87 protein-coding genes and 1 pseudogene are annotated in these 102,018 nt (G+C 71.3%); 42 read left to right on the top strand and 46 right to left on the bottom strand.

Annotated elements, in window-relative coordinates:
• Window positions 1-83: 83 nt before the first annotated feature.
• The 4 genes from ABT147_RS31165 to pdxR form a co-directional block, all read right to left on the bottom strand.
• Entirely contained in the window at window positions 84-725 is a 642-nt protein-coding gene (locus tag ABT147_RS31165; RefSeq protein ID WP_351412314.1) for a protein-tyrosine phosphatase family protein, read from the bottom strand.
• Window positions 726-980: 255 nt separating this feature from the next.
• Complete coding sequence (locus tag ABT147_RS31160) at window positions 981-1,871, bottom strand: hypothetical protein (RefSeq protein WP_351412312.1); 891 nt, start codon at window positions 1,869-1,871, stop codon at window positions 981-983.
• Entirely contained in the window at window positions 1,871-4,447 is a 2,577-nt protein-coding gene (locus ABT147_RS31155) for a PEP/pyruvate-binding domain-containing protein (protein ID WP_351412310.1), read from the bottom strand. Before ABT147_RS31155 ends, ABT147_RS31160 begins: the two co-directional genes overlap by 1 nt.
• Before the next feature lie 345 nt (window positions 4,448-4,792).
• Window positions 4,793-6,205 (bottom strand): MocR-like pyridoxine biosynthesis transcription factor PdxR, encoded by a 1,413-nt coding sequence (gene pdxR / locus ABT147_RS31150; RefSeq protein WP_351412308.1) that lies wholly within the window; start codon window positions 6,203-6,205, stop codon window positions 4,793-4,795.
• Window positions 6,206-6,252: 47 nt separating this feature from the next.
• Here pdxR and ABT147_RS31145 point away from each other — a divergent pair, with 47 nt between their 5' ends.
• The gene (locus tag ABT147_RS31145) at window positions 6,253-6,795 is read left to right on the top strand and encodes a carboxymuconolactone decarboxylase family protein (RefSeq protein ID WP_351412306.1); all 543 of its coding nucleotides are present in this window, start codon (window positions 6,253-6,255) and stop codon (window positions 6,793-6,795) included.
• A 73-nt stretch (window positions 6,796-6,868) separates the two neighbouring features.
• Here ABT147_RS31145 and ABT147_RS31140 read toward each other — a convergent pair whose 3' ends face one another.
• The 3 genes from ABT147_RS31140 to ABT147_RS31130 all read right to left on the bottom strand — a co-directional run bounded on the left by ABT147_RS31140 (window position 6,869) and on the right by ABT147_RS31130 (window position 9,896).
• Window positions 6,869-8,356 carry a glutamate synthase subunit beta gene (locus tag ABT147_RS31140; protein WP_351412304.1) on the bottom strand — a complete coding sequence of 496 codons (1,488 nt, stop codon included), beginning with the start codon at window positions 8,354-8,356 and terminating at the stop codon, window positions 6,869-6,871.
• Between the two features lie 175 nt (window positions 8,357-8,531).
• Window positions 8,532-9,011 carry an anthrone oxygenase family protein gene (locus ABT147_RS31135; protein ID WP_351412302.1) on the bottom strand — a complete coding sequence of 160 codons (480 nt, stop codon included), beginning with the start codon at window positions 9,009-9,011 and terminating at the stop codon, window positions 8,532-8,534.
• A gap of 198 nt (window positions 9,012-9,209) precedes the next feature.
• Complete coding sequence (locus ABT147_RS31130; protein ID WP_351412300.1) at window positions 9,210-9,896, bottom strand: DUF2293 domain-containing protein; 687 nt, start codon at window positions 9,894-9,896, stop codon at window positions 9,210-9,212.
• 92 nt (window positions 9,897-9,988) lie between these two features.
• Between ABT147_RS31130 and ABT147_RS31125 the strand changes: the two genes are divergently transcribed.
• Both ABT147_RS31125 and ABT147_RS31120 read left to right on the top strand, forming a co-directional pair.
• Complete coding sequence (locus tag ABT147_RS31125) at window positions 9,989-10,630, top strand: nucleoside/nucleotide kinase family protein (protein ID WP_351412298.1); 642 nt, start codon at window positions 9,989-9,991, stop codon at window positions 10,628-10,630.
• Window positions 10,631-10,961: 331 nt separating this feature from the next.
• A complete protein-coding gene (locus ABT147_RS31120; RefSeq protein WP_351412296.1) occupies window positions 10,962-11,390 on the top strand; it encodes a CBS domain-containing protein in 429 nt (142 codons plus the stop codon).
• Between the two features lie 50 nt (window positions 11,391-11,440).
• Here the strand turns inward: ABT147_RS31120 and corA are convergent, their stop codons facing one another.
• Window positions 11,441-12,568, bottom strand: a complete 1,128-nt coding sequence (gene corA / locus ABT147_RS31115; protein WP_351412294.1) for a magnesium/cobalt transporter CorA — start codon at window positions 12,566-12,568, stop codon at window positions 11,441-11,443.
• A gap of 241 nt (window positions 12,569-12,809) precedes the next feature.
• Here corA and ABT147_RS31110 point away from each other — a divergent pair, with 241 nt between their 5' ends.
• On the top strand, window positions 12,810-13,607 hold the full coding sequence (locus ABT147_RS31110; protein WP_351412292.1) for a methyltransferase domain-containing protein: 798 nt from the start codon (window positions 12,810-12,812) through the stop codon (window positions 13,605-13,607).
• 287 nt (window positions 13,608-13,894) lie between these two features.
• Here the strand turns inward: ABT147_RS31110 and ABT147_RS31105 are convergent, their stop codons facing one another.
• On the bottom strand, window positions 13,895-14,797 hold the full coding sequence (locus ABT147_RS31105) for a carbohydrate kinase family protein (protein ID WP_351412290.1): 903 nt from the start codon (window positions 14,795-14,797) through the stop codon (window positions 13,895-13,897).
• 1 nt (window position 14,798) lies between these two features.
• Window positions 14,799-15,710 (bottom strand): pseudouridine-5'-phosphate glycosidase, encoded by a 912-nt coding sequence (locus ABT147_RS31100; protein ID WP_351412288.1) that lies wholly within the window; start codon window positions 15,708-15,710, stop codon window positions 14,799-14,801.
• A 93-nt stretch (window positions 15,711-15,803) separates the two neighbouring features.
• On the opposite strand from ABT147_RS31100, the pseudogene ABT147_RS31095 reads away from it, so the two are divergent.
• A pseudogene (locus tag ABT147_RS31095) lies at window positions 15,804-15,908 on the top strand (VOC family protein); the annotation flags it as partial.
• 175 nt (window positions 15,909-16,083) lie between these two features.
• Here ABT147_RS31095 and ABT147_RS31090 read toward each other — a convergent pair.
• Window positions 16,084-16,638 carry a methylated-DNA--[protein]-cysteine S-methyltransferase gene (locus tag ABT147_RS31090; protein WP_351412286.1) on the bottom strand — a complete coding sequence of 185 codons (555 nt, stop codon included), beginning with the start codon at window positions 16,636-16,638 and terminating at the stop codon, window positions 16,084-16,086.
• A gap of 104 nt (window positions 16,639-16,742) precedes the next feature.
• Window positions 16,743-17,612 (bottom strand): glycerophosphodiester phosphodiesterase, encoded by an 870-nt coding sequence (locus ABT147_RS31085; RefSeq protein WP_351412283.1) that lies wholly within the window; start codon window positions 17,610-17,612, stop codon window positions 16,743-16,745.
• Between the two features lie 280 nt (window positions 17,613-17,892).
• Between ABT147_RS31085 and ABT147_RS31080 the strand changes: the two genes are divergently transcribed.
• The 6 genes from ABT147_RS31080 (at window position 17,893) to ABT147_RS31055 (ending at window position 26,286) form a co-directional block, all read left to right on the top strand.
• Entirely contained in the window at window positions 17,893-18,762 is an 870-nt protein-coding gene (locus ABT147_RS31080; RefSeq protein ID WP_351412281.1) for an MHYT domain-containing protein, read from the top strand.
• Between the two features lie 39 nt (window positions 18,763-18,801).
• Window positions 18,802-20,937 (top strand): excinuclease ABC subunit UvrB, encoded by a 2,136-nt coding sequence (gene uvrB, locus ABT147_RS31075; RefSeq protein ID WP_351412279.1) that lies wholly within the window; start codon window positions 18,802-18,804, stop codon window positions 20,935-20,937.
• Window positions 20,938-21,107: 170 nt separating this feature from the next.
• Window positions 21,108-21,686, top strand: coding sequence for a TerD family protein (locus tag ABT147_RS31070; RefSeq protein ID WP_351412277.1), 579 nt, complete (start codon window positions 21,108-21,110; stop codon window positions 21,684-21,686).
• 47 nt (window positions 21,687-21,733) lie between these two features.
• Window positions 21,734-23,794: a TerD family protein gene (locus tag ABT147_RS31065; protein ID WP_351412275.1), complete on the top strand. Its 2,061-nt coding sequence runs from the start codon at window positions 21,734-21,736 to the stop codon at window positions 23,792-23,794.
• Between the two features lie 280 nt (window positions 23,795-24,074).
• Window positions 24,075-25,076, top strand: a complete 1,002-nt coding sequence (locus ABT147_RS31060; RefSeq protein WP_351412273.1) for a TerC family protein — start codon at window positions 24,075-24,077, stop codon at window positions 25,074-25,076.
• 109 nt (window positions 25,077-25,185) lie between these two features.
• Window positions 25,186-26,286: a calcium:cation antiporter gene (locus tag ABT147_RS31055; protein WP_351412271.1), complete on the top strand. Its 1,101-nt coding sequence runs from the start codon at window positions 25,186-25,188 to the stop codon at window positions 26,284-26,286.
• Window positions 26,287-26,362: 76 nt separating this feature from the next.
• On the opposite strand, the gene ABT147_RS31050 is transcribed toward ABT147_RS31055, so the two are convergent.
• Entirely contained in the window at window positions 26,363-27,640 is a 1,278-nt protein-coding gene (locus ABT147_RS31050) for an MFS transporter (protein WP_351412324.1), read from the bottom strand.
• A gap of 124 nt (window positions 27,641-27,764) precedes the next feature.
• Window positions 27,765-28,811, bottom strand: coding sequence for a S66 family peptidase (locus ABT147_RS31045; RefSeq protein WP_351412269.1), 1,047 nt, complete (start codon window positions 28,809-28,811; stop codon window positions 27,765-27,767).
• A 101-nt stretch (window positions 28,812-28,912) separates the two neighbouring features.
• Between ABT147_RS31045 and aroQ the strand changes: the two genes are divergently transcribed.
• Window positions 28,913-29,386, top strand: coding sequence for a type II 3-dehydroquinate dehydratase (gene aroQ / locus ABT147_RS31040; protein WP_351412267.1), 474 nt, complete (start codon window positions 28,913-28,915; stop codon window positions 29,384-29,386).
• 56 nt (window positions 29,387-29,442) lie between these two features.
• Here the strand turns inward: aroQ and ABT147_RS31035 are convergent, their stop codons facing one another.
• The 5 genes from ABT147_RS31035 to ABT147_RS31015 form a co-directional block, all read right to left on the bottom strand.
• On the bottom strand, window positions 29,443-30,234 hold the full coding sequence (locus ABT147_RS31035; protein WP_351412265.1) for an amino acid ABC transporter ATP-binding protein: 792 nt from the start codon (window positions 30,232-30,234) through the stop codon (window positions 29,443-29,445).
• Window positions 30,231-31,148 carry an amino acid ABC transporter permease gene (locus tag ABT147_RS31030; RefSeq protein WP_351412263.1) on the bottom strand — a complete coding sequence of 306 codons (918 nt, stop codon included), beginning with the start codon at window positions 31,146-31,148 and terminating at the stop codon, window positions 30,231-30,233. The genes ABT147_RS31035 and ABT147_RS31030 overlap by 4 nt, the downstream gene beginning before the upstream one ends.
• Window positions 31,145-32,044: an ABC transporter substrate-binding protein gene (locus ABT147_RS31025; protein ID WP_351412261.1), complete on the bottom strand. Its 900-nt coding sequence runs from the start codon at window positions 32,042-32,044 to the stop codon at window positions 31,145-31,147. Before ABT147_RS31025 ends, ABT147_RS31030 begins: the two co-directional genes overlap by 4 nt.
• Before the next feature lie 314 nt (window positions 32,045-32,358).
• Window positions 32,359-33,015 (bottom strand): MBL fold metallo-hydrolase, encoded by a 657-nt coding sequence (locus tag ABT147_RS31020; protein WP_351412259.1) that lies wholly within the window; start codon window positions 33,013-33,015, stop codon window positions 32,359-32,361.
• Window positions 33,016-33,024: 9 nt separating this feature from the next.
• Window positions 33,025-33,753 carry a maleylpyruvate isomerase family mycothiol-dependent enzyme gene (locus ABT147_RS31015; RefSeq protein WP_351412257.1) on the bottom strand — a complete coding sequence of 243 codons (729 nt, stop codon included), beginning with the start codon at window positions 33,751-33,753 and terminating at the stop codon, window positions 33,025-33,027.
• A 224-nt stretch (window positions 33,754-33,977) separates the two neighbouring features.
• Here ABT147_RS31015 and uvrA point away from each other — a divergent pair, with 224 nt between their 5' ends.
• Window positions 33,978-37,091 carry an excinuclease ABC subunit UvrA gene (gene uvrA, locus ABT147_RS31010; RefSeq protein ID WP_351412254.1) on the top strand — a complete coding sequence of 1,038 codons (3,114 nt, stop codon included), beginning with the start codon at window positions 33,978-33,980 and terminating at the stop codon, window positions 37,089-37,091.
• A gap of 108 nt (window positions 37,092-37,199) precedes the next feature.
• On the opposite strand, the gene ABT147_RS31005 is transcribed toward uvrA, so the two are convergent.
• Window positions 37,200-37,772 (bottom strand): YceI family protein, encoded by a 573-nt coding sequence (locus ABT147_RS31005; RefSeq protein ID WP_351412252.1) that lies wholly within the window; start codon window positions 37,770-37,772, stop codon window positions 37,200-37,202.
• A 100-nt stretch (window positions 37,773-37,872) separates the two neighbouring features.
• On the opposite strand from ABT147_RS31005, the gene ABT147_RS31000 reads away from it, so the two are divergent.
• A complete protein-coding gene (locus tag ABT147_RS31000; RefSeq protein ID WP_351412250.1) occupies window positions 37,873-38,727 on the top strand; it encodes a helix-turn-helix domain-containing protein in 855 nt (284 codons plus the stop codon).
• Between the two features lie 109 nt (window positions 38,728-38,836).
• Here the strand turns inward: ABT147_RS31000 and ABT147_RS30995 are convergent, their stop codons facing one another.
• The 3 genes from ABT147_RS30995 to ABT147_RS30985 form a co-directional block, all read right to left on the bottom strand.
• Window positions 38,837-39,784, bottom strand: coding sequence for a carbohydrate kinase family protein (locus tag ABT147_RS30995; RefSeq protein WP_351412247.1), 948 nt, complete (start codon window positions 39,782-39,784; stop codon window positions 38,837-38,839).
• Between the two features lie 102 nt (window positions 39,785-39,886).
• Complete coding sequence (locus ABT147_RS30990) at window positions 39,887-40,888, bottom strand: hypothetical protein (protein WP_351412245.1); 1,002 nt, start codon at window positions 40,886-40,888, stop codon at window positions 39,887-39,889.
• A 236-nt stretch (window positions 40,889-41,124) separates the two neighbouring features.
• Window positions 41,125-41,499 (bottom strand): response regulator, encoded by a 375-nt coding sequence (locus ABT147_RS30985; RefSeq protein WP_351412243.1) that lies wholly within the window; start codon window positions 41,497-41,499, stop codon window positions 41,125-41,127.
• 204 nt (window positions 41,500-41,703) lie between these two features.
• Here ABT147_RS30985 and ABT147_RS30980 point away from each other — a divergent pair, with 204 nt between their 5' ends.
• The 15 genes from ABT147_RS30980 (at window position 41,704) to pgi (ending at window position 63,038) form a co-directional block, all read left to right on the top strand.
• Window positions 41,704-43,098 carry an ABC transporter substrate-binding protein gene (locus tag ABT147_RS30980; protein ID WP_351412240.1) on the top strand — a complete coding sequence of 465 codons (1,395 nt, stop codon included), beginning with the start codon at window positions 41,704-41,706 and terminating at the stop codon, window positions 43,096-43,098.
• Entirely contained in the window at window positions 43,095-44,498 is a 1,404-nt protein-coding gene (locus ABT147_RS30975) for an ABC transporter substrate-binding protein (protein ID WP_351412238.1), read from the top strand. Before ABT147_RS30980 ends, ABT147_RS30975 begins: the two co-directional genes overlap by 4 nt.
• Window positions 44,499-44,648: 150 nt before the next feature.
• The gene (locus ABT147_RS30970; RefSeq protein ID WP_351412322.1) at window positions 44,649-47,336 is read left to right on the top strand and encodes a PAS domain S-box protein; all 2,688 of its coding nucleotides are present in this window, start codon (window positions 44,649-44,651) and stop codon (window positions 47,334-47,336) included.
• A 308-nt stretch (window positions 47,337-47,644) separates the two neighbouring features.
• On the top strand, window positions 47,645-48,316 hold the full coding sequence (locus ABT147_RS30965; protein WP_351412236.1) for a response regulator: 672 nt from the start codon (window positions 47,645-47,647) through the stop codon (window positions 48,314-48,316).
• 166 nt (window positions 48,317-48,482) lie between these two features.
• Window positions 48,483-50,555: an excinuclease ABC subunit UvrC gene (gene uvrC / locus ABT147_RS30960; RefSeq protein ID WP_351412233.1), complete on the top strand. Its 2,073-nt coding sequence runs from the start codon at window positions 48,483-48,485 to the stop codon at window positions 50,553-50,555.
• Window positions 50,552-51,622, top strand: a complete 1,071-nt coding sequence (gene rapZ, locus ABT147_RS30955) for an RNase adapter RapZ (protein WP_351412231.1) — start codon at window positions 50,552-50,554, stop codon at window positions 51,620-51,622. Before uvrC ends, rapZ begins: the two co-directional genes overlap by 4 nt.
• On the top strand, window positions 51,619-52,689 hold the full coding sequence (locus ABT147_RS30950; RefSeq protein ID WP_351412228.1) for a gluconeogenesis factor YvcK family protein: 1,071 nt from the start codon (window positions 51,619-51,621) through the stop codon (window positions 52,687-52,689). Before rapZ ends, ABT147_RS30950 begins: the two co-directional genes overlap by 4 nt.
• Window positions 52,680-53,669 (top strand): DNA-binding protein WhiA, encoded by a 990-nt coding sequence (gene whiA, locus ABT147_RS30945; RefSeq protein WP_351412226.1) that lies wholly within the window; start codon window positions 52,680-52,682, stop codon window positions 53,667-53,669. Before ABT147_RS30950 ends, whiA begins: the two co-directional genes overlap by 10 nt.
• Before the next feature lie 179 nt (window positions 53,670-53,848).
• Window positions 53,849-56,803 carry a M14 family metallopeptidase gene (locus ABT147_RS30940; protein WP_351412223.1) on the top strand — a complete coding sequence of 985 codons (2,955 nt, stop codon included), beginning with the start codon at window positions 53,849-53,851 and terminating at the stop codon, window positions 56,801-56,803.
• Window positions 56,804-57,072: 269 nt separating this feature from the next.
• Complete coding sequence (gene gap / locus ABT147_RS30935; RefSeq protein ID WP_351412221.1) at window positions 57,073-58,083, top strand: type I glyceraldehyde-3-phosphate dehydrogenase; 1,011 nt, start codon at window positions 57,073-57,075, stop codon at window positions 58,081-58,083.
• A 134-nt stretch (window positions 58,084-58,217) separates the two neighbouring features.
• The gene (locus ABT147_RS30930) at window positions 58,218-59,429 is read left to right on the top strand and encodes a phosphoglycerate kinase (RefSeq protein ID WP_351412218.1); all 1,212 of its coding nucleotides are present in this window, start codon (window positions 58,218-58,220) and stop codon (window positions 59,427-59,429) included.
• A 6-nt stretch (window positions 59,430-59,435) separates the two neighbouring features.
• Window positions 59,436-60,212, top strand: coding sequence for a triose-phosphate isomerase (tpiA, locus tag ABT147_RS30925; protein WP_351412216.1), 777 nt, complete (start codon window positions 59,436-59,438; stop codon window positions 60,210-60,212).
• 131 nt (window positions 60,213-60,343) lie between these two features.
• Entirely contained in the window at window positions 60,344-60,574 is a 231-nt protein-coding gene (gene secG / locus ABT147_RS30920; RefSeq protein ID WP_029181151.1) for a preprotein translocase subunit SecG, read from the top strand.
• 229 nt (window positions 60,575-60,803) lie between these two features.
• On the top strand, window positions 60,804-61,139 hold the full coding sequence (locus ABT147_RS30915) for an RNA polymerase-binding protein RbpA (protein ID WP_010352468.1): 336 nt from the start codon (window positions 60,804-60,806) through the stop codon (window positions 61,137-61,139).
• A gap of 246 nt (window positions 61,140-61,385) precedes the next feature.
• Window positions 61,386-63,038 carry a glucose-6-phosphate isomerase gene (gene pgi, locus ABT147_RS30910; protein WP_351412214.1) on the top strand — a complete coding sequence of 551 codons (1,653 nt, stop codon included), beginning with the start codon at window positions 61,386-61,388 and terminating at the stop codon, window positions 63,036-63,038.
• A gap of 96 nt (window positions 63,039-63,134) precedes the next feature.
• Here the strand turns inward: pgi and fabG are convergent, their stop codons facing one another.
• From fabG to ABT147_RS30840, 14 genes are all read right to left on the bottom strand, one after another.
• Window positions 63,135-63,851, bottom strand: coding sequence for a 3-oxoacyl-ACP reductase FabG (gene fabG / locus ABT147_RS30905; protein ID WP_351412211.1), 717 nt, complete (start codon window positions 63,849-63,851; stop codon window positions 63,135-63,137).
• Window positions 63,852-64,066: 215 nt separating this feature from the next.
• Window positions 64,067-65,632 carry an MFS transporter gene (locus ABT147_RS30900; protein ID WP_351412209.1) on the bottom strand — a complete coding sequence of 522 codons (1,566 nt, stop codon included), beginning with the start codon at window positions 65,630-65,632 and terminating at the stop codon, window positions 64,067-64,069.
• Window positions 65,629-67,149: a class-II fumarase/aspartase family protein gene (locus ABT147_RS30895; protein ID WP_351412319.1), complete on the bottom strand. Its 1,521-nt coding sequence runs from the start codon at window positions 67,147-67,149 to the stop codon at window positions 65,629-65,631. Before ABT147_RS30895 ends, ABT147_RS30900 begins: the two co-directional genes overlap by 4 nt.
• 5 nt (window positions 67,150-67,154) lie before the next feature.
• The gene (locus tag ABT147_RS30890) at window positions 67,155-69,263 is read right to left on the bottom strand and encodes an FAD/NAD(P)-binding protein (RefSeq protein ID WP_351412207.1); all 2,109 of its coding nucleotides are present in this window, start codon (window positions 69,261-69,263) and stop codon (window positions 67,155-67,157) included.
• Window positions 69,260-70,180: a 3-diazoavenalumate denitrifying reductase gene (avaA7, locus tag ABT147_RS30885; protein ID WP_351412205.1), complete on the bottom strand. Its 921-nt coding sequence runs from the start codon at window positions 70,178-70,180 to the stop codon at window positions 69,260-69,262. Before avaA7 ends, ABT147_RS30890 begins: the two co-directional genes overlap by 4 nt.
• 3 nt (window positions 70,181-70,183) lie before the next feature.
• The gene (locus ABT147_RS30880; RefSeq protein ID WP_351412203.1) at window positions 70,184-70,738 is read right to left on the bottom strand and encodes a hypothetical protein; all 555 of its coding nucleotides are present in this window, start codon (window positions 70,736-70,738) and stop codon (window positions 70,184-70,186) included.
• Window positions 70,735-72,429: a 3-aminoavenalumate diazotase gene (gene avaA6, locus ABT147_RS30875; RefSeq protein WP_351412201.1), complete on the bottom strand. Its 1,695-nt coding sequence runs from the start codon at window positions 72,427-72,429 to the stop codon at window positions 70,735-70,737. Before avaA6 ends, ABT147_RS30880 begins: the two co-directional genes overlap by 4 nt.
• On the bottom strand, window positions 72,416-73,291 hold the full coding sequence (locus ABT147_RS30870; protein WP_351412198.1) for a hypothetical protein: 876 nt from the start codon (window positions 73,289-73,291) through the stop codon (window positions 72,416-72,418). Before ABT147_RS30870 ends, avaA6 begins: the two co-directional genes overlap by 14 nt.
• Window positions 73,288-74,640, bottom strand: coding sequence for a beta-ketoacyl-[acyl-carrier-protein] synthase family protein (locus tag ABT147_RS30865; RefSeq protein ID WP_351412196.1), 1,353 nt, complete (start codon window positions 74,638-74,640; stop codon window positions 73,288-73,290). Before ABT147_RS30865 ends, ABT147_RS30870 begins: the two co-directional genes overlap by 4 nt.
• On the bottom strand, window positions 74,630-74,947 hold the full coding sequence (locus tag ABT147_RS30860) for an acyl carrier protein (protein ID WP_351412194.1): 318 nt from the start codon (window positions 74,945-74,947) through the stop codon (window positions 74,630-74,632). The genes ABT147_RS30865 and ABT147_RS30860 overlap by 11 nt, the downstream gene beginning before the upstream one ends.
• A complete protein-coding gene (locus tag ABT147_RS30855; protein WP_177261679.1) occupies window positions 74,944-75,228 on the bottom strand; it encodes an acyl carrier protein in 285 nt (94 codons plus the stop codon). Before ABT147_RS30855 ends, ABT147_RS30860 begins: the two co-directional genes overlap by 4 nt.
• A 75-nt stretch (window positions 75,229-75,303) precedes the next feature.
• The gene (locus ABT147_RS30850; RefSeq protein WP_351412192.1) at window positions 75,304-76,719 is read right to left on the bottom strand and encodes a class I adenylate-forming enzyme family protein; all 1,416 of its coding nucleotides are present in this window, start codon (window positions 76,717-76,719) and stop codon (window positions 75,304-75,306) included.
• 6 nt (window positions 76,720-76,725) lie between these two features.
• On the bottom strand, window positions 76,726-77,940 hold the full coding sequence (locus ABT147_RS30845; protein ID WP_351412190.1) for a 3-dehydroquinate synthase II family protein: 1,215 nt from the start codon (window positions 77,938-77,940) through the stop codon (window positions 76,726-76,728).
• Window positions 77,937-78,770, bottom strand: a complete 834-nt coding sequence (locus tag ABT147_RS30840) for a class I fructose-bisphosphate aldolase family protein (RefSeq protein ID WP_351412188.1) — start codon at window positions 78,768-78,770, stop codon at window positions 77,937-77,939. The genes ABT147_RS30845 and ABT147_RS30840 overlap by 4 nt, the downstream gene beginning before the upstream one ends.
• A 470-nt stretch (window positions 78,771-79,240) precedes the next feature.
• Here ABT147_RS30840 and ABT147_RS30835 point away from each other — a divergent pair, with 470 nt between their 5' ends.
• The gene (locus ABT147_RS30835; protein WP_351412185.1) at window positions 79,241-80,659 is read left to right on the top strand and encodes an MFS transporter; all 1,419 of its coding nucleotides are present in this window, start codon (window positions 79,241-79,243) and stop codon (window positions 80,657-80,659) included.
• A 231-nt stretch (window positions 80,660-80,890) separates the two neighbouring features.
• On the opposite strand, the gene pgl is transcribed toward ABT147_RS30835, so the two are convergent.
• From pgl to tkt, 5 genes are read right to left on the bottom strand one after another with little or no spacing between them, the layout of a single operon-like run.
• The gene (gene pgl, locus ABT147_RS30830; protein WP_351412183.1) at window positions 80,891-81,673 is read right to left on the bottom strand and encodes a 6-phosphogluconolactonase; all 783 of its coding nucleotides are present in this window, start codon (window positions 81,671-81,673) and stop codon (window positions 80,891-80,893) included.
• Window positions 81,670-82,983 carry a glucose-6-phosphate dehydrogenase assembly protein OpcA gene (opcA, locus tag ABT147_RS30825; RefSeq protein WP_351412181.1) on the bottom strand — a complete coding sequence of 438 codons (1,314 nt, stop codon included), beginning with the start codon at window positions 82,981-82,983 and terminating at the stop codon, window positions 81,670-81,672. The genes pgl and opcA overlap by 4 nt, the downstream gene beginning before the upstream one ends.
• Window positions 82,980-84,512 (bottom strand): glucose-6-phosphate dehydrogenase, encoded by a 1,533-nt coding sequence (gene zwf, locus ABT147_RS30820; RefSeq protein ID WP_502983192.1) that lies wholly within the window; start codon window positions 84,510-84,512, stop codon window positions 82,980-82,982. Before zwf ends, opcA begins: the two co-directional genes overlap by 4 nt.
• Window positions 84,509-85,627, bottom strand: coding sequence for a transaldolase (tal, locus tag ABT147_RS30815; RefSeq protein WP_351412176.1), 1,119 nt, complete (start codon window positions 85,625-85,627; stop codon window positions 84,509-84,511). The genes zwf and tal overlap by 4 nt, the downstream gene beginning before the upstream one ends.
• A 33-nt stretch (window positions 85,628-85,660) precedes the next feature.
• Window positions 85,661-87,748, bottom strand: a complete 2,088-nt coding sequence (tkt, locus tag ABT147_RS30810) for a transketolase (protein WP_351412174.1) — start codon at window positions 87,746-87,748, stop codon at window positions 85,661-85,663.
• Window positions 87,749-88,123: 375 nt separating this feature from the next.
• On the opposite strand from tkt, the gene ABT147_RS30805 reads away from it, so the two are divergent.
• The 4 genes from ABT147_RS30805 (at window position 88,124) to ABT147_RS30790 (ending at window position 91,569) form a co-directional block, all read left to right on the top strand.
• Window positions 88,124-89,080 carry a heme o synthase gene (locus ABT147_RS30805; RefSeq protein WP_351412172.1) on the top strand — a complete coding sequence of 319 codons (957 nt, stop codon included), beginning with the start codon at window positions 88,124-88,126 and terminating at the stop codon, window positions 89,078-89,080.
• Window positions 89,081-89,229: 149 nt separating this feature from the next.
• A complete protein-coding gene (locus tag ABT147_RS30800; RefSeq protein ID WP_351412170.1) occupies window positions 89,230-89,592 on the top strand; it encodes a hypothetical protein in 363 nt (120 codons plus the stop codon).
• A gap of 57 nt (window positions 89,593-89,649) precedes the next feature.
• Entirely contained in the window at window positions 89,650-90,756 is a 1,107-nt protein-coding gene (locus tag ABT147_RS30795; RefSeq protein WP_351412168.1) for an amidohydrolase family protein, read from the top strand.
• 45 nt (window positions 90,757-90,801) lie between these two features.
• Window positions 90,802-91,569, top strand: coding sequence for a nucleotidyltransferase domain-containing protein (locus tag ABT147_RS30790; RefSeq protein WP_351412166.1), 768 nt, complete (start codon window positions 90,802-90,804; stop codon window positions 91,567-91,569).
• A gap of 27 nt (window positions 91,570-91,596) precedes the next feature.
• On the opposite strand, the gene ABT147_RS30785 is transcribed toward ABT147_RS30790, so the two are convergent.
• The 4 genes from ABT147_RS30785 to ABT147_RS30770 are packed head-to-tail and all read right to left on the bottom strand — an operon-like array spanning window position 91,597 to window position 95,201.
• The gene (locus tag ABT147_RS30785; RefSeq protein ID WP_351412163.1) at window positions 91,597-92,610 is read right to left on the bottom strand and encodes a COX15/CtaA family protein; all 1,014 of its coding nucleotides are present in this window, start codon (window positions 92,608-92,610) and stop codon (window positions 91,597-91,599) included.
• 59 nt (window positions 92,611-92,669) lie between these two features.
• Window positions 92,670-93,386, bottom strand: a complete 717-nt coding sequence (locus ABT147_RS30780; protein ID WP_351412316.1) for an ABC transporter permease — start codon at window positions 93,384-93,386, stop codon at window positions 92,670-92,672.
• 47 nt (window positions 93,387-93,433) lie between these two features.
• A complete protein-coding gene (locus ABT147_RS30775; protein WP_351412161.1) occupies window positions 93,434-94,357 on the bottom strand; it encodes an ABC transporter ATP-binding protein in 924 nt (307 codons plus the stop codon).
• 10 nt (window positions 94,358-94,367) lie between these two features.
• On the bottom strand, window positions 94,368-95,201 hold the full coding sequence (locus ABT147_RS30770; RefSeq protein WP_351412159.1) for an AAC(3) family N-acetyltransferase: 834 nt from the start codon (window positions 95,199-95,201) through the stop codon (window positions 94,368-94,370).
• Window positions 95,202-95,362: 161 nt separating this feature from the next.
• Between ABT147_RS30770 and ABT147_RS30765 the strand changes: the two genes are divergently transcribed.
• From ABT147_RS30765 to ABT147_RS30730, 8 genes are all read left to right on the top strand, one after another.
• Window positions 95,363-96,097 carry a helix-turn-helix transcriptional regulator gene (locus tag ABT147_RS30765; protein ID WP_351412157.1) on the top strand — a complete coding sequence of 245 codons (735 nt, stop codon included), beginning with the start codon at window positions 95,363-95,365 and terminating at the stop codon, window positions 96,095-96,097.
• On the top strand, window positions 96,094-97,518 hold the full coding sequence (gene sufB / locus ABT147_RS30760) for a Fe-S cluster assembly protein SufB (RefSeq protein WP_326583642.1): 1,425 nt from the start codon (window positions 96,094-96,096) through the stop codon (window positions 97,516-97,518). The genes ABT147_RS30765 and sufB overlap by 4 nt, the downstream gene beginning before the upstream one ends.
• Window positions 97,519-97,580: 62 nt before the next feature.
• The gene (sufD, locus tag ABT147_RS30755; RefSeq protein ID WP_351412155.1) at window positions 97,581-98,762 is read left to right on the top strand and encodes a Fe-S cluster assembly protein SufD; all 1,182 of its coding nucleotides are present in this window, start codon (window positions 97,581-97,583) and stop codon (window positions 98,760-98,762) included.
• Window positions 98,762-99,079, top strand: coding sequence for a non-heme iron oxygenase ferredoxin subunit (locus ABT147_RS30750; protein WP_351412152.1), 318 nt, complete (start codon window positions 98,762-98,764; stop codon window positions 99,077-99,079). The genes sufD and ABT147_RS30750 overlap by 1 nt, the downstream gene beginning before the upstream one ends.
• A gap of 7 nt (window positions 99,080-99,086) precedes the next feature.
• Window positions 99,087-99,851, top strand: coding sequence for a Fe-S cluster assembly ATPase SufC (gene sufC / locus ABT147_RS30745; RefSeq protein ID WP_351412150.1), 765 nt, complete (start codon window positions 99,087-99,089; stop codon window positions 99,849-99,851).
• Window positions 99,848-101,104: a cysteine desulfurase gene (locus ABT147_RS30740; RefSeq protein ID WP_351412148.1), complete on the top strand. Its 1,257-nt coding sequence runs from the start codon at window positions 99,848-99,850 to the stop codon at window positions 101,102-101,104. Before sufC ends, ABT147_RS30740 begins: the two co-directional genes overlap by 4 nt.
• Before the next feature lie 18 nt (window positions 101,105-101,122).
• The gene (sufU, locus tag ABT147_RS30735) at window positions 101,123-101,593 is read left to right on the top strand and encodes a Fe-S cluster assembly sulfur transfer protein SufU (protein WP_351412145.1); all 471 of its coding nucleotides are present in this window, start codon (window positions 101,123-101,125) and stop codon (window positions 101,591-101,593) included.
• A complete protein-coding gene (locus ABT147_RS30730) occupies window positions 101,590-101,922 on the top strand; it encodes a metal-sulfur cluster assembly factor (protein ID WP_005477879.1) in 333 nt (110 codons plus the stop codon). The genes sufU and ABT147_RS30730 overlap by 4 nt, the downstream gene beginning before the upstream one ends.
• Window positions 101,923-102,018 lie beyond the last annotated feature (96 nt).

Genomic DNA, 102,018 nt, shown 5'->3' with positions numbered 1-102,018 from the left:
GCGGGCACCCCTGGGTGCCCGCGCCGCTCACTCGTATGTGTGCTCGTACGTGTGTTGTGCCGCTGTGTGCTGCGCGCCGGTGCCTACACGTACGACAAGAGGCGGCGCGGCGCGTCGACGAAGCGGCTCACCATGACCACCGGCAACGGCGGCTGCGCGGTGTCCCGCTCCCGCTCCAGCGTCAGCCCGTAGTAGATCTGCTCGATCGACGGCGGCCCGACCGACAGGTTGCGCCAGACCGCTCCGGAGGCGTCCTCCTGCCCGGTCCGTACGAGATAGGCCGCGGCCATCGTCCCCGTACGCCCGACGCCGGCGCCGCAGTGCACGAACACCGGACCGGAGCTCTCGGACACGACGTCGAGCAGGCGCTGCACCTGATCCGGCGTCGGCGTCTGCCCGTCACGCATCGGCACCCGTACGACATCCAGGCCGGCCTCGCTCGGCAGGGCGAGCTGCGCGGCGCTCAGGTCCTCGGCGCGCAGATCGACGACCGTGGTGAAACCGAGGTCGGCGAGCGACCGGTAGCCGGTGGGGGAGGGCACCGCGCCGCGCCACAGCTCGCCGTCCGTGCCGACGGGCTGGAAGTTGTGGATGCCGCGCACCGAGCGGATCCCCTCGGGCGCCGAGATCGTCTCACGCGCCACGTACGACATCGCCAGGATGCCGAGCGAGCCCGTGGCCCACAGCGCGAGGCACGCGAGCAGCACTCCGGTCAGGACACGCACCAGCCTTCGGCGGAGTGAGCGGGGCCGCGCGGGGGCGGTGGGGAGTGGACCGGGGCGTACGGGCGGAGGTGTGACGATGACAGACATGAATGACCCGGAGGTTGGGGACGGGGGTCTGTTCGCATCGTAGCCCGCACGACGTAAGAGCCCTGTCTGGTGTGTCCCACCTCACGGCTTTGCAGTCGATATGCGACTGTCTATCTCTTTTGCTCCGTTGACCTTCGGGGCGCCGGACGGCCTTCGGGGGCTGGGTTTTTACTCCTCGTCCGCGTCACCGATGCCCACCACCGTGAGGTGGGCCCGGTCCACGTCCGCGTCCTCCAGACAGCCGCGCAGCCGCAGACGGTCGTGGTCGGTGAGGGCGGGGCGGACGACCCCGGCGAACAGACCGTCGCCGAGCTCGCCGAGCGTGGTCCGCCGCAGCGGCACCGACGTGGAGTTCCGGCAGCGCTCCCACGCCTGGGACGCGGCCATCGACTGCCGCTCGGCCGTCATGGACACGCCGCGCATGTCCACCCGCATCACCACCGAAGTCGCCTCGGACCCGTTCCGCTCCTCCTTCCTGGTCTGGGTGAGGTCGGCGAGCCCGACGACCAGCGGGACCAGCAGGGCGGCGCCGACGCCCATGGTGACCAGCCGGGCCGCCCGGCCCCGGCCACCGCCGCCGAGCGGGGCCGCGTCCTCCAGATCCGTGTCCGGCGCCGGATCGGGCGCGGTCAGCACGGCCAACCGCCCCGCGAGACTCCGCTCCGCCGTCGGCCGCGCCGTGACCGAAGCGACCCGCTGCACCACCCACGCGATCCCCGACAACACCACACCGGTGACCATCAGCACGGGCACGAAGACATACGTACGGCTCGCCGGATCCTCCTCCAGCCAACGGAACCGGTCGCCCCGCTCGGTCGACCGCGACTGCCGCAGCCGGGCGAGCGCGTCCTGCTGCCGCCGTTCGCTCTCCCGGATCCGCTCCTCGATCCGCGCGAGCCGCCCCAGCAGCACGATCCCCAGCAACAGCACCCCGACGATCAGCAGCAGCACCCCGCTGAGGATGGCCCGCTGCCACTGCCACCGGTAGAGATAGACGACGAAATAGACGCCCGCGCCGACCGCCGCCGCGCCCCCGAAGAGATAGGCGAGGCGCCTCATCACGAACTCCCGGACCGTGACCGCACGTTGCCGGAGGTACCGTCCACCGTCAGCTCGCTCCCCTGCGGGAAACGGCGCACCGCGTCCTCGACCCCGACCACCGTGGGTACCCCGAACTCCCGGGCCAGCACCGCGAGATGGGACAACGGGCTGCCCGTCTGCGCCACCAGCCCCGCGAGGTGGGGCAGCAGCGGCGCGAACGCCGGATCGAGGGTGCGCACCACCAGCACGGCGTCCGGCGGCCTCGTCCCGTCGCCGCCCCACACCGTGCCGACGCCCCGGCCGCCGGACACGCCCCGGCCTCCGTCACCGGACCGCTCGGCGGTGCGCTCGGCCACGACCACACCGCCGTCCGCGAGCCGGAACCTGTCCGGGAGCGGCGCGGACGCGGCCCGGGGCAGCCGCTCCTCGAAGTCGGGCGGCAGCGGCCCCGCCTCCAGCGCGGTCACGAACTCCTTCCACCGCAACAGTCCTGCCCGCCGGGCCTCACCCAGCACACCCCGCACCAGCAGCCTGCGCGCCGCGTCCCGCACCAGCCTGACCTGCAACTCCTGCACCCACCGGATACGCAGCCGCAGGGCCTCGCGGGGCGGGAGGGGGCCGGGGGAGAGGGGGGAGAGGGGGACGGTGTGCTGGTGGGGGGTGGGGGGTGTCGTGGGGGTGTGGGGGGGTTCGGGAGTGGGGGGTTCGGGAGCGGCGAGGGTGGGGGAGGCGGTTGCGGGGGGTGAGGTGGGTGAGGGGGACGAGGTGGGTGGGGCGATTGAGGTGGTTGAGGCGGCCGCTGTCGAACCGTTCCGGTGCGTGGGCGTGGGCGTGGGCGTGGGCGTGGGCGTGGGCGTGGTGCCGGGGCCGGGGCCGGGGCCGGGTTCGGGTTCAGGCGGCGGCAGCCGCAGGTCGCCCCACAGGCTGGGGGCCGTCAGGGCGAGGACCACGGGTTCGGCGGCCACCACCCGGTGGTCCGGCAGGTTCCCGTCGCGGTACCTCGTCTCCGTGAGCGTGGCGAGTGCGGTGCTCGCGGCCGTGACCCGGGGCTCCGGGAGGAAGGCGCCCGCGAGGGCCTCCTGCGCGTGCAGCGAGACCAGGGTGGCGCGCGTCCAGCGGAGGGTCGAGATCAGCTCGGCGGTCGGCAGCTCGGCGGCCGACGGTGTCTCGGCCAGCCGCCGGTCCACGTCGGCCACCAGGTCCGTCGCCAGACCCGGCAACGTCGACGTCAGCCGCCCCACCCGCCACGCCGCCCCCAGCCGCCGGGCACCCGGCGCGGGGTTGAGCCACGCGAGCCGGGGGTGCCTCGGCGGAACGGCGCCCAGCAGCCGCAGATCCGCCGCGGCCCGGCCACCGACCACCGTGACGACCGGCGCCGTCCGCAGGTGCCGGCGCGGCGCGCTGCCGCCGATGTCCAGCGCGAAGGCGAGGCCCTGGGCCATCGGCGCCACCCACAGATCCTCCTCCAGCGGCTCCAACTGCCCCGGCAGCGTCTCCGCCACCGGCCCGGGACCGAGCAGCCGGGCGCCACGCGACGGCCGCGCCGCCATCGCCGTGATCGGCCGGCTCTGGAACAGCCACAGCCGCCCGGCCTCGTCGAAACCGAACTCGATGTCCTGCGGCCCGCCGAAGACCCGGGCGGCCCGCCGCGCGAGACGCGCGAGACGACGCAGCTCGGGGGCGGTGAGCAACGGCTCGGGAACAGACGGAGACAGCCACCGAGCCCCGGATGACTCCGCCGACCTCGCCGACCTCACCGACTCCCGCGGGTCGGCTGGGTCAGCAGGGTCCGCCGGATCCGCCGGATCCGTCGGATCCGCCGGGCCAGCCGATTTGGTCAGGCCTCCCGGCTCCGTCGACCCGCTCAGGTCTCGCGGCTCCGCTGACTCGGCCAGGCCTTCCTGCTCCGCCGCCCCGCCCAGATCTCCCAGCTCCGCCGGCTCCGTCCGCAGCAGTCGCCCCCACCTGCTCAACAGGTAGGTCGTCCCGGGCCGCTCACCGCTGACCAGCGTGTCGGGCCCACCCCGCACCGCGCTGACCAGCATCCGATCCGTCCGCCCGGACACGGGATCCGCTCCGAACAGCACACCCCCGACCCGGGCCCTGAGCATGGGCTGGACGAGCACCGCCATGGGCGCGCTGTCACCGTCGGGCCGCCGCGCCGAGCCGAGCACCGTGCGTACCGCCGCGCCGAACTCCTCCCACCCCCGCACATCGAGCACCGATTCGAACCGTCCCGCCAGCGAGGACTCCTCCGTGTCCTCCTGAGGAGAGGAGGACCGTACGACGAGGGGGCGCGCACCGTGCCGGGACAGCTCGTCCCAGGCGCGCGCGAGGGTGGAGGTCTCACCCACGCGCTCCCCGCCGTGCATGTCGCGCGGGCGGTGCGGGATCACGAAGCCGGGCAGCACGGGCAGCCCCGCCCGGGCGGCTCGCGCGAGATGGGCCGCCTTGGAACCGGCGACCGGGGAGAGCGAGGCTGTCGGCTGGTTCAGGGGGACGACGCGAGAACCGAGCGTGCCGTCACCCCGGGGCGGAGCCCCGCAGTGCGCGCCGTCTCCGTGTTCTCCGTGACGTTCGTCGAGCGTCGTCATCGAGCACCCTCCAGGACCGACCGCCAACAGGGGGGACGCGAGGGAGGGGCCCTACGCCTGACGACGGAACGAAGGATGGGGGCGGATCGCCGCCAGACCGTGCGTGCCTACGGCGGCAGCGGCGACGTACCTCCTGACCTCAATGGTCCCACCACCCCCGATTTCCTGTCGACCGCGAGCCATCCGACCCCACCCGAGCCACCCGTCCACCCGAGCCCCCGGCCCCACCCGAGCCCCGGACTACCTGAGCCCCCGGGCCCCCGGGCCCCCCGAGCCCCCGCGCCACCCGGTCCCACCCGAGGCCTCCGGTTCGCTGCCACGGCTGCCCCACCCCCGTACGGCCGCTCACCCGGGCGGCAGCACCCCGCACAGCGCCTCCACCGCCGCCCCGTACGCGTGCTCCGGGGGCGTCGCGTACCCCACGACGAGCCCGTCCGGCGCGTCCCCTGTCGCCTCGGGGTGCCGGAAATCCGCCAGCCCGTCGAGCGCGACACCCCGCCAGGCCGCCGCCTTCACCGCCGACCGCTCGGTCCCGGGCGGCAACCGCAGCACCGCGTGCAGCCCGGCCGCGATCCCGGTCACCTCGATGTGCGGGGCATGCGCCGCGAGGGCCGCGACCAGCCGGTCCCGCCGTGCCCGGTACCGCTGCCGCATACGCCGTACGTGACGGTCGTACGCCCCGGAGACGACGAAGTCCGCGAGCGCCAGCTGCTCCGGCACGCTCGCCCACGCCTCCCGCTCGCCCTTCGCCTCCAGCACGGCGTCGACGTACCGCTCCGGGAGCACCATCCACCCCAGCCGCAGCGCCGGCGACAGACTCTTGCTGACCGATCCGATGTGTACGACCCGCTCGGGATCCAGCCCCTGCACGGCCCCGACGGGCTTGCGGTCGTAGCGGAACTCCCCGTCGTAGTCGTCCTCCAGAATCAGCCCGCCACGCGCGCGTGCCCAGTCCACGACGGCGGCCCGCCGCACGGGATGCAGCGGCCCGCCGGTGGGGAACTGATGCGCGGGCGTGAGCAGCACGCCCCGCTCCCGGCCCAGCCCGTCCACCAGCGCGCCGTCCTCGTCGAGCGGCAACGGAACCGTCCGTACGGAGGCCGCAGCCAGCAGCTCACGATGGAAACCCAGACCGTACGACTCCACGGCCAGCGGCCCCCGCAGCACCCGGCCGTGGAACAGCAGCCGCAGCGCGTGCGCGAAACCGGAACAGACCACGATCCGCGACGGCTCGGTCCGCACACCACGCGCGCGTGCCAGATACTCGGCGAGCGCCTCCCGCAGCTCGACCCGGCCCGCCGGATCACCCGGCCCGAACGCCTCCCTGGGCGCCCGCGTCAACGCCCTGCGGTACGACGCCGCCCACGCCGTCCGCGGGAACGCCGACGCGTCCGGCGTGCCCTGCCGCAGATCGTGCCGCGGCCCACGCGCGCGTGGAGGTGCCTTCCGGGGTACGCGCGCGGGGGCGCCCAACGGTTCGGCCCGCTCGGCGACCCGTGTACCCGACCCCTGCCGGGCCGTCAGCCAGCCCTCGGCGACCAGCTCCGCGTAGGCGTCGGCGACCGTGTTGCGCGCGATGCCCAGGTCCGCGGCGAGCGAGCGGTACGGCGGCAACCGGGTCCCGGGAGCGAGCCGACCACCACGCACCGCCTCCCGCAACGCCCGGATCAACGCCGCCCGCCGCCCACCCCCACCCGACAGTTCGAGATGCAGATCGGCCCCGATCCGCTCCGCCGAATTGACCCACGAATCCACCATGGAAATGCACCCTACGACAGGTCTTTCCACCCCATAGATTCATAGCCATGACGACGAACACGACGAACACGACGAACACGACGAACACGACGGACGCGACGACCACCCCGGCCCCCGCAGCCACAGCCGCTGCCGCAGCCGCCGCCCCGCGCCTCGACTTCGCGAAGTCCGCCCGGACCGCCTTCCGTGCCCTCATCGGCTTCGACGCGGCGGCCCGCGAGGGCCTCGACCCGACCCTGGTCGAACTGATCCAGATCCGCGCCTCCCACCTCAACCACTGCGCCTACTGCCTCCACATGCACACCAACGACGCCCGCAAGGCCGGTGAGAGCGAGGACCGGCTCCACATGATCCCGGTCTGGCGCGAGGCCCGGCACTTCTTCACCGCCCGCGAACAGGCGGCCCTCGCCCTCACCGAAGCGGTCACCCTCGTCGCCGACGGCGGTGTCCCCGACGACGTCTACGCCGAAGCCGCCACCCACTTCGACGACACCGAACTGGCCCACGTCCTCGCCCTGATCTTCACGATCAACACGTGGAACCGCATCGCCCTGTCCACCGGCAAGCAGGCAGGCACGGACACCCGCTGAGACGACGCGCCCACCACGCGCTCACGCCCCCCCCCACGCCGTCACGCGGGCTGGCGGGCAGGCGGGCGCGTGGTCACGCCGTCATGGGCCGGTCGTACGGCCCGATCGGTGCCGGCAACCGCTCCGCGCCGGTCAGCCGGCGGTCGACCGCGGCGGCCACCGCCCGCCCCTCGGCGATCGCCCACACGATGAGGGACGCCCCACGGGCGGCGTCCCCGGCGGCGTACACACCGGGCACGGCGGTCGAGAAGTCCGGCCCCCGTGTGAAGGTGCCGCGCGGATCGAGCGCCAGCCCGAGCTGCTCGACGAGCCCGTCGTGGCGGTCCGGCCCGGAGAACCCGAGGGCGAGCAGGACGAGATCGGCGGGCAGCGTCCGCCCCGTACCGGGCCGGGGCTGCCGCCGCCCGTCCACCTCGACCAGGTGCAACGCCCGTACGTGCCCCGCCTCGTCCCCGGTGAAGCGGAGCGTGGACGCCGCGAAGAGCCGCGCGTCCGCGTCCGCCGCCGGCGCCGACCGAAGATCGCGCGCCTCTTCGTGCGCCCCCGAGAGCCGGTAGACCTTCGGGTACGTCGGCCACGGATCGACATCCTCGTCGCGCTCCGCCTCCGGCAGCGGATAGATGTCCAACTGCGTCACGGACGCGGCCCCTTCCCGTACCGCCGTCCCCAGACAGTCCGCCCCCGTGTCACCACCCCCGACGATCACCACATGCTTCCCGGCCGCCGACAGCGGCGACACCTCCAGATCCCCCTCGCACACCCGGTCGGCCAGCGGCAGATACTCCATCGCCTGATGGATCCCGTCCAACTCCCGCCCCGGCACCTCCAGTTCACGCCAGGCCGTGGCCCCCGTGGCGATCACCACCGCGTCGTACCGCGCCCGCAGCTCGGCCGCGCCGATGTCCCTCCCCACCGCGGTCGACGTACGGAACTTCGTGCCCTCCGCCCGCATCTGCTCCAACCGCCGGTCAAGATGCCGCCGCTCCATCTTGAACGCCGGTATCCCGTACCGCAGCAACCCCCCGATCCGGTCGGCCCGTTCGTACACGGCGACCGTGTGCCCGGCCCGCGTCAACTGCTGCGCCGCCGCCAGCCCGGTGGGCCCCGAACCGACGACGGCGACCGTCCTCCCGGACAGCCGGTCCGGCGGACGCGGCGGTGTGAAACCGTCCTCCCAGGCCCGGTCGGCGATGGCCACCTCCACGTTCTTGATGGTCACCGCGGGCTGATTGATCGCCAGCACACACCCCGCCTCGCACGGCGCGGGACACAACCGCCCAGTGAACTCGGGGAAGTTGTTCGTGGCGTGCAACCGGTCGCTCGCCGCCCGCCAGTCCTCCCGCGACACGAGATCGTTCCACTCGGGAATCAGATTCCCCAGCGGACAGGCGTCGTGGCAGAACGGGATACCGCAGTCCATACAACGGTCGGCCTGCTTGCTGATGATCGGCAGAAGCGCCCCCGGGACATACACCTCGTCCCAGTCCCGCACCCGCTCCTCCACGGGCCGACGGGGCCACTCCTCGCGTGGGGTGGTCAGAAAACCCTTGGGATCGGCCATGGCCGTCTCCCTCACGTATGGCGTACGCGTACAGGCACGGGCACGGCCGTGCACCGGCGAACTCGGATCGGGCGTGGTGGCGTGGGGCGTGCGACGCGGGGCGCGAAGCCGCAGCTGTGCGCCCTCGGGCAGCACCCTCCTCACGCCACGATACGACGCGCCCGCCGCCTCCGCCTCAGGCGAGCGCCAGCAGATACGCGAGGGCCGCGGCGACCGAGGCGACCGTCCGCACGTGGTTCCACGCCGTCCACCGGCTCACGTACTCACGCCAGTACGCCGCGGCCTCCGCCGTGCCCGCGTCCAGCTTGGCGAGCGTCTCGTTGCGCGGCACGTTCGCCATCATCGTGACCCCGAAACAGCCGAACAGATACAGCGCGCTGCCCAACAGCAGCTCCACCCTGCCCTCGTCCGGCCACAACACGAACGTCACGACGGCCAGCACGGCACACAGCACCGCCGTACCCACGAAGACCAGCATGAACGCCGGCGTCAACGCGCTCACATTGATCGCCTGCATCGCCGCCACACCCTGCGCCGGCGGCAACGACGCCAGCCCCTTCATCACGAACGTCGAGAACCCGCAGAACACACCCGCCACGACCGCCGTCCCGAGCAGGCCCAGCACCGTCAGCACGAAGTACGGCCCATCGATCATGTCCGCTCCCACCTCGATCCCCCGAACCCAAAGATCCTGCCCCCCACCCACCATCACCACAAGTGAACATCCGTACGACCACAGTCACCATGGCCGAGATGCGCACCTCCATACGCGAACGTCCAAGACCGCTGCGACGACCGACGACTGGTGCCACGAGGGGGCTCCCCCTCCCCCTCCCCTCCCCTCCCCGCCCCTTCACCCCACCCCCCGCCGCCACTCCCGCAGCGTCGTCTCCACCACCCCCGCGATCCGGCGTCTCGCCTCGTGGCGGGGTACGCCGGTCATCAGCAGTTGGTCGTACGGTGTGTTCACATGCCGTACGGAGGCGATGACCGCCGAGGTCACCGCGACCTGCGTCAGGGCGCGGCCCGCCGCGCTGCGGCCGACGCGGCCGCTGCCGCGCAACGACGCGTGGGTGGCGATCTCCCGGGCCCGCTCGACCGGGCACGCGGGGAACAGCCGTCGTATCTCCGCGGCGAACGCGTCCGTGAAGCGCACGTCCTCCGCCTCCCGTCGCCGCGCGTCCCGCAGCCGGCGGCGGCGTCGCGCCTCCGCGTCCGCCAGGCATCGCTCCTCGGCGCGGGCGAGCGCCGCGTCCTCGACCAGGACGCCCTGCCGTTCGTACCGGCTCCGGCGCCGGTTGAACCGTACGACCACGGCCGACAGCGCACTCTCCTCCCGGGCTCGCCGCGTGAGCGCGGTGTCGCCCCGGGGCAGGAACACCAGGTGCCCGAGGTCCGCGCAGTCGAGGCAGCGCGGTGCTCCCTCCTCCAAGACCAGCAGCGCCACCGGACCGCTCCGGCACTCGGCGCAGTGCTTCTTCCTGAGCGCCTGCACGACGACAGGTCCGGTACGGGGCGGGGGAGTGGTGGGCGCTGCCATACGCGGTTCATTCCCCCTGGTGGCCCCATGGTCACGTGGTCTCCGGGCCACCCTCCCGACCGGCTCGGGCCTCGGTCGCCGCGCGCGGCATCATGGGCCGTGTGCGATTCGAAGCGATCACCTGGGAACGGCTCGGCGACCTCCTCGCCGACCGTCTCCTCGACCTGAAGCCGGACGACGGCTCGCCCTGGCCGCGCGTCGCCTTCGACGGTGCCCCGGCCGCCCGCCCGGGCGACCTCGCCACCCGGGTGTCGGAGGCGCTCCGCATACGCGGCCGGTCCTCGCTCGTCGTGGGCACCGAGGGGTTCCTCCGGCCCGCGTCGCTCCGGTTCGAGTACGGCCACGAGGACGTGGAGGCGTACTACGACGGCTGGTTCGACACGGCGGCGCTGTGGCGCGAGGTCTTCGGCCCGCTCGACCCCGGCGGCACGGGCCGCGTCCTGCCCGACCTGTGGGACCCCACCACCGACCGCGCGACCCGCAGCCCCTACGTCTCCCTCCCGCCCGGCGCGATCCTGCTGACGCACGGCCCCCTCCTCCTGAAGCACTGGTTCCCCTTCGATCTCACCGTCCATGTCCTTCTCTCCCCGGGCGCCCTGCGCCGCCGCACCCCTGAGGACGAGCACTGGACCCTCCCCGCCTTCGAGCGCTACGGGACCGAGACGGACCCGGCCGCCACCGCCGACGTCCTGGTGCGCGCCGACGACCCTCGGCACCCGGCCTGGAACGGCTGACGGGCGGGCGGCCCCGGGAATCCCCGACCACCCCATGCCGAGAAGTTCGCCGGCCCCTTCTCCTCGACTGCCGTCCCGCCGTCCCGCCGTCCCGCCGTCCCGCCGCCCCGCCGACCGCCGACCGCGGACCGCCGACCGCCGACGGCTGGCTGCCGACCGCCAGCTGCCGGAAGGTGCGCTCCACCGCCTGAGCCGGCGCCGCACCGCCGTCCGGCGTGGAGGGGCGCCTCCCTCCGAGTGCGCTTCCCCTCGGTCGCGGCAAGAATGTAGGGCGCCGGGACTAGCGGTGCGTCCTGCGCCGCGCCGGCCGTCCGGCACCGGGAGGTACTACATGACCACCGCCGGAGACATCATGCATCGCGGCGCCCAGTGGATCCCCGCCCACGAGACCCTCGACCGCGCCGCCCAGCTGATGCGCCAGCTGAACGTCGGAGCACTCCCCATCAGCGACCAGAACGAACGGCTCTGCGGCATCCTCACCGACCGCGACATCGTCGTCGGCTGTGTCGCCCTGGGCCACGACCCGTCGTCGATCACGGCGGGCGAGCTGGCCAAGGGCACACCCCGCTGGATCGACGCGAACGCCGACATCGGCGAGGTGCTGGAGGAGATGAAGGGGCACCAGATCCGCCGGCTCCCGGTGATCGAGAACAAGCGTCTCGTCGGCATGATCAGCGAAGCCGACCTGGCCCACCATCTCTCGGACGACCAGATCGCCTCCTGGGTCGAGAGCGTCTACGCGAAGACCGCGACGGGCTGACCCGGCCGATCCCCTCCCCGCTCACCGTTCCCCGCTCCCTGCTTCGGGAGTCACAGCCACCCGTTGCGCTTGAAGCCCCGGTAGAGGGTGACGCAGGCGGTGGCTATGACTCCCAGAACCAGTGGGTAGCCGAATTTCCAGTGCAGCTCGGGCATGTGCTCGAAGTTCATTCCGTAGACCCCGCACACCATCGTCGGCACGGCGATCAGTGCCGCCCATGCCGTGATCTTCCGCATGTCCTCGTTCTGCGCGACGCTGACCTGCGCGAGGTGCGCCTGCAGGATCGAGTTCAGCAGTTCGTCGAACGCGGCGATCTGCTCGGTCGCCCGCAGCAGGTGGTCGGAGACGTCCCGGAAGTAGGCCTGTATCTCCGGGTCGACCACCCGGATCGGTCGTGAGGTCAGTTCCAGCAGGGGGCGGGCGAGCGGGGCCACCGCCCGCTTCAGTTCGAGCAGTTCGCGCTTGAGCTGGTAGATGCGCCCCGGATCCACGCGCGAGCCGTTCGCGGCGAACACATCGGACTCGACCTGGTCGATGTCCGTCTGGACCGAGTCCGTGACGTTCAGATAGTCGTCGACCACGTGGTCCGCGATCGCGTGCAGCACCGCGGCCGGTCCCTTGGCCAACTGCTCCGGGTTGGCCTCCAGTTCCTCGCGCAGCGGACCGAGCGAGCCGTGCCGCCCGTGCCGAACGGTGATCACGAAGTCGGTGCCGACGAAGACCATGATCTCGCCGGTGTGCACCACCTCGCTGGTCGCGGTCAGTTCGGTGTGCTCGACGTAGCAGACCGTCTTGAACACCGCGAACAGTGTGTCGCCGTAGCGCTCCAGCTTCGGGCGCTGGTGGGCCTCGACCGCGTCCTCGACCGCCAGCGGGTGCAGGTCGAAGAGCTCGGCGATGCCGGCGAACTCCCGCTGCGTCGGCTCGTGCAGCCCCAGCCAGACGAAGCCGTGGTCGTGCCTGCGGACCTGCTTGACGGCCTCGACGACATCGCGGCCGCCGGGGGAGCGGACGCCCTTGTGGTACGTCACGCAGTTCACCACCGCGGTGCCCAGCGGGGAGCGGGCCGGATGACTGAGGTCGACGCGGGGGCGCCGTCGGGCCAGCCGTGCCATCCTGCGCAGGCCGCCGACCTTGTCGAGGCCGGTGACCTTCCGCAGATTCCCTGCCATGGACATCTGGATCTCCTTGCGTGGATCTCCTCGCACCGCACTTTCGTGCCTTGTCGCGCCAGTTTGCCAGGGCCGAATGAGTGCCGGGTAAGGCTGTGGGAACGGAACGCTCCGCTTCACTTGTAGACGTTCCAGTCGGTCGCGCCGTTCCGATCCGGCTGATCGATCCGGTCACCGCCGGGGCGACCTCGTGGACTGCGGGAGAGTCGCTATTAGTGATAAGTCGGCCAAATGGGATGATCTCGGCATGATGCGAATCGACGGGTATCTCCTCGACCACCGGCAGGCCGAGACGGGGCAGAGCCCCGACGCCTTCGCCACGCTCTTCGACCCCACGACGTTCCGGCACATGGAGAGCTTCGGCCTGGGTTCCGGCTGGCGCTGCTGGGAGGTCGGCGCGGGCGGCACCTCCGTGGTCTCCTGGCTGGCCAAGAAGGTCGGGCCGACCGGCAAGGTCATGGCGACCGACACCGACATCTCCTGGGCCGTCCCCTCGGTCACCCGCCCCCCGGTCGAGGCCCTCGTCCACCACGTGGGCGTCGACCAGCCGCCGGGGGACGGCTTCGACCTCGTCCATGCCCGGCTCGTCCTGGCTGATGTGCCGGACCGCGAGGCGGCGCTGCTGTCGATGATCGACGCGCTGCGTCCCGGCGGCCGCCTCCTGATCGAGGACGCCGATCCCGCCCTCCAACCCCTGGCCTGCCCTGAGGAGTCCGACCCCGAGCACCAGCTGGCCAACCGGCTCCGCGAGGCCGTCCGCGCACTGCTCGCCGCACACGGAACCGACCCGGCGTACGGCCGCCGACTCCCGCGCCTGCTGCGCGCGGCGGGGCTGCGCGGTGTGGAGGCCGACGCGTACTTCCCCGTCGCCTCACCCGCCTGTGCCGCCCTGGAAGCGACGACCTTCGGCCGCCTCCGCGAAGCGCTCGTCACGGCGAACCTCGCCACCCAGGAGGACATCGACCGGCATCTGGCGAACGTGGCCTCCGGCGCGATGGACATCGCGGCCCCACCACTGATCTCGGCATGGGGGCGGAAGCCGTAGCGGCAAGCTCGGCCGTCTCGGCCGTCGACGCGACACCCCACGGTGCGATACGACACAGAGCGGACGCTGAGCCGCCCGCCCCACGGCCGCGCCACAGGCCCGCGCAGTCGACCCGGCGCCCCCGCACGGCTGACGCCGCAGCCCGGCACGACTCCCGCCCCAGACCGCAGCCGCCCCCAGACCGCAGCCGCCCCTCGGACCGCGGCTGGCCGCAGACCGCAGCCGACCCCAGGCCAGGGCTCACCACGGGCCGCACGCGGATCGTGGCCGGCCACCGGTCACCGACCTCAGCCGGCCGTCGGCGGCCTTCCGCCCACCTCCTCCACCGCACGTGCCCCCGCCCCGCACCCCTCCACCGCCGCCCCCTCGACGTCCGCGCCCGCGAGCAGCGCGGCCAGGAAAGCGCCGGTGAAGGCGTCGCCCGCGCCGGTGGTGTCGCGGGGCACGGCGGGGGCCGCCGGAATCCGCGACTCGACGACGCCCCCGCGGGCGACCAGCGCACCGTCGGCACCCTGCTTGGCCACGACCAGCGGAACGAGACGGCTCAACTTGGCCGCCGCGTCCGCCGGATCGGGCAACCCGGTCAGCAGGCACGCCTCGTCACGGCTGGGCAGCAGCACGTCGATTCCCTCGACGAGCGCGAGGAAACGGTCCACCCCCAGCCGTGTGAGGAACCCCGCCGACGCGGGGTCGACGCTCACCGGCACCCCACGCGCGCGTGCCGACTCCAGGGCCACCGAGACCAGCGCGCGGCTCGGCTCCGAGAAGAACAGATAGCCCGACAGATGCAGCCGCGCGACCCCGTCGAGCAGCGACGGCGCCCAGTCGTCGGGGCCCAGCCGCAGCGCGGCGCCGCTGTCGGTGAGGAACGTGCGTTCGGCCGCGTCGTCCGTGTCCACCAGACAGATCACCGTCCCCGTGGCCGCGTCCGGATCGACGACCAGGTGGGGCCGTACCCCCGAAGCCCGCAGCTCCCGTTCGTGCCACGCGGCCCCGTCCGTGCCCACGCGCCCGAGCAGCCGTACGTCCGCGCAGCCCCGATGGGCCGCCCAGCAGGCCACGTTGGCACCCGCCCCGCCCGGCAGTGTCCGGATCGCGGAGGCCGTGTCGGTGCCCGCCGCGAGCGGCCCGTGGTGCCGGGCGACGACATCCGTGACGACGTCCCCCACGACGAGCAGCGCCCCGCTCATGTCACGCCCCGGCCCAGGCCGCCGCGATCCGTGCCGCGAGCCGTACGTTGCCGCGCACCGCCGCCAGGTTGGCGCTCAGGGAGGCGCCGTCGGTGTGCCGCACCAGATAGCTCAGCAGGAACGGTGTGACCGCCTGTCCCGTGATGCCCTCCGCCTCGCAGGCCCGCAGTGCCTCGGCGAGCACGCGCGCGTGCAGTTCGGGATCGAGTTGCTCCTCCCGCGGTACGGGGTTGGCGACGATCAGCGCCGACTCCGGGCCGTCGAGGGCGTCCTGCGCCCGCATGACGTCCGCGACCTCGCCCGGCGACCCGAGCGTCCACTCCACCGGATGACCGGAGTCGGACAGATAGAAGCCGGGGAAGCGTTCCGTGCCGTACCCGGCGACCGCGACCCCCAGTGTCTCCAGACGCTGCAGGGTGGCCGGCACGTCCAGGATCGACTTCACGCCCGCGCACACCACCGTGATCCGGGTGCGTGCGAGAAGCCCCAGGTCGGCGGATTCGTCCTGGGTCACCGTCCACTCCCGGTGGACGCCCCCGAGCCCGCCCGTCGCGAACACCCGCACGCCTGCCAGGGCCGCCAGCTGGGCGGTCGCCGAGACGGTGGTCGCGCCGCTCACCCCCGAAGCCACCGCGAGCGGCAGGTCCCGATGGCCGAGCTTGCGGATGCCGTCCTCGTTCGCGACCCGCTCCAACTGCTCCTTGTCGAGGCCGATGTGGGGTCGCCCGTCGAGCACGGCGATCGTCGCGGGTACGGCGCCCTCCTGCCGTACGACCTCCTCCAGCTCCAGCGCCACCCGCAGATTGCTCGGGCGGGGAAGCCCGTGCGCGATGATCGTGGACTCCAGCGCCACCACGGGTTGACGCGCGTCGACCGCTTCCCGTACTTCCTCGGACACCACCAGCACGCGCATGCCTCCTGTCTGTCGTTCTTCCCTCATCCCTGGCGGACGGCGCGCCCGGCCAAACCCTCGCGGGTTGTGGTGCGGGACACCAGCCTGAGGCGCATGAAGGACAACACGACACGTCTCGACCATGTCGTCCTCCGGGTGCGGGAGCCGATCGCCGCAGCCGACTTCTACGAGCAGGCCGTGGGCCTGGAGTCGGTCCGGGACCCGGACGGCAACGTGTTCGAGGCGTGGCACCGCGTGTAGCCGACGGCGGTTTTCGGCCGGCCTCCGTGGGCCGGAACGACGCCCGATGACCGATTCGCGCCCCTGCGCGCGCCTCTCGTCACCTCCCGCACAAAGGCCACGCACGGGCGGACAAAGCCCACCCATGGCCGCCTCAGAACAAGGGCTCGGGAAGGACACCTTCCAGGGCCAGCAGCTTCCGCTTGGTCTCCAGCCCGCCGCCGAACCCGCCGATGCCGCCGTCGCTCTCGACCACCCGGTGGCACGGCACGACCACAGGGAGCGGGTTCGACCCCATCGCGACGCCGACCGCCTGGGCCGCGCCCGGCTGTCCCACGCGCCGCGCGAGGTCGCCGTAGCCCACGACCGAGCCGTAGGGGACGCCGGACGCCAGCTCGCGCAGCACCTGGCGGTTGAACCCGGATATCAGCGACCAGTCCAGCGGCAGCTCGAAGTCGTGCCGCTCGCCCGCGAAGTACGCCTGGAACTGACGTATGGCCTCGGCCAGCTGCGGCGCCCCCGGGGCCTCCACGGGGGTGGTGCCGAGGCGGGAGGCGAGCCGGTCGAGTGTTCTGTCGCGCACCGTGTCCGTGGCGTGGAACACGACGTTCACCAGGCCGTCGTCCGTCGCGGCCAGCAGCAGCGGGCCGATGTCCGTGCCGACGACGGCCCACACGACCTGCAGCTCGTCCTGCGCATGGCTGTTCATGGAAGACACCGTACGGGCCGCCACTGACAACGACCCCGGCGTGCGCTCCGCCCCGGAACGCACGCCACCGACCTCGACCCGGCCTCGCCCCGACCGGACCGACGTCAGCCCTGCGTGGCCTCTCTGACCACGTCCGGCTTGTTGGTGATGATGCCGTCCACGCCGTAGTCCGCCACCCGGCGGGCGTTGGCCGCGTCGTTCACGGTCCAGGTCAGGATCTCCAACGGCTTGCCGTGCGGACCCTCCAGTGCGTGGATCGTGGCGACGTAGGTCCCGGAGATGGTCGTGTACGAGGAGTTGATCTGGTCGCTGAACGTCGCGTACTCGGGCAGGTCGGCGATGTCCGGGGTGCCGAGGAGGCCGGTCTTCACCGCCGGCCGCAGCTCGTGGACCCGCCGCACGGTGTCGGCGCTGAAGCTCTGGATCACCAGCTTGTCGAGGTGCGCCGGTCCGAGCCAGCCCTCGTTGCCCAGCACCTTCAGGGTCTGTTGCTCGATGCCCGGATAGAGCTGGGGGTTCTTGATCTCCAGGACGAGCTTCTGGTGGTTGCGTGACACCCGCCCCATGTACTGCTCCAGCGTCGGCACGCGCGCGCCCGCGTAGGCGTCGCCGAACCAGCTGCCCGCGTCCAGGCGTGCGATCTCCGCGGCGGTGAAGTCCGCGACGTTCCAGGGAGCGCGCTCCGGATAGAGCTCCTCGACGTTGGTCGTCCGGGCCAGCGTCGCGTCATGGAGGACGACGAGCCTGCCGTCCCTGGTGCGCTGGACGTCGTTCTCGACCCAGTCGAAGCCCAGCTCATGGGCCTTGTCGACGGCGGCCAGGGTGTTCTCGGGCGCGTAGGCGGAAGCTCCGCGATGCGCGACGACCAGCGGATTGTCGGCGTCGGCGGCCGCGTGGGCGGCGGAAGTGGGGAGCAGGAGGACGGCGGCCCCCAAGAACGCTGTGGTCGCGGCGGCAACGGCGCGCACGTGCATGCGTACTCCTCGCGTCGATCGATCACGGTCAGCTCAAGAGTGACAGCAGAGGGTCAACGGCAGGAGGGTGCAGGATGACCACGAATTGAATGGAGTTGCCCAAGTCCGCTCACCGGCACCGCACAAGTGGGGCAAGGGCGTGTTTCTTTGCCGGAAAATCGTTCGACCATTCCGGTGGGGGTCATACTCTCTGCGACAACCCTGACCGTTGTGGCGGTCCCGGGGCTGGGGGCATGGCAGGGAATCCAGGGACGCGACAGGGCGGGAAAGGCAGCCGCGAATGCAGGGCACGGTCGACGGCTTCAGCTACGGACTCGTCACACCGGTGGTGGCCTATCTCATGGCCTGCCTCGGTGGTGCGCTCGGCCTGCGCTGCACCACCAGGTCGATGCTGGTCGACGGTCGCTGGCGAATCGGCTGGCTCGCGCTCGGCTCGGCGGCCATCGGCTCCGGCATCTGGACCATGCACTTCGTCGCGATGATGGGGTTCAAGGTCCAGCAGACCCCGGTCCACTACGACCCGCTGACCACGTTCGCGAGCCTCGCCGTCGCCGTCGTCATGGTCGGCATCGGGATCTTCATGGTCGCCTCCAAGGGGGCCACCGGGGCCGCCCTCTTCACCGGCGGCACCATCACCGGCCTCGGCATCGCCTCCATGCACTACCTCGGCATGGCCGGAATGCGCCTCAACGGCACGCTCGGGTACAACACCCTCACCGTGGCCGCCTCGGTCGTCATCGCGGTGGTCGCCGCGATCGCCGCCCTGTGGGCCGCCGGACAGGTCCGCGGCTTCCTGTGGAGCGTCGGTGCCAGCCTCGTCATGGGGATCGCCGTCAGCGGCATGCACTACACGGGCATGGCCGCCCTCGACGTCCATCTGCACAGCGCCACCGCCCCCGCCCTGGCCGACGGCTCCTCGTCCGCCGCCCTGCTCGCCCCGCTGATGATCGGTCCGCTGGTCTTCCTGCTCCTCGCGGGCGTCGTCGTCATGTTCGACCCGTTCATGATCATGGGCAGGTTCCACGGGAACCCGGTCGAGCGGCGCCCCGGCATCCCGGCCCAGCCCACCGCGCACACCTGCCGGCACTCGGAGTCCCGCACCGGCCGGGAGCACCGCGAGCGGACCTTCCGCACCCCGCAGAACCGCTGACCGGAGCCCGTTGTCAGTGCGGGGTCGTACGGTGGTTCCATGCGGCCCGTTTCCAAGATCGAACGCACGGTGGCGCCTCTCGAGGTCGTCAGCCCCTACCAGCCGAGCGGCGACCAGCCCACGGCCATCGCCGAGCTCGCCCAGCGCATCGGGGCAGGTGAGAAGGATGTCGTCCTGCTGGGCGCGACCGGCACCGGCAAGTCCGCCACCACCGCGTGGATGATCGAGAAGCTCCAGCGCCCCACCCTGGTGATGGCGCCCAACAAGACGCTGGCCGCCCAGCTGGCCAATGAGTTCCGCGAGCTGCTCCCGAACAACGCGGTCGAATACTTCGTCTCGTACTACGACTACTACCAGCCCGAGGCCTACGTCCCGCAGTCGGACACCTACATCGAGAAGGACTCCTCGATCAACGAGGAGGTCGAACGCCTGCGCCACTCCGCGACGAACTCCCTGCTCACCCGCCGCGACGTCGTCGTGGTCGCCTCGGTCTCCTGTATCTACGGCCTCGGTACGCCCCAGGAGTACGTGGACCGCATGGTCCCCCTCAAGGTCGGTGCGGAGTTCGACCGGGACGAACTGCTGCGCCGCTTCGTGGACATCCAGTACACGCGCAACGACCTGGCGTTCACCCGCGGCACCTTCCGCGTCCGCGGCGACACCATCGAGATCTTCCCGGTCTACGAGGAACTCGCCGTCCGCATCGAGATGTTCGGCGACGAGATCGAGGCCCTCTCCACCCTCCACCCGCTCACCGGCGAGATCATCAGCGACGACCAGCAGCTGTACGTCTTCCCCGCCACCCACTACGTCGCCGGCCCCGAGCGCCTGGAGCGCGCCGCCAACGACATCGAGAAGGAGCTGGGGGAGCGTCTGTCGGAGCTGGAGAAGCAGGGCAAGCTCCTGGAGGCCCAGCGGCTGCGCATGCGCACGACGTACGACCTGGAGATGCTCCGCCAGATCGGCTCCTGCTCCGGCGTGGAGAACTACTCGATGCACTTCGACGGCCGCGAGCCCGGCTCCCCGCCGAACACCCTGCTCGACTACTTCCCGGACGACTTCCTCCTCGTCATCGACGAGTCCCACGTCACCGTGCCCCAGATCGGCGCGATGTACGAGGGCGACGCCTCCCGCAAGCGCACCCTCGTCGACCACGGCTTCCGGCTGCCCTCCGCCCTGGACAACCGCCCCCTGAAGTGGGAGGAGTTCCAGGAGCGCGTCGGCCAGACGGTCTATCTCTCGGCGACGCCCGGGCAGTACGAGCTGTCCCGCTCCGACGGCCATGTCGAGCAGATCATCCGCCCCACCGGCCTGGTCGACCCCGAGGTCGTCGTCAAGCCCACCGAGGGCCAGATCGACGACCTGGTGCACGAGATCCGCCGGCGCACCGAGAAGGACGAGCGCGTCCTCGTCACCACCCTCACCAAGAAGATGGCCGAGGACCTCACCGACTACTTCCTGGAACTCGGCATCCAGGTCCGCTACCTCCACAGCGACGTCGACACCCTGCGCCGCGTCGAACTGCTGCGCGAGCTGCGGGCCGGTGAGTACGACGTCCTGGTCGGCATCAACCTCCTGAGGGAGGGCCTCGACCTCCCGGAGGTCTCCCTGGTGGCGATCCTCGACGCCGACAAGGAGGGCTTCCTGCGCTCCGGGACCTCGCTGATCCAGACCATCGGCCGCGCGGCGCGCAATGTGTCGGGTCAGGTCCATATGTACGCCGACAGGATCACCCCGGCGATGGAGAAGGCCATCGACGAGACCAACCGGCGCCGGGAGAAGCAGGTCGCCTACAACAAGGCGAAGGGCATCGACCCCCAGCCGCTGCGCAAGAAGATCAACGACATCGTCGCGCGGATCGCCCGCGAGGACGTCGACACCGAGCAGCTGCTCGGCACGGGTTACCGCCATGGGAAGGACGGCCAGGGCGCCAAGGCCCCCGTCCCCTCCCTCGGCGGCAAGGCGGCCAAGTCCGCCAAGGGCAAGGGCAAAGGCCAGGAGACCGTCCCGACCGACCGTCCCGCGGCCGACCTCGCCCAGCAGATCGAGGAGATGACGGCGCGCATGCGCGCGGCCGCCGCCGACCTGCAGTTCGAGATCGCCGCACGGCTGCGTGACGAGGTCTCCGAGATGAAGAAGGAGCTGCGGCAGATGAGGGAGGCGGGCCTGGCCTGACGGCCGACGGGTGCCGGGGGAGGGGGCGCGCCCCCGGCACAGGCGCGCTGTGTTGCAAGACCGACACAAAGTGCGACACCGGCTGCGGCAATGTCGGTGCCGCTGCGTAAGGTGCTGCACATCCGCGGACTCCGCGGAAACAGGGGACAGTTCGAGAGGGGAATCAGCGCGTGACCGTCAACATGACCAAGGGTCAGGCCATCAGTCTGCAGAAGAACGACGGAGGCAGCCTGACCGCGGTACGCATGGGTCTCGGCTGGCAGGCTGCCCCTCGGCGCGGCCTGTTCGGATCCCGCACCCGTGAGATCGACCTCGACGCCTCCGCTGTGCTCTTCGCGGACAAGCAGCCCGTCGACGTCGTCTTCTTCCGCCACCTGGTGAGCGACGACGGCTCCGTCCGCCACACCGGCGACAACCTGGTCGGCGGCGTCGGCCAGGGCGGCGACGACGAGGCGATCCTCGTCGACCTGGCCCGGATCCCGGTCCACATCGACCAGATCGTCTTCACCGTGAACTCCTTCACGGGCCAGACCTTCCAGGAGGTGCAGAACGCGTTCTGCCGTCTGGTCGACGAGACCAACGGCCAGGAGCTCGCGCGCTACACCCTCGCCGGCGGCGGCCAGTACACGGCCCAGATCATGGCCAAGGTGCACCGCGCGGGCACGGGCTGGCAGATGACCGCCATCGGCACGCCCGCCAACGGCCGCACCTTCCAGGACCTCATGCCGGCGATCCTGCCGGTCCTGTAGGCAAGCACGACGCACCACGCAGCACGCGACACAGGGGGACGAAGTCGATGACGGCCGAGCTGGTCCGGGGGCAGAACCATCCACTGCCCGAGGTCCGACTGGAGATCCGCGTCTCGGCCGGCACGCCGATCGTGGCCGGGGCCACCCTCGGCGACGAGCGTGGCCGGGTGCACGGCGTGGAGTGGGTCGCCCACCCGGGCGCGCCCACCCTGCCGGGCGTCGAGGTCTCCCAACAGGCGGCGGCCGACCACCGCCTCGCCGTGGACCTCGACGCCCTGACGCCGTCCGTGCACCGGGTGACCGTGCTGCTCGCCCTGCCGTCCAGCGGCGGCCCGGCACGCTTCGGCGCCGTCGCCGCCCCCTTCGTCGCGGTTACCGGCCTCGACGGCACCGAGGTCGCCAGCTACACCATCACGGACCTCGAGGCGGAGTCGGCCGTCATCGCCCTGGAGCTGTACCGCAGACAGGGCGTCTGGAAGGTCCGCGCGGTCGGCCAGGGATACGCGGGCGGCCTCGCCGAACTGTTCACCGACCAAGGTCTGCCGCAGGCCCAGCAACTCGCCGGCGGCATCCACGAGGCCGTGGCCCAGGGCCTCGCCCGCTCCGTGGCCGCGCCCCCGCCCCGTCTGCCGGACGAGGACCGCCCCCGCCGGACGGCCGCCCCCGCACAGGGCCCCGACCAGACCCACGGCGGCACCACACCCGAGGGCCTGTCCGGGACCACCGCGCCGCAGCAGGGACACCAGCCCACCTCCCCCTACGGCACCACACCCCCGTACGGCTCCCCGCACGACGCGACACGGCCCGACCACGCGTCGCCGCAGCACGGCGGCCCCACGCCGGCCGACCCGTCCGCCGGCGCCCAGCCCGCCGCGTCCACCACCGGCGGCCCCGTCAACTACAGCCACCCCGGCCGCCAGACCACCGCGCCGCCCCCGCCCCCGCCGACCGCGCCCCCTGCCCGGCCGGGAGAGCCCGCGCGGCCCGTCGCCGGAGACGCGACCGGCTGGTCCATGGAGGAGCGGCTCTACAACCAGGTGTGGGGCATGTTCGAGGACCTCGCCCGCACCGTCGCCGCGTACCGCAGCGCCGTCGACTTCGCCGAGTCGCGCATGGAACAGGAGCTGGACAAGGTCCTGTCCGACCCGCGCAGCCGCATCGGCGGCCAGGGCGACGCCGCGCGTGAGGCGGCCCGCGCCAAGCACGCCCAGCTCGTCGACCAGGCCAGGACCGCCCTCGACCGCGACCTCGCCCAGCTCCGGGACGAGGCCGACGTCGTCGAGCCCGCCCTGCCGACGGCGTACGCGAGCTGGGACAGCCCGGTCTGGCACGGCTACCGGGTGCCGATGGAGATCCCGATGGCCCTGCGCCTGGGCGACCTCCGTCTGCCGGAGAGCGAGGGCGTGCGCATCCCGATGCTGGTCCGGCTGCCGCTGGAGCGAGGCCTGTGGATCGACAGCGGCCGCTCCGGCTCCCGCGACTCGTTCACCGACTCGGACGAGCTGCGCCGCCTGGCCCTGGACACGGCGGTGGCGCTCGCCGCGCGCCTGCTCGCGGTCTACCCGCCCGGCGAGTTCACCGTGCACGTGATCGACGCGGCCGGGGCCGGCTCGTCCGCGCTGGCGCCGCTGGTGGGGTCCGGTGTGCTCGCCGGGCCGCCCGCCGCCGGAGCCGCGGGCGTCTCGGAGGTCCTGGGACGGCTGACCCAGCGGGTCGACCTCGTGCAGATGGCGGTGCGCGGCGGCGCTGCGGACGCGCTGCCCCCCGGCTTCGACACGGCCGAGCAACTGCTGATCGTCAACGACTTCCCGCACGGCTTCGACGACCGCGCCGTCACCCAGCTCCGCTATCTCGCGGACGAGGGCCCGGCCGTCGGCGTCCACCTGATGATGGTCGCCGACCGGCAGGAAGCCGCCGCCTACGGGCCGTTGCTCGACCCGCTGTGGCGTTCGCTGATGCGACTCACCCCCACCCCCGACGACCACCTCGCCGACCCCTGGGTCGGGCACGCGTGGACGTACGAGCCGTCGAGCCTCCCGCCCGGCAGCCGGGTCATGCACGACGTGCTCGCCCGGGTCGCGGACGCCCGACGCTCCTGGAACCGGTGACGACCCACCTCGTACCAAGCACTCGTAAAGCCGCCTGACCTGCTGTTTTGATGCTTTCTTTGCCTGCCCCTTTACCTACTCTTGGTGATTGGGTACTCTTTTCGTGCGGAGGGGAGTACTCCCTACTTGCTGCGGCGTACCCGTCAATACGGATCAATCCTGATCCCGGGGCGTCGGCCCGGCGGCACCAGGCGTTGTGGAACGCCTTGGAGGACCGGGTGGAAGAGACCTCCGGTAGCGACGACGCTGCTATTTGCCGTTACGTACTGCCGGAGGCGCAGTGGATGTTTCCACGACCCTGTGGGTCACGACTGTCCTGGGCCTTGCCGCCCTCATCGCGGTCGACTTCTTCATCGGCCGCAAGCCCCATGACGTGTCCATCAAGGAAGCCGGAATCTGGACGGTCGTCTGGATCGCCCTGGCCGCCCTGTTCGGACTCGGGCTGCTCGTCTTCTCCGGCGGCCAGCCGGCCGGAGAGTTCTTCGCGGGCTTCATCACCGAGAAGTCCCTGAGCGTCGACAACCTCTTCGTCTTCGTGCTGATCATGGCGAAGTTCTCGGTGCCCTCGCAGTACCAGCAGCGGGTGCTGCTGGTCGGTGTGCTGATAGCCCTGGTGCTCCGCGCGATATTCATCGCCGCGGGCGCGGCGATCCTCGCCAGCTTCGCCTGGGTCTTCTACATCTTCGGCGCGTTCCTGATCTACACCGCCTGGAAGCTGATCCAGGAGGCCAGGGCCGAGGAGTCGGACGAGGAGTGGGAGGAGAACAAGCTCCTCAAGGCCGCCGAGAAGCGCTTCGGCGTCGCCGACCGCTACCACGGCACCAAGCTGTGGATCGAGCAGAACGGCAAGCGCGTCATGACGCCGATGCTGGTCGTGATGCTCGCCATCGGCACCACCGACGTCCTCTTCGCACTGGACTCCATCCCGGCGATCTTCGGTCTGACCCAGGACCCGTACATCGTGTTCACGGCCAACGCCTTCGCGCTCATGGGCCTGCGGCAGCTGTACTTCCTGATCGGCGGTCTGCTGAAGAAGCTGGTCCACCTGTCCTACGGCCTGTCGGTCATCCTCGGCTTCATCGGGGTGAAGCTGGTGCTGCACGCACTGCACGAGTCCGGGGTACACGTCCCCGAGATCTCCATCCCGGTGTCCCTCGGAGTGATCTGCGCGGTCCTGGTCGTCACCACGATCACCAGCCTGCTCGCCACCAGGAAGCAGGCGCAGGCCGAGGCCGAGCAGGAGAAGGCCGACGGCGCGGAGAAGGACAGCGTCGAGGCCTGACGAGGGCCGACACCGCACAGCAATCACGGATGGGGCCCCGCACCACGGAGACGCAGATCCACGGCGTCACCGGAGTGCGGGGCCCTTTCACGTCTGAAAGGATCACCGCATGCTCGCTCGGCTCCGGTCGCTCACGACGCGATGGACTGATGTCGTCCCGGTGGCCGCGGTCGTCCTGCTCGCTCTCACCTGGGGACGTGATCTGCCCGCCGCGGTCGTCGCCCTGGTGACGCTGGTGCTCGCGGGAGCCGTTCTGGCCGCCGTCCATCACGCCGAGGTCGTCGCACACCGGGTCGGCGAACCCTTCGGCTCCCTCGTCCTCGCCGTCGCCGTCACGATCATCGAGGTCGCCCTGATCGTCACCCTCATGCTCGACGGCGGGGACAAGAGCGCGACCCTCGCCCGCGACACCGTTTTCGCCGCCGTGATGATCACCTGCAACGGCATCCTCGGCATCTGTCTGCTCGTCGCCTCGCTGCGCCATGGCCTCGCGGTCTTCAACCCCGAGGGCACCGGCGCCGCCCTCGCCACGGTCGCGACGCTGGCCACGCTCAGCCTGGTGCTGCCCACCTTCACCACCAGCAAGCCGGGGCCGGAGTTCTCCACGGCCCAGCTCACGTTCGCCGCACTGTCCTCACTGGCTCTGTACGGCCTGTTCGTGGCGACCCAGACCGTGCGCCACCGGGACTACTTCCTGCCGATCACCCGGCTCGGCAAGGTGATCACCGAGGACGACCACGCAGAGGCACCGTCGGCCCGTACCGCCCGGATCAGCCTCGGACTGCTCGGACTGGCGCTCGTCGGCGTGGTCGGCCTCGCCAAGGGGGTCTCGCCGACCATCGAGTCGGGAGTCGAGGCGGCCGGACTGCCGTCCGCCGTCGTCGGTGTGGTCATCGCGCTGCTCGTGCTGCTGCCCGAGACCATCGCCGCCCTGCGCGCGGCCCGCCGCGACCGCGTCCAGACCAGCCTCAACCTCGCCCTCGGCTCCGCCATGGCCAGCATCGGCCTGACCATCCCGGCCGTCGCCCTGGCCTCCGTCTGGCTCTCCGGACCGCTCGTCCTCGGCCTCGGCGCCACGCATATGGTGCTGCTCGCCCTGACCGTCGTGGTGGCCTCGCTGACCGTGGTCCCGGGCCGCGCGACCCCACTGCAGGGCGGGGTCCATCTGGTGCTGTTCGCGGCCTATCTGGAGCTGGCGGTGAACCCGTAGCGCGGTGTCGGCGAGCCCGTGGCGCCGATGCCGGTGAGCCCGCGGCACCGGTGTCGTGAAGACGCGGCGCCGGTGCTCACCCCGCGGTCGCCTCCGCCTGCGCCGTCGTCGCCAGGGGCACCGGCCGGGTCTCGGGGAGCAGGGCGAAGCAGCCCAGGCTCAGCACGGCGATCCCGGTCAGATACGCGCCCACGCCCCAGGGCACCCGCCCGCCCTGGGCCACGGCGGTGGCCACGATCGGGGTGAGGGCGCCGCCCAGCACCCCGCCGAGGTTGTAGCCGACAGCGGCACCCGTGCAACGCACCCGGGGCTCGTACAGCTCCGGCAGATACGCGGCGATGACGGCGAACATCGTGACGAAGGCGAGCATCGCCACGAGGAAGCCGAAGAAGATCAGCAGGGGTTCACCGGTCGCCAGCAGCGCGACCATGGGGAACATCCACAGCACGGTGACACCACAGCCGATCAGGCACATCGGACGCCGCCCGTACCGGTCGCCGAGCACCGCCGCCACCGGTGTCAGGGCGCCCTTCACCACCACCGCGCCCATGATGCAGGTCAGCATGACGGTACGGCTGACGCCGAGCCGCTCCGTGCCGTACGCGAGGGACCAGGTCGTCACCGTGTAGAACACCGCGTACCCGATCGCGAGCGCTCCGGCCGTCAGCAGGACGAGGCGCCAGTGGCCGCGCACGACCTCGGCGAGCGGCACGCGCGCGGGCTCGGTGATCTGCAGGAACTGCGGGCTCTCGGTGAGCGACGACCGCAGCCACAGCCCGGCGACGGCGAGGACGCCCGCCGCCCAGAACGGCACCCGCCATCCCCAGGCGGCGAACTGGGCCTCCGTCAGGCTCGCCGACAGCGCCAGCATCACCCCGTTGGCCAGCAGGAACCCCACCGCCGGCCCGACCTGGGGGAAGCTCGACCACAGCCCGCGACGGTGGGCCGGCGCGTGCTCCGCCGTCAGCAGCACCGCCCCGCCCCACTCCCCGCCGAGCCCGAGCCCTTGCAGGAAGCGCAGCACGAGCAGGAGCAAGGGGGCGGTGACCCCGATCGAGTCGAACGTGGGGACGCAGCCGACGGCCACGGTCGCGCCCCCGGTCAGCAGCAGCGAGGCGACGAGCACCGGCCGCCGTCCGTGCCGGTCCCCGATGTGCCCGAACAGCACCGAGCCGAGCGGCCGCGCCACGAATCCGACCCCGAAGGTCGCGAAGGCCGCGAGGGTCCCGGCCAGGGGCGAGAACGTCGGGAAGAACAGCGGCCCCAGGACGAGGGCCGCCGCCGTCCCGTAGACGAAGAAGTCGTAGAACTCGATGGCCGTCCCGGCGAGCGAGGCGGACGCGAGCCGCAGCATGGAGGGCGGTTTCACGGTGCGTGCAGGTTGCATACCGCGTCAACTACCCACAGTGACGGGCGGTTACGGGGGGCGCGCGGAGGCCCGTTCGAGGTCAATGAGGCGTAGGAAGCGTCAACGGGTCTCAGTAGGTCACCGAGATGCGCCGGGCGGGCCCGTCGACCCGGATCACGCCCCCGTAAGGGATGACGAGCTGGGGATCGGTGTGTCCCAGATCCACGTCGAAGACGATCGTGGTGTCGGGGGCGTACGTCCGCATCGCGCGCAGGACGGCCTCCCGCTGCCCGGCCGCGTAACGGGCCGCTTCCTCAGGGGGGTTGGGCCGCTCGAAGGACCAGGCCTTGGGGCGGCCCATCAGGAGCGCCGGGAAGCGCCGGAGCAGGCCGCGCTCTCCCATGTTCCGCAGGACGCGGAAGACCTCCTCGGCGCTCGGGAGTTCCTCCGAGGTCTCCAGGAAGAGCACGCCGCCGTCGAGGACGGACAGGTCGCGCGGCACCTCGCGGTCGGCCATCAGCAGCCAGCCGAGGATCTCCAGACAACCGCCCCAACCACGGCCCTCCACCACGCGGTCGGGGTTCACCCAGGTCCATCCGGCGCCGGGCACGGTCTCCGGCTCCGCGTCGAAGGTCGTGGGATCGGCCCAGTCACGGTTGACGTCGTTGAAGCGCTCGGCGGGCCGCAGTTCGTACGGCCCCGAGGTGAACAGGGCGGCGCGCAGGGAGTCGGCGGTCAGCGGGTCCATGGCGACGGGCCTGCCCAGCGAGGTCATCACGGTCCCGCCGTGGTAGCCGACGATGCCGGTGTTGTACAGGAAGGCCAACAGGTTGGTGTTGTCGCTCATACCGAAGAACGGCTTGGGGTGCGCCCGCAGCAACTCCCGGTCGAGGAACGGCAGCACCGTGATCTGGTCGTCGCCCCCGATCGAGGTGAACACCGCCTTGATGTCAGGATCGGCGAAGGCCGCGTGGATGTCGTCCGCCCGCTCCCGCGGTGTCGTGCCCATCTTCCGGGTCGTCGGGTACTCGACCGGTACGAGGCCGTACTCCTCGCGCAGTCGCTCCAGGCCCAGTTCGAAGGGGCGTGGGAAGAGCTCGGGCAGACCGGCACCGGGCGAGACGACGGCGACCCGGTCGCCGGGGGAGGGCTTGGGAGGGTACGAGGGCGTGGTCATGCGGGGAGGGTACGGCCTCCTGCCCCGCCGTTTCACCGTGATAAACCGGGGTTGAGCAGCGGCCCCCGACGGGCCGCCGACCCGAACGGACCGGAGGAACCGTGCCCCGCAGCCTGGCCAACGCCCCGATCATGATCCTCAACGGCCCCAATCTGAACCTCCTGGGTCAGCGGCAGCCCGAGATCTACGGCTCCGACACGCTCGCCGACGTCGAGGCGATGTGCGCCAAGGCGGCGGCCGCGCACGGCGGCACGGTGGACTTCCGGCAGTCCAACCACGAGGGCGAACTCGTCGACTGGATCCACGAGGCACGCCTCCACCACAGCGGGATCGTCATCAACCCCGGCGCCTACTCGCACACCTCCGTCGCGATCCTCGACGCCCTCAACACCTGCGACGGGCTGCCCGTGCTGGAGGTGCACATCTCCAACATCCACCAGCGCGAGACGTTCCGGCACCACTCGTACGTCTCCCTGCGCGCCGACGGTGTCATCGCCGGCTGCGGGGTGCAGGGCTATGTGTTCGGCGTGGAGCGGGTCGCCGCGCTGGCGGGGACGGGGAAGGCCGAGGCGTAAGCACCGGGCTCCAGGAGCACGCCCCTTACAGGCGCGGATTCCAGGAGCACGACCGCTTACAGGCGGCCCGCCTCCACGATCCGTCGCAGGAACTGCCGGGTGCGTTCCTGCCGCGGGTCACCGAACAACTGCTCCGCGGTGCCGCGCTCCAGCACGACGCCTCCGTCCAGAAAACAAACCTGGTCGGCCACGTCACGGGCGAAGCCCATCTCGTGCGTGGCCAGCACCATCGTCATACCGTCGGCCTTCAGATCACGGACGACGTTCAGGACCTCGCCCACAAGCTCCGGGTCGAGGGCCGCGGTGATCTCGTCGAGCAGCAACAGCCGGGGGCGTACGGCCAGGGCGCGCACGATCGCCACGCGCTGCTGCTGGCCGCCGCTGAGCCGGTCCGGGTACGCGCCCGCCTTCCCGCTCAGCCCGAGCCGGTCCAGCAGCTCCCCGGCCCGTTCCTCGGCCTCCGCGCGGGGGACGCCGTGCACCCGGCGCGGGGCCAGGGTGATGTTGTCCAGCACCGTCATGTGCGGGAACAGGTTGTACGACTGGAAGACCACGCCGATCCGGCGCCGTACCGCGTCCTGGTCCACACGCGGGTCGGTGATCTCCTCGCCGTCCAGCCAGATCGCCCCGTCGTCGATGTCCTCCAGCAGGTTGGCGCAGCGCAGCAGTGTCGACTTGCCGGACCCGGAGGCGCCGATGAGAGCGGTCACGGTGTGCGGAGCGACCTCCAGATCGACGTCCCTGAGCACGACCGAGCCGCCGAAGGTCTTGCGCACGGACTCCATCCGCAGCACGGGGGAGCCCCCGGATGCGTCCACGGTCTCCACGGTCCCTCGGGTCTCGCTCATGTCGTCCCTCCCTGCGCCCGCTGCCGGTCCATCCGGGCCGTGACCCAGTCGGTGAAGCGGGTCATCGGGATGGTCAGGGCGACGAAGACCAGTCCCGCGACGATGTACGGCGTGTAGTTGAGGCTGCGGCCCACGATGATGTCGGCGGCGCGTACGGCGTCGATCGCGCCGCCGATCGAGACCAGACCGGTGTCCTTCTGCAGCGACACGAGGTCGTTGAGGAGGGGCGGCACCTGGCGGCGTACCGCCTGGGGGAGCACGACGTGCCGCAGCGCCTGCCGGTTGGTGAGGCCCAGCGAGCGGGCCGCCGCGCGCTGCGACGGGTGCACGGACTCGATGCCTGCGCGGAACACCTCGGCGACGTACGCCGAGTACGTGAGCGTCAGCGCGGTGCCGCCGAGCAGCACCGGGTCGACGGTCACGCCCTGGAGCCGGAGCGCCGGGACACCCAGGACCACGATCATCAGATTGATGATCAGCGGCAGACCGCGGAAGAAGTCGGTGTAGGCGGCGGCCAGCGCCCGTAGCGGGAAGAACACCGGGCCGCGCAGGGTGCGCGCGACGGCGATGAGCATGCCGAGGACGAGCACGGCGACACCGCAGACCAGCAGCAGCCGGACGTTGAGCCACAGTCCTTCGAGGACCTTCGGGAACGCCTCGCGCGCGTACTCCGCGCTGAAGAACGTCTCCTTGGTGCGCGGCCAGCCGGGCGCGTTGACGACGACCAGGTACAGGACGACGGCCGTCGCCAGTGTCGACAGGGCGGCGATGCCGGTGGCGCGGCGGGCCCGGTCGCGCTTGTAGCGCTCCCGGTCGAGCCGCCGCTGAGAGGGGACGTATCCGTCGTCCCCGCCGGGCATGTCGCCGTTGTCGTCCGCGTCCTCCCGGCCGGGCTCCTGCTTCACGACCGTCACTTGAGCACCGGGGCGTCGACGGCGTCGGAGAGCCACTCCTGCTCGATCTTCGCCAGGGTGCCGTCCTCACGCAGGGCGTCGACGGCGGTCGTCACGCAGGAGGTGAGGGCGCTGCCCTTGTCGAGGACGAGACCGAACTGCTCGGGCGTGCCGCCCCGGTTCTCGAACTGACCGACGATCTTCGCGTCCGTCACCTCGGCGCCCGTGATGTAGAACGCGGTCGGCAGGTCGACCACGATCGCGTCGATCTGGCCGTTCTTCAGCGCGGACTTGGCCTGGTCGTTCTTGGCGTACGCGGCGGGGTCCTGGGCCGGCTTCACCACCTCGTCGATGTAGTCCAGGCTGGTGGTGCCGACCTGGGCGCCCAGGTGCAGCTTCTTCAGGTCGGCGATGCTCGTGGCCTTCGCGGCGGGGGAGTCCTTCAGCGCCACGACGGCCTGGCGCACGTCGTAGTAGCCCGACGAGAAGTCCACGGCCTTCTTGCGCTCGTCGCTGATCGACACCTGGTTGACGTCGAAGTCGAAGGTCTTGGCCCCCGGTGCGAACGCCTTGTTGAAGGGCACGCTCTGCCAGACGACGTCCGCCTTGTCGTAGCCGAGCTGCTTCGCCACCGCGTAGGCGACGGCCGACTCGAAGCCCTCGCCGTTCTTCGGGTCGTCGTCCTTGAACCAGGGCTCGTAGGCCGGTTCGTCGGTGGCGATCGTCAGCTTGCCGGAGGTCTTCGTACCCAACTCGCCCTTGGCGCAGGTGGCTCCGGACGCCGGGGCGGAGGCCGAGTCGGAGGCGTCCTCCTCCGGCTGCGGGGCGCAGCCCACCGCGACGGCGGCGAGCAGGGCGGCTATGGCGGCGGTGGCGGCACGGCGCGGGGAGCGCGAGGCGCGCAGGACAGGACGCATGGCGTGAGATTGACAGCGCGACATCCTGTTTGTCGAGGTCACACAGGTGAATGTCCGCATACTGGGAACGTGTGTTGCGGTCCTGTGAACGCGGGGCGGGGCCGCCGGCCGAGGGCGGGGATTGACAGGCCGGCGGCCCATCCGCGCGGGAGCCGTCATCCCGTGCGGACCTGCCTCCAGTGGACTACGCCACGGCGTGCGCCGGGAGCGCGCGCGGGGCACCGGCGTGTGTGTTCGATTCACACGGGGCGCGCGTGGGTGTGCCCGCGCCCCCTGCCGGTCGCCTCACCAACTTCCGTACGGCACTGGGGAGTTCACCAGCCCCGTGCGCGCCACTCCGGCAGGTGGGGGCGCTCCGCGCCGAGCGTCGTGTCGTTGCCGTGGCCCGGGTAGACCCAGGTCTCGTCGGGCAGGGTGTCGAAGATCTTCGTCTCCACGTCGTGGATCAGGCTCGCGAACGCCTCGGGATCCTTGCGGGTGTTGCCCACCCCACCCGGGAAGAGGCAGTCCCCGGTGAACACATGCGGATGCCCGTGCGGGTCGTCGTAGACCAGGGCGATCGAACCCGGCGTGTGGCCCACCAGATGGCGCGCGGTCAGCTCCACGCGCCCCACCCGGATCGTGTCCCCGTCGCCGACGGGGACGTCGGTCGCCACCGGGATGCCCTCGACGTCGTCCCGGCCCGCGTAGGTACGGGCGCCGGTGGCCGCCACGACCTCGGCGAGCGCCTGCCAGTGGTCGCCGTGCTGATGCGTGGTGACGACGGACGCGATCCCGTCGTCACCGATCAGGGTGAGCAGGGTGCCGGCGTCGTTCGCCGCGTCGATCAGCAGTTGCTCGTCGGTGGCCCGGCAGCGCAGCAGGTACGCGTTGTTGTCCATCGGGCCCACCGCGACCTTGGAGATCATCAGGTCCGGCAGCTCGTGCACATCCGCAGGACCGCCGACCTTCACCGCTCCGCTGTACGTCATGGGGGCAGCCTATAGCGGGGGCAGCGAGGGGAGCGTGCCTCCTTCGACGTGCAGCGCGGAACCGTCGCGGCGGCCGGCGAGCCAGCCGAGGAGGTCGGCCTGACGGCCGCTGACCGTGAGATCGGGAAGCGGTGGCCGGTAGCCGCTGTCGAGCTGCTCGGCCGTCACGCCCTCGACGGCTCCCGTGACGAGCAGACGCCCGTCGTCCTGCTTGATCGTCAGGGCGGGCACATCGGGGTGCTTGGAAAACCGGTGGGCGAGGAAGTTGATCTCGCGCTGGGCGAACTCCCCCGGCAGATCCTCCAGGTCGTACCCGATCCCCAGATCCACGTGATGGAGCTCCACCTCGATCCAGCGCCGGAAGGGCAGCCATGCCGCGGTGTCGAGGACCCCGTTGCGCAGCTCGACCGTGCGGGACCAGTCCTGGGAGAGGGACGCCGCGTCCTGGAAGCGGTTCGCGCTGTCGCGCACGTCGGCGAGCTGGGTTTTCAGGGGGCGCGGGGCGTCCCGCTCGATGTCGGCGTCCCGGGCCTCCGCGGAGGCGTACATGGGGCGGCCTTCCAGGACGTTCACGAGCGCGTCCGCGTTGCGGGCGAGGTGGGCGAGGACGTGACCGCGGGTCCAGCCGGGCAGCCGTGACGGCTCGGTCACATCGGCGTTGTCCAGTGCGGCGGCTGCGGTGAGTAGCCGGTCCGTCGCTTCGCATACAGAGGCCAGGTCACGAGCGTGATCCATCATGACGCCGACCCTAGCCCCGCCACCCCTTCGGGTGAAGGTGTCCGGTCCCCGCCGTAAATCGAATGCACGTGCTATATGGTCGGGTGCGGCGTCGGGCATGCTGGAGAGCCCGGGTTTGTTCTGGAAACGGGGAAACAGGACCGGCGCTGTCAGTGGCTCCCCCTAGTCTGTGGAGGACGGGGGCTCCGGCCCCTGTCACTCACTCAAGAAAGGTGCGGACCGGCGTGGCCGACCGTCTCATCGTCCGTGGCGCGCGCGAGCACAATCTGAAGAACGTCTCGCTCGATCTGCCACGCGACTCGCTCATCGTCTTCACGGGCCTGTCGGGGTCGGGCAAGTCCTCGCTGGCCTTCGACACGATCTTCGCCGAGGGGCAGCGCCGGTACGTCGAGTCGCTCTCCTCCTACGCCCGGCAGTTCCTCGGGCAGATGGACAAGCCGGACGTCGACTTCATCGAGGGTCTGTCCCCGGCGGTCTCCATCGACCAGAAGTCGACCTCGCGCAACCCGCGCTCGACGGTCGGCACGATCACCGAGGTCTACGACTACCTGCGCCTGCTCTTCGCGCGCATCGGCAAGCCGCACTGCCCCGAGTGCGGCCGTCCGATCACCCGCCAGTCGCCGCAGGCCATCGTCGACCGGGTGCTGGAGCTGCCCGAGGGCAGCCGCTTCCAGGTCCTCTCGCCGCTGGTGCGGGAGCGCAAGGGCGAGTTCGTCGACCTCTTCGCGGATCTCCAGACCAAGGGGTACAGCCGCGCGCGGGTGGACGGCGAGACCGTCCAGCTCTCCAACCCGCCCACCCTGAAGAAGCAGGAGAAGCACACCATCGAGGTGGTCGTCGACCGCCTCACGGTGAAGGACTCCGCCAAGCGGCGGCTCACCGACTCCGTGGAGACCGCCCTCGGTCTCTCCGGCGGCATGGTCGTGCTCGACTTCGTCGACCTCCCCGAGGACGACCCCGAGCGCGAGCGCATGTTCTCGGAGCACCTGTACTGCCCGTACGACGACCTGTCCTTCGAGGAGCTGGAGCCCCGCTCCTTCTCGTTCAACTCGCCCTTCGGCGCCTGCCCCGACTGCTCCGGCATCGGTACGCGCATGGAGGTCGACCCCGAGCTGATCGTCCCGGACGAGGACAAGTCGCTCGACGAGGGCGCCATCCACCCCTGGTCGCACGGACACACCAAGGACTACTTCGGCCGCCTCATCGGCGCCCTCGCGGACGCGTTGGGATTCCGGACCGACATCCCCTTCGCAGGTCTCCCGCAGCGCGCGAGAAAGGCCCTGCTGTACGGCCACAAGACACAGATCGAGGTGCGTTACCGCAACCGGTACGGCCGCGAGCGGGTGTACACCACGGCCTTCGAGGGCGCCGTCCCCTTCGTGAAGCGGCGGCACGGCGAGGCCGAGAGCGACGCCAGCCGTGAGCGCTTCGAGGGCTATATGCGCGAGGTGCCCTGCCCCACCTGTGAGGGCACACGCCTGAAGCCGATCGTCCTCGCGGTCACGGTCATGGAGAAGTCGATCGCCGAGGTCTCCGCCATGTCCATCAGCGACTGCGCGGACTTCCTGGGCGAGCTGCGGCTCGACGCCCGTGACAAGAAGATCGCCGAGCGGGTGCTGAAGGAGGTCAACGAACGCCTGCGGTTCCTGGTCGACGTCGGCCTCGACTACCTCTCGCTGAACCGCGCGGCCGGCACGCTCTCCGGCGGCGAGGCCCAGCGCATCCGTCTGGCCACCCAGATCGGGTCCGGTCTCGTCGGCGTCCTCTACGTCCTCGACGAGCCTTCCATCGGTCTGCACCAGCGCGACAACCACCGGCTGATCGAGACCCTGGTCCGGCTGCGCGACATGGGCAACACGCTCATCGTCGTCGAGCACGACGAGGACACCATCAAGATGGCCGACTGGATCGTCGACATCGGCCCCGGCGCGGGTGAGCACGGCGGCAAGGTCGTGCACAGCGGTTCCCTGAAGGAACTGCTCGACAACACCGAGTCGCAGACCGGGCAGTATCTGTCGGGCAGGAAGGTCATCCCGCTGCCCGACATCCGCCGCTCGCTCGACCCGAGCAGGCAGCTCACCGTGCACGGCGCCCGGGAGAACAACCTCCAGGACATCGACGTCTCGTTCCCGCTGGGCGTCTTCACCGCCGTCACCGGTGTCTCCGGCTCCGGCAAGTCCACGCTGGTCAACGACATCCTGTACACGCACCTGGCCCGCGAGCTGAACGGCGCCCGCAGCGTCCCGGGGCGGCACACGCGCGTGGACGGCGACGACCTCGTCGACAAGGTCGTGCACGTCGACCAGTCGCCCATCGGCCGCACCCCCCGGTCCAACCCGGCGACGTACACCGGCGTCTTCGACCATGTCCGCAAGCTGTTCGCCGAGACCACCGAGGCGAAGGTCCGCGGCTATCTGCCCGGCCGCTTCTCCTTCAACGTCAAGGGCGGCCGCTGCGAGAACTGCGCGGGCGACGGCACGATCAAGATCGAGATGAACTTCCTCCCGGACGTCTACGTCCCGTGCGAGGTCTGCCACGGCGCCCGGTACAACCGGGAGACCCTGGAGGTCCACTACAAGGGCAAGTCCATCGCCGACGTCCTGAACATGCCCATCGAGGAGGCGACGGACTTCTTCGAGGCCGTCCCCGCGATCGCCCGCCACCTCAGGACCCTGAAGGACGTCGGCCTCGGCTACGTCCGGCTCGGCCAGGCCGCCACCACCCTGTCCGGCGGTGAGGCACAGCGCGTCAAGCTCGCCAGCGAGCTCCAGAAGCGCTCCACCGGACGCACGGTCTACGTCCTGGACGAGCCGACCACCGGTCTGCACTTCGAGGACATCAGCAAGCTCCTCACCGTGCTGTCCGGCCTGGTCGACAAGGGCAACACGGTCATCGTCATCGAGCACAACCTCGACGTCGTCAAGACCGCCGACTGGGTCGTGGACATGGGCCCCGAGGGCGGCGCCGGCGGTGGTCTCGTCATCGCCGAAGGCACGCCCGAGCAGGTCGCCGGGGTTCCGGCCAGCCACACGGGCAAGTTCCTGCGGGAGATCCTCGGCGCCGACCGGATCAGCGACGCGGCCCCGGTGAAGGCCCCGCGCAAGGCCGCGGCGAAGAAGGCGGTCGCCGCCAGGTCCACGGCCAAGAAGACGGCGACGGCCCGGACGACCACGACCGCCAGGAGCACGACCGCCAAGACCACGGCGGCCAAGACCACCGCGGCCGAGAGCACCGAGCCCGAGAACGCCGAGACCGAGACCGCGCCCGCCAAGAAGGCGGCCGCGACCACGAAGAAGGCGGCTCCCGCGAAGAAGACCACCCGGGCCCGCAAGGCCTGAGGCGACCGAGCGGCAGGTCCTGCCAAATCCAGAAAAATGCGGCGGCCCGCGGGAACTCCCCGCGGGCCGCCGCACGTTCTCCCATCAGCCGCCCTGGCCCTGCAGTGATCAGCCCTCCCTGCCCTCGGGTTCGACGAACTGCATGTCCAGTTGCACCTTGACAACATCACCGAGAAGACCAGCCCCGAAGTCCAGCCCGTAGTCGCTGCGCCGGATCTCCCCCGTCGCCTCGAACCCGGCATGCCTGCGACCGTCCCCGGGGGAGTCCACGACCCCGCCGAACTCCACGGCCAGCGTCACCGGACGGGTCACGTCCCCGATGGTCAAGTCCCCTTCCATCGACCACTCCTCGCCCGCCCCGCGTACCCGCGTCGAGCGGAAGGCCATCGTCGGACGCTTCTCGACATCGAGCAGATCCGCCGAGCGCGTGTGCGCGTCACGGTCGGGGTTCCCGGTGTCGAGGGAGGCGAGGGCGATCTCCGCGCTCACCCGCACGTCGTCGACCGTCCCACCGGCGTGCAACTCGGCCGTGAACCGCTCGAACCGGCCCCGTACCTTGGCGATCCCGAGGTGCCGGATCGTGAAGTTGACGGCCGAGTGCAGCGGGTCGAGCTCCCAGTCACCGGGGGACAGGGGCAGAGCGGCGGCGGTCGGCGTGTGCGACACGTTGTCCTGAGTCATGCCTCCACCATCCGGCGTTCCGCGCCCGGGAGGGAGGCCGGGCCGAGGGTAGTAGTGCGAGGGCCACCCTCGGCGGCGGCACACCCTGTACGTTCGACGGGTGAGCGACAACGAGTTGGCTGCCTTCCTGCGCAGCCGCCGCGAGGCCATCACCCCGGCCGAGGTGGGGCTGCCCACCGGCCCCCGCCGCCGCGCACCCGGCCTGCGCCGCGCCGAGCTGGCCACCCTCGCCGGCATCAGCGTCGAGTACCTCACCCGCCTGGAACAGGGCCGCGACCGCAACCCCTCGTCCCAGGTGCTCGGCGCCCTCGCGGACGCGCTGTGCCTGCGCGTGCCGGACCGGATCCTGCTGCGCCGGCTGGCCAAGGAGAGCGGCGACGACAAGATGCTCTGCTCGGCGGACGCCCCGCCGGCCCGCACCGTACGGCCCACCGTGCGGGCCCTCCTGGACCGCCTGGAGCCCACCCCGGCCGTGCTGCTCAACTGGCTCGGCGACATCGTGGCCCACACCTCGGGCTACGAGCGGTACGCCCGCCCGCTCGGGCTGCTCGACGGCGACCCGCCCAACGTCATGCGGTACCTGTTCACCGACGAGCGGGCCCGCACGGTGTACCCGAGTTGGGAGCGGATGGCCGACGAGCAGGTCGCCCATCTGCGCCACGAGGCCCCGCTGCACGACCCGCAGGTCGCCGCCCTGGCCGACGAGTTGACGGTCACCGCGGGTGCCCGGTTCACCCTGCGGCTGAAGGGCGTACCGGCCATGCCGCTGCGCAACGGCACGGAACTCGTCGAGCACCCGGAGGCCGGACGGCTGCGCCTGTCGTACGAGACGCTCGCCCTGCCGGACGACGGCCAGCGCCTCATGGTGCACCTCCCCGCCGACGAGGCCACGGCCACCGCTCTCGACCACCTCAACGGCCGCAAACCGGGCGCCCTGCGCGCGGTCAGCGGCTGACCGCACGCGAGGGACGCACACGACGCGGGGGCGTGAACGCGAGGGATGCACGCGCGGGGGTGCGAAGGCTGGGGACGGCCGCGCGTTGAACACCCGCGCGCGGGACGGCCTACACCTCGCCCATCGGGTCCACCCGGTCCGCCCGACCCATGTCGCCCATCTCGGCCGCGTACGGCGGCTCGGCGCCCGCTCGGGAGCAGGTGATCGCCGCCGCGCGGGCGGCGAAGCGCAGCAGGCGGGTCCAGTCGTCGGCGCCCAGGGCGGCGAGGGCCGTGCCGGAGAGGGCGTCCCGGGCCGACAGACCGTGGAGGAGGGCCGCGTTGACCGTGTCGCCGGCGCCGATGGTGTCGACGACATCGACCTTCTCGACCGGTACGGAGTGCTCGGCACCGGTGCGGGTGTGGACGGTCAGGCCGTCGCCGCCGTGCGTGACGACGACGGCGGCGGGGCCGGAGTCCAGCCACAGACGTGGGGTGCCGCCCAGCCACCGAGCGTCCTCCTCGGAGAGCTTGAGCAGCGTCACCGAGGGCAGCCAGCTCCTGAAGCGGGTCCGGTAGGCGTCCGCGTCGGGGATCAGACCGGGCCGGATGTTGGGGTCGAGGGCGGTGAACACGCCCTGCGCGGCGGTGGCGTGCATCAGCTTCTCGTACGCGCTCGCGCCGGGTTCCAGGACGAGTGAGCAGGTGCCGAAGGAGACGGCCCGGGTGCCGGCGGGCAGCCGGTCGGGGGCCTCGAACAGGCGGTCGGCGCTGCCCTCGACGTAGAAGGAGTACCGGGCGGAGCCGTCCTCGCCGATCGAGGCCAGGGCGAGGGTCGTCGGCTCGGGGCCGCGCTGCACGGCGGCCACGTCCACGCCCGCGTCGCGCAGGCCGTCCAGCAGGGCCTCGCCGTAGCCGTCGTACGAGACCCGGGAGCAGAAGGCGGTGGGGGAGCCGAGGCGGCCGAGCGCCACGGCCGTGTTGTAGGGGCCGCCGCCGCGCGCCGGCCGCAGGTCCACGAGCCCGCCCGTGCCGCGGGGGACCAGGTCGATCAGGGCTTCACCGGCGACGACGATCACTGGGCGGGTCCTCTCTCGGGGCTTTCGGCCGGAAAGTACCTCAAAGGCCCGCGCCACCGCGACGGGCGCCCATCTCGGTGCCGGCCCCTGCCTGCCGGCCGGTCACTCCCAGTCCCAGCCGATCCCCACGATCCCCGTCCGTACGCGTGGTTCCACGAGGTGCACCGAGCGGTGCAGGCCGCTCAGGGGAAGGGTCGTCCGGCCGCCTCGGGGCGCGGCGGCGGAGTGCTGGCTGAAGCGGTGGCAGCGCACGGGCAGGGCGCGTTCGTCGAAGCGGACCTGGAGGGCGTACTGGCCGCCCGAGGAGCGGAAGCCGCGGACGTACTCGGTGCAGACACCGGCCGTGCCGTCGTCGAAGCCGTAGCGGAAGAGGAACGTGTCGCCGCTGTGCAGCCGGGTGTCGAAGAGGAGTTCGGCGACGAGGACACCGGTGTCCCGGTCCCAGCGCACCCGGCCGCTGCGGCAGTTCTCCAGGGCGCGGACCGCCATCCGCTCCGGCGCGCAGCCCGGGTCGCCGTGGTGGACGGCCACATAGCGGTCCACACCGTCCTTGTGGGCGCGCACGATGTGCTGGGACTCGCGGCCCAGCAGCTCCCGGCGCGCGCCGACCCGGACCCGCTCGTGGTGGCCGACGGTGTGCACACCGCCGTCGAGCGGTACCTCAAGTTCGGCGAGGAGCCGTTCCAGGACACCGGAGGCCTCCACCACGGAACGGTAGGAGCGGCCGGCGGGGCGTTCCGCGCCGGGCGGCTCGTCGGCGTGGGCGAGCAGTCGGATCAGCGACTCTTCCGGGAGCTGGAGGATCTCCTCCAGGGCGCGCACGGCCCGCAGCGACTCGGGGCGCTGCGGACGCCGGGCGCCCTGCTGCCAGTAACTGAGGCTGGTGACACCGACCTTGACCCCGTAGCGCGACAGATGGTGCTGCACGCGCTGCAGCGGCAGTCCGCGGGCGGCGATCGCGGCACGCAGCGCGACATGGAAGGGGCCGCCCCGCAGGACCGACTCCAACTCCGCCGTGGCGACGTCGGTGACGATGTCCGTGACGACGTCCGTGGCGACGTCCGTCACCGCCGCGACGTCCGCGTGCTCTGTGGCGTGCCGCATGCAGGGGCCTTTCTGTAGAGGAGAGTGCGACGGCTGGTCGGACCGCGCGGGCCGACAGGGCGCCCGGCGGACGCTCCCGTCTCCACGGAGATCCACCGGAAGGGCCCTGGACGGCCGCCCGTCTTCACATCCGTACGACGGCGTTCCTTGCCCCGAGTTCCCCCGCATTGAAGCGTGTTGACCAAGTCCCGACAACACCTGACGCGTGACCTGGCCGGACATCACCGGCAAGATCCTCAACGCGCCGGGGACCCTTGATCTGGCCCCAAGAGGTCCCGCAGCGCCTGCCCGGAGAGCTTCGACTTGTGCAGAAAACCCCTGGCGGGACTGGCGGCGACGAGTTCCAGGACGTCGTCCAGCGGATGCGTGGAGGTGAGGATGATGACGGACGCGGCGGTGCGCGCGAGCCTCGGCGCGAGCTCCAGTCCGCTCTCGCCGTTGAGATCGATGTCCAGCAGGACGAGATCCGGGGCCAGCTCCACGGCCTGTGCCAGCGCCTGGGCGCCCGTGGTGGCCACACCGACGACGTGGATCCCGTCGCGCTCCAGCAGCGTACGGGCAGCCTCCAGGAACCGGGCACTGTCATCGACGATGAGACAGCGCATGGACATGGTCACAGCCTCCCAAGGTGGTCATCGGCCCACATTCCGGCTAGCGGGAAAGTGTCGGCGCCGCCGGATTCCCGTTAGCCGTGATGTGCTGAAGTCCTGTGCCGAATCAACTGGTTCACTCTCACCCAGGGAATCGAACGCGACACGAGGAGTAGCATGTCGCTGCCCTGGGGGCCGTGTCGTCCGGTCGAGAGGGGGTGTGCGATGAAAACGCAGCGCCGGGACCTGGGAAAACGTTCTGTCCGCCGTGCCCTGTTGTGGGGTGCGGCGGCCGCCGTGCTGCTCCTGGCCGGATGCAGTGGCGGTGCCGGGGACGGCCGGGCCGAGGAGGGGGACAAGGCGGCGGGCGACACGACCTGCGACGGGAAGATCGACGGCACCGCCCACATCACGATGTGGTTCCACGCGGGACAGAGCGGTGAGCAGACCACGCTGAAGCGCCAGGTCAAGGAGTTCAACAGATCGCAGCGGCAGGTGCGGGTCGAACTGGTCACCCTGCCCGAGCAGCGCCCGTACACCGAACTCGTCCTGTCCGCGGCGGCCAGCGGCGACCTGCCCGACCTGCTCGACTTCGACGGCCCGAACCTCTACAGCTACGCCTGGTCCGGCACGCTCAAGCCGATCGACTCCTGTGTGCCCGCGAGGATCCGCAAGGACCTGCTGCCGTCCATCCGCGAACAGGGCACCTACGACGAGCGGTTGTGGGGCGTGGGCACCTTCGACTCCGGACTCGGCCTGTACGTACGGCCGTCGGTGCTGAAGGACGCCGGGGTCCGGGTGCCGAAGGGCGTCGACGACGCCTGGACCGCCGACGAGCTGACGGAGATCCTGCGCAAGCTGCGCGCGGAGGGCTACGAGGCGCCGCTCGACCTGAACTTCACCGACTCCAAGCTCGCCGACGAGTGGAACACCTACGCCTTCGCGCCGGCCGTGTGGTCGGCGGGCGGCGACCTCATCGACCCCGAGGAGTTCCGCACGGCCGACGGGTTCCTCAACGGCCCGGAGTCCGTCGAGGCGCTCAGCACCATGCAGAGGTGGGTGGAGGAGGGCTATGTCGACCGGGACGAGAAGGAGGACAAGAGCGCCTTCGTGAAGGGCCGTACGCCCATCTCCTGGATGGGGCACTGGAAGTACGGCGAGTTCAGCGAGGCGTACCCCGGCGACGTGGCGATCGTGCCGCTGCCCGACTTCGGTACGGGTACCGTCACCGGCATGGGTTCCTGGCAGTGGGGCATCCCCTCCGGGGGCGCCGACGGTGACGCGGTGTGGCGTTTCCTGGAGTACCTGCTGCGGCCGGAGCAGGTGGCCAGGATGAGCGAGGCGAACGGCGCGATCCCGGCGACGGAGGGGGGCGTGAAGCTGTCCCCGCTGTTCGACGAGAACGGCGCGGAGCGGCTGTTCATCGAGCAGCTGCGCAGCGGCGCCGCCCGGCCCCGGCCGCAGACACCGGCGTACCCGGCGGTCACCGTCGCCTTCTCGCACGCGGTCGCCGACATCGTCTTCTCCGGGGCACCCGCCCAGAAGACCCTGGACGAGGCGGTCGCGGCCATCGACCAGGATCTCGCCGCCCACGACGGTTACCCGAAGAGCGGACCATGACCCGCGCCGCCGGACCCCGGCGCAGCACTCCCCGGGTGCCCGGTCGGATCAGCGCTTCGCGGCCGCGCCGCCGTGCCCGGTCGGCGCTGCTGCTCTGCATGGCCCTGCTGCTCGCGGGCTGCGAGGCGGGCGGAGACGGCGGCGAGCGCACCCGGCGGACCTCCGACGCGACCTGCGACGGCCGGATCGACGCCCCCGCGCAGATCACGATGTGGTTCCACGACCCGTCGGCACACGGCGAACTGGAAGCTGTGCGGGCCCAGGTGCGGGCGTTCAACACCTCCCAGGACGAGGTGAAGGTCCGGCTCGTCCGCGTCCCGGAGGGCGACTACGACGACCTGGTCCGCGCGGCGGCGGCCGACGGCGAACTGCCCGACCTGCTCGACTTCGACGCCCCGAAGCTGTTCCACCACGCCTGGGCCGGTGACCTGAGGCCCATCGACTCCTGCGTCCCGGAGTCCCTGCGCGCGGACCTGCTGCCCTCCGTCCTCGAACAGGGCACCTACCGGGGCAGGCTGTGGGGTCTCGGCACGTTCGACTCCGGACTCGGCCTGTACGTACGGCCGTCGGTGCTGGAGAAGGCGGGCGTACGCATCCCGAAGGGCATCGGCGACGCCTGGACCGCCGACGAGTTCACCGGCATCCTGAAGAAGCTGCGCGCCCTCGGCTACGAGAGGCCGCTGGACCTCCAGCTGCCGTGGGCCGGCACCGAATGGGGAACGTACGGGTTCGCACCGGCCCTGTGGTCGGCGGGCGGCGACCTGATCGAACGCTCCACCTATCGAACGGCCGAAGGTGTGCTCAACGGGCCGCAGTCGGTCGAGGCGCTGACGACGCTGCAGGGCTGGGCGAAGGCGGGATACGTGGACGAGAACAAGGACTTCGGGGCCTTCCAGAAGGGCAGAAGTCCGGTGTCCTGGAACGGCCACTGGAAATACGGCGAGTTCAGCGCGGCCCACCCGGGCGATGTGACGCTCGTGCCGCTGCCCGACTTCGGCACGGGCAGCGCCACCGGAATGGGTTCCTGGCAGTGGGGCGTCCCCGCGGGCGGGGCCGACGGCGACGCCGTCTGGCGCTTCCTGGCCTTCCTGCTGCGCCCCGACGAGATCCTGCGGATGACCGACGTCAACGGCGGGATTCCCGCCACGGGCACCGCGATCGAACGCACCGACGCGTTCGCGGAGGGCGGCCCCGAGCGCCTCTACATAGATCAACTGCGCAACGGCACCGCCCGCCCCCGGCCGCAGACCCCCGCCTACCCGGCGATCACCGACGCCTTCGCCCACGCCTTCGCGAAGATCATGCGGGGAGGGGCCGTGCGGCCCGCCCTGGACGAGGCGGTGCGCGCCGTCGACAAGGACCTGGCGGACCACGGCCACTACCCCCCGACCGGACCGTGAGGCCCGGCCGTGCTCCGCCCACCGTCCCGCCGACGACCCCCCGCTCCGAGCCCCGCCCCGAGCCCCTCCCCGGCGGGAGTCCGCCGCGCCGCGACCGCGGGTACCGTCACCGTCCCGTTCCTGGCGCGGCTGCGCGTCGGCCCCAAGCTGATGCTGCTCGTCCTGCTGCCGGTCACCGTCCTGCTGGCCTTCACCGCGTTCGCCGCCGTGACCCAGTGGGCGGAGGCGCGGACCCTGCGCGACTTCGACACCGCGATCGAGGTGTCGTTCGTGACCAGCGAGGTCGGGAGCGCCGTCGCACGCGAGCGGATCGCCGCGGTCGAGGCCCGGCTGAGCGCCGAACCGGACACCCTGCGCGGCCGCGCGGAGGCCCAGCGGATCACCGACGACGCGCTGCGGCGGGCCTTCGCCGAAGCCCTCGACCGGCAGCCGGAGGCCGATGTCGCCGGGGACCTCGACGCCGTACGCCGTCAACTGCACGCCCTGCGGGTCCAGACGGGCACCGGTTCGCTGGACACGCGGGCCGTGGCCCAGGGATACGAGGTCATCGAGAACAAGGTGCTCGACACGGTCGACGCCCTCGAATCCGGGCGCCCCACCCGGGCCTCGGGCCGCGCGGCCGACGCCCATATGGCGATGCTGCGGGCCGTCGCCGCCACCGAGAGCGAACGGGCCGAACTCGCCGTCCTCTTCCACGCACCCGGCGAACGGCACACCACCGCCGCGGCGGGCCGCTGGACCGAACTGGAGAAGGCCCAGCTCAGAGCGTTCCAGCAGACCGCGTCGGACGAGCTGAAGGCCGAACTGCACGCCGTGATCTTCGAGGTCCCCGGACGCGAGGTCCGCAAAGTACGCGACCTGCTCGCCGACACCGCCGCCCGGCCCGCCGACTGGCCCTCGTACGACAAGTGGCTCGGCGACTCCGCTCAGTACGTCGACGCCCTGCGCGGCATCCAGTACCGGGCCGCCCGCGAACTCGACGCCACCGCCCACCGCGACCTGCGCGCCACCCGGGCCCGGGCCTTCACCGAACTGGCCGTCTCCCTCGCCGTCCTGGCCCTGGTCACCCTTCTCGCGCTGGCCCTGCGCCGCTCGATCACCCGCCCCCTCGGACAGGTCTCCGAGGGCGCCCGCGCCCTGTCCGACGGTGACCTCTCGTACGACATCCGCTACGCGGGACGCGACGAACTCGGCGATGTCGCCGACACGTTCCGCGAGCTGCGGGTGACCAGCGAGCGGCTGGCCGGCGAGATCCGGGACATGAACACGGCGATCGACGCGGGCCGGCTCGGACACCGGGCCGACGTGGACTCCTTCGACGGCACCTGGGCCCAACTGCTCGGCGGCATGAACGGCACCATGGCGTCCTTCGCCGCGGCCCACGGCCGGCGCAGACGGGCCGAACAGGAACTGGAGGGCATCTTCAACCTCTCCCTGGACCTGCTCTGCATCAGCGGCGTCGACGGCTACTTCAAGCGTGTCAACCCGGCCTTCGAGCGCACCCTGGGCTACCCGAGCGAGACCCTGACCTCCCGGCCGCTCCTGGACTTCGTGCACGAGGAGGACCGGGACAGAACCAGCGACGCCGTGGCACGGCTGGCGGGCGGCGCCGAGGTCGCCGAGTTCGAGAACCGGTACGTCCGGGCCGACGGCACCGAGCGCTGGCTGCAGTGGAGCGCCCGGTCGGTCCCCGAGGAGGGCCTCATCTACGCCGCCGCCCGCGACGTCACCGAGAGCCGCCGGGCCTCCCTCGAACAGACCGCGCTGCGCCGGGTCGCCACCGCGGTCGCGCGCGGTGTGCCGCCGTCCGAGGTGTTCGGGAAGGTCGCCGAGGAGGTGGCGTCCCTGCTGGGGACGGCGGCGGCCGTACTGCGCTACGAGCCCGACGACAGCGTCACGGTCCTCGGGATCGCGCACGCGCGCGTGGACGCGAAGGACGAGGCCGCCCGTATGACCCGCCGTGAGGCGACACGGAAGACCATCGACGAGGTGGCCCGCACCCGGTGCGCCGCCCGGGCGGGCACCTGTGTGGGCGCCCCCATCGTCGTCGAGGGACGGCTGTGGGGCGTCGTCGTGGCGGCCTCGCTCCTCGACCCGCTGCCCGGGGGCACCGAGTCCCGGCTCGCCGACTTCACCGAACTGATCGCCACCGCGATCGCCAACGCCGACAGCCGCGCCCAGCTGACCGCCTCACGCGCGCGCGTGGTGGCCGCCGGGGACGCCTCACGCCGCCGCATCGAACGCGACCTGCACGACGGTGTCCAGCAGCGCCTGGTCTCCCTCCAGCTGGAGCTGCGGATGACGGAGACGCTGGTGACCGACCGTTCCTCGGAACTCGCCCGGCAGCTGGACCAGCTGGCCAAGGGCCTCGACGACACCTTCCACGACCTGCTCCAGGTGGCCCGGGGCATCCACCCGTCCGTCCTGTCCAGGGGCGGCCTGGGCCCCGCCCTGCGCTCCCTGGCCCGTCGCTCCGCCATCCCCATGGAACTCGACCTCGCCTTCGCCGGGGCCCGCTTCCCGGAACAGGTCGAGGTGGCGGCCTACTACGTCACCTCCGAGAGCCTCACCAACGCCGTCAAGCACGCGCGCGCGACCGTGGTGACGGTGGCGGCCGAGGAACGCGCGGGCGTGCTGGAGCTGGTCATCCGCGACGACGGCGTCGGGGGAGCGGAACCCGACAAGGGGTCGGGGCTGATCGGGCTCATCGACCGGGTGGAAGCGATCGGCGGCAGGTTGACGATCGCCAGTCCGCCCGGGAGCGGGACGACGCTGAGCGTGCGCCTGCCGCTGAGCCTGCCCGAGGAGGCCGCGGCGGTCGTCCCGCCGCGTGCGTGACCGCCCGAAGCGTACGCGGTGAGGCCCGTTCAAAGGGGGGAGTTCGGGTCTCGGTACGGGCGCACGTTCCGGGCGGTCGAATCGGACGGCGGAGACGGCCGCCCGGTTCTTGGGCAGCCGGATGTCTCGCCGTCTCTCGTCAGAGGCGCCGGTTCCACCCGCGGCTGCACTTCTTCGAGCATTGCGGGCAAACGTTCAGGTGTCTTCACGGCCCGCCCCCAACTAGGCTTCCGGCTAGCCGTAAGACCCATGTTCAGGCAGGCTGTTGGGACGAACGGGACAGGTCGGGCAAGGGGGAGGCCGAGACCATGGAGGCCGATCAGCATCCGGTGCGCGGACGGGTGGTGCTCGCGGACGACGACGTGCTCCTGCGGGAGGGGGTCGCGAGCCTCTGCGAGCGCGTCGGGTACGAGGTGGTGGGGCAGGCCGGCGACGCCGGCGGGCTCATGGACCTCGTCGAGACACAGCTCCCGGACATCGCGATCGTCGACATCCGGATGCCGCCGACGCAGTCCACGGAGGGGCTGAAGGCCGCCTGCGCCATCCGGGAGGGGTATCCGTCGGTCGGGATCCTGGTTCTGTCGGCTTTCGTCGAGGTCGAGGACGCGTTGGAGCTGCTGGCCGGGGGGCGGGCCATCGGGTATCTGCTCAAGAGCCGGATCACCGCCGTCGACGAGTTCCTGGAGACGCTGGACCGCATCCGGCGGGGCGGGTCGGTGGTGGATCCGTCGCTGGTGCAGGAGCTGGTGGCGGCGCAGCGGCGGGACGATCCGCTGTCGATGCTCAGCAACCGTGAGCGGGAGGTTCTCGGTCTGATGGCCGAGGGGCGGTCCAACGCGGGGATCGGGCGGCGGCTGTGGGTGACGGAAGGGACCGTGGAGAAGCATGTGCGGAGCATCCTGGGGAAGCTGAGGTTGCCCGAGGAGCCGGATGATCATCGGCGGGTTCTGGCCGTACTGACGTTTCTGGAGACGCGCTAGAGCTCGGGGAGTGCGGTCCGTCGGCGGGTGCGGTTTGTCTGTGGCTGGTCGCGCCCACGCGGCGGAGCCGCACATCGATACAGCCCCGCGCCCCTTACGGCCGCTGCCCCTCAGCTCTGTCCACAGGCCCCCCGCGCTGTCACTCCTCGCCAGTAGGGTGTGGAGCATGGCCGATCCCTCCAGCTACCGCCCCAGTCCGGGGCAGATCCCGGACTCTCCCGGGGTGTACAGGTTCCGTGACGAGCACCGTCGGGTGATCTACGTCGGGAAGGCGAAGAGCCTGCGTCAGCGCCTGGCCAACTACTTCCAGGACCTGGCGGGCCTCCACCCGCGCACCCGCACGATGGTCACCACGGCCGCCTCCGTGGAGTGGACCGTGGTGTCCACGGAGGTCGAGGCACTGCAGCTGGAGTACTCCTGGATCAAGGAGTACGACCCCCGGTTCAACGTCAAATACCGCGACGACAAGAGCTACCCGTACCTCGCGGTCACGATGAACGAGGAGTACCCGCGCGTGCAGGTGATGCGCGGTCACAAGAAGAAGGGCGTGCGGTACTTCGGGCCGTACGCGCACGCGTGGGCGATCCGGGACACCGTCGACCTGCTGCTGCGCGTCTTTCCCGTACGCACCTGCTCGGCCGGGGTGTTCAAGAACGCGGCCCGCACCGGCCGCCCCTGTCTCCTCGGCTACATCGGCAAGTGCTCGGCCCCCTGCGTCGAGCGGATCTCCGCCGAGGACCACCGCGAACTGGCCGACGAGTTCAGCGACTTCATGACCGGCCGCACCGGCACGTACATCCGGCGCCTGGAGAAGCGGATGACGGACGCGGCCGAGGAGATGGAGTACGAGCGGGCCGCCCGGCTGCGCGACGACATCGAGGCCCTGAAGAAGGCCATGGAGAAGAACGCGGTCGTGCTCGCCGACGCGACCGACGCCGACCTGATCGCCCTCGCCGAGGACGAACTGGAGGCGGCCGTCCAGATCTTCCACGTACGCGGCGGACGCGTGCGCGGCCAGCGCGGCTGGGTCACCGACAAGGTCGAGGCCGTCACCACCGGTGACCTCGTCGAACACGCGCTGCAGCAGCTGTACGGCGAGGAGACCGGCGACTCCGTGCCCAAGGAGGTCCTGGTCCCGGCGCTGCCCGACCCCGTCGGGCCCGTGCAGGAGTGGCTCACCGGGCGCCGCGGGGCCAATGTCTCCCTGCGCATCCCGCAGCGCGGCGACAAGAAGGCGCTCATGGAGACCGTCGAGCGCAACGCCCAGCAGTCGCTCGTCCTGCACAAGACCAAGCGCGCCTCCGATCTCACCACCCGCTCCCGGGCGCTGGAGGAGATCGCCGAGGCCCTCGACCTGGACAGTGCCCCCCTCAGGATCGAGTGCTACGACATCTCCCACCTCCAGGGCGACGACGTCGTGGCCTCCATGGTCGTCTTCGAGGACGGACTGGCCCGCAAGAGCGAGTACCGCCGCTTCCAGATCAAGGGCTTCGAGGGCCAGGACGACGTCCGCTCCATGCACGAGGTGATCAGCCGCCGCTTCCGCCGGTACCTCGCGGAGAAGGAGAAGACCGGCGAGTGGGTGGAGGAGGACGCCGCCGAATCCGGTGACGGGGCCGGCGGCCCCGCGGGCGGTCTCAAGGATGACGACGGCCGTCCCAAGCGGTTCGCCTACCCGCCCCAGCTCGTCGTCGTCGACGGCGGACAGCCGCAGGTCGCCGCCGCCCGGCGGGCACTCGACGAACTGGGCATCGACGACATCGCCGTGTGCGGCCTCGCCAAGCGCCTGGAGGAGGTCTGGGTGCCCGGCGAGGACGACCCGGTGGTCCTGCCCCGCACCAGCGAGGGCCTCTATCTGCTCCAGCGCGTCCGCGACGAGGCCCACCGCTTCGCCATCACCTACCAGCGGACCAAACGCGCCAAGCGTTTCCGGGCGAGCCCCTTGGACGACGTGCCCGGCCTCGGGGAGGCTCGCAAACAGGCTCTGCTGAAGCACTTCGGTTCGCTGAAGAAGCTGCGTTCCGCGACGATCGACCAGATCTGCGAGGTCCCCGGCATAGGCCGCAAGACGGCCGAGACGATCGCCGCGGCCCTCGCGGGGGCGGCTCCGGCCGCACCCGCCGTGAACACGGCCACTGGAGAGATCATGGAGGAAGAGGAGCCCGGTACGACGGCGGACCCCTCTGGGGAGCCCGTGGCCGCGGGCTCCCCGGACCGGCGGCGAGGGCAGGAGACATGACCGAGCACGACGAGCGCCCAGAACTCCCGGAGCGTCCAGAACCCCCGGAGCACTCGGAGCGTCCAGAAGAACAGCACCACGAGCACACAGCGGAGCGCGGGGCAGCCCACAGCGCGGCGGGCGACGATCCCCCGCGGCACCCAGCGCCACAGGAAGACGGAGCACACGTGAGTACGGGCATCGAAACAGCCGGGGTCCCCGAGGCGGCCATCCCCGAGCTGGTCATCATCTCCGGCATGTCCGGCGCCGGACGGTCCACGGCCGCCAAGTGTCTGGAGGACCTCGGCTGGTTCGTCGTCGACAACCTGCCACCCGCGCTGATCCCCACCATGGTGGAGCTCGGCGCCCGCTCCCAGGGCAATGTGGTGCGGATCGCGGTCGTCGTCGACGTCCGCGGCCGCCGCTTCTTCGACAACCTCCGCGACTCCCTCGCCGACCTGGAGACGAAGAACGTCACCCGGCGGATCGTCTTCCTGGAGTCCTCCGAGGACGCCCTGGTGCGCCGCTTCGAGTCGGTGCGCCGCCCGCACCCCCTCCAGGGCGACGGCCGCATCGTCGACGGCATCGCCGCCGAGCGGGAGCTGCTGCGCGAGCTGCGCGGCGACGCCGACCTGGTCATCGACACCTCCAGCCTGAACGTGCACGAGCTGCGCGCCAAGATGGACGCCCAGTTCGCCGGCGACGAGGAGCCCGAGCTGCGGGCCACCGTCATGTCCTTCGGCTTCAAGTACGGCCTCCCGGTCGACGCCGACCTGGTCGTGGACATGCGCTTCCTGCCCAACCCGCACTGGGTCCCCGAGCTGCGCCCGTACACCGGCCTCAACGAGGAGGTCTCCGCGTACGTCTTCAACCAGCCCGGCGCCAAGGAGTTCCTCGACCGCTACACCGAGCTGCTCCAGATGATCGCCGCCGGCTACCGCCGCGAGGGCAAGCGGTACGTGACCATCGCGGTCGGCTGCACCGGAGGCAAGCACCGCTCGGTCGCCACCTCCGAGAAGCTCGCCGCCCGCCTCGCCTCCCAGGGCGTCGAGACCGTGGTCGTGCACCGGGACATGGGGCGCGAGTGACCGGACGTACCGCGTCGCGGCTGAGCAGGCTGCGCCGGGTCGCCCCCGAGGGCCGCGAGGGCAGGCCCGTCGAGGCCCGCGGGGCGAGGCCGCGCCGCCGGGGCGCCCAGCCCAAGGTCGTCGCGCTCGGCGGCGGCATGGGCCTGTCCGCCTCGCTCGCCGCACTGCGCCGGATCACCGGCGACCTCACCGCCGTCGTCACCGTGGCCGACGACGGCGGCTCCAGCGGACGCCTCCGCGACGAGCTGGGTGTCCTGCCGCCCGGCGACCTGCGCAAGGCGCTGGCCGCGCTGTGCGGCGACGACGACTGGGGCCAGACCTGGGCACGCGTCATCCAGCACCGCTTCCAGTCCCAGGGCGACCTGCACGAACACGCCGTCGGCAATCTGCTGATCGTCGCCCTGTGGGAGCAGCTCGGCGACCACGTCCAGGCCCTCGACCTGGTCGGCAGGCTGCTGGGCGCCCAGGGCCGGGTGCTGCCCATGTCGGCCGTCCCCCTGGAGCTGCAGGCCCTGGTCAAGGGGCACGATCCGGCGCGCCCGGACGACGTCGACACCGTACGGGGGCAGGCGACCGTCGCGCTCACCCCCGGCGAGGTGCAGTCCGTGCACGTCGTGCCGCACGACCCGCCCGCCGTGCCCGAGGCCGTGGCGGCGGTCCGCGACGCCGACTGGGTGGTCCTCGGCCCGGGCTCCTGGTTCTCCTCGGTGATCCCGCATCTGCTCGTGCCCCAGCTGCTCGACGCCCTCACCGAGACCAAGGCCCGGCTGGTGCTGTCGCTGAACCTCGCCCCGCAGCCGGGAGAAACCGATGGCTTCTCCCCGCAGCGTCATTTGGAGGTTTTGGCACGACACGCCCCTAAACTCGCCCTGGACGTGGTGCTGGCCGACGAGGCCGCCGTGCCCGACCGCGATTCCCTGACCGAAGCCGCCAAACGGTTCGGTGCCGCGGTCGAGCTGGCGCCGGTGGCCCGGACCGATGGATCTCCGCGGCACGACCCGGAGCTGTTGGCCGCCGCGTACGACCGTATTTTTCGGATGCATGGAAGGATCGGCCCATGGCGATGACGGCAGCGGTGAAGGACGAGATCTCCCGGCTACCCGTCACCCGGACCTGCTGCAGAAAGGCGGAGGTCTCGGCGATCCTGCGGTTCGCGGGCGGGCTGCACCTGGTGAGCGGACGCATCGTGATCGAGGCGGAGCTGGACACCGCCATGGCGGCCCGCAGACTCAAGCGGGACATCCTGGAGATCTTCGGCCACGGCTCCGAACTGATCGTGATGGCACCCGGCGGACTGCGCCGCGGCTCGCGCTATGTCGTACGGGTGGTCGCGGGCGGCGACCAGCTGGCCCGGCAGACGGGCCTGGTGGACGGCCGCGGTCGCCCCATCCGCGGCCTGCCCCCGCAGGTCGTCTCCGGGGCCACCTGCGACGCCGAGGCGGCCTGGCGCGGCGCGTTCCTGGCCCACGGCTCGCTGACCGAGCCCGGCCGCTCGTCCTCCCTGGAGGTGACCTGCCCGGGCCCGGAGGCCGCCCTCGCGCTGGTCGGCGCCGCCCGCAGGCTGTCGATCGGGGCGAAGGCCCGCGAGGTCCGGGGCGTGGACCGGGTCGTCGTACGGGACGGGGACGCGATCGGCGCGCTCCTGACCCGCCTCGGCGCCCACGAGTCCGTGCTGGCGTGGGAGGAGCGGCGGATGCGCCGCGAGGTCCGGGCCACCGCGAACCGGCTCGCCAACTTCGACGACGCCAACCTGCGCCGCTCGGCCCGTGCCGCCGTCGCCGCCGGGGCCCGGGTGGGCCGCGCCCTGGAGATCCTCGCCGACGACGTGCCCGAGCACCTCGCGGCCGCCGGACGGCTGCGCATGGAGCACAAGCAGGCCTCCCTGGAGGAGCTGGGCGCGCTCGCCGACCCGCCGCTCACCAAGGACGCCGTCGCGGGCCGGATCCGCCGGCTGCTGGCCATGGCCGACAAGCGCGCCTCGGACCTCGGCATCCCGGGCACCGAGTCCAGCCTCACCGAGGAGATGGCCGAGAACCTCGTGGGGTGACAGGACGTCAGAAAGCGCAACTCGCCGGTGCCGACGCCCATTTGGGTGCTTTCGGCACCGGCTTTCGGCTTTCCGCGTGAATTCCGTGTGTGGCCTGTGAGGCGCCCTTGACGTGGCTCATGTCTGACATGAGCCTGGCGTCTGTTCGCCGCTGTGGCGGACCACTGCAAGGGGGGCTCATGAGACGAAGAGCGAGATCGATCCTCGCCGCGGGCGCGCTCCTGCTGGGCGGAGGCGCGGGACTGGCGCCGCTCGCCCAGGCGGCCGAGAACGAGGGGTCCGAGGCGGAGGAAGTCAAGGTCTTCCGCGCCGAGGTGACGAAGAAACAGATACCGCTGCTGCTCGCGGCCGGGCAGGACGGCCACGAACTCAGCGAGCAGGCGCCGGAGAAGGGCACCGCCTCGGTCGAGGTCTACCTCACCGACAAGCAGGCGGACGCCCTGGAGGAGCAGGGCGTCGAGCTCAAGGAGCACCGGCTCACCAGTAAGGCGGAGGCACGGGTCGCCGCCGCCGGTGACGGTGTCTACCGCCCCTACAGCGGCGCGGGCAACATCAAGGAGGAGATCCTCCGGACCGGCCAGGAGAACCCGTCCCTGACCAAGGTGGTCTCCCTCGGCAAGTCCCTGCGGGGCCAGGACATCCTCGCGGTCAAGCTGACCAAGAACGCGAAGAAGACCAAGGACGGCGTCAAGCCGTCCGTGCTGTACATGTCCAACCAGCACGCGCGTGAGTGGATCACACCGGAGATGACCCGGCGGCTGATGCACCACTACCTGGACAACTACAAGACCGACAAGCGGATCAAGAAGATCGTCGACACCACCGAGCTGTGGTTCGTGATCTCCGCCAACCCGGACGGTTACGACTTCACCCACCAGGCCGCCGCCAACCGCCAGTGGCGCAAGAACCTGCGGGACGTCAACGGCGACAACGCCATCACCGTCGGCGACGGCGTCGACCTCAACCGCAACTTCGCCTACAAGTGGGGCTACGACAACGAGGGCTCGTCCCCGTTCCCCACCAGCGAGACCTACCGCGGTGCCGGCCCCGCCTCGGAGCCCGAGACGAAGGTCCTGGACGCCTTCGAGAAGCGCATCGGCTTCGAGTTCGGCATCAACTACCACTCCGCCGCCGAACTCCTCCTCTACGGGGTCGGCTGGCAGGTGGCGTCCCCGACGCCGGACGACGTCCTGTACAAGTCCCTCGCCGGTACGCCCGAGAACTCCGCGATCCCCGGCTACCGCCCCCAGCTCTCCTCGGAGCTGTACACCACCAACGGTGAGGCGAACGGCCACGCGTCCAACGTCAACGGCGCGGCGTTCTACACCCCCGAGATGTCGACCTGCCAGACCGCCTCGAACATCGACCCGGCCGACGCCTGGAAGCCCGAGGACTGCGCCTCGGTCTTCACGTTCCCGGACGACGAGAAGCTGATCCAGCAGGAGTTCGAGAAGAACATCCCGTTCGCGCTCTCCCTCGCCGAGTCCGCGGCCAGGCCCGACCGGCCGAAGTCCTCGGTGGGCGTCGACGCCCCCGACTTCACCCCGGCCGAGTTCACCACCTCCTACTCGCGCGGCGGCGACCAGGAGATCTCCGTCGTCGCCCGCAAGTCGGTGCGCGACAAGGAGCTGCGGTACCGGATCAACGGCCGCGGCCGTACGTACGACCAGACGCTCAGGGCCTGGAAGGGCGGTGAGACGTTCGGCGGTGCGGACAACCTGTACTTCGACGAGTACCGGGCCAAGGTGCAGGACGGCGAGCCGGGCGACAAGGTCGAGATCTGGTTCACCGGCGAGACGAAGAGCGGCAGGCCCACCAAGAGCGAGCGCTTCACCTACACGATCGCCGAACGCCCCAAGGCCGACACGCTCGTCCTCGCCGAGGAGGGCGCGACCGCGACCCAGACGCAGGCCTACGTCGACGCGCTGAAGGCCAATGGCAAGAAGGCGCTCGTCTGGGACGTCGCGACCCAGGGCGCACCCGACGCGCTCGGCGTGCTGAAGCACTTCAAGCAGGTCGTGCACTACACGGGCGCCGTCCGGCCGGGCGTCGCCACCCAGCTCGAACTGCGCGCCTACCTCAACGAGGGCGGCAAGCTGATCGAGGCGGGCGAGAGCGCCGGCGGCTCCGTCGACCTCGGCGGCGGCACCCTGTCGAACGACTTCAGCCAGTACTACCTGGGCGCCTACAGCCGTACCTCCCTGCCCGACGCCAAGGCCTTCGCGGGCCTGAGCAAGCTCGGCGGCTTCACCGGAACGCTCGGTGACGCGCCCGGCAACCCGCTGAACACCGCCGGATCGTTCGGTGTCACCTCGGACGCGCTGCCCGTGGAGACGTTCCCGCAGTTCAAGAGCGCCGGCGCGGGCCAGTACCCCGGCACCGTCAACCCGTACGGCCCCTACGCGGGCGCGTCCATGGCGGCCGCCACGCACACCGACTACGCCTGGAACCGTCTCACCCGCACCATCGACCTCACCTCGGTGACCGCGGCCGACAGGCCCACGCTGCGCACCCAGCTGCTGTGGAGCACCGAGGAGGGCTACGACCACGCCCTCCTGGAGGCGCACACGGCCGGGGCGGACGACTGGACGACGCTGCCGGAGGCCGGCGGCGCCACCTCCACCGCCGTGCCCGTCGAGTGCGAGGCCGGGTACTTCATCCAGGGCCACCCGGCGCTGAAGCGGTACCTCACCCTGGGCTCCGGGGGCTGCACGCCCAGCGGCACCAGCGGTGCCTGGAACAGCTTCACCGGGGCCTCCGACGGCTGGCAGCAGGTCGAGTTCGACCTGTCGGCGTACGCCGGCAAGACGGTCGAGGTGGCGCTCAGCTATGTCACCGACCCCGGCAGCGGCGGTCGCGGTGTCCTCGCCGACAACGCCACCGTCGTCATCGGCGGCACGGCCGGCGCCGTCGAGGGCTTCGAGACGTCGCTCGGTGCCTGGACAGTCCCCGGCCCGCCCGCGGGCAGCCCGGCGGTCGTGAAGGACTGGGGCCTGTCGGGTGAACTGTTCAAGACCTATGGCGCGGTCACCACGGACGACACCGTGCTGCTGGGCTTCGGCCTGGAGCAGGTCCCCGCAGCGGCCGACCGCAAGGCACTGCTCGGCAAGGCGCTGGCGGCTCTGAGGAACTGAGCGCCGACTGCGCCGAACGAGTGAGGAAAGGCCACGTGAGCGGCCCTCCGGACGTCTGGAATCAGATGATCGGGGGGCCGCTCAAAAGGTAATCACCTTGCAAAACCAGGGCGGTCCCTACCCCTACTGGCGAGTATGGACCGCACCGGCATGTATAGGGCATCTCGATGTCACTCGACGGGCCCCGGGGAGGTAGGGTCGTAGGCGGTCGGGGACATCCCATACAGCTCGCCGGCACTGAGCCGGCGTACCAACGAGGAGATCGGTTCGTGACGATCCGCGTAGGCATCAACGGCTTTGGCCGCATCGGTCGTAACTACTTCCGCGCGCTGCTGGAGCAGGGTGCTGACATCGAGATCGTGGCTGTCAACGACCTGGGTGACACCGCGACCACCGCTCATCTGCTCAAGTACGACACCATCCTGGGCCGCCTCAAGGCCGAGGTGTCGCACACCGCCGACACGATCACGGTCGACGGGCACACCATCAAGGTGCTCTCCGAGCGCAACCCCGCCGACATCCCGTGGGGCGAGCTGGGCGTCGACATCGTCATCGAGTCCACCGGCATCTTCACGAAGAAGGCCGACGCCGCGAAGCACCTCGCCGGCGGCGCCAAGAAGGTCCTCATCTCGGCTCCGGCCAAGGACGAGGACATCACGATCGTGATGGGCGTCAACCAGGACAAGTACGACGCGGCCAACCACCACGTCATCTCCAACGCCTCCTGCACCACCAACTGTGTGGCGCCCATGGCGAAGGTCCTCGACGAGAACTTCGGCATCGTCAAGGGCCTGATGACGACGGTCCACGCGTACACCAACGACCAGCGCATCCTGGACTTCCCGCACTCGGACCTGCGCCGCGCCCGCGCCGCCGCCGAGAACATCATCCCGACCACCACGGGTGCCGCGAAGGCCACCGCGCTGGTTCTGCCGCAGCTCAAGGGCAAGCTCGACGGCATCGCGATGCGCGTCCCGGTCCCGACCGGCTCGGCCACCGACCTGGTCGTGACGCTCCAGCGCGAGGTCACCAAGGACGAGGTCAACGCCGCGTTCAAGAAGGCCTCCGAGGACGGCGCCCTCAAGGGCTACCTGGCCTACACCGAGGACGAGATCGTCTCCTCGGACATCGTCAGCGACCCGGCCTCCTGCACCTTCGACTCCTCCCTGACCATGGTCCAGGAGGGCAACACGGTGAAGATCCTCGGCTGGTACGACAACGAGTGGGGCTACTCCAACCGCCTCGTCGACCTCACGGTCTTCGTCGGCGACCAGCTCTGACCGACAGAGCAGGCACCTCCGTGTGAAGGCAGGGCTCGGGCGGCGCAGCGACGCGCCGCCCGGGCCCTGACTCACGTACAAAGCGGTCCTCCTACGATCACGAGCACCACAAGTACTCCTCGGGAGCCCTCTCCATGAAGACGATCGACGAACTCCTCGCCGAGCCAGTCGCCGGCAAGCGGGTCTTCGTCCGCGCCGACCTCAATGTGCCGCTGGACGGCACGACCATCACCGACGACGGCCGCATCCGCGCCGTGCTGCCCACCGTCAAGGCGCTGGCCGAGGCGGGCGCGCGTGTCGTCGTCGCCTCCCACCTGGGCCGCCCCAAGGGCGCCCCGGACCCGGCCTTCTCCCTCGCCCCGGCCGCCGCGCGCCTCGGTGAACTCCTCGGCGCCGACGTGGCGTTCGCGACGGACACGGTCGGCGAGTCCGCCACCGCCACGGTCGCGGGCCTGACCGACGGGCAGGTCGCGGTCGTCGAGAACCTCCGCTTCAACGCCGGTGAGACGAGCAAGGACGACGCCGAGCGCGGCGCCTTCGCCGACCAGCTGGCCGCCCTCGCGGACGTCTACGTGGGCGACGGCTTCGGCGCGGTGCACCGCAAGCACGCCTCGGTCTTCGACCTCCCGGCCCGGCTGCCGCACTACGCCGGGTACCTCATCGCCACCGAGGTCGGCGTCCTGCGGAAGCTCACCGACGACGTTCAGCGCCCCTATGTGGTCGCGCTCGGCGGCGCCAAGGTCTCCGACAAGCTCGCCGTCATCGACCAGCTGCTCGGCAAGGCCGACCGCATCCTCATCGGCGGCGGCATGGCCTACACGTTCCTCAAGGCCAAGGGGTACGAGATCGGCAGCTCCCTCCTCCAGGAGGACCAGCTGTCGGCGGTCACCGAGTACGTGGAGCGCGCGGAGAAGACCGGTGTCGAACTGGTCCTGCCCGTCGACGCCGTCGTCGCGCCCGCGTTCCCGGACCTGAAGAGCAAGGCTCCGGCCGACGCCACCTCGGTCGCCGCGGAGGCCATGCCCGCCGACCAGATGGGCCTGGACATCGGTCCGGAGTCCCGCAAGCTGTACGCCTCGAAGATCGCCGACGCCGCCACCGTCTTCTGGAACGGCCCCATGGGCGTCTTCGAGCACCCCGATTTCGCCGAGGGCACCAAGGCCGTCGCCCAGGCACTCCTCGACTCGGACGCCTTCACGGTCGTCGGCGGCGGCGACTCCGCCGCGGCCGTGCGCATCCTGGGCTTCGACGAGAACGCATTCGGCCACATCTCGACCGGTGGCGGCGCCTCCCTCGAATACCTAGAGGGCAAGACGCTCCCCGGCCTCGCCGCACTGGAGGACTGACCCTCAATGAGCACGCGTACGCCCCTGATGGCGGGCAACTGGAAGATGAACCTCAACCACCTCGAGGCCATCGCACACGTCCAGAAGCTCGCCTTCGCCCTCGCCGACAAGGACTACGAGGCCTGTGAGGTCGCGGTCCTGCCGCCCTTCACCGACCTGCGCTCGGTCCAGACCCTGGTCGACGGCGACAAGCTCAAGATCAAGTACGGCGCCCAGGACCTCTCGGCCCATGACTCCGGTGCCTACACCGGCGAGATCTCCGGCCCGATGCTGGCCAAGCTCAAGTGCACGTTCGTGGCGATCGGCCACTCCGAGCGCCGCCAGTACCACGACGAGACCGACGAGATCGTCAACGCCAAGGTCAAGGCCGCCTACAAGCACGGCCTCACCCCGATCCTGTGCGTCGGCGAGGAGCTGGAGGTCCGCGAGGCGGGCAACCACGTCGCCCACACGCTCGCCCAGGTCGAGGGCGGCCTCAAGGACGTCCCCGCCGAGCACGCCGAGACCGTCGTGATCGCCTACGAGCCCGTCTGGGCCATCGGCACCGGCAAGGTCTGCGGCGCCGACGACGCCCAGGAGGTCTGCGCGGCCATCCGCGGCAAGCTCGCCGAGCTGTACTCCCAGGAGACCGCCGACCAGATCCGCATCCAGTACGGCGGCTCGGTCAAGGCCGGCAACGTCGCCGAGATCATGGCCAAGGCCGACATCGACGGCGCCCTCGTGGGCGGCGCCTCCCTGGACGCGGACGAGTTCGTCAAGATCGTGCGCTTCCGCGACCAGTGAGTAGGCCTTAGCGGCGTAACGTCGTACTCTTGCGGGGGGCCGAGGCCCAGTAAGCGAGTGTCGAGCTCGCCGACCGGTCCCGGCCCTCCCGTCGTCTATCCAGATCCGAGGAAGTTGGTCCAGCCGTGGTTATGGGGTTCTCGATCGCCCTGATCGTGTTCAGCCTGCTGATGATGCTGCTGGTGCTGATGCACAAGGGCAAGGGCGGCGGCCTCTCCGACATGTTCGGTGGCGGCATGCAGTCCTCCGTCGGCGGCTCCTCGGTCGCCGAGCGCAACCTCGACCGGATCACCGTCGTGGTCGGTCTGCTGTGGTTCGCGTGCATTGTCGTACTCGGCATCCTGATGAAGGTCAACAACTGACCCTCGGGCCGACACCGGCACGACAAGGCGTCACGGACGCACCAATCCGCACGTAAAGCCCCATGCTGGGTACGCGACTTCGAACGCGGCCTATCATGGGGCTTGCGTCTGTGGGCGGGATGTAACTCCAATCACTGGACGCGCGTTGGGCCTTACGTAGACTGAGGCGCTCGCAGCGAAGCGAAACGCCGACTCGCTTCGCCGCACCATCACGCAGGGAGTTACGACCGTGGCAAGTGGCAACGCGATCCGAGGAAGCCGGGTCGGGGCGGGGCCGATGGGCGAAGCCGAGCGCGGCGAGTCCGCACCCCGGCTGCGCATCTCCTTCTGGTGCTCCAACGGACACGAGACCCAGCCGAGCTTCGCCAGCGACGCACAGGTCCCCGACACCTGGGACTGCCCGCGCTGCGGCTTCCCGGCCGGACAGGACCGGGACAACCCCCCGGCTCCACCACGCACCGAGCCCTACAAGACGCACCTCGCCTATGTGCGGGAGCGACGCAGCGACGCGGACGGCGAGGCGATCCTCGCCGAGGCGCTCGCCAAACTGCGGGGCGAGATCTAGAAGTCGACACCGGCCGGGCACCAAGAGTGCCCGGCCGGATGTGTTTGGGGGCGCTCCGCTCGTCGCCGCCTTCCTCGTTCTGTCCGCCGCCGCGCTGATACCGCCGCCCGAGCCGGACGTATCTGTTGTTGTGCCGGACGACGACACGGCGACAGCTCGTGTTCCGTCGTGATCAATTAGGTTGGGACCGGCAGCGGGGCACGCTACGCAGGCAGGACCAGGTAGGAAAGAAGGCTGAAGTCCGAGATGAACGCAGAAAGCCGTACCAGGCTCAACCAGACGCCCGAGTGGACCGCGCTGGCCCGGCACCGGGAGCAGCAGGGTGAGGTGCAGCTGCGCGAGCTGTTCGCGGCCGACCCGGGGCGCGGCGCCGGATACACCCTGGAGGTCGGCGATCTGCACGTCGACTACTCCAAGCATCTGGTCACCGACGAGACGCTGCGGCTGCTGCGTGAGCTGGCCGCCGCGACCGATGTGTTCGGCCTGCGGGACGCCATGTTCCGCGGCGAGAAGATCAACACCACCGAGGACCGCGCCGTCCTGCACACCGCGCTGCGCGCCCCGCGCGACGCGGTGATCGAGGTCGACGGCGAGAACGTGGTGCCGGGTGTGCACGCCGTCCTCGACAGGATGGCCGGCTTCGCCGAGCGCATCCGCTCCGGCGAGTGGACCGGCCACACCGGCCGGCGCATCAAGAACGTCGTCAACATCGGCATCGGCGGCTCCGACCTGGGCCCGGCGATGGCCTACGAGGTGCTGCGCTCCTACACCGACCGCGATCTGACCGTCCGCTTCGTGTCGAACGTGGACGGCGCCGACCTGCACGAGGCGGTCCGGGACCTGGACGCGGCGGAGACGCTGTTCATCATCGCCTCGAAGACGTTCACCACGATCGAGACGATCACCAACGCGACCTCCGCGCGCGACTGGCTGCTCACCGAGCTGAAGGCCGGCCCCGAGGCCGTCGCCAAGCACTTCGTGGCGCTGTCGACGAACGCCGGGAAGGTGTCGGACTTCGGTATCGACACGGCCAACATGTTCGAGTTCTGGGACTGGGTCGGCGGGCGGTACTCGTACGACTCGGCGATCGGCCTGTCGCTGATGATCGCGATCGGCCCGGACCGCTTCCGGGAGATGCTCGACGGGTTCCACCTGGTCGACGAGCACTTCCGTACCGCGCCCGCCGAGTCCAATGTGCCGCTGCTGCTCGGCCTGTTGGGCATCTGGTACGGCAACTTCCATGACGCCCAGTCGCATGCGGTGCTGCCGTACAGCCACTACCTGTCCAAGTTCACGGCCTATCTGCAGCAGTTGGACATGGAGTCCAACGGCAAGTACGTGGGCCGCGACGGGGTGCCGGTGGAGTGGCAGACCGGGCCGGTGGTGTGGGGCACGCCGGGGACGAACGGGCAGCACGCGTACTACCAGTTGATCCACCAGGGCACGAAGCTGATCCCGGCGGACTTCATCGGCTTCGCCGAGCCGGTCGCCGAGCTGAGCGACCCGCTCAAGGCCCAGCACGACCTGCTGATGGCCAACTTCTTCGCCCAGACCCAGGCACTGGCCTTCGGCAAGACGCCGGACGAGGTGCGGGCCGAGGGTGTGGCGGAGGAGCTGGTGCCGCACAAGACGTTCAAGGGGAACCACCCGACGACCACGATCCTGGCGAAGGAGCTGACCCCGTCGGTCCTCGGCCAGCTGATCGCGCTGTACGAGCACAAGGTGTTCGTCCAGGGTGCCGTCTGGAACATCGACTCCTTCGACCAGTGGGGCGTCGAGCTGGGCAAGGTCCTCGCCAAGCGGGTGGAGCCGGCGCTGACGGAGGGCGCCGATGTCCCGGGGCTCGACGCGTCCACGAAGGCCCTGGTCGCCAAGTACCGGACGCTGCGCGGGCGTTAGCAGCCGTGGGGGGTGGGGAGGCGGGCGGCCGCGCGACGTCCGCCTCCACACCCGGTTCCGGGCGGCGGGCCGGGTGGTTCATGGCCCCGCCGGTCCTCAGTGACCCAGCCCGGCGCCCCCGTCTACCGGGATCACGGCGCCGCGTACGTATCCGGCGCCGGCGAGGAAGGCCACCGCGTCGGCGACCTCCTCGGGGGTGCCCTGGCGCCCGGCTGGGGTGGTGCGCAGCAGTTCGCGCCGCTGTTCCGGCGTGAGGGCGCGGCTCATGTCGGTCTCGGTGAGGCCGGGGGCGACGACGTTGCAGGTGATGTCGCGGGGGCCCAGCTCCTGGGTGAGGGAGCGGGCGAAGCCGACGAGGCCGGCTTTCGCCGCCGCGTAGTTGGTCTGGCCGGGGGCGCCCCGCAGAGCGGCCGTGGACGAGATCAGGACGATACGGCCGTGGCCCGCGCGGAGCATGCCCCGCACCGCCCGCTGGGCTACCCGGAAGGCGCCGGTGAGGTTGGTGTCGATGACCGAGGCGAAGTCCGCCTCGGTCATCCGCACCAGCAGGCGGTCCTGGGCGGCGCCGGCGTTGGCGACCAGGACGGTGACCGGGCCGTGTGCCGCCTCGGCCTCCTTGAAGGCCTGGTCGACCTGGCCGCTGTCCGTCACGTCGCAGCGGACGGTGAGGAAGCCGTGGGTGGTGGGGGGTTCGGTGCCTCGGTGGGTGACCGTGACCCGGTCGCCGGCCGTCGCGAAGTGTCGGGCGACGGCTAGGCCTATGCCTCTGTTGCCGCCGGTGACGAGGACCGAGCGGGGGGTGGGCTGTGTCATGGGGTGCTCCCTCTTTGTGCGGGGGCGGTTCGGGGGTTCGTTGTCGGGTGCGGGTTCGGTGGGGCTTCTCGCGCAGTTCCCCGCGCCCCTAGAAGATTCAGGCCCTAGCGGGCCTGAAGGACCACGGTCGCGCGCGTGGCCTGGCAGGCCAGCTTCTGGGGGTCTGGAAGGCCAGCCCTTGCGGGTCTGACGAGTGTGGGGCGTGGCACTGGCTTTCAGGTGTTCTTGTGTTCGGGGGTGGTGTGGGTGCGTAGGCCCGTGGCGGCTACCGCGCAGCCGATTAGGGCGAGGGCTGCGATGGCGAGGGTGGTCGTGTGCATGGCGGTGAGGAAGGCGTGGTCGGCCGTGGTCGTGAGGTCGGGCAGGTTCAGGGAGTCGGCCAGGGAGCGGGCGGCCTCGGGGGAGGTGCGGGCCTGTTGCTCGGCTGCCGGGGACAGAACCTGTCCGGTGCCGGGCAGTTCGGCGTCGGCCATGCGGTCCCGGTAGACACCGGAGAGGATCGAGCCGGCCATCGCGACACCGAGGGTGCCGCCGACCTGCCGGGTGACGCTGTTGACGGCGGAACCGGCGCCCGCGAGCTGCGGGGGCACCCCGCGCATCATCACGGCGGTCACCGGGGTGCCGACCAGGCCCATGCCGAAGCCCTGGATCCACAGCAGTACGGCGACGAACCAGAGAGGGGTCCGTCCGTCGAGCCAGGCGTAGGCGACATAGGTGACGGCGGTGGCCAGGACGCCGGACGCGACCGTCCAGCGGTCCGACAGCCGACGGCTCAGCGCCGGGGAGGCCTGACTGCCCAGGACGATGCCCACCGCCGCGGCGATCATCACGGTTCCGGCGTCGGCGGGGGAGAGACCGCGCGGGCCCTGGAGGTAGAAGGCCGCGTAGAACAGGTGACCGGCCAGCGCCATGAAGGCGATCAGCAGGACCACGCTGCCCGCCGTGAAGCCGGGCTGCCGGAAGAGCCGCAGGTCCAGGCTGGGCGTCGCGGACCTGCGCTGACCGGCGACGAAGACGGCCAGTACGACACCGCCCAGCACCAGGGGCAGGAGCACGTGCGGGCCGTACCAGGCGCTGCCGCCGCCGAGTTCGATGATGCCGTAGACCACGCCGCCCAGGCCGAGCACCGACAGGGCGAGGCCCGGCAGGTCTAGGACCCGGCGGCGGGAACCACCCAGGTCGGGGACGACGGCCATGACCGCCAGCAGACACAGGGCGACGATCGGCACATTGACGAGGAACACCGAACCCCACCAGAAGTGGCTGAGCAGCGCCCCGCCCGCGACGGGGCCGACGGCCACGCCGAGACCGCTCGACGAACTCCAGATCGCGATCGCCCGGGTGCGCTTCTCCTCCGGGGTGCTCTGCATGATCACCGTCAGCGTCGCGGGCATCAGCAGACCGCTGCCCGCGCCCATGAAGGCCCGCGCCACGATCAGCCACGCCGGACTGTCCACGAACGCGCCCGCGCCGGAGGCCACACCGATCAGCGCGAGCCCGGCGAGCAGCGTGTTCCGGGGGCCGAAGCGGTCGGCGAGCGCACCGCCCGCGAAGAGGGTGCCGGCGACGACCAGGGTGTAGGCGCTCGCCACCCACTCCAGTTCGCCGGGGGTCGCGCCCAGCCCGTCCACCGGGTCGGCGAGGGTGGTGACGGCGACATTGAGGATCGAGGTGTCCAGCCAGATCAGCATCTGCGCGCAGACCACGACCAGGAGGACCGGCCAGGAGCGGGTGGACGGTGCGACCTCCGGGGTCCCGGTCGTCCGGCTCACGGTGCTCACAGGGTTCCTCCGCCGGTCGTCTCGTGGTCGCGCACGTCCTCGTATCTGTGCAGCGCGCGGTCGATCAGGGCGTCGGCCGCGCCCGTGTAGTGGGCCGGGTCGAGCAGCTCCGACAGTTCGGCGGGGCTGAACCGGGCAGACAGGTCCGGGTCGGCGACCAGTACCTCGCGGAGGGGCCGCCCGGTGTCGGCGGCCTCGGCCGACGCGGCGGTCAGCAGCTTCTTCGCGCGGACCTTGCCGAGCACCGGGGCCAGGGCCACGGCCAGCCGTTCGGTGACGATGGCACCGCCGGTCAGATCGAGGTTGGTCCGCATACGCTCCGGGTGGACGATCAGCCCTTCCGCGAGCTCCACGGCGGTGTGCGCGGCGCCGCCCGCCAGCCGCAGCGCCTCCCGCAGCGGCTGCCACTCGGCGTGCCACGCCCCGGCGGGCCGTTCGTCCTCGGCGAGCAGACACTGCGCCAGCACGAGCGCGTGCGCGGGGACCTGCCGGGCGGCCGACAGGATCAGCGTGGCCAGCGCGGGGTTCCGCTTCTGCGGCATGGCCGAGGACGCACCGCGCCCGGCCCCCGCCGGCTCGGACACCTCACCGATCTCCGTCCCGGACAGCGTCCGCACATCCAGCGCGAACTTCCCGAGCGCCCCGGTGACGAGCTGGAGCACGGCCCCGAGCTCGGCGACGGGCGTACGGACGGTGTGCCAGGGGAGGGTGGGCTCGGCGAGGCCCAGGGCCGAGGAGAAGGGGCCGAGCAGCTCCAGACCGCCCGGGTCGGCGGTGCCGGTGCCGCTTCCGGCCCGCTGCGGCGCCCCCTCAGGGGCGCGGGGAACCGCGCGAGAAGCCCCACCGGACCTGCGGCTGCCCACCTCCTGATGCCCGCCACGATCCACCACCGCATACTCCCGGTACGCGGCCAACGTCCCCGCCGCTCCCCCCAGTTGCGCCGGCAGTCCCGCCCCCACCGCCCGCACTCGCACCATCGCGTCGACGACCAGCTCCAGCCACCCCGCCGCCTTCAGCCCGAAGGTCGTCGGCACGGCGTGCTGGGCCAGGGTGCGGCCGGCGAGGAGGGTACGACGGTGGGTGTCGGCCAGGGAGGCGAGCGCGGCGGCCACCAGGGAGAGATCCGCCGCGATCAGACCGAGCACCCGACGGCCGATCACCATCGCCGCCGAGTCGAGGATGTCCTGGCTGGTGGACCCCCGGTGCACATACTCCGCGGCGGCCGGATCCCCCGAGGCGACGACCTCCGTGAAGGCGGTCACCAGCGCGACCACCGGATTCGCGGCGGCCCGGGCCGCGTGCGCCAGGGCGACCAGGTCGAGCCGTTCCACCCGGGCCGCCGAGGCGATCGCCTCCACCGCCGAGGCCGGTGTCAGCCCGACCGCGTGCTGGGCGCGGGCCAGCGCCACCTCGACGTCCAGCATGGCCTGCAGCCACGCCTCGTCGGTGACCTCGGCCGCGACGGGCGTACCGGCCCAGGTGGGGGCGAGCAGGCCCGCATCGGTACCCACGGACATCGCGTTCACGTTTCCCGACTCCCTGTGCCTGATCTCCGATGTACCGCCGACTCCGGCTCCGGCTCCGGCCCCATCCCCTGCGCCAGTCCCGGCCGTAGCCCCACTCCTGGCCCCAGCCCCAGCGCCGCCCGCGCGATCGCGTCCGAGTCCTCCAGCGTCACCGAGCCGACGCCCGGTCGGATGCCGACCGCCGTCACCCAGCGCACGCCCTCCACCGGCACCCCGAAGGCGAACCGGCGCGGGTGCGGCCGGCCCGTCGCGTCCACCAGCCGGGGCGCGCCGTCGGTCACCGCCAGCCCGCCGGGCTCGTGGCCCGCGTCGCCCCCCAGCCGGTACGGCGCGCACGCCCCGGCCCCGAACAGCGCCCGCAACAGCGGGTTGGCGCTGCGCCGCAGATCGACGGCGGGCAGCCGTGCCTCGATCAGGGCCTCGACCCGGACCGGCGGTTCGTCCACCAGCTCCGCGTCCACGAGGAAACCGCCCCCGCCGATGCCCGTTTCGCCGATGCCCCCCGCGCCGAGGCCCCCTCCGGTGTCACCGCCCGGCGCCCAGGCCCGTACCCGCATCCCCGGGCCGAGGACATGCAGGACGTCCGCCTCGATCAGCGCGATCAGCTGCTCGATCCGGAAGGCGGGCGGGCCGATCGAGGTGAAGGCGTTCAACGGGGTGTACCAGCCGTCGAGTTCGGCGCGGTACGACTCACCGGAGACTCCGCCGTGGTCGACGACGAGCCGGATCTCGTTGCGCAGATCCCGCAGGGCGTCCAGGGCGGCCTTCAGCGGTCCGTTCACATTGCCGAGGCGGGCCTCGGCGACATCCCGGCGCAGGTACGCCAGCAGCCAGTGCCGGAAGTCGGCGCGGTCGGTGAACATCCGCTCCCCGTAAGGGAGTTCGATCCGCGTCCAGTCCCAGCGCCCGGCGGGCGGGACGGCGTGGCGGTCGAGCAGGGCCGTCTCCGCCCCGTCCCCGCCCGCCAGGTACGACCGTACGAACTCCTCGGCCGCCTCCGGTCCTCGGGCGGCGCGGATCCACGCCTCGTGGTGGACGGTCCGTATCTCGCGGTCGATCAGCGGCCAGAGGTCGTGGCGGAAGTCGAGGGGATGCCCCTCGGCCACGCGGCGCCGCAGTCCCGCGATGACGTCCGGAGTCAGGAAGCGCGGCTCGTGGCGGCCGAGCGCGCCCTTCTCGTTCTCGCCCCGGGCGTGGTACGGGACGCCGCGCCGCGAACCGGCGTACAGCACGGGCTCGTTGCCGCTCGGGAGGTAGACGAGACCGGACTCGCCCTCCTTGAACGTGCCGCCGCGTCCCTCGGTGAGGAGGGCCAGGCAGTCGAAGAAGTTCAGGCCCAGTCCGCGCAGCGCGACCGGGGTGCCCGGCGCGATGCCGCTCAGGGCGGTGTCGGCCGGGTTGGCGGGGGCCACGTAGGTGAGGCCGTGGCGGTCGGCGAAGGAGCGCAGCGCGCGTTCCTCCGGGGACGGGGTCAGCTCGCCGTGGCCGAGGGCCAGCACCACCGCGTCCAGCCCGGTCAGCCGGTCGCCGTTCGCCAGGGTCACCGTCTGCGGCCCGCCCGGAACGTCGTCGTCCAGCGCGACCGCCGTCGTCCGGTGGGTGCGGACCGTCAGATGGGCGGGGGCCGTGCGTAACAGGTGCCGGAAGACCCACTCCAGGTAGTGGCCGTGGAACGCGCGGGTCGGATAGGTGTCGGGGCCGAGCCGCCGGGCCTCGTCCACGGCCCGCGCGGGCAGGTCCTGGTCGATGGCCCGGTCGCGGACCGCGCACGCCCACTCGTACAGGCTGGGGCCCGGCACCGACGGTCCCGCGCAGTCGACGCTGTCGTCGGTGAACAGGGTCACCTGGGAGGCGACCGTGTTCATCAGCAGCTCGCCCGGCTGGTCCGTACGCCAGACCGCGCCCGCGCCCGGCGGACACGGATCGACGAGGTGGACCTCGACCGGCCGTACGGTCCCGCCGGCGTTGGCGTGGAGCCGCTCCAGCACGGAGAGGCCGCGCGGACCGGCGCCGATCACGCAGACGGCGAGGGTGCCATCGGCACGACCGACGTCGAGGACGTCATCGGCACGACAGACGGACAGGGCGTCATCGGCACCGGTCATTCCTGGCCCAGCCCGTCGCGCCAGCTCGGTCGGACCGGCTTCCAGCCCAGTGCCGTACGGGCCCGGTCGTTGGCCGCGCCGTGCGCGGACATCAGCTGGTGGGCCATGAACCAGCCGAGGAGCCGGGGCGCGAGGGCCGCCGGGACCGAGCGCGGGGAGGGGGCGGCGAGCATCCGGGCCAGGTGCGGCAGCCACTGCGCGGCGGGCGCCGGGTCGTCGTCCGTCACATGGAACACCCCGGTGGCCTCGGACTCGACGCCCGCCACGGCCGCCCCCACGGCGTCCTCGACGTGCAGGAACGACATGATCCCGGCCCCGCCGCCGGGCAGCGGGAGCCGTCCGGCCAGCACGGATCGGGCGGTTGTGCCGGTGCGGGCGTACGCGGTACGGGGGCCGTACAGCGTGCCGTAGCGCAGCACCACCCCCTCCAGGCCGCTGCCCGTCACCTGCCGTTCCAGCTCGGCGACGGCCCTCACGGTCGAGGCCCAGCCGAGGTCGGGCGCGTCCAGGTACAGGGGCGCGTCCTCGTCGAGGACCGGGTCGCCGGCCGGAGCGGCGGCGAAGGCGATGGACTGGGCGACCAGGCGGCGGGCACCGGCCGCGCGGGCGGCCTCGATCAGATGGGCGGTGCCCTCGGTGCGCAGCCGCGCGGTGAGGGCGAAGGCCGCCGGCGGGTCGTCGCGCAGCAGCCGCAGGGCCGACATCTGGTGGACGACCACCTCGGGCCGGGCCGACGACACCGCCGCGAGCACGGCGTCACGGTCGAGGGCGTCGGCGACCACGACCTCGTCCGCCTCCGGGGCCCGGCCCTCGGACCCCCGCCGTACCAGCGCGCTCACCCGGTGGCCCCGCGCCCGCAGCGCGCCCACCAGCGGATACCCGACCACTCCGGTGGCCCCGGCGACAAGTACGCGCATGCCTCAGCCCTCCCCGTCGGCGGTGAGCGGGGTCGCGACACGCATCAGCAGCCGGCACGCCTTGTCGCCCTCCCGCAGACAGCTCTCGGCGCGGTTCTCCGTGAGGGCCACGCCCAGCCCCTCGGACCAGCCGGCGTGGACGGCGGTGCACGGGCAGCGGTAGCCCTCCAGCGAACCGGCCATCCGGACCATGGTGATCGCGAAGCTCCGCTTCAGGGTGAGGACGATCAGGCCGTCGTCCTCGACCTCGGTGGAGGCGTTGCGCAGCTCCGGCGGGAACATCCGGTCGCCGCAGTCGTCGTAGCGGCGGCGCAGCTCCTCCAGGTCCTTGCGGCCGTCGCCGGTGTCCGGGAGCGGCCCGTACAGCCGGGCGACCCGCTGCCCGACGTGCAGGGCGACCTTCCCCATCGCCTCCGCGTTGATCTCGTTCGCGGCCTCCTGCCCGAACCGGGCGGCCACCCCCTGGTACCAGTGGGCGTCGTGCTGCCACCACAGCCGGTACGCCTCACTCGCGCGGGCGCGGTGATTGACGCCGTCGGCGTCGGTGCTCGTGGTCATGCGTGCTGCTCCTCGGCGGCGACCGCGGCGGCCATGTCGGCGGCGAACCGGTCGCGCATCACTCGTTTGAGAACCTTGCCGGTGGCGCCCTTGGCCACGTCGTCGGGCTTCATCCGCAGGGCGCGGGCCACCGGCGGGAACCCGGCCGCCGTCAGTACCGCGTTGACGCGCCCGGTCCACGCCCCGTCGTCGCTCCCGCCCGGCTCGTCGACGAGCTGGAGCAGCGCGTACGCCTCGGCCTCGCCGTCGCCGTCCCAGTCCGCGCGTACGCCGTCGGGGGCGACGCCGACGACCGTGCAGTCGGCCAGCTCGGGCAGCTCGGCCAGGAGCAGTTCCTCGGTGCGGGTGCTGAAGACGATCCCGGCGGAGGTGCGGACGGCGTCCGGCACCCGGTCGAGGTGGTAGAAGTTGCCCTCCTCGTCCTGCTGGGCGAGGTCGCCGGTGAGCCAGTAGCCGCCGAGCCGCATCCGGTTCCAGGTCAGCGAGTCGTTCCAGTAACCGGGCGTCAGGGTGGGCGACTTGAGGCCCAGGCGGCCGATCCGTCCGGGCGGCAGCGGGGTGCCGTCCTCGGCCAGCACCGCGGCCTCGGCGAAGCTGATCGGCTTGCCGACGCGGCGGGAGTAGGCCGAGGTGTCCTTGGTGTGCCGGTTGTGGAAGACGGAGTAGCCGGCCTCCGAAGAGCCGAGCCCGTCCACGAAGACCGAGCCGTCGACGCGGACCCGGCTCAGGTCGCGCCGGATCTCCAGGTGGCTCCCGTGCTGGACGAGCGCCCGGATGTGCGCCTCGTGCGCCGCGTCCCCGGTGTTGAACCACACCTGCACGCTGGACAGATCACGCGCCGTCAGATCCTCCGCCGCCATCTCGCCGAAGGTCCCGGCGAAGGCCAGCACGGTCGTCGGCCGGAACTCCTCGACGGCGTCCAGCACATCCGGGCCGCGCTGGCTGGAGAGCAGCTTGATGTCCGTGCGCAGCAGCAGGCAGTACAGCAGCGTCGCCACCATCGCGTTGTGCGCGCCGGGCAGTCCCACCAGCGTGCGCTCCATGTCGGCGCCGGTGGAGAAACGCAGCCGGTGCAGCTGGGCGTACATCAGCGTCCGGTGCGTGTGCGGCACCCCCTTGGGCAGGCCGGTGGTGCCCGACGAGTGCGAGATGAGCACGGGGTCGGTCGGGTCGTGCCGGTAGGGGTACGACGCCGGCAGCGACGCGCGGTGCTCCGGCCGGATCTCGTCGGCGGTCACACAGAAACCGAGCCCGATCCCCGGGTCCCCGGCCAGCACCGCGCGGTGCGCCTCGTCGGTGAAGGCACCCACCGCGCCCTGCCGGCGCACGTACTCCCGCGCGATCTCCGGGGACAGATTGCCGTTGACGAACGACGGGATCGCGCCGAGCGACGTCAGCGCCAGGAAGTTCACCGCGAACTCGGCCGCCGAGAAGGAGTGGACGGCCACCGGGTCGCGGGGCCGCACACCCCGGGCCGCGTACCAGCCCGCGTACGTCTCGACCACCTCGTACAACTGCCCGAGCGTCAGTACCTCGGGGCAGCTGCCGTCGGGGGCCGACCAGGTGCCGTCGGTCCGCAACACCGGCTCGTCGAGCGGGCGTTCGTACGCGCGCAGTCGGCGCAGGACGTTGCCGGCGCCGAGTTCGGGGTCGGAGCAGATCCGCGCCCGTTCCTGCCTACTGATGAGCATGGGTCTCCGTCTCGTCTCTTCGCGATGGTTCCGGGAGCCGCTCGGCGCCGAGGAGGAAGGCGGGCGCCCGGGGGTCGGTGACCAGGAGGTGGGTGCCGCCGTCCCGCAGCAGCCGCCGATGGGCGGCGGCCAGGTCGATCAGGCCCTGGACACTGCCGGGGTGCGGGGCGGCCACCGGCCGCTCGCCGTCGTCCGTCCGCGCCGACCGGACGGTCACGAGCGCGTCGGCGCCCGGGCGGCCCAGCAGCGCGGCCACCGCCAGAGCGGCCGATCCGGGGAGGTCCGGCTCCGGGCGGCCGGTGCCGGCGGAGAGCTCCCGGTGCACGGCGGCCAGCCGCTCCCCGCCGCCCAGTTCCACGCCCAGCACCAGGACCTGGTCCAGCTCCGGGTCCTCCAGGAGCAGATCCGCCATGGCGAGCAGTTCGGTCACCGGGTCGTCGAGGGTGGAAAGGCTGAACATCTGCCCGGTGATCCCGAACTCCCGGCTGATGTGCCCCAGCACGGAGTTGGCGGTGGCCTGCATGAACAGCAGCGGGTTGTGGACCCGCCCGGACACCACCCGCCGGCTCGCCAGATCGGCCGTGGTGGTGTCGCCCATCAGACTCGCCAGCGCGACGGCCGTACGGGAACCGAGCCCGGGCCGCTCGGTCAGACACCGTGCGGCGACCTCGTACGCCAGCGGGCTGAACGCCGACTCCACGAACCCCGGCAGCCGCGGCAGCGGGATGTCGGTGTCCCGCCCGGTGCCGTGGCTCGCGGTGGCGGTGGTGAGGACACCGAGCGGCGAACGCAGGAGTGCCTTCCCGGCCGGCGCGGGGATGCCCGCACCCTCCGTCGTCCTGGTGTTCTCCGTCGTGGTCACGGCCGCTCCAGGACGAGTGCGGTGTTGGCGCCCCCGAAGGCGGCGTTGATGGTCAGGGCCCGGCGGAGGTCGGCCTGCCGGGACAGGTTCGGCACATAGTCGAGGTCGCACTCAGGGTCCGCCCGCGTGAAGTTGGCGGTCGGCGGCAGTACGCCGTCCATGAGGGCCAGCATCGTGATCACGAACTCCACGACTCCGGCCGCCTCCAGAAGATGGCCGGTGGTGCTCTTCGTGGAGCTGACCGGGATCGACTCGGCCCGCTCCGGGAGGGCGGCGCGCAGGCCCCGGGTCTCGGCGCCGTCGTTGTACTTGGTGCCGGTGCCATGGGCGTTGACATAGCCGAGGGCCGCCCCCTCGGGGTCCCCGGCCAGCCGCAGCGCCTGGCGTGCCGCGCGGGCCAGACCGACGCCCTCCGGGTGCGGCTGGGCGATGTGGTGGGCGTCGGTGGCCGCGCCCCAGCCCGCCACGCCCACCAGCGGCCGGGCCCCACGCCGTCGCGCGTGCTCGGCGGACTCCAGCACCACGGCCGCGACCCCGTCGCCGAGCAGCAGCCCGGTACGGTCGGCGCTGAACGGCCGCACCATGCCGTCGCGGGACAGCGCCCGCCCCGAGTCGAACTTCCCGAACGTCTCCTCCTCCACGAGATAGCCGCCGGCACACACCGCCACGTCGATCCGGCCGGACGAGATCAGCCGGCAGGCATGGATGATCGCGGCGGCGGAGGCCACACAGGCGTTCGTGAAGGTCAGCCGGGGGCCGGTCAGGCCGAGACCCCCGGCGAGCGACTCGGCGAGACGCGCGGGGACGGCGTCGGCGAGAGAGGCCCCCGACCCCTCGGCGCCGCGACCGGGCGCCGCCGCGCCGGCCCTCGCGGTGTCTCTTCCGGGGCCGGGCTCCGCCGCGTCGGCCCGCGAAGGGTTCCTTCCCGTGCCGGGCTCCGCCGCATCGCCCCTCGCCGTGGCCTTTCCGGGGCCGGGCTCCGCCGCGTCGACCCGCGCGGGGTCCCCTCCGCTGCCGGACTCCGCCGCCTCCCGCCAGTACCGGGTGATGCTCGTGCAGTCGCCCGCGATGCCCAGCAGGACCGCCGCCCCGGTGCCCCGTGGCAGGCCCGCCATGGCGAGGGCTTCGTCGCCGCACCGGTCGAGGGCGGGACGCAGGGCCCAGCCCTCGACCGCGTCGGGGCCGTCCGGGGCGGCGCCTGCCATCGGCGTACGGTACGGGCCGGTGTCGAAGCGGGAGGTGGGGACGAAGGAGGGGATGCCGGCGAAGACACCGCGCCTCAGGGCGTCCGCGCCCGTACCGAAGGCGGTGCGTACGCCGAACCCGGTCACCGTCACATCAGCGCTCAACGCGGCCACCCCCGTCCGCCGCACCCGTCCCGGCCGCGCCCAGGAACTCGGTGAGCCGCCGGAGCGAGGTCAGGCCCGCGATGTCCTCGTCGCCGGGCTCCACCACCAGCCCGTACCGCTCCTCCACCACATGCAGCAGCCACACCAACCCCAGCGAGTCCAGGACCAGTTCGGCGTCGTCACCGAGGTCCTCCGGGACGCCGGGGAAGATCTTGCGGTCGGACAGCAGTTCCCGGACGGTGTCGACGGTGATCGCGGACGGCGCCGGGGCCTCCGTCGAGGGCGGCGCGGAGGCTTCCGCGCTCATGCCTTCGCCCCGCGCCCGACGACCTCGGCGACGAGCCCGCCGAGGGTCAGGGAGGCCAGCGGCTCGATGTCGGTGTCCGGGATCTCCACGCCGAACCGCGACTCCAGCCGCAGCGTCAGCTCGATCAGACTCAGGGAGTCCAGCTCCAGGCCGCCGACGGTCACCGGGCTCTCGTCCGTGATGCCGTCACGGCTCAGCAGGATGTTCATCTCGTCGATGACCGTGGTCAGGACGAACTCGCGGATCTCGTTGTCCAGGGTGGACGTGCTCATGATCGCCATCTCCATGGGGAATGTCGTGCGAGGGTCGTGCGAGGTTCATACGGAAAGCCGGACGAGGGGCCGCCCGGCGAGCGGCTACGCGCCGCCGGCCGCCGCCTGGAGCGTCGCCGCCTGGCGGACCAGCTTCCCGTTGGACGTACGGGGCAGGGCCTCCAGCAGCCGGATCACGCGGGGCAGCTTGTAGTCGGCCAGCCGCTCCCGGCACCAGCGCAGCAGCTCCTCCGCCGACGGGCTCCCGGCCCCGGCGGCGACCGCCACATACGCCTCGGTCACGTCCTCGTGGACCAGGACCGCCTGTTCGACGGCCGGGTGCGCGCGGAGCACCTGCTCGACCTCGGTGAGGTCGACCTTGAGGCCGCCGACGACGACGAGGGAGTCGGCGCGACCGCCCACGGTGACCGTCCCGTCGGCGCCGACCGTGGCCCGGTCGCGGGTGTGGAGCCAGCCGTCCTCGTACTGGGTGCCGCCGGAGTCGAAGAGATACGGCGACTCGGCGAGCGCGACGTCCAGTTCGCCCTTGTGCTCCCGGAGCAGCACGCCCGGCGCGGGCCGGCCGACCGAGGGCCGGAGCGTGCCGCCGACGTCGATGGCGACGATGCCGGTCTCGGTGGTGCCGTAGGCCTCGCCGACCGTGACGCCGTACCGCTCGGCGAACCGCGCCGCGACCTCCGGGGGCATCAGCTCGCCGCCGGAGACGGCGATCCGCAGCTCGGGCAGCTCCGGCGGATCGAGGGCGGCGGCGAGCAGCTCGAAGTGCATCGGCACCCCGAACAGATGGGTGGTCCGGTGCTCGACCGAGGTCCGCAGGATGTCGCGGGCCGAGACCCGGGGCGCGAAGACGACGGAGACCCCGGCCGCCAGCGCGTGCAGCAGCCCGCCGAGCAGACCGAAGCTGTGCGCGGTGGAGCTGAGCAGCAGCAGCCGGTCGCCCTCGACGGGCATCCCGGGCACGGCCGCGAACGACTCGACCTCGGCGGCGATCGACCCGGCGGTCCTGCCGATCACTTTCGGCCGCCCGGTGGAGCCCGAGCTGAACTGGACCAGCCGATGCCCGCCCGTGGCCGGCCGCCCGGCCCTGCGGCACTCGGTGGCGACCTCGTACTCGGGCCGGAAGCCGAACGCCGCCCGGACGTTGGACCCGGCGCGCACCATGAACTGCGGCCGGCAGCCGGCGCAGAGCGCGTCCACCTCGGCGGGTTTCAGCCGGAAGTCGAAGAGCATCACCTGCGCGCCCAGCCGCCACAGCGCGAGCAGCACCTCGACCTGGGTGAAACTGGGCGGCGTCTGGAGCCCGACCGTGCTGCCGGGCCCGATGTCGTACCCGGCGAACACGGCGGCCTGTTTGGCCACCCGCTCCCGTAACTCGCCCCGGGTGACGGTCTCCTGTCGATGGGTCAGATACGGCAGGCCGTCGTCCCGCGCGTCGAACAGCCGCTGGACCAGGACGCCCATCCCGTCCTCGCCGGCCGCGGCCGCCACGAGTTCGCCCATGAGGCCTCAGACCTCCTTGCAGAACTCGCCGATGGGCAGGCCGACATGACGCTTGTCCTGCGCCAGATAGCCGAGCAGCTCATCACCCGCCCGCAACTCGGTGACATTGAGGACCTTGCCGCCGGGACCGAGCACCCGTACGTGCCAGTCGTCCTGCACGGTCAGGCTGACCAGCCGCCCGTCCTCCGCGTGCGTGCGGATCTCCAGCAGCGGCCGGGACTCCAGCTTGGCCCGCCCGACCACCACCCGCCGGGTGCGGCCGTCCGCGCCGACCGCCAGCAGGGCGCTGCCTGAGCCGACCTCGCTGAGGTAGTTGGTGCGGTTGTCGGGGCCCAGCGTGTACGAGTGCAGGGCACCGGCGTTGACCCGGAACGGCCGGGTCGGCATGTACGGCAGCGGGTGGGTCTCGCTGCAGCAGAGCACGAAACCGGACGAGTACGAGCCGACGAGGATGCCCTCGTCCTCCTCGAAGTGCGAGCAGGTGTCCACACAGACCCGGTCGCCGAGCCCGACGTGCCGGATGCTCTCGACCGTCAGTGTGGACAGTTCCAGCTGTGGGGTGGTCGCCTCCAGCAGCCGGGCCAGCGCGAACACGTCGTCCGCGCTCCGGGGCGTGAACAGGATGCCGTCCGAACCGCGTTCGAGCACGTCGAAGACGATGGCCGCCTCCTCCAGGTCCCCGACGACCGTCACCAGCTGCCCCTCGGCCGGCTCGGCCGCCGCGAGCACGATCTCCAGCGGGATCTTCGTCGGATCGGCGAAGTGGATCACCGTGTACGGCAGCGCCATCGCGCCCGCGCACGACAGCTGGAGGGTGCGGTCGTCCCGTACGTCGACGAAGCCGCTGACCGGGGCGCCGGTGCCGGCCCGGTTCTCGGCGGCGAGGGCGTCCAGCTCGTCCTGGGTGGTGAACTTCCGCAGCAGCAGGTCGAATCCGGTGCCGGCGGACGACCTGCCGTCGGCCGCCGCCCTGGATTCGCCCTTGGCGTCCTTGTCCCCCTTGCCGTCGGCCTTCTCGCCCGCCTTCTCGCCCGACTTCTTCGCGGGAGCCACGGCCGTGGTTGTCGTGGCCAGCACCCGGGTCACCGTCGGCGGCAGTGTCCCCAGCAACTCGGCGTCGGCGGAGACCACTCCGGCCATCCGGGCGTGGACGGCCGCGTCCACCACCGCCTGGAGCTGCGGACGGGGGACTTCACGGAGATCGATCCACGCGAACCTCATGCGACACCTGCCACGATCGTCGAGTAATGGGTATCGGTAGTCATGCTCATGTCACTAGTGAGTCCGTCGCGACCGGGTCCGTGCACCACCGTGGCGAGCCGGGACACCAGGGAGGCGGGGGAGGGGGAGGAGAAGATCCGGCGGCCGACGGCGAGGCCCCGGCAGCCGGCCGCCATCACGGCGGTGCCGTACTCGATCAGGTCGGAGCCGTCCGGTGGGCCGCCCGCCGCGAGGACGGGGATGGGGCTGTGGGCCACCACCTCGGCCATCCGGTCGAGCGGCAGGGCGACGGTGGTCTTCACCATGTCGGCGCCCAGATCGGCGGCGACGTTCACGATGTGCGACAGAAGGGCCGGATCGTGCGGGTTCTCGATCCGGGGGCCGCGCGGATAGACCATCGCGATCAGCGGCATGCCCCAGGTGTCGCACGAACGGGCCACCGCGCCCAGGTCGGAGAGCTGCCGCCCCTCGGTGTCCGAGCCGATGTTCACATGGACGCTGACCGCGTCCGCGCCGAGCGCCACCGCCTCCTCGACATCGCCGACCAGCACCTTGGCGTCGACATCGGCGGAACAGGCCGTACTGGCGCTCAGATGCACCACCAGCGCGCAGTTGCCGAGGACGTCCGGGGCGAGGGTGCGGGCCCGTCCCTTGTGGACGATGATCCCGTCGGCCCCGCCGGCGACCAGCTCCCTCAACAGGCCTTCCCACTGACCCGGAGGGGCGACCGGACCGTCCGAGACGCTGTGGTCGAGCGGTATGAGCAAATGCCGGTCGTCGCCGGCCAGAGAAAGTCTTCTCCAACGTAATGGCTTGCCAGTTTTCAGCATGGGTAAAGCGCCTTCCACATGTCCGAAAAACGATGGTCGTAGAACTTTCAAGTTCGGCCGGACGTCAGCATTCCGTGCGTGATCGGGAGTTGGCAAGGCGTGACCGGCGGCAAATTTTTATGCGGCGAAACACATGAATATTGACAGGGACTTGACAGGATCCCCTGGGTTGACTGCACTCAGGAGTGGTGTTCGTCGCATATTCCACCGTCCTGTCCGCACGCATAGCGGGATCACATGGGATCACTCGGGATCACATGCTTTAAATGTCGTTGTCGCGTGTAATCGACGCCAGGTGTTCCGTCGAAACAATTCGTCGAAGTTTTCGGGCGGTCTTTCCGAGGCTTCCTTGTGGCAATCGAATTTCCCGGCCTAGGGTGACAGCCACACTCCGGTTCGTGTTTCATGCGTGGCCGTCCCCACTGGGCCCGGACCATTCTCGTCCGGGCGTACCGGAAGCGAGTCCCCCCATGCCCGAATCCCCGTCCGAGACCGTCACCGAGGCCGTGGGCCCCAGACCGGTCGCGTTACCGTCCTCGCCGTCGTCCCCGTCCTCGTCGCCGTCCTCGCCCTCGTCGCCGGCCGAGTCAGCCAAGGCGTCCAAGGTCGCCGCCGCGAGCCTCATCGGCACGACGATCGAGTACTACGACTTCGCCGTCTACGGCACGGCCTCCGCGCTCGTCCTCGGCCCCGCCTTCTTCCCGTCCGGCAACGCGACCGTCTCCTCCCTCGCCGCGTTCCTCACCTTCGCCGCGGCCTTCCTGTCCCGCCCGCTCGGCGTCGTCCTCTTCGGCACCATCGGCGACCGGCTGGGCCGTCGGCGGGCCCTGGTCGCGTCCCTCCTGCTCATGGGTGTCGCGACGGTCGGCGTCGGCCTGCTCCCGACCTACGAGACCGCCGGACTCCTCGCCCCCGTCCTACTGGTGACCCTCCGGCTGCTGCAGGGCGTCAGCATGGGCGGCGAGTGGGGCGGCGCGGTCCTGCTGGCCGCCGAGCACGCCCCGCCCGGCCGCCGCGCGCTCTACGCCGCCGTCCCGAACGTCGGCCCCTCCCTGGGCTTCCTGCTCTCCAGCGCCGTCATCCTGCCCACCCTCAACATCGTGGGCCGCGACGGCTTCACCGAGTGGGCCTGGCGGGTGCCGTTCCTGCTCAGCGCGGTGCTCGTGATGGTCGGGCTGTGGGTGCGGGCGACGGTGTCGGAGTCGCCGGTGTTCAAGAGCACGTCCTCGGCGGCGACATCGCCGGACTCCTCGGCGTCCCCGGTGCCCTCGGCGTCGCGCTTCCCGCTCGGCACGCTCCTCACGCGGTACCCCGGGCGGCTGTTGCTCGGGACGGGGGCGGCGATCGGTGGGTCGGCCGTGTACTACCTCACGATCGTCTACAGCCTCTCCTACGGGCCGAAGTCGCTCGGCATCCCGCAGAACACCATGCTCACCGCCGCGAGTGTGGGGGCGGCGGCGGGGATCGCGATCACCCTGCCGGTCGCCCGGCTCGCCGACCGGGTCGGACGGCGTCCGCTGATGCTGGCGGGGGCGGCCGGCTGTGTCGTCTGGGCCGTCCCGATGTACGCGTCCCTCAGCACGGGCAACGCGTACGTCATCACCGGGGCGTACACCGTCGGGCTCATGTTGCTCGCGTTGATGTTCTCGCCGGTGGCGGCGTTTCTCGCGGAGCTGTTTCCGGCGAGGTTGCGCTACACCGGTGCGTCGGCGGCGTTCATTCTGGCCAACACGTTGGGGGGCGGGTTCGCTCCGCTGGTCGCCACGTGGTTGAACAGTCAGTGGTCGTCGCCGTTGGTGCTCGGGTTCTACACGGGTGGGTTGTGTCTGGTGAGCCTGCTGTGCCTGGTGGCGCTGCCGGAGACCCGTGAGGACGACTTCGCGGCCTAGGGATTCACAGCGCGGGCCCGGTGGGGGCTGGTCGCGCAGTTCCCCGCGCCCCTGAAAAGCAGGGGCTGCGCCCCGTGCTTTTCACCCCGCAGCCCCGTCGCCTTTCAGGCCGACGGGGCCGTGGTGTCTCAGGCCCGCAGGGCCTGATCTTTCAGGGGCGCGGGGAACTGCGCGAGAAGCCCCACCGGACCCGCACCCGACCGACAACCCCGTCAGCGCGGCGCCGACCCGTCAGGGCGACGCCGGAGGATACAGCGAGCGCGGCAACCGCGACGCCGCCGCCGCGTCCAGCAGCCACAACGTACGGGCCCGCCCCCGCGCCCCGGCTGCCGGCGCCTGAATCTCCCCCGCACCGGACAACGCGATGGCCGCCGCCCCTGCCTTGTCCTCCCCGGCGGCGAGCAGCCACACCTCACGCGCCGCCCGGATCGCCGGCAGCGTCAAGGTGACCCGGGTCGGCGGCGGCTTCGGCGCCCCCCGCACCCCCACCACCGTCCGCTCGGTCTCCCGCACGGCGGGCAACTCGGGGAAGAGCGAGGCCACATGGGTGTCCGGCCCGACCCCGAGCATCAGTACGTCGAACGTCGGCACGGAGCCATGGTTCTCGGGCCCCGCCGCCCGCGCCAGCTCCTCCGCGTAGGCCGAGGCCGCCGCGTCCACATCGGCACCCCACGGCCCGTCCGACGCGGGCATCGCGTGCACCCGCTTCGGGTCCACCGGCACCGAGTCGAGCAGCGCCTCCCGGGCCTGGGTCACATTGCGCTCGGGGTCGCCCTCGGGCAGGAACCGCTCGTCGCCCCACCACAGATCCAGCCGGCCCCAGTCGACGGCGTCCCGGGCGGGCGCCGCCGCCAGCGCGGCGAGCAGCCCGTTGCCGTTGCGGCCACCCGTGAGGACCAACGAGGCGTAGCCGCGCGAAGCCTGCGCGTCCACGACCTTGGTGATCAGCCGAGCCGCCGCGGCCTGAGCCATCAGCTCCTTGTCGTGGTGCACGACCAGCTGCGGAGTACTCACGGCGTGGTCGCCTTCTTCACGGGCGGCATCTGCGCCGGAGTGGGCCGCTCGGAGTCGTCGTCACCGACCGACCCGGCGGCACCGGCCGACCCGACCGACCCCGACGGAGCCGCCGGCGGCAACGCGGGCGCGGACGAACGGGCCGGAGCGGCAGCCGACGAAACCCCCGAACCCAGCCCGGAGCCGGAACCAGAGCCCGATCCGGAACCAGAGCCAGAGACCGACCCGGAACCAGTGTCAGACCCGGAGACCGACCCGGAACCGGACCCCACCCCGGAACCCGAAGCACCCCCCGAAGCACCGGCCGATGCCGTGGCAGCCGCAGTCGCAGTCGCAGCCGGAGCAGCCGCCGAGGCCGTCGCAGCCGTCAACGCGCTCCCCGCCGAACCCCCCAACCGATCCACCCCGAACCGCAGCGCCGAAGCGTACGTGTCGTCGGGGTCGAGCCTGCGCAGCTCCTCCGCCAGCAGCTCGGACGTCTCGCGGCGCTTCAGCGCGACCGCCCGGTCCGGCTGGTCCTCCAGCGTGAGGAGGGCGAGGCCCCCGTTGGGCCGGTACAGCCGGATGGGACCGGTGCTGGTCAGCATCCGCACCTCGTTGAGGCCGGGCCCGGCCGACACCCCGCGCCGTACATGGACGTGGAGCCGGTCCGCCAGCCACATCGCCAGCAGTTCCACGCTCGGGTTGTACTGCTCGCCCTGCACCTCCGCCGAGATGACCTCGCAGTCGACCTGGTCGAGGGCGGCGGCCAGCATGGAGCGCCAGGGGGTGATCCGGGCCCAGGCCAGATCCGTGTCGCCGGGCTCGTAGTTGTCGGCGCGGACCCGCAGCTCGTCGATGGGCTTCTCGGCGGCGTAGCTGTCCGTCACCCGGCGCTGGGCGAGCGCGCCCAGCGGGTCCTTGGCGGGGTCGGCCGGCGCGTTGACCGGCCACCACGCCACGACCGGCGCGTCCGGCAACAGCAGCGGAAGCACCACCGACTGGGCGTGGTCCGCGACCTCGCCGTACAGCCGCAGCACGACCGTCTCACCGGTGCCGGCGTCCGCGCCCACCCGTACCTCGGCGTCGAGGCGGGACTTCGTACGGTCGCGGGGGGAGCGGGAGACGCGCTTGATGACCACGATCGTGCGCGAGGGGTGCTCGCGGGAGGCGTCGTTGGCGGACTTGAGCGCGTCGTACGCGTTCTCCTCGTCCGTCACGATGACCAGGGTGAGCACCATGCCGACGGCCGGGGTGCCTATCGCCCGGCGGGCTTTCACCAGCGCCTTGTTGATCTTGCTGGCCGTGGTGTCCGTGAGGTCTGTCTTCATGGCCGACGCCAGCTCCGTCCGTCTCGTTCGAGCATCTCGTCCGCCTCGACGGGACCCCACGTGCCCGCCTGGTACTGCGCGGGCCTGCCGCTCTTGTCCCAGTACTCCTCGATCGGGTCGAGGATCTTCCAGGACAGCTCGACCTCCTCGGTGCGCGGGAAGAGGTTCGAGTCGCCGAGCAGGACGTCCAGGATGAGGCGCTCGTACGCCTCGGGCGAGGACTCGGTGAAGGACTCGCCGTAGGCGAAGTCCATGGACACGTCCCGGATCTCCATCGAGGTGCCCGGCACCTTGGAGCCGAAGCGGACCGTGACGCCCTCGTCGGGCTGGACGCGGATGACGATCGCGTTCTGGCCCAGTTCCTCGGTGGCGGTGGAGTCGAAGGGGGAGTGCGGGGCGCGCTGGAAGACGACCGCGATCTCGGTGACCCGGCGGCCCAGGCGCTTGCCCGTCCGCAGATAGAAGGGGACGCCCGCCCAGCGGCGGTTGTCGACCTCGACCTTGATCGCCGCGTAGGTGTCGGTCTTCGACTTGCGGTCGATGCCGTCCTCTTCGAGGTAGCCGATGACCTTCTCGCCGCCCTGCCAGCCGGCCGCGTACTGCGCGAACACGGTGTTCCGGCCCAGGTCGTTCGGCAGCTTCACCGCGCCGAGGACCTTGGTCTTCTCCGCGGCGAGCGCGTCCGCGTCGAAGGAGGCGGGCTCCTCCATCGCGGTCAGCGCCATCAGCTGCAGCAGGTGGTTCTGGATGACGTCACGGGCCGCGCCGATGCCGTCGTAGTACCCGGCACGGCCGCCGATGCCGATGTCCTCGGCCATCGTGATCTGCACGTGGTCGACGAAGGACCGGTTCCAGATCGGCTCGAACATCGTGTTGGCGAAGCGGAGCGCCAGGATGTTCTGGACGGTCTCCTTGCCGAGGTAGTGGTCGATGCGGAAGACCTGGTCCGGGGCGAAGACCTCTTCCACGGTCGAGTTGAGCTCCTCGGCCGACGCCAGGTCGTGGCCGAACGGCTTCTCGATGACCGCGCGCCGCCACGAACCCCTCGACTGATCGGCCAGCCCGTGCTTCTTCAGCTGCTGGATGACGACCGGGAACGCGGACGGCGGCACGGAGAGATAGAAGGCGAAGTTGCCGCCCGTGCCCTGGGCCTTGTCCAGCTCCTCGATGGTGTCGCGCAGCCGCTCGAAGGACTCGTCGTCGTCGAAGGTGCCCTGGACGAACCGCATGCCCTGGATGAGCTGCTGCCAGACCTCCTCGCGGAAGGGCGTACGGGCATGCTCCTTGACCGCGTCGTGGACCTCCTGCGCGAAGTCCTCGTTCGCCCATTCACGACGGGCGAAGCCGACGAGCGAGAAGCCCGGCGGCAGCAGTCCGCGGTTGGCGAGGTCGTACACGGCAGGCATCAGCTTCTTGCGTGACAAGTCGCCTGTGACGCCGAAGATGACCAGGCCCGACGGCCCCGCGATACGCGGGAGCCGTCGGTCCGCGGCGTCACGCAGCGGATTGCTGCTCGACAAGGTGTTCAGCCCTCCGAGGGTGCGAGGCGCTGAAGCTCCGCCTCGGTCGACTTGAGCAGGTCGTTCCAGGACGCCTCGAACTTGTCGACGCCCTCGTCCTCCAGCAGCTGCACGACCTCGTCGTACGAGATCCCGAGCTTCTCGACCGCGTCCAGCTCGGCACGCGACTGCTCGTACGTCCCGGCGATCGCGTTGCCGCGGATCTCACCGCTCGCCGCGGTGGCCTCCAGCGTGGCCTCCGGCATGGTGTTCACCGTGTTCGGCGCGACCAGCTCGTCGACGTACAGCGTGCTCTTGTACGCCGGGTCCTTGACGCCGGTCGAGGCCCACAGCGGACGCTGCTTGTTGGCGCCCGCGCTCTCCAGGGCGGCCCAGCGGCCGTCCGAGAAGACCTCCTCGTACGCCTGGTAGGCGAGCCGGGCGTTGGCGACACCGGCCTTGCCGCGGGCGGCCTTGGCCTCGTCGGTGCCGAGCGCGTCGAGCCGCTTGTCGATCTCGGTGTCCACGCGGGACACGAAGAAGGACGCCACCGAGTGGATCTTGGAGAGGTCCAGGCCGCGCTCCTTGGCCTTCTCCAGACCGGCCAGGTAGGCGTCCATGACCGCGCGGTAACGCTCCAGCGAGAAGATCAGCGTGACGTTGACGCTGATGCCGAGACCGATGGTCTCGGTGATCGCCGGCAGACCCGCCTGCGTCGCCGGGATCTTGATCAGGGTGTTGGGGCGGTCCACCAGCCAGGCCAGCTGCTTGGCCTCGGCGACGGTCGACTTGGTGTTGTGCGCCAGGCGCGGGTCGACCTCGATGGAGACCCGGCCGTCCTGGCCGCCGGTCGCGTCGAAGACCGGGCGCAGGATGTCGGCGGCGTCACGGACGTCCGCCGTCGTGATCATGCGGATGGCCTCTTCGACGGTGACCTTGCGGGCGGCGAGGTCGGAGACCTGCTGCTCGTAGCCGTCACCGCTGCTGATCGCCTTCTGGAAGATCGACGGGTTGGTGGTGACGCCCACGACGTGCTGCTGGTCGAGCAGCTCGGCGAGGTTGCCGGACGTGATGCGCTTGCGCGACAGGTCGTCCAGCCAGATCGCGACGCCCTCCTCGGAGAGGCGCTTGAGTGCGTCTGTCATGGAATTACATCTCCTACGTGTCGTGTGTAAGCGTCAGCGCTGAGCGGCGGCCAGGGATTCCTGGGCGACCGAGGCCACGTTCTCGGCAGTGAAGCCGAACTCGCGGAAGAGGACCTTGCCGTCGGCCGAAGCGCCGAAGTGCTCCAGCGAAACGATGCGACCGGCGTCACCGACGTACTTGTGCCAGGTGAGCCCGATACCGGCCTCGACCGCGACCCGCGCCTTGACGGACGGCGGCAGAACGCTGTCCCGGTACCCCTGGTCCTGCTCCTCGAACCACTCCACGGACGGCATGGACACCACCCGCGTGGGCACACCCTGCGCCTGGAGCCGCTCGCGCGCCTCCACGGCCACGTGCACCTCGGACCCGGTGGCGATGAGGATCACCTGGGCGTCGCCGGCCTCGGCGTCGAACAGGACGTAACCGCCCTTCGCCGCCTCCTCGTTGGCCTCGTACGTCGGCACACCCTGACGGGTCAGCGCCAGACCGTGCGGGGCGCCCTTGCCGAACTCCTTGGTCCAGCGCTTGAGGATCTCGCGCCAGGCGATGGCGGTCTCGTTGGCGTCGGCCGGGCGGACCACGTTCAGACCCGGGATCGCGCGCAGCGCGGCCAGGTGCTCGACCGGCTGGTGCGTCGGGCCGTCCTCGCCGAGACCGATGGAGTCGTGCGTCCAGACGTACGTCACCGGCAGGTGCATCAGCGCGGACAGACGGACGGCGTTGCGCATGTAGTCGGAGAACACGAGGAACGTGCCGCCGAAGATCCGGGTGTTGCCGTGCAGCGCGATGCCGTTCATCTCCGCGGCCATGGCGTGCTCGCGGATACCGAAGTGGATCGTGCGGCCGTAGGGGTTCGCCTCCGGCAGCGGGTTGTCCGCCGGCAGGAAGGACGACGTCTTGTCGATCGTCGTGTTGTTCGAACCGGCGAGGTCGGCGGAGCCGCCCCACAGCTCGGGGATGACGGCGCCCAGCGCCTGGAGGATCTTGCCGGACGCGGCACGGGTGGCGACACCCTTGCCCGTCTCGAACTCCGGCAGATGCGACTCCCAGCCCTCGGGCAGCTCGCCCGCGCTGATCCGGTCGAACTCGGCGGCCCGCTCGGCGTTGCCGTTGCGCCACTCCTGGAGCTGCTTCTCCCAGGCGGCACGGGCGTCACGGCCGCGCTCGCCCAGGGCGCGCGTGTGCGCGATGACCTCGTCCGTGACCTCGAAGCTCTTCTCCGGGTCGAAGCCGAGGACCCGCTTGGTGGCGGCGACCTCGTCCGCGCCGAGCGCCGAGCCGTGCGCGGCCTCGGTGTTCTGCGCGTTCGGGGCGGGCCAGGCGATGATCGAGCGCATCGCGATGAACGACGGCTTGTCGGTGACCGCCTTCGCGGCCTCGATCGCCGCGTACAGCGCGGCCGGGTCGAGGTCGCCGTTCTCCTTCGGCTCCACCCGCTGCACATGCCAGCCGTACGCCTCGTACCGCTTGGCGGTGTCCTCGGAGACGGCCGTCTCGGTGTCGCCCTCGATCGAGATGTGGTTGTCGTCCCACAGCATGACCAGGTTGCCGAGCTTCTGGTGACCGGCCAGCGAGGACGCCTCGGCGGAGATGCCCTCCTGGAGGCAGCCGTCACCGGCGATCACGAAGACATGGTGGTCGAACGGCGACTCGCCGACGGCGGCCTCCGGGTCGAACAGACCACGCTCGTAGCGGGCGGCCATCGCCATGCCCACGGCGTTGGCGACACCCTGGCCGAGCGGCCCGGTCGTCGTCTCGACGCCCTTGGTGTGCCCGTACTCCGGGTGACCCGGGGTCTTCGAACCCCAGGTGCGGAAGGACTCCAGGTCCGCCAGCTCCAGGCCGAAGCCACCCAGGTACAGCTGGATGTAGAGGGTCAGGGAGGAGTGGCCGGCGGACAGGACGAACCGGTCACGGCCCACCCAGTCGGGGTCGGCGGGGTCGTGGCGCATCACCTTCTGGAAGAGGGTGTACGCGGCGGGCGCGAGGCTCATCGCCGTACCCGGATGGCCGTTGCCGACCTTCTGTACGGCGTCGGCTGCCAGGACTCGGGCGGTGTCGACGGCCCGCTGGTCCAATTCGGTCCACGCGAGGTCTGAAGTGGTCGGCTTGGTGCTCACCCTGGGTCAGGGCTCCTCTCCACATGTCTCGTGCCGGTGTTCTCAACGGCACCGGCCGTTGTCGAGCCTACCCCCGTAGGAACGCGCATTTTTTCGAGTCATTCCAGACTGCCGGGACTATGTCCGGTCCGCCTCCCGACCAGTGGTTCCGCATGCTGAGACCAGGGGGTTCCGCTGTTCGACATCTGAATACGGAGCCGCTCATCCGACTGCTCAACCGAAGTGTGTTCGGCTCGCCGGGAGGTGCCCGCCAACACGACCCCACCCCCTTGAAAGGCTGGCTCTGGGCAACGTCTACAGTGGCGTGGTACGCGCGGGCCGTCACGGGGAGTTCACAACCGAAAGGCTCGCTGGGAGTCTCTGTCAGGGGTGTGCGTGACGGCCGTCGAATCCCGTCCACCGGGAGTGCTGGGCGCGAGCAACACGAGCAGCAGCCGGGGTCAGCGGCCGATCGGGGCCCGCGTCAAGGCGTTCGTGGCGCTGACGAAGCCGCGGATCATCGAGCTTCTGCTGATCACCACCGTTCCGGTGATGTTCCTCGCCGAGCAGGGCGTCCCGGACCTGTGGCTGGTGCTCGCCACCTGCGTCGGCGGCTATCTCTCCGCGGGCGGCGCCAACGCGCTCAACATGTACATCGACCGCGACATCGACGCGCTCATGGAGCGCACCTCGCAGCGTCCGCTGGTCACCGGCATGGTCACCCCGCGTGAGGGCCTCGTCTTCGGCATCACCCTCGCGGTCGTCTCCACCCTCTGGTTCGGGGCCCTCGTCAACTGGCTGTCCGCCTGGCTGTCGCTCGGGGCGCTCCTCTTCTACGTCGTCGTCTACACGATGATCCTCAAACGGCGTACGTCCCAGAACATCGTCTGGGGCGGTATCGCCGGCTGTATGCCGGTCCTCATCGGCTGGTCCGCCGTCACGAACTCGATGTCGTGGGCCGCGGTCATCCTCTTCCTCGTCATCTTCTTCTGGACCCCGCCGCACTACTGGCCCCTCTCCATGAAGGTGAAGGACGACTACGCCCGCGTCGGCGTCCCGATGCTCCCGGTGGTCGCCTCCAACAAGGTCGTCGCACGGCAGATCGTCCTGTACAGCTGGGTGATGGTCGCGGTCTCCCTGATGCTGACCCCCCTCGGCTACACGGGCTGGTTCTACACCTCGGTCGCCCTGGTGACCGGCGGCTGGTGGCTCTGGGAGGCCCACGCCCTCCAGACCCGAGCGAAGAACGGCGCGACCGGCGGCAAGCTCAAGGAAATGCGCCTGTTCCACTGGTCGATCACATACGTCTCACTGCTCTTCGTAGCGGTGGCGGTGGACCCCTTCCTCCGCTGAGGCGCGCCCCGTGAGGGGCGCGGGGAACTGCGCGAGCAACCACGACGCACCCGCACGCCCCCCCCACTCACCGCACCTGCGACGGCGAGTGGCAAAGCCCACTGCCCCGCCCGTCGCACCCACGCATACCCCTCGGTAGCATCCTGACCATGTCAGACACCAAGCAGGCAGACGAGGCCAAGGAAGCCAAGACCGCCGCCAAGGCCGACCGCAGGGCGGCCAAGCTGGCGAAGCAGATCGGCGCCTTCGCCAAGGCCCACGGCGGCGCCGAGGCCCAGGTCGCCTACATCGGCGAGCAGGGCGCCCGCATCGTCCTGGTCGGCGAGGACGGCGGCTGGGGCGACCTCGTGGCCCCCACCTACGCCATCGCCGAGGCGGCCGTCACCAAGGCCGGCGTCACCGTCCACGAGGACTTCGACGGCGAGTTCGCCGCCAAGGTCACCACCGGCCCGTACGAGTGGTCGCGGATGGCCGGAATCCAGGTCGGCGGCCCGAGCAACAGCAACACCTGAGCCCGGCTCACCCGTTAGGACCTGTGGGAGTTCACAGGTCCAGCCTCGGGAGCCCGGATGATCGAAACGCCGTCCCTCGTGGACCAGTACTGCCACGGCGTACTGCGCACGGAGCTGGGCCTCGGCACCTTCGAGGCCCACCTCGCCCGCAGCGAGGGACCCCCGGCGCCCGGCACCACCTTCTTCGACACCCAGACGGGCTTCGCCGTACGCCGCTGGTGCCCACCCCTGCTGGGCCTCGAACCGCACTGCCCACCGGCCCGCTATCTGGCCCGGCGCCGCGAACTGGGCGTCCTGGAGGCCGGCCGCAGACTGCTCCGGGGCAGCGGCATCACGACCTACCTCGTCGACACGGGACTGCCCGGCGACCTCACCGGGCCACGCGAGATGGCCTCCACCGGGGACGCGGACGCCCACGAGATCGTCCGCCTCGAACTCCTCGCCGAACAGGTCGCCGACACCTCCGGCACCGTCGAGTCGTTCCTCGCCAATCTCGCCGAGTCGGTGCACGCCGCCGCCGCGAACGCCGTCGCCTTCACATCGGTGGCGGGCGTACGGCACGGCCTGGCGTTCGCGCCCGAACCGCCCGGCCCGGGGGAGGTGCGGGGCGCGGTCGGGCGCTGGCTCGCGCACCGGCCGGTCGGCGGGGCGCTCACCGACCCGGTCCTCCTGCGCCATCTGCTGTGGATCGCCGTCGCCTCGGGCCGCCCCCTCCAACTCCACGCGGGCCTCGGCGAACCCGGCCTGCGCATCGACGCCACCGACCCCGTCCTGCTCACCGACTTCGCCCGCTCGACGGCGGGCCTCGGCACCGACCTGGTCCTGCTGCACGGCTATCCGTACCACCGCCACGCGGCCCACCTCGCCGGTGTCTTCCCGCACGTCTACGCGGACCTCGGCGCCGAACTCGTCCGCACCGGCGCCCGGGCCACCGCCGTACTCGCCGAGGTCCTCGAACTCGCCCCCTTCGGCAAGCTCCTCTTCTCCAGCGGCGCCCACGGCCTGCCCGAGCTGCATGTGGTCGGGGCCCGGCTGTTCCGGGAGTCGCTGGCCCGGGTGCTGGGGACCTGGGTGGCGGAGGGCGCCTGGTCCCTGGTGGACGCGCAGCGCGTGGCGGGGCTGATCGCGGCGGGGAACGCGCGGCGGGTGTACGGGCTGGAGTGAGCCGTCGGCTGTACGGCGCCCGCGCGGACTGGACAGACTGGGCGCATGACACACAGCGACGCGACCGCCGGTTTACCCGGCTCCGCCACCGACACGCGGGCCCTGGGCGACCGCTTCCTCGACGAACTCCGGGAACTCGCCCCGCTCGCCGTCTGGGCCCACGGCTCCCTCGGCGGAGGCGACTACCAGGAGGGCCGCAGCGACCTGGACCTGATCACCGTCCTGGACGGTCCGGTCACCGCCCGGACGGCCTGGCGGGCGGGGCGGCTCCACGCCCGCCTGCGCGACGAGCCGCTCGCCGCCCTGCTGCACTGCACCTATCTGACCCCCGGTACGGCGGACGACGCCGAGCGCAAGCACCTCACCTGGGCGCACCGGCAGCTGTTCCGGCGGACGGTCACCCCGGTCACCCGGCGCGAGCTGCACACCTTCGGCCTGGTCCTGCACGGCGAGGCGCCCAAGGCCCTGCTCCCGCCGGTCTCCGACATCGAGCTGGACGCCTTCGTCGTCCGCGACCAGAAGGAGTACCGGCGCCTGGTGGCCGACCGGGCCGACCTCTGGGACCAGGACGTCTGGGTCGACCTCGGACTGCTCACCTTCGCCCGCGCCACCGCCAGCCTGCGCGACGGCCGGCTGATCACCAAGCACGAGGCCCTGGACCTGCTGCCCACCCTGGGCGCACCCGGCGAGGTGGTCGAGGACATCAGGCGGCGCCGGTACGGGCAGCCGGCCGAGGAGGTGCCGTACCGGGGCGAGCTGACCCGGCTGTTCCTGGGACCGGCGATCGACGACCTCGTACGGACGTACGGCTGACGCGGCGGGCACCGGCCCGTCCCGGCCTCAGCCGTGCGCGGCGACCGGTGTCTCCGTGACGGTCGGACCCTGTACGTCCACCTCGTCCGCCGGGCGCTCGCGCAGGGCCAGCAGCACCCGGAGGGTGGCGATCCACACCAGGCAGGAGCCGAACATATGGGCGCCGACCAGGACCTCGGGGAGGTCGGTGAAGTACTGGACGTAGCCGATGACGCCCTGGGCGAGAAGCACCAGGAACAGATCACGTGTGCGGTTCAGCGGGTCGCGCGGGGCGTCGACCGCCTTCAGGACGAACCACAGGGCGAAGGTGAGCGTCACCACGATCCAGGCCAGGACCGCGTGCAGCTTGGTGACGTTCTCCCAGTTCAGCGGGATGCGCTCGACCTCGCTGGAGTCACCGGCGTGCGGACCGGCGCCCGTGACGACCGTGCCCACCGCGATCAGCAGCAGCGTGACACCCACCAGGACCCACACCAGCTGCCCCACCGCCTTGCCGACCAGCGGACGGGGAGCGGTGTCGGCCTCGCCGGTGCGGTGCCACATCACGGCGGCGACGGCGATGAGCGCGGTGGAGAGCATGAAGTGCGCGGCCACCGTGTACGGGTTGAGGCCGACCAGCACGACGATGCCGCCGAGCACCGCGTTGCTCATGACGACCCAGAACTGCGTCCAGCCCAGCCGGGTGAGGGACCGCCGGTACGGCTTCTGGGAGCGCGCGGCGATGATCGCCCAGCCGACCGCCGCGCACAGCACATACGTGAGCAGGCGGTTGCCGAACTCGATGTAGCCGTGGACGCCCATCTCCCGGGTCGCGGTGAGCGAGTCGTCGGTGCACTTGGGCCAGGTCGGGCAGCCGAGGCCCGACCCGGTGAGCCGTACGGCACCGCCGGTCACCACGATGGCCACCGCCATGACGAGGGCGGCGAGGGCCGCGCGCCGGACCGTTCGGGGGTCCGGGGTCCAGCGGTCGGCGATGAAGGCGAGCGGGTTGCGCGCAGCGGAGGCGAGGTCGTCGCGGGTCACTTTCGGCACGCGCACCATCGTAGGCCGCCGCTTGTGCACGTATTCACGAGGGGTGGGGCCGTGGCTGTGACCCGCGGTCACTCCCAGCGGAAGAAGCGTGCCGCCGCGCCGAGCCCGAGTACCGCCCAGACCGCCAGGATCCCGAGGTCGCCCCACGGCATCCCGGCCCCGTGCTGGAGGACGTCCCGCAGCCCGTCCGACAGGGCGGTGATCGGCAGCAGTCCGAGCACGCTCTGTGCCGCGTCCGGGAACTTGTCCAGCGGGACGACGACACCGCCGCCCACGAGCAGCAGCAGGAACACCAGGTTGGCCGCCGCGAGCGTCGCCTCCGCCTTGAGCGTGCCCGCCATCAGCAGACCGAGACCGGAGAAGGCGGCCGTGCCGAGGACGAGGAGCAGCAGGACGGCGAAGGGGTTGCCGTGCGGGTTCCAGCCCATCGCGAAGGCGATCACCGTGAGGAGGACGACCTGGAGGATCTCCGTGACCAGCACGGACAGCGTCTTCGCGGTCATCAGGCCCCAGCGGGGGAGCGGCGAGACCGCCAGCCGCTTCAGCACGCCGTAGCGGCGCTCGAAGCCGGTGGCGATGGCCTGGCCGGTGAACGCCGTCGACATCACGGCGAGCGCGAGGATCCCGGGGGCCAGGAAGTCGACCGCCTCGCCCTCACCGGTGTCGACGATGTCCACCGAGCCGAACAGCACCAGCAGCAGGGTCGGGATGACGACCGTCAGGAGCAACTGCTCGCCGTTGCGCAGCAGCATCCTCGTCTCCAGCGCCGCCTGCGCCGCGATCATGCGGGAGAGGGGGGCGGCGCCCGGCTTCGGCGCGTAGATCCCACTGGTCACGAGCGCAACTCCTTGCCGGTCAGCTCCAGAAAGACGTCTTCGAGGGTGTGCCGTTCCACCGAGATCCGGTCCGGCATCACCCCGTGCTGGGCGCACCAGGAGGTGACGGTCGCGAGGAGCTGCGGGTCGATCTTGCCGGTCACGCGGTAGACACCGGGCGTCAGTTCGGCGGCGGTGGAGTCCGCGGGGAGGGCCTTGAGCAGGGAGCCGACGTCGAGGGCCGGGCGGCCGGTGAAGCGCAGGGTGTTCTCGGCGCCGCCCCGGCACAGCTCCTCGGGCGTGCCCTCGGCTATGACCCGGCCGGCGTCGATGATGGCGACGCCGTCCGCGAGCTGCTCGGCCTCGTCCATGTAGTGCGTGGTGAGGATGACCGAGACCCCGTCCGTGCGCAGGTCCCGGATCAGCTCCCAGGTGGCCCGGCGGGCCTGCGGGTCGAGTCCGGCGGTCGGTTCGTCGAGGAAGACCAGCTCGGGGCGGCCGACCACGGCCATCGCGAGGGCGAGCCGCTGCTGCTGGCCGCCGGAGAGCCGCCGGTAGGCGGTCCGGCCGCAGCTCCCGAGCCCGAGGCGCTCGATCAGGGCGTCCACGTCGAGGGGGTGGGCGTGCAGCTTGGCCACATGGCGGAGCATCTCGTCGGCGCGGGCGCCGGAGTAGACGCCGCCGGACTGGAGCATCACGCCTATCCGGGGGCGCAGCGCGGCGGCCTCGCGGACCGGGTCGAGGCCGAGGACGGACACCGAGCCGGAGTCCGGCTTCCGATAGCCCTCACAGGTCTCGATCGTGGTCGTCTTGCCCGCGCCGTTGGGGCCGAGTACGGCGGTGACGCCCGCCCCGGCCGCCAGATCGAGTCCGTCCACCGCGGTCTTGTCGCCGTATCGCTTCACCAGGGACCGGACCTGGACCACGGGGTCGCTTCGCATGGGCCCGAGTCTAGGTACGCGGCCGGGTGCCGAGGTGGGCGGGTCCGGAGATCTCCTCCTCACGGGGACGGTGCACCGGGAGCCAGCGCTCGGCGTACGCCACCGCGTCGGCCACCGGGAACAGACGTACGTCCGCCGCGCCCACGCGGGTCCGGAGGATCCCGTGGTCGCGCTCGAAGTCGTACCCCAGTTCGTCGAACCGGTCCGAGTCGATCGACACCTCGGTCACCACCTCCCAGCCGTCCGGACCCGGCCGGCCGACCTCGACCAGTGGTGCGGGTATCCGGTACTCGGCCAGGTGGAAGCTGGTGCAGGCGTCGTAGCCCGCGCCGAGCAGGAGCACCCGGGCGCCCGCCTTCTCCAGCCGGGCCAGGGGGCTGCGCTCACCGAGGCGGCAGTCGGGGGCGTGGTCCGCGAGGACGGCCGCCGCGCCCGGGCCGATCGCCGCGAAGGAGGTCTGGGGGTGGGCGCTGCGCAGGGCGCCCGGCCAGGTCCGCACGGTCTCGGGAATGACGCCGACCCCGCGGGTGGGTGTGAGCGCGGGGTCGTAGAGGGGCATGGTGGCGCGGATCGGCTCCCACCAGGCCTCGGGCACCGGCGGATTTCCCCACAGCGCGGGGTCCGAGAGGTCGCCGGACTGGCTGGGAACCACCAGGGTGCCGTCCGGACCGAGTGCGTCGAGCAGTGCTTGGACGACCGCGACGGCTCCTCCGTTGACCCAGCCGAGCGCGCTGAGCGAGGAGTGCACGAGGAGGGTCTCGCCGGGTTCGACACCGGCGGCCCGCAGGTCCGCCGCCAGGCCGGCGCGGGTGACAAGAGGGCCGGTGGGAGGGGTTGTCGACATGGTGTGGCAGTCTTCCGGAGCGGCCCTCGCGGCGCCACCGGTTTGATCGATCAGTGATCGTTTCCGCAGGTCATCTTAGGTATACCTAAGTGATGCACGGCACCGTTCGCCCGTCCGGGCGCGGCTTGCCCCTGTCTGAGGAATTACGCAACAATGGCGTTGTGAAAAACGTTGGCGAGGCTCCGCAGGAGGAACTCGCGACCGGAGAGCGGTCGACACGCAACCGGGTCGCGCGGTCCATCCTGTCCCACGGCCCCTCCACGGTGGCCGACCTCGCCGGACGCCTCGGGCTCACCCAGGCGGCCGTCCGCCGGCACCTCGACGCGCTCGTGGGCGACGACGTCGTACAACCCCGTGAGCAGCGCGTCTACGGCGCGCGGACCCGCGGACGCCCGGCCAAGGTGTTCGCCCTGACGGACTGCGGACGGGACGCCTTCGACCAGTCGTACGACAAGCTGGCCGTGGACGCGCTCCGCTGGATAGCGGACCAGGAGGGCGGGGAGCAGGCCGTCGCCGCCTTCGCTCGCGCCCGGGTCGCCGCCCAGGCCGGTGCCTACCGCGCGGCGGTCGAGACCGCGGACCCGGAGCACAGGACCGAAGCCCTGGCCAAGGCCCTGAGTGCCGACGGGTACGCTGCTACGGCACGCAGTGCCCCCCACCCCCACCAGGGTGAGCAGCTCTGCCAGCACCACTGCCCGGTAGCCCATGTGGCCGAGCAGTTCCCGCAGCTCTGCGAGGCCGAGACCGAGCTCTTCGCCGAACTGCTCGGTACACACGTCCAGCGGCTGGCCACCATCGCCCACGGCGACGGCGTCTGCACGACGTTCATCCCCAGAGTTTCCAAAACAGCCACCGACACCGCATCTGCAAGCACCGCCGGGAGGAACCCCGCATGACGCTCCCCATTGAGGAGACTGCCCACCCCGAGCTGGAGGGCCTGGGTAACTACGAGTACGGCTGGGCCGACTCCGACGTGGCCGGTGCCTCTGCCAAGCGCGGTATCAACGAGGACGTCGTCCGCGACATCTCCGCGAAGAAGAACGAGCCGGAGTGGATGACCAAGCTCCGTCTCAAGGGCCTGCGCCTGTTCGAGAAGAAGCCCATGCCGAACTGGGGCTCGGACCTGTCGGGCATCGACTTCGACAACATCAAGTACTTCGTGCGCTCCACGGAGAAGCAGGCGGAGTCCTGGGAGGACCTGCCCGAGGACATCAAGAACACGTACGACAAGCTCGGCATCCCCGAGGCGGAGAAGCAGCGCCTCGTCGCGGGCGTCGCGGCCCAGTACGAGTCCGAGGTCGTCTACCACCAGATCCGTGAGGACCTGGAGGAGCAGGGCGTCATCTTCCTCGACACCGACACCGCGCTCAAGGAGCACCCGGAGCTCTTCAAGGAGTACTTCGGCACCGTCATCCCGGTCGGCGACAACAAGTTCGCGTCGCTGAACACCGCGGTGTGGTCCGGCGGCTCCTTCATCTACGTGCCGAAGGGCGTGCACGTGGAGATCCCGCTCCAGGCCTACTTCCGTATCAACACGGAGAACATGGGCCAGTTCGAGCGGACGCTGATCATCGTCGACGAGGACGCCTACGTCCACTACGTCGAGGGCTGTACGGCCCCGATCTACAAGTCGGACTCCCTGCACTCCGCGGTCGTCGAGATCATCGTGAAGAAGGGCGCCCGCTGCCGCTACACGACCATCCAGAACTGGTCGAACAACGTCTACAACCTGGTCACCAAGCGCGCCGTGGCGTACGAGGGCGCGACCATGGAGTGGATCGACGGCAACATCGGCTCCAAGGTCACCATGAAGTACCCGGCCGTCTACCTGATGGGCGAGCACGCCAAGGGCGAGACCCTCTCCATCGCCTTCGCGGGCGAGGGCCAGCACCAGGACGCCGGCTCCAAGATGGTCCACATGGCGCCGAACACCTCCTCCAACATCGTCTCCAAGTCGGTGGCGCGCGGCGGCGGCCGTACGTCCTACCGCGGTCTCGTCGAGATCGGCGAGGGCGCCCACGGCTCCAAGTCGAACGTGCTGTGCGACGCGCTGCTCGTCGACACCATCTCCCGCTCCGACACCTACCCCTACGTGGACGTCCGCGAGGACGACGTGTCCATGGGCCACGAGGCGACCGTCTCCAAGGTCTCCGACGACCAGCTCTTCTATCTGATGAGCCGCGGCCTGAGCGAGTTCGAGGCGATGGCGATGATCGTGCGCGGCTTCGTCGAGCCGATCGCGAAGGAGCTGCCGATGGAGTACGCGCTGGAGCTCAACCGGCTGATCGAGCTGCAGATGGAAGGCGCGGTCGGTTAACACCCGCGCCTTTCGGATACAGCTAGCGAAATCTGACGTAGGAAGAGAGCAGACCGACAGCCATGGCTGAGGCTCAGAACATTCCGGTGGGGTCCACCACCGCCGGCGCGGTGGCCGTTGCCGCCGAGTCGACCGTCGCCACGCGCATGAGCGCGCCGCCGTCCTTCGACGTGGCGGACTTCCCCGTGCCGCACGGCCGCGAGGAGGAGTGGCGGTTCACCCCGCTGGAGCGGCTGCGCGGGCTGCACGACGGCACCGCCGTCGCCACCGGCGACGGCCTGAAGGTCGACATCGTGGCGCCCGAGGGCGTCACGATCGAGACCGTCGGCCGCGACGACGCGCGCCTCGGCAAGGCGGGCGCCCCCGTGGACCGCGTCGCCGCCCAGGCCTACTCGGCGTTCGAGAAGGCCGGCGTGATCACCGTCCCCAAGGAGACGGTCCTCACCGAGCCGATCCGGATCGCCGTGCACGGCGAGGGCGCCACCGCCTTCGCCCAGCAGGTCGTCGAACTGGGCGCCTTCGCCGAGGCCGTCGTCGTCATCGACCACACCGGTGACGCCGTGCTCGCCGCCAACGTCGACTACATCCTGGGCGACGGCGCCAAGCTGACCGTCGTCTCCGTCCAGGACTGGGACGACAAGGCCGTGCACGTGGCCCAGCACAACGCCCTCATCGGCCGGGACGCCTCCTTCAAGTCCGTCGTGGTCACCTTCGGCGGCGACGTCGTACGCCTCCACCCGCGCGTGACCTACGCCGGCACCGGCGGCGAGGCCGAGCTGTTCGGGCTGTACTTCACGGACGCCGGCCAGCACCAGGAGCACCGTCTCCTCGTCGACCACAACGTCCCGCACTGCAAGTCCAACGTCGTCTACAAGGGCGCGCTCCAGGGCGAGGGCGCCCACGCCGTGTGGATCGGCGACGTGCTGATCGAGGCCAAGGCCGAGGGCACCGACACCTACGAGCTGAACCGGAACCTGGTCCTCACGGACGGCGCCCGGGTCGACTCGGTGCCGAACCTGGAGATCGAGACCGGCGAGATCGTCGGCGCCGGCCACGCCTCCGCGACCGGCCGCTTCGACGACGAGCAGCTCTTCTACCTGATGGCCCGCGGCATCCCGGCCGACGAGGCCCGTCGCCTGGTGGTCCGCGGCTTCTTCGCCGAGCTGGTCCAGCAGATCGGTGTCGACGACATCCAGGAACGCCTTCTCGTGAAGATCGACGAGGAGCTGGAGGCCACGGTCTGATGGCTTTCGTACGCGCCTGTGGGCTGAGCGAGCTGGAGGACGACACCCCGAAGCGGGTGGAGCTCGACGGCACGCCGGTCTCGGTCGTACAGACCGAGGGCGAGGTGTTCGCCATCCACGACATCTGCTCCCACGCGAACGTCTCGCTCTCCGAGGGCGAGGTGGAGGACTGCCAGATCGAGTGCTGGCTGCACGGCTCCGCGTTCGACCTCAGAACCGGCAAGCCGTCCGGCCTTCCCGCGACGCGCCCCGTCCCCGTATACCCCGTAAAGATCGAAGGGGACGACGTGCTCGTCTCCCTCACCCAGGAGTCCTGAGGCACCCATGGCAACGCTTGAAATCCGAGACCTGCACGTCACCGTCGAGGCCGACAACGCCACGAAGGAGATCCTCAAGGGCGTCGACCTCACCGTGAAGCAGGGCGAGACGCACGCCATCATGGGCCCCAACGGCTCCGGCAAGTCGACCCTCGCCTACTCCCTCGCGGGTCACCCCAAGTACACGATCACCGGCGGCACCGTGCTGCTCGACGGCGAGGACGTCCTGGAGATGTCCGTCGACGAGCGCGCCCGCGCGGGCCTGTTCCTGGCGATGCAGTACCCGGTCGAGGTCCCCGGCGTCTCGGTCTCCAACTTCCTGCGCACCTCCGCCACCGCCATCCGCGGCGAGGCCCCCAAGCTCCGTACCTGGGTGAAGGAGGTCAAGGAGGCCATGCAGCGCCTCAACATGGACCCCGCCTTCGCCGAGCGCAACGTCAACGAGGGCTTCTCCGGCGGTGAGAAGAAGCGCCACGAGATCCTTCAGCTCGAACTGCTCCGGCCGAAGGTCGCGATCCTCGACGAGACGGACTCCGGTCTGGACGTCGACGCGCTGCGCATCGTGTCGGAGGGCGTGAACCGCGTCCGCGAGACCGGTGAGGTCGGCACCCTGCTGATCACCCACTACACGCGCATCCTGCGCTACATCAAGCCCGACCACGTCCACGTCTTCTCCGGCGGCCGGATCGTCGAGTCCGGCGGCCCCGAGCTCGCCGACAAGCTGGAGAACGAGGGTTACGAGGCATACACGAAGGGTGGCGCATCCGCGTGACACAGCTGCCGGGCCTCCTCGACACCGAGGCGATCCGCAAGGACTTCCCCATCCTGGACCGTCAGGTCCACGACGGTAAGAAGCTCGTGTACCTGGACAACGCGGCGACCTCGCAGAAGCCGCGCCAGGTGCTCGACGCCCTGAACGAGTACTACGAGCGCTACAACGCCAACGTCCACCGCGGTGTGCATGTGCTCGCCGAGGAGGCCACGGCGCTGTACGAGGGCGCGCGGGACAAGGTCGCGTCGTTCATCAACGCGCCCAGCCGCGACGAGGTGATCTTCACCAAGAACGCCTCGGAGTCGCTGAACCTCGTGGCGAACATGCTCGGCTGGGCCGACGAGCCCTACCGGGTGGACTCCGAGACCGAGATCGTCATCACGGAGATGGAGCACCACTCCAACATCGTGCCGTGGCAGCTGCTCTCGCAGCGCACGGGCGCGAAGCTGAAGTGGTTCGGGCTGACCGACGACGGCCGCCTCGACCTCTCCAACATCGACGAGATCATCACCGAGAAGACGAAGATCGTCTCCTTCGTGCTGGTGTCCAACATCCTGGGCACGGTCAACCCGGTCGAGGCGATAGTGCGCCGGGCGCAGGAGGTCGGCGCCCTGGTCTGCATCGACGCCTCGCAGGCCGCGCCGCACATGCCGTTGGACGTACAGGCCCTCCAGGCCGACTTCGTGGCCTTCACCGGCCACAAGATGTGCGGTCCGACGGGCATCGGCGTCCTGTGGGGCCGGCAGGAACTCCTGGAGGACCTGCCCCCGTTCCTGGGCGGTGGCGAGATGATCGAGACGGTGTCGATGCACTCGTCGACGTACGCTCCCGCCCCGCACAAGTTCGAGGCGGGCACCCCGCCGATCGCGCAGGCGGTCGGTCTGGGGGCGGCGATCGACTATCTGAACTCGATCGGCATGGACAAGATCCTCGCCCATGAGCACGCGATCACCGAGTACGCCGTGAAGCGGCTGACGGAGGTCCCGGGCCTCAGGATCATCGGCCCCGCCACGGCCGAGGAGCGGGGCGCGGCGATCTCCTTCACGCTCGGCGACATCCACCCGCACGACGTGGGCCAGGTCCTCGACGAGCAGGGCATCGCGGTCCGGGTCGGCCACCACTGCGCCCGCCCCGTCTGCCTGCGCTACGGAATTCCCGCGACCACCAGGGCGTCGTTCTATCTGTACTCCACGCCGGCCGAGATCGACGCACTGGTCGACGGCCTGGAGCACGTACGGAACTTCTTCGGCTGAAGGGCGTGAGCTGAGACCGTGAAGCTGGACTCGATGTACCAGGAAGTCATCCTGGACCACTACAAGCACCCGCACGGGCGGGGCTTGCGGGATGGCGACGCCGAGGTGCACCACGTGAACCCGACGTGCGGCGACGAGATCACCCTGCGAGTGAAGTACGACGGCACCACCATCCAGGACGTCTCGTACGAGGGCCAGGGCTGCTCGATCAGCCAGGCCTCGGCCTCCGTACTGAACGACCTCCTCGTCGGCAAGGACCTCGTGGACGCGCGGAAGATCCAGGAGACCTTCCTGGAGCTGATGCAGTCCAAGGGGAAGATCGAGCCGGACGACGCGATGGAGGAGGTGCTGGAGGACGCGGTCGCGTTCGCCGGTGTCTCCAAGTACCCGGCCCGGGTCAAGTGCGCCCTCCTCAGCTGGATGGCGTGGAAGGACGCGACGGCCCAGGCGCTGGGCGCCGACGCCGACGTCGAAAGGAAGACGGCATGAGCGAGACCCTGGAGATGAAGCCGGCCTCCGAGGAGGAGGTCCGCGAGGCCCTGTACGACGTCGTCGACCCCGAGTTGGGCATCGACGTCGTCAACCTCGGCCTGATCTACGGCATCCACATCGACGACGCGAACATCGCGACGATCGACATGACCCTGACCTCCGCGGCCTGCCCGCTGACGGACGTCATCGAGGACCAGGCGAAGTCGGCCACCGACGGCATCGTCAACGAACTCCGTATCAACTGGGTCTGGATGCCCCCGTGGGGCCCCGACAAGATCACCGACGACGGCCGCGAGCAGCTCCGGGCGCTCGGGTTCAACGTCTGAGATCCACCGGACATGGGTGTGGGGGCCGGGGGCAGAGCCCGGGGGCCCCCACCCGTGGGGGGGGGTTGGGCCGGGGAGGGGGAGACCGGGAACAGG

The sequence above is a fragment of the Streptomyces sp. NPDC001868 genome (assembly GCF_040297125.1).
In the GTDB taxonomy this organism is placed as follows: Bacteria; Actinomycetota; Actinomycetes; order Streptomycetales; family Streptomycetaceae; genus Streptomyces.
The sequence above is the reverse complement of the archived record's forward strand: the minus strand, read 5'-3'. Positions and strand labels throughout refer to the sequence as shown.

Excerpts from the sequence above, each read along its gene's own strand:
- ABT147_RS31160 (WP_351412312.1), bottom strand. The coding sequence starts at position 1,871 with ATGAGGCGCCTCGCCTATCTCTTCGGGGGCGCGGCGGCGGTCGGCGCG.
- ABT147_RS31155 (WP_351412310.1), bottom strand. The coding sequence starts at position 4,447 with ATGACGACGCTCGACGAACGTCACGGAGAACACGGAGACGGCGCGCAC.
- pdxR (WP_351412308.1), bottom strand. The coding sequence starts at position 6,205 with ATGGTGGATTCGTGGGTCAATTCGGCGGAGCGGATCGGGGCCGATCTG.
- ABT147_RS31145 (WP_351412306.1), top strand. The coding sequence starts at position 6,253 with ATGACGACGAACACGACGAACACGACGAACACGACGAACACGACGGAC.
- ABT147_RS31140 (WP_351412304.1), bottom strand. The coding sequence starts at position 8,356 with ATGGCCGATCCCAAGGGTTTTCTGACCACCCCACGCGAGGAGTGGCCC.
- ABT147_RS31135 (WP_351412302.1), bottom strand. The coding sequence starts at position 9,011 with ATGATCGATGGGCCGTACTTCGTGCTGACGGTGCTGGGCCTGCTCGGG.
- ABT147_RS31130 (WP_351412300.1), bottom strand. The coding sequence starts at position 9,896 with ATGGCAGCGCCCACCACTCCCCCGCCCCGTACCGGACCTGTCGTCGTG.
- ABT147_RS31125 (WP_351412298.1), top strand. The coding sequence starts at position 9,989 with ATGGGCCGTGTGCGATTCGAAGCGATCACCTGGGAACGGCTCGGCGAC.
- ABT147_RS31120 (WP_351412296.1), top strand. The coding sequence starts at position 10,962 with ATGACCACCGCCGGAGACATCATGCATCGCGGCGCCCAGTGGATCCCC.
- corA (WP_351412294.1), bottom strand. The coding sequence starts at position 12,568 with ATGTCCATGGCAGGGAATCTGCGGAAGGTCACCGGCCTCGACAAGGTC.
- ABT147_RS31110 (WP_351412292.1), top strand. The coding sequence starts at position 12,810 with ATGATGCGAATCGACGGGTATCTCCTCGACCACCGGCAGGCCGAGACG.
- ABT147_RS31105 (WP_351412290.1), bottom strand. The coding sequence starts at position 14,797 with ATGAGCGGGGCGCTGCTCGTCGTGGGGGACGTCGTCACGGATGTCGTC.
- ABT147_RS31100 (WP_351412288.1), bottom strand. The coding sequence starts at position 15,710 with ATGCGCGTGCTGGTGGTGTCCGAGGAAGTACGGGAAGCGGTCGACGCG.
- ABT147_RS31090 (WP_351412286.1), bottom strand. The coding sequence starts at position 16,638 with ATGAACAGCCATGCGCAGGACGAGCTGCAGGTCGTGTGGGCCGTCGTC.
- ABT147_RS31085 (WP_351412283.1), bottom strand. The coding sequence starts at position 17,612 with ATGCACGTGCGCGCCGTTGCCGCCGCGACCACAGCGTTCTTGGGGGCC.
- ABT147_RS31080 (WP_351412281.1), top strand. The coding sequence starts at position 17,893 with ATGCAGGGCACGGTCGACGGCTTCAGCTACGGACTCGTCACACCGGTG.
- uvrB (WP_351412279.1), top strand. The coding sequence starts at position 18,802 with ATGCGGCCCGTTTCCAAGATCGAACGCACGGTGGCGCCTCTCGAGGTC.
- ABT147_RS31065 (WP_351412275.1), top strand. The coding sequence starts at position 21,734 with ATGACGGCCGAGCTGGTCCGGGGGCAGAACCATCCACTGCCCGAGGTC.
- ABT147_RS31055 (WP_351412271.1), top strand. The coding sequence starts at position 25,186 with ATGCTCGCTCGGCTCCGGTCGCTCACGACGCGATGGACTGATGTCGTC.
- ABT147_RS31050 (WP_351412324.1), bottom strand. The coding sequence starts at position 27,640 with ATGCTGCGGCTCGCGTCCGCCTCGCTCGCCGGGACGGCCATCGAGTTC.
- ABT147_RS31045 (WP_351412269.1), bottom strand. The coding sequence starts at position 28,811 with ATGACCACGCCCTCGTACCCTCCCAAGCCCTCCCCCGGCGACCGGGTC.
- ABT147_RS31035 (WP_351412265.1), bottom strand. The coding sequence starts at position 30,234 with ATGAGCGAGACCCGAGGGACCGTGGAGACCGTGGACGCATCCGGGGGC.
- ABT147_RS31025 (WP_351412261.1), bottom strand. The coding sequence starts at position 32,044 with ATGCGTCCTGTCCTGCGCGCCTCGCGCTCCCCGCGCCGTGCCGCCACC.
- ABT147_RS31020 (WP_351412259.1), bottom strand. The coding sequence starts at position 33,015 with ATGACGTACAGCGGAGCGGTGAAGGTCGGCGGTCCTGCGGATGTGCAC.
- ABT147_RS31015 (WP_351412257.1), bottom strand. The coding sequence starts at position 33,753 with ATGATGGATCACGCTCGTGACCTGGCCTCTGTATGCGAAGCGACGGAC.
- ABT147_RS31005 (WP_351412252.1), bottom strand. The coding sequence starts at position 37,772 with ATGACTCAGGACAACGTGTCGCACACGCCGACCGCCGCCGCTCTGCCC.
- ABT147_RS30990 (WP_351412245.1), bottom strand. The coding sequence starts at position 40,888 with ATGCGGCACGCCACAGAGCACGCGGACGTCGCGGCGGTGACGGACGTC.
- ABT147_RS30985 (WP_351412243.1), bottom strand. The coding sequence starts at position 41,499 with ATGTCCATGCGCTGTCTCATCGTCGATGACAGTGCCCGGTTCCTGGAG.
- ABT147_RS30980 (WP_351412240.1), top strand. The coding sequence starts at position 41,704 with ATGAAAACGCAGCGCCGGGACCTGGGAAAACGTTCTGTCCGCCGTGCC.
- ABT147_RS30975 (WP_351412238.1), top strand. The coding sequence starts at position 43,095 with ATGACCCGCGCCGCCGGACCCCGGCGCAGCACTCCCCGGGTGCCCGGT.
- ABT147_RS30970 (WP_351412322.1), top strand. The coding sequence starts at position 44,649 with ATGCTGCTCGTCCTGCTGCCGGTCACCGTCCTGCTGGCCTTCACCGCG.
- ABT147_RS30965 (WP_351412236.1), top strand. The coding sequence starts at position 47,645 with ATGGAGGCCGATCAGCATCCGGTGCGCGGACGGGTGGTGCTCGCGGAC.
- uvrC (WP_351412233.1), top strand. The coding sequence starts at position 48,483 with ATGGCCGATCCCTCCAGCTACCGCCCCAGTCCGGGGCAGATCCCGGAC.
- rapZ (WP_351412231.1), top strand. The coding sequence starts at position 50,552 with ATGACCGAGCACGACGAGCGCCCAGAACTCCCGGAGCGTCCAGAACCC.
- whiA (WP_351412226.1), top strand. The coding sequence starts at position 52,680 with ATGGCGATGACGGCAGCGGTGAAGGACGAGATCTCCCGGCTACCCGTC.
- ABT147_RS30940 (WP_351412223.1), top strand. The coding sequence starts at position 53,849 with ATGAGACGAAGAGCGAGATCGATCCTCGCCGCGGGCGCGCTCCTGCTG.
- ABT147_RS30930 (WP_351412218.1), top strand. The coding sequence starts at position 58,218 with ATGAAGACGATCGACGAACTCCTCGCCGAGCCAGTCGCCGGCAAGCGG.
- tpiA (WP_351412216.1), top strand. The coding sequence starts at position 59,436 with ATGAGCACGCGTACGCCCCTGATGGCGGGCAACTGGAAGATGAACCTC.
- secG (WP_029181151.1), top strand. The coding sequence starts at position 60,344 with ATGGGGTTCTCGATCGCCCTGATCGTGTTCAGCCTGCTGATGATGCTG.
- pgi (WP_351412214.1), top strand. The coding sequence starts at position 61,386 with ATGAACGCAGAAAGCCGTACCAGGCTCAACCAGACGCCCGAGTGGACC.
- fabG (WP_351412211.1), bottom strand. The coding sequence starts at position 63,851 with ATGACACAGCCCACCCCCCGCTCGGTCCTCGTCACCGGCGGCAACAGA.
- ABT147_RS30895 (WP_351412319.1), bottom strand. The coding sequence starts at position 67,149 with ATGTCCGTGGGTACCGATGCGGGCCTGCTCGCCCCCACCTGGGCCGGT.
- ABT147_RS30890 (WP_351412207.1), bottom strand. The coding sequence starts at position 69,263 with ATGACCGGTGCCGATGACGCCCTGTCCGTCTGTCGTGCCGATGACGTC.
- avaA7 (WP_351412205.1), bottom strand. The coding sequence starts at position 70,180 with ATGCGCGTACTTGTCGCCGGGGCCACCGGAGTGGTCGGGTATCCGCTG.
- ABT147_RS30880 (WP_351412203.1), bottom strand. The coding sequence starts at position 70,738 with ATGACCACGAGCACCGACGCCGACGGCGTCAATCACCGCGCCCGCGCG.
- avaA6 (WP_351412201.1), bottom strand. The coding sequence starts at position 72,429 with ATGCTCATCAGTAGGCAGGAACGGGCGCGGATCTGCTCCGACCCCGAA.
- ABT147_RS30860 (WP_351412194.1), bottom strand. The coding sequence starts at position 74,947 with ATGAGCGCGGAAGCCTCCGCGCCGCCCTCGACGGAGGCCCCGGCGCCG.
- ABT147_RS30855 (WP_177261679.1), bottom strand. The coding sequence starts at position 75,228 with ATGGCGATCATGAGCACGTCCACCCTGGACAACGAGATCCGCGAGTTC.
- ABT147_RS30850 (WP_351412192.1), bottom strand. The coding sequence starts at position 76,719 with ATGGGCGAACTCGTGGCGGCCGCGGCCGGCGAGGACGGGATGGGCGTC.
- ABT147_RS30845 (WP_351412190.1), bottom strand. The coding sequence starts at position 77,940 with ATGAGGTTCGCGTGGATCGATCTCCGTGAAGTCCCCCGTCCGCAGCTC.
- ABT147_RS30840 (WP_351412188.1), bottom strand. The coding sequence starts at position 78,770 with ATGCTGAAAACTGGCAAGCCATTACGTTGGAGAAGACTTTCTCTGGCC.
- ABT147_RS30835 (WP_351412185.1), top strand. The coding sequence starts at position 79,241 with ATGCCCGAATCCCCGTCCGAGACCGTCACCGAGGCCGTGGGCCCCAGA.
- opcA (WP_351412181.1), bottom strand. The coding sequence starts at position 82,983 with ATGAAGACAGACCTCACGGACACCACGGCCAGCAAGATCAACAAGGCG.
- tal (WP_351412176.1), bottom strand. The coding sequence starts at position 85,627 with ATGACAGACGCACTCAAGCGCCTCTCCGAGGAGGGCGTCGCGATCTGG.
- ABT147_RS30800 (WP_351412170.1), top strand. The coding sequence starts at position 89,230 with ATGTCAGACACCAAGCAGGCAGACGAGGCCAAGGAAGCCAAGACCGCC.
- ABT147_RS30795 (WP_351412168.1), top strand. The coding sequence starts at position 89,650 with ATGATCGAAACGCCGTCCCTCGTGGACCAGTACTGCCACGGCGTACTG.
- ABT147_RS30790 (WP_351412166.1), top strand. The coding sequence starts at position 90,802 with ATGACACACAGCGACGCGACCGCCGGTTTACCCGGCTCCGCCACCGAC.
- ABT147_RS30785 (WP_351412163.1), bottom strand. The coding sequence starts at position 92,610 with ATGGTGCGCGTGCCGAAAGTGACCCGCGACGACCTCGCCTCCGCTGCG.
- ABT147_RS30780 (WP_351412316.1), bottom strand. The coding sequence starts at position 93,386 with ATGATCGCGGCGCAGGCGGCGCTGGAGACGAGGATGCTGCTGCGCAAC.
- ABT147_RS30775 (WP_351412161.1), bottom strand. The coding sequence starts at position 94,357 with ATGCGAAGCGACCCCGTGGTCCAGGTCCGGTCCCTGGTGAAGCGATAC.
- ABT147_RS30770 (WP_351412159.1), bottom strand. The coding sequence starts at position 95,201 with ATGTCGACAACCCCTCCCACCGGCCCTCTTGTCACCCGCGCCGGCCTG.
- sufB (WP_326583642.1), top strand. The coding sequence starts at position 96,094 with ATGACGCTCCCCATTGAGGAGACTGCCCACCCCGAGCTGGAGGGCCTG.
- sufD (WP_351412155.1), top strand. The coding sequence starts at position 97,581 with ATGGCTGAGGCTCAGAACATTCCGGTGGGGTCCACCACCGCCGGCGCG.
- ABT147_RS30750 (WP_351412152.1), top strand. The coding sequence starts at position 98,762 with ATGGCTTTCGTACGCGCCTGTGGGCTGAGCGAGCTGGAGGACGACACC.
- sufC (WP_351412150.1), top strand. The coding sequence starts at position 99,087 with ATGGCAACGCTTGAAATCCGAGACCTGCACGTCACCGTCGAGGCCGAC.
- ABT147_RS30730 (WP_005477879.1), top strand. The coding sequence starts at position 101,590 with ATGAGCGAGACCCTGGAGATGAAGCCGGCCTCCGAGGAGGAGGTCCGC.